94 protein-coding genes and 3 pseudogenes (2 of these 97 cut by a window edge) are annotated in these 115,343 nt (G+C 44.9%); 56 read left to right on the plus strand and 41 right to left on the minus strand.

Features of this window, described 5'->3' with window-relative positions:
* Both putP and BCV39_RS23295 read left to right on the plus strand, forming a co-directional pair.
* A protein-coding gene (putP, locus tag BCV39_RS17390; RefSeq protein ID WP_170960787.1) for a sodium/proline symporter PutP crosses the window boundary here: on the plus strand, positions 1-1,117 show its 3' portion. Its footprint begins 410 nt before the window's first position; the window shows 1,117 of its 1,527 coding nt (coding positions 411-1,527); its start codon lies off the left edge, out of view; it ends in the stop codon at positions 1,115-1,117.
* Positions 1,118-1,483: 366 nt separating this feature from the next.
* Complete coding sequence (locus BCV39_RS23295; RefSeq protein ID WP_080967310.1) at positions 1,484-1,708, plus strand: hypothetical protein; 225 nt, start codon at positions 1,484-1,486, stop codon at positions 1,706-1,708.
* Between the two features lie 62 nt (positions 1,709-1,770).
* Here the strand turns inward: BCV39_RS23295 and BCV39_RS23205 are convergent, their stop codons facing one another.
* On the minus strand, positions 1,771-1,941 hold the full coding sequence (locus BCV39_RS23205) for a hypothetical protein (RefSeq protein WP_165886738.1): 171 nt from the start codon (positions 1,939-1,941) through the stop codon (positions 1,771-1,773).
* A 279-nt stretch (positions 1,942-2,220) separates the two neighbouring features.
* Here BCV39_RS23205 and BCV39_RS17400 point away from each other — a divergent pair, with 279 nt between their 5' ends.
* The gene (locus tag BCV39_RS17400) at positions 2,221-2,709 is read left to right on the plus strand and encodes an Lrp/AsnC ligand binding domain-containing protein (protein ID WP_004732526.1); all 489 of its coding nucleotides are present in this window, start codon (positions 2,221-2,223) and stop codon (positions 2,707-2,709) included.
* 114 nt (positions 2,710-2,823) lie between these two features.
* Here the strand turns inward: BCV39_RS17400 and BCV39_RS17405 are convergent, their stop codons facing one another.
* The gene (locus BCV39_RS17405) at positions 2,824-3,528 is read right to left on the minus strand and encodes a hypothetical protein (RefSeq protein ID WP_048660510.1); all 705 of its coding nucleotides are present in this window, start codon (positions 3,526-3,528) and stop codon (positions 2,824-2,826) included.
* 287 nt (positions 3,529-3,815) lie between these two features.
* Entirely contained in the window at positions 3,816-5,666 is a 1,851-nt protein-coding gene (locus BCV39_RS17410) for an ABC transporter ATP-binding protein (protein ID WP_102431360.1), read from the minus strand.
* A 598-nt stretch (positions 5,667-6,264) separates the two neighbouring features.
* Between BCV39_RS17410 and BCV39_RS17415 the strand changes: the two genes are divergently transcribed.
* A complete protein-coding gene (locus BCV39_RS17415; RefSeq protein ID WP_102431359.1) occupies positions 6,265-7,239 on the plus strand; it encodes an arginine deiminase-related protein in 975 nt (324 codons plus the stop codon).
* A 146-nt stretch (positions 7,240-7,385) separates the two neighbouring features.
* Here BCV39_RS17415 and BCV39_RS17420 read toward each other — a convergent pair whose 3' ends face one another.
* From BCV39_RS17420 to BCV39_RS17440, 6 genes and pseudogenes are all read right to left on the minus strand, one after another.
* Entirely contained in the window at positions 7,386-8,018 is a 633-nt protein-coding gene (locus BCV39_RS17420; protein WP_048660507.1) for an acetyltransferase, read from the minus strand.
* 111 nt (positions 8,019-8,129) lie between these two features.
* Positions 8,130-8,522: pseudogene (locus tag BCV39_RS17425) on the minus strand (AraC family transcriptional regulator); the annotation flags it as partial.
* The gene (locus BCV39_RS17430; protein ID WP_107898558.1) at positions 8,523-9,098 is read right to left on the minus strand and encodes a mechanosensitive ion channel domain-containing protein; all 576 of its coding nucleotides are present in this window, start codon (positions 9,096-9,098) and stop codon (positions 8,523-8,525) included.
* Positions 9,099-9,308: pseudogene (locus tag BCV39_RS23030) on the minus strand (CorA family divalent cation transporter); the annotation flags it as partial.
* Between the two features lie 41 nt (positions 9,309-9,349).
* The gene (locus BCV39_RS17435; RefSeq protein WP_102431357.1) at positions 9,350-10,972 is read right to left on the minus strand and encodes a phosphoethanolamine--lipid A transferase; all 1,623 of its coding nucleotides are present in this window, start codon (positions 10,970-10,972) and stop codon (positions 9,350-9,352) included.
* 225 nt (positions 10,973-11,197) lie between these two features.
* Positions 11,198-11,767, minus strand: coding sequence for a porin family protein (locus BCV39_RS17440; RefSeq protein WP_102431356.1), 570 nt, complete (start codon positions 11,765-11,767; stop codon positions 11,198-11,200).
* A gap of 192 nt (positions 11,768-11,959) precedes the next feature.
* Here BCV39_RS17440 and BCV39_RS17445 point away from each other — a divergent pair, with 192 nt between their 5' ends.
* On the plus strand, positions 11,960-12,499 hold the full coding sequence (locus BCV39_RS17445; protein ID WP_102431355.1) for a hydrolase: 540 nt from the start codon (positions 11,960-11,962) through the stop codon (positions 12,497-12,499).
* On the opposite strand, the gene BCV39_RS17450 is transcribed toward BCV39_RS17445, so the two are convergent.
* Together BCV39_RS17450 and BCV39_RS17455 are read right to left on the minus strand one after the other, a co-directional pair.
* Positions 12,496-13,359, minus strand: coding sequence for a MurR/RpiR family transcriptional regulator (locus BCV39_RS17450; protein WP_102431354.1), 864 nt, complete (start codon positions 13,357-13,359; stop codon positions 12,496-12,498). The genes BCV39_RS17445 and BCV39_RS17450 overlap by 4 nt on opposite strands.
* 184 nt (positions 13,360-13,543) lie before the next feature.
* Positions 13,544-14,818 (minus strand): amino acid deaminase, encoded by a 1,275-nt coding sequence (locus tag BCV39_RS17455; protein ID WP_102431353.1) that lies wholly within the window; start codon positions 14,816-14,818, stop codon positions 13,544-13,546.
* 176 nt (positions 14,819-14,994) lie between these two features.
* Between BCV39_RS17455 and BCV39_RS17460 the strand changes: the two genes are divergently transcribed.
* From BCV39_RS17460 to BCV39_RS17490, 7 genes are all read left to right on the plus strand, one after another.
* The gene (locus BCV39_RS17460) at positions 14,995-16,428 is read left to right on the plus strand and encodes a D-aminoacylase (protein ID WP_102431352.1); all 1,434 of its coding nucleotides are present in this window, start codon (positions 14,995-14,997) and stop codon (positions 16,426-16,428) included.
* Positions 16,429-16,531: 103 nt separating this feature from the next.
* Complete coding sequence (locus tag BCV39_RS17465; protein WP_102431864.1) at positions 16,532-16,924, plus strand: RidA family protein; 393 nt, start codon at positions 16,532-16,534, stop codon at positions 16,922-16,924.
* Positions 16,925-17,130: 206 nt separating this feature from the next.
* Positions 17,131-18,645 carry a sodium:solute symporter family protein gene (locus BCV39_RS17470; RefSeq protein ID WP_102432996.1) on the plus strand — a complete coding sequence of 505 codons (1,515 nt, stop codon included), beginning with the start codon at positions 17,131-17,133 and terminating at the stop codon, positions 18,643-18,645.
* A 126-nt stretch (positions 18,646-18,771) separates the two neighbouring features.
* Entirely contained in the window at positions 18,772-19,719 is a 948-nt protein-coding gene (locus tag BCV39_RS17475; RefSeq protein WP_102432997.1) for a sugar kinase, read from the plus strand.
* A gap of 20 nt (positions 19,720-19,739) precedes the next feature.
* Positions 19,740-20,369: a bifunctional 4-hydroxy-2-oxoglutarate aldolase/2-dehydro-3-deoxy-phosphogluconate aldolase gene (locus BCV39_RS17480; protein WP_102432998.1), complete on the plus strand. Its 630-nt coding sequence runs from the start codon at positions 19,740-19,742 to the stop codon at positions 20,367-20,369.
* Positions 20,370-20,585: 216 nt separating this feature from the next.
* The gene (locus tag BCV39_RS17485) at positions 20,586-21,239 is read left to right on the plus strand and encodes an oligogalacturonate-specific porin KdgM family protein (protein ID WP_240699163.1); all 654 of its coding nucleotides are present in this window, start codon (positions 20,586-20,588) and stop codon (positions 21,237-21,239) included.
* A 77-nt stretch (positions 21,240-21,316) separates the two neighbouring features.
* Positions 21,317-23,767 (plus strand): family 20 glycosylhydrolase, encoded by a 2,451-nt coding sequence (locus BCV39_RS17490; protein ID WP_102432999.1) that lies wholly within the window; start codon positions 21,317-21,319, stop codon positions 23,765-23,767.
* A 100-nt stretch (positions 23,768-23,867) separates the two neighbouring features.
* On the opposite strand, the gene BCV39_RS17495 is transcribed toward BCV39_RS17490, so the two are convergent.
* The gene (locus BCV39_RS17495; RefSeq protein WP_048660489.1) at positions 23,868-25,943 is read right to left on the minus strand and encodes an ATP-binding protein; all 2,076 of its coding nucleotides are present in this window, start codon (positions 25,941-25,943) and stop codon (positions 23,868-23,870) included.
* A 208-nt stretch (positions 25,944-26,151) separates the two neighbouring features.
* Between BCV39_RS17495 and BCV39_RS17500 the strand changes: the two genes are divergently transcribed.
* From BCV39_RS17500 to lhgO, 4 genes are all read left to right on the plus strand, one after another.
* Entirely contained in the window at positions 26,152-27,492 is a 1,341-nt protein-coding gene (locus BCV39_RS17500; RefSeq protein ID WP_048660488.1) for a sigma-54 dependent transcriptional regulator, read from the plus strand.
* A 321-nt stretch (positions 27,493-27,813) separates the two neighbouring features.
* The gene (locus BCV39_RS17505) at positions 27,814-28,827 is read left to right on the plus strand and encodes a TAXI family TRAP transporter solute-binding subunit (RefSeq protein ID WP_102433000.1); all 1,014 of its coding nucleotides are present in this window, start codon (positions 27,814-27,816) and stop codon (positions 28,825-28,827) included.
* A gap of 143 nt (positions 28,828-28,970) precedes the next feature.
* A complete protein-coding gene (locus BCV39_RS17510) occupies positions 28,971-31,148 on the plus strand; it encodes a TRAP transporter permease (RefSeq protein WP_102433001.1) in 2,178 nt (725 codons plus the stop codon).
* Between the two features lie 26 nt (positions 31,149-31,174).
* Positions 31,175-32,392: an L-2-hydroxyglutarate oxidase gene (lhgO, locus tag BCV39_RS17515; RefSeq protein WP_102433002.1), complete on the plus strand. Its 1,218-nt coding sequence runs from the start codon at positions 31,175-31,177 to the stop codon at positions 32,390-32,392.
* A 107-nt stretch (positions 32,393-32,499) separates the two neighbouring features.
* On the opposite strand, the gene BCV39_RS17520 is transcribed toward lhgO, so the two are convergent.
* The 9 genes from BCV39_RS17520 to BCV39_RS17560 form a co-directional block, all read right to left on the minus strand.
* Positions 32,500-33,273: an ADP-ribosyltransferase gene (locus tag BCV39_RS17520; protein WP_102433003.1), complete on the minus strand. Its 774-nt coding sequence runs from the start codon at positions 33,271-33,273 to the stop codon at positions 32,500-32,502.
* Positions 33,274-33,288: 15 nt separating this feature from the next.
* On the minus strand, positions 33,289-34,038 hold the full coding sequence (locus BCV39_RS17525; protein ID WP_102433004.1) for an ADP-ribosyltransferase: 750 nt from the start codon (positions 34,036-34,038) through the stop codon (positions 33,289-33,291).
* A gap of 12 nt (positions 34,039-34,050) precedes the next feature.
* A complete protein-coding gene (locus BCV39_RS17530) occupies positions 34,051-36,648 on the minus strand; it encodes a hypothetical protein (protein ID WP_102433005.1) in 2,598 nt (865 codons plus the stop codon).
* Positions 36,649-36,867: 219 nt separating this feature from the next.
* Positions 36,868-38,760, minus strand: a complete 1,893-nt coding sequence (locus BCV39_RS17535; RefSeq protein WP_102433006.1) for a methyl-accepting chemotaxis protein — start codon at positions 38,758-38,760, stop codon at positions 36,868-36,870.
* Positions 38,761-39,465: 705 nt separating this feature from the next.
* On the minus strand, positions 39,466-41,022 hold the full coding sequence (locus BCV39_RS17540; RefSeq protein ID WP_102431729.1) for a M28 family metallopeptidase: 1,557 nt from the start codon (positions 41,020-41,022) through the stop codon (positions 39,466-39,468).
* A 143-nt stretch (positions 41,023-41,165) separates the two neighbouring features.
* Complete coding sequence (locus BCV39_RS17545; RefSeq protein ID WP_102431728.1) at positions 41,166-43,520, minus strand: M4 family metallopeptidase; 2,355 nt, start codon at positions 43,518-43,520, stop codon at positions 41,166-41,168.
* Positions 43,521-44,084: 564 nt separating this feature from the next.
* Positions 44,085-44,360 (minus strand): hypothetical protein, encoded by a 276-nt coding sequence (locus BCV39_RS17550; RefSeq protein ID WP_048664464.1) that lies wholly within the window; start codon positions 44,358-44,360, stop codon positions 44,085-44,087.
* 99 nt (positions 44,361-44,459) lie between these two features.
* On the minus strand, positions 44,460-45,779 hold the full coding sequence (locus BCV39_RS17555; RefSeq protein ID WP_102432485.1) for an ATP-binding protein: 1,320 nt from the start codon (positions 45,777-45,779) through the stop codon (positions 44,460-44,462).
* 36 nt (positions 45,780-45,815) lie between these two features.
* On the minus strand, positions 45,816-46,520 hold the full coding sequence (locus BCV39_RS17560; RefSeq protein ID WP_102432484.1) for a response regulator: 705 nt from the start codon (positions 46,518-46,520) through the stop codon (positions 45,816-45,818).
* Positions 46,521-46,798: 278 nt separating this feature from the next.
* Between BCV39_RS17560 and BCV39_RS17565 the strand changes: the two genes are divergently transcribed.
* Together BCV39_RS17565 and BCV39_RS17570 are read left to right on the plus strand one after the other, a co-directional pair.
* Positions 46,799-47,908 carry an alpha/beta hydrolase gene (locus tag BCV39_RS17565; protein ID WP_102432483.1) on the plus strand — a complete coding sequence of 370 codons (1,110 nt, stop codon included), beginning with the start codon at positions 46,799-46,801 and terminating at the stop codon, positions 47,906-47,908.
* 316 nt (positions 47,909-48,224) lie between these two features.
* Positions 48,225-49,427 carry a diaminopropionate ammonia-lyase gene (locus tag BCV39_RS17570; protein ID WP_102432482.1) on the plus strand — a complete coding sequence of 401 codons (1,203 nt, stop codon included), beginning with the start codon at positions 48,225-48,227 and terminating at the stop codon, positions 49,425-49,427.
* A 205-nt stretch (positions 49,428-49,632) separates the two neighbouring features.
* Here BCV39_RS17570 and BCV39_RS17575 read toward each other — a convergent pair whose 3' ends face one another.
* The gene (locus tag BCV39_RS17575) at positions 49,633-50,124 is read right to left on the minus strand and encodes an Lrp/AsnC family transcriptional regulator (protein WP_102432486.1); all 492 of its coding nucleotides are present in this window, start codon (positions 50,122-50,124) and stop codon (positions 49,633-49,635) included.
* A gap of 310 nt (positions 50,125-50,434) precedes the next feature.
* Here BCV39_RS17575 and BCV39_RS17580 point away from each other — a divergent pair, with 310 nt between their 5' ends.
* From BCV39_RS17580 to BCV39_RS17680, 21 genes are all read left to right on the plus strand, one after another.
* A complete protein-coding gene (locus BCV39_RS17580) occupies positions 50,435-51,229 on the plus strand; it encodes an Asp/Glu racemase (RefSeq protein WP_102432481.1) in 795 nt (264 codons plus the stop codon).
* A gap of 101 nt (positions 51,230-51,330) precedes the next feature.
* Positions 51,331-52,527, plus strand: coding sequence for a M20 aminoacylase family protein (locus BCV39_RS17585; RefSeq protein ID WP_102432480.1), 1,197 nt, complete (start codon positions 51,331-51,333; stop codon positions 52,525-52,527).
* A gap of 217 nt (positions 52,528-52,744) precedes the next feature.
* Positions 52,745-53,788, plus strand: a complete 1,044-nt coding sequence (gene dctP / locus BCV39_RS17590) for a TRAP transporter substrate-binding protein DctP (protein WP_102432479.1) — start codon at positions 52,745-52,747, stop codon at positions 53,786-53,788.
* A 121-nt stretch (positions 53,789-53,909) separates the two neighbouring features.
* A complete protein-coding gene (locus BCV39_RS17595) occupies positions 53,910-54,452 on the plus strand; it encodes a TRAP transporter small permease (protein ID WP_102432478.1) in 543 nt (180 codons plus the stop codon).
* Positions 54,449-55,792, plus strand: a complete 1,344-nt coding sequence (locus tag BCV39_RS17600) for a TRAP transporter large permease (protein ID WP_102432477.1) — start codon at positions 54,449-54,451, stop codon at positions 55,790-55,792. The genes BCV39_RS17595 and BCV39_RS17600 overlap by 4 nt, the downstream gene beginning before the upstream one ends.
* A 36-nt stretch (positions 55,793-55,828) precedes the next feature.
* Positions 55,829-57,013, plus strand: coding sequence for a Xaa-Pro peptidase family protein (locus BCV39_RS17605; RefSeq protein WP_102432476.1), 1,185 nt, complete (start codon positions 55,829-55,831; stop codon positions 57,011-57,013).
* 207 nt (positions 57,014-57,220) lie between these two features.
* Entirely contained in the window at positions 57,221-58,903 is a 1,683-nt protein-coding gene (locus tag BCV39_RS17610; RefSeq protein ID WP_102432475.1) for an LruC domain-containing protein, read from the plus strand.
* A gap of 9 nt (positions 58,904-58,912) precedes the next feature.
* Entirely contained in the window at positions 58,913-59,419 is a 507-nt protein-coding gene (locus BCV39_RS17615; protein WP_102432474.1) for a hypothetical protein, read from the plus strand.
* 430 nt (positions 59,420-59,849) lie between these two features.
* Entirely contained in the window at positions 59,850-60,452 is a 603-nt protein-coding gene (gene betI, locus BCV39_RS17620; RefSeq protein ID WP_102432473.1) for a transcriptional regulator BetI, read from the plus strand.
* Positions 60,453-60,577: 125 nt separating this feature from the next.
* Positions 60,578-62,038 carry a betaine-aldehyde dehydrogenase gene (gene betB, locus BCV39_RS17625; protein ID WP_102432472.1) on the plus strand — a complete coding sequence of 487 codons (1,461 nt, stop codon included), beginning with the start codon at positions 60,578-60,580 and terminating at the stop codon, positions 62,036-62,038.
* A 72-nt stretch (positions 62,039-62,110) separates the two neighbouring features.
* Positions 62,111-63,823 (plus strand): choline dehydrogenase, encoded by a 1,713-nt coding sequence (gene betA / locus BCV39_RS17630; RefSeq protein WP_102432471.1) that lies wholly within the window; start codon positions 62,111-62,113, stop codon positions 63,821-63,823.
* Positions 63,824-63,986: 163 nt separating this feature from the next.
* A complete protein-coding gene (locus BCV39_RS17635) occupies positions 63,987-64,958 on the plus strand; it encodes a choline ABC transporter substrate-binding protein (protein ID WP_102432470.1) in 972 nt (323 codons plus the stop codon).
* Between the two features lie 95 nt (positions 64,959-65,053).
* Positions 65,054-65,896: a choline ABC transporter permease subunit gene (choW, locus tag BCV39_RS17640; RefSeq protein WP_102432469.1), complete on the plus strand. Its 843-nt coding sequence runs from the start codon at positions 65,054-65,056 to the stop codon at positions 65,894-65,896.
* A 2-nt stretch (positions 65,897-65,898) separates the two neighbouring features.
* Positions 65,899-67,113, plus strand: coding sequence for a choline ABC transporter ATP-binding protein (choV, locus tag BCV39_RS17645; RefSeq protein ID WP_102432468.1), 1,215 nt, complete (start codon positions 65,899-65,901; stop codon positions 67,111-67,113).
* Positions 67,114-67,473: 360 nt separating this feature from the next.
* Positions 67,474-67,956 (plus strand): MarR family transcriptional regulator, encoded by a 483-nt coding sequence (locus tag BCV39_RS17650; protein ID WP_017632044.1) that lies wholly within the window; start codon positions 67,474-67,476, stop codon positions 67,954-67,956.
* A gap of 288 nt (positions 67,957-68,244) precedes the next feature.
* Positions 68,245-69,660: a coniferyl aldehyde dehydrogenase gene (locus BCV39_RS17655; protein ID WP_102432467.1), complete on the plus strand. Its 1,416-nt coding sequence runs from the start codon at positions 68,245-68,247 to the stop codon at positions 69,658-69,660.
* Between the two features lie 56 nt (positions 69,661-69,716).
* Complete coding sequence (locus tag BCV39_RS17660) at positions 69,717-70,160, plus strand: hypothetical protein (protein ID WP_048664473.1); 444 nt, start codon at positions 69,717-69,719, stop codon at positions 70,158-70,160.
* Between the two features lie 177 nt (positions 70,161-70,337).
* On the plus strand, positions 70,338-71,543 hold the full coding sequence (locus tag BCV39_RS17665) for an iron-containing alcohol dehydrogenase (protein ID WP_102432466.1): 1,206 nt from the start codon (positions 70,338-70,340) through the stop codon (positions 71,541-71,543).
* A 195-nt stretch (positions 71,544-71,738) separates the two neighbouring features.
* Complete coding sequence (locus tag BCV39_RS17670) at positions 71,739-72,170, plus strand: tetratricopeptide repeat protein (protein WP_102432465.1); 432 nt, start codon at positions 71,739-71,741, stop codon at positions 72,168-72,170.
* 75 nt (positions 72,171-72,245) lie between these two features.
* The gene (locus tag BCV39_RS17675) at positions 72,246-73,991 is read left to right on the plus strand and encodes an arylsulfatase (RefSeq protein ID WP_102432464.1); all 1,746 of its coding nucleotides are present in this window, start codon (positions 72,246-72,248) and stop codon (positions 73,989-73,991) included.
* A gap of 119 nt (positions 73,992-74,110) precedes the next feature.
* Positions 74,111-75,358 carry an anaerobic sulfatase maturase gene (locus BCV39_RS17680; RefSeq protein ID WP_102432463.1) on the plus strand — a complete coding sequence of 416 codons (1,248 nt, stop codon included), beginning with the start codon at positions 74,111-74,113 and terminating at the stop codon, positions 75,356-75,358.
* Between the two features lie 98 nt (positions 75,359-75,456).
* Here BCV39_RS17680 and BCV39_RS17685 read toward each other — a convergent pair whose 3' ends face one another.
* Positions 75,457-76,047 carry a TetR/AcrR family transcriptional regulator gene (locus tag BCV39_RS17685; protein ID WP_102432462.1) on the minus strand — a complete coding sequence of 197 codons (591 nt, stop codon included), beginning with the start codon at positions 76,045-76,047 and terminating at the stop codon, positions 75,457-75,459.
* Positions 76,048-76,366: 319 nt separating this feature from the next.
* Here BCV39_RS17685 and BCV39_RS17690 point away from each other — a divergent pair, with 319 nt between their 5' ends.
* Positions 76,367-77,023, plus strand: a complete 657-nt coding sequence (locus tag BCV39_RS17690; RefSeq protein WP_102432461.1) for a QnrS family quinolone resistance pentapeptide repeat protein — start codon at positions 76,367-76,369, stop codon at positions 77,021-77,023.
* A 147-nt stretch (positions 77,024-77,170) separates the two neighbouring features.
* Here BCV39_RS17690 and BCV39_RS17695 read toward each other — a convergent pair whose 3' ends face one another.
* Positions 77,171-77,386, minus strand: coding sequence for a hypothetical protein (locus tag BCV39_RS17695; RefSeq protein ID WP_102432460.1), 216 nt, complete (start codon positions 77,384-77,386; stop codon positions 77,171-77,173).
* 447 nt (positions 77,387-77,833) lie between these two features.
* Between BCV39_RS17695 and BCV39_RS17700 the strand changes: the two genes are divergently transcribed.
* From BCV39_RS17700 to BCV39_RS17705, 3 genes are all read left to right on the plus strand, one after another.
* Entirely contained in the window at positions 77,834-78,094 is a 261-nt protein-coding gene (locus tag BCV39_RS17700) for a DUF5062 family protein (RefSeq protein WP_017061084.1), read from the plus strand.
* A gap of 365 nt (positions 78,095-78,459) precedes the next feature.
* Entirely contained in the window at positions 78,460-78,615 is a 156-nt protein-coding gene (locus BCV39_RS23210; protein ID WP_017061085.1) for a DUF5993 family protein, read from the plus strand.
* A gap of 9 nt (positions 78,616-78,624) precedes the next feature.
* Positions 78,625-79,176 (plus strand): disulfide bond formation protein B, encoded by a 552-nt coding sequence (locus BCV39_RS17705; RefSeq protein ID WP_102433561.1) that lies wholly within the window; start codon positions 78,625-78,627, stop codon positions 79,174-79,176.
* 100 nt (positions 79,177-79,276) lie between these two features.
* On the opposite strand, the gene melB is transcribed toward BCV39_RS17705, so the two are convergent.
* Positions 79,277-80,704, minus strand: coding sequence for a melibiose:sodium transporter MelB (gene melB, locus BCV39_RS17710; RefSeq protein WP_102433562.1), 1,428 nt, complete (start codon positions 80,702-80,704; stop codon positions 79,277-79,279).
* Between the two features lie 70 nt (positions 80,705-80,774).
* On the minus strand, positions 80,775-82,127 hold the full coding sequence (locus BCV39_RS17715; RefSeq protein ID WP_102433563.1) for an alpha-glucosidase/alpha-galactosidase: 1,353 nt from the start codon (positions 82,125-82,127) through the stop codon (positions 80,775-80,777).
* Positions 82,128-82,454: 327 nt separating this feature from the next.
* Here BCV39_RS17715 and melR point away from each other — a divergent pair, with 327 nt between their 5' ends.
* Positions 82,455-83,474: a transcriptional regulator MelR gene (gene melR, locus BCV39_RS17720; protein WP_102433564.1), complete on the plus strand. Its 1,020-nt coding sequence runs from the start codon at positions 82,455-82,457 to the stop codon at positions 83,472-83,474.
* 94 nt (positions 83,475-83,568) lie between these two features.
* Here melR and BCV39_RS17725 read toward each other — a convergent pair whose 3' ends face one another.
* Positions 83,569-85,818: a hypothetical protein gene (locus tag BCV39_RS17725; RefSeq protein WP_102433565.1), complete on the minus strand. Its 2,250-nt coding sequence runs from the start codon at positions 85,816-85,818 to the stop codon at positions 83,569-83,571.
* Between the two features lie 291 nt (positions 85,819-86,109).
* Between BCV39_RS17725 and BCV39_RS23215 the strand changes: the two genes are divergently transcribed.
* Both BCV39_RS23215 and BCV39_RS17730 read left to right on the plus strand, forming a co-directional pair.
* Entirely contained in the window at positions 86,110-86,265 is a 156-nt protein-coding gene (locus BCV39_RS23215) for a DUF5993 family protein (RefSeq protein ID WP_029223582.1), read from the plus strand.
* Between the two features lie 9 nt (positions 86,266-86,274).
* On the plus strand, positions 86,275-86,814 hold the full coding sequence (locus BCV39_RS17730; RefSeq protein WP_102433566.1) for a disulfide bond formation protein B: 540 nt from the start codon (positions 86,275-86,277) through the stop codon (positions 86,812-86,814).
* Between the two features lie 118 nt (positions 86,815-86,932).
* Here BCV39_RS17730 and BCV39_RS17735 read toward each other — a convergent pair whose 3' ends face one another.
* From BCV39_RS17735 to BCV39_RS17745, 3 genes are all read right to left on the minus strand, one after another.
* A complete protein-coding gene (locus BCV39_RS17735; protein WP_102433567.1) occupies positions 86,933-87,562 on the minus strand; it encodes a bifunctional 4-hydroxy-2-oxoglutarate aldolase/2-dehydro-3-deoxy-phosphogluconate aldolase in 630 nt (209 codons plus the stop codon).
* A gap of 3 nt (positions 87,563-87,565) precedes the next feature.
* Complete coding sequence (locus BCV39_RS17740; protein ID WP_102433568.1) at positions 87,566-88,534, minus strand: sugar kinase; 969 nt, start codon at positions 88,532-88,534, stop codon at positions 87,566-87,568.
* 106 nt (positions 88,535-88,640) lie between these two features.
* Positions 88,641-90,074 carry a PTS transporter subunit EIIC gene (locus BCV39_RS17745; protein WP_102433569.1) on the minus strand — a complete coding sequence of 478 codons (1,434 nt, stop codon included), beginning with the start codon at positions 90,072-90,074 and terminating at the stop codon, positions 88,641-88,643.
* Positions 90,075-90,334: 260 nt separating this feature from the next.
* Between BCV39_RS17745 and BCV39_RS17750 the strand changes: the two genes are divergently transcribed.
* Positions 90,335-91,534: an enolase C-terminal domain-like protein gene (locus tag BCV39_RS17750; protein ID WP_102433570.1), complete on the plus strand. Its 1,200-nt coding sequence runs from the start codon at positions 90,335-90,337 to the stop codon at positions 91,532-91,534.
* Positions 91,535-91,583: 49 nt separating this feature from the next.
* On the opposite strand, the gene BCV39_RS17755 is transcribed toward BCV39_RS17750, so the two are convergent.
* From BCV39_RS17755 to BCV39_RS17765, 3 genes are all read right to left on the minus strand, one after another.
* Positions 91,584-92,297: a GntR family transcriptional regulator gene (locus tag BCV39_RS17755; RefSeq protein WP_102300128.1), complete on the minus strand. Its 714-nt coding sequence runs from the start codon at positions 92,295-92,297 to the stop codon at positions 91,584-91,586.
* A 361-nt stretch (positions 92,298-92,658) separates the two neighbouring features.
* Positions 92,659-95,349: an alpha-glucosidase gene (gene ygjK, locus BCV39_RS17760; RefSeq protein WP_102433571.1), complete on the minus strand. Its 2,691-nt coding sequence runs from the start codon at positions 95,347-95,349 to the stop codon at positions 92,659-92,661.
* Positions 95,350-95,610: 261 nt separating this feature from the next.
* Entirely contained in the window at positions 95,611-96,375 is a 765-nt protein-coding gene (locus tag BCV39_RS17765) for a transcriptional regulator (protein WP_102432563.1), read from the minus strand.
* A gap of 688 nt (positions 96,376-97,063) precedes the next feature.
* Between BCV39_RS17765 and BCV39_RS23385 the strand changes: the two are divergent.
* From BCV39_RS23385 to BCV39_RS17780, 3 genes and pseudogenes are all read left to right on the plus strand, one after another.
* Positions 97,064-97,233, plus strand: a pseudogene (locus tag BCV39_RS23385) (AraC family transcriptional regulator); the annotation flags it as partial.
* A gap of 223 nt (positions 97,234-97,456) precedes the next feature.
* A complete protein-coding gene (locus BCV39_RS17775) occupies positions 97,457-98,080 on the plus strand; it encodes an HAD family phosphatase (RefSeq protein ID WP_102432564.1) in 624 nt (207 codons plus the stop codon).
* A 37-nt stretch (positions 98,081-98,117) separates the two neighbouring features.
* A complete protein-coding gene (locus BCV39_RS17780; protein ID WP_102432565.1) occupies positions 98,118-98,957 on the plus strand; it encodes a hypothetical protein in 840 nt (279 codons plus the stop codon).
* A 64-nt stretch (positions 98,958-99,021) separates the two neighbouring features.
* Here BCV39_RS17780 and BCV39_RS17785 read toward each other — a convergent pair whose 3' ends face one another.
* Both BCV39_RS17785 and add read right to left on the minus strand, forming a co-directional pair.
* Positions 99,022-99,615 carry a sugar O-acetyltransferase gene (locus BCV39_RS17785; protein ID WP_048609964.1) on the minus strand — a complete coding sequence of 198 codons (594 nt, stop codon included), beginning with the start codon at positions 99,613-99,615 and terminating at the stop codon, positions 99,022-99,024.
* Between the two features lie 171 nt (positions 99,616-99,786).
* Positions 99,787-100,785 carry an adenosine deaminase gene (add, locus tag BCV39_RS17790; protein WP_102432566.1) on the minus strand — a complete coding sequence of 333 codons (999 nt, stop codon included), beginning with the start codon at positions 100,783-100,785 and terminating at the stop codon, positions 99,787-99,789.
* A gap of 126 nt (positions 100,786-100,911) precedes the next feature.
* Here add and BCV39_RS17795 point away from each other — a divergent pair, with 126 nt between their 5' ends.
* Complete coding sequence (locus tag BCV39_RS17795; protein WP_102432567.1) at positions 100,912-101,859, plus strand: LysR family transcriptional regulator; 948 nt, start codon at positions 100,912-100,914, stop codon at positions 101,857-101,859.
* A 118-nt stretch (positions 101,860-101,977) separates the two neighbouring features.
* Positions 101,978-103,432: a glutathione synthase gene (locus tag BCV39_RS17800; RefSeq protein ID WP_102432568.1), complete on the plus strand. Its 1,455-nt coding sequence runs from the start codon at positions 101,978-101,980 to the stop codon at positions 103,430-103,432.
* A gap of 85 nt (positions 103,433-103,517) precedes the next feature.
* Here BCV39_RS17800 and BCV39_RS17805 read toward each other — a convergent pair whose 3' ends face one another.
* Positions 103,518-104,291, minus strand: coding sequence for a helix-turn-helix transcriptional regulator (locus tag BCV39_RS17805; RefSeq protein WP_102432569.1), 774 nt, complete (start codon positions 104,289-104,291; stop codon positions 103,518-103,520).
* 97 nt (positions 104,292-104,388) lie between these two features.
* On the opposite strand from BCV39_RS17805, the gene BCV39_RS17810 reads away from it, so the two are divergent.
* Both BCV39_RS17810 and BCV39_RS17815 read left to right on the plus strand, forming a co-directional pair.
* Positions 104,389-105,510 carry a multidrug effflux MFS transporter gene (locus BCV39_RS17810; protein WP_102432570.1) on the plus strand — a complete coding sequence of 374 codons (1,122 nt, stop codon included), beginning with the start codon at positions 104,389-104,391 and terminating at the stop codon, positions 105,508-105,510.
* A gap of 418 nt (positions 105,511-105,928) precedes the next feature.
* Positions 105,929-107,023: an HDOD domain-containing protein gene (locus tag BCV39_RS17815; RefSeq protein ID WP_102432571.1), complete on the plus strand. Its 1,095-nt coding sequence runs from the start codon at positions 105,929-105,931 to the stop codon at positions 107,021-107,023.
* Between the two features lie 97 nt (positions 107,024-107,120).
* On the opposite strand, the gene BCV39_RS17820 is transcribed toward BCV39_RS17815, so the two are convergent.
* The 3 genes from BCV39_RS17820 to BCV39_RS17830 all read right to left on the minus strand — a co-directional run bounded on the left by BCV39_RS17820 (position 107,121) and on the right by BCV39_RS17830 (position 110,661).
* Complete coding sequence (locus tag BCV39_RS17820) at positions 107,121-108,626, minus strand: SgrR family transcriptional regulator (RefSeq protein ID WP_102432572.1); 1,506 nt, start codon at positions 108,624-108,626, stop codon at positions 107,121-107,123.
* Positions 108,627-108,636: 10 nt separating this feature from the next.
* The gene (locus BCV39_RS17825; protein WP_102432573.1) at positions 108,637-109,647 is read right to left on the minus strand and encodes a Gfo/Idh/MocA family oxidoreductase; all 1,011 of its coding nucleotides are present in this window, start codon (positions 109,645-109,647) and stop codon (positions 108,637-108,639) included.
* 114 nt (positions 109,648-109,761) lie between these two features.
* Complete coding sequence (locus BCV39_RS17830) at positions 109,762-110,661, minus strand: homocysteine S-methyltransferase family protein (protein WP_102432574.1); 900 nt, start codon at positions 110,659-110,661, stop codon at positions 109,762-109,764.
* 242 nt (positions 110,662-110,903) lie between these two features.
* Between BCV39_RS17830 and BCV39_RS17835 the strand changes: the two genes are divergently transcribed.
* Complete coding sequence (locus tag BCV39_RS17835; RefSeq protein ID WP_102432575.1) at positions 110,904-111,605, plus strand: lipoate--protein ligase; 702 nt, start codon at positions 110,904-110,906, stop codon at positions 111,603-111,605.
* Positions 111,606-111,624: 19 nt separating this feature from the next.
* On the opposite strand, the gene BCV39_RS17840 is transcribed toward BCV39_RS17835, so the two are convergent.
* Both BCV39_RS17840 and BCV39_RS17845 read right to left on the minus strand, forming a co-directional pair.
* Positions 111,625-112,449 carry an SDR family NAD(P)-dependent oxidoreductase gene (locus tag BCV39_RS17840; protein ID WP_102432576.1) on the minus strand — a complete coding sequence of 275 codons (825 nt, stop codon included), beginning with the start codon at positions 112,447-112,449 and terminating at the stop codon, positions 111,625-111,627.
* 344 nt (positions 112,450-112,793) lie between these two features.
* Complete coding sequence (locus BCV39_RS17845; RefSeq protein WP_102432577.1) at positions 112,794-114,866, minus strand: alkyl sulfatase dimerization domain-containing protein; 2,073 nt, start codon at positions 114,864-114,866, stop codon at positions 112,794-112,796.
* Between the two features lie 177 nt (positions 114,867-115,043).
* Here BCV39_RS17845 and BCV39_RS17850 point away from each other — a divergent pair, with 177 nt between their 5' ends.
* Positions 115,044-115,343 carry the 5' end (the start) of a LysR family transcriptional regulator gene (locus BCV39_RS17850; protein WP_048660913.1) on the plus strand. Its footprint extends 603 nt past the window's final position, so only the first 300 of its 903 coding nucleotides appear in the window; the start codon lies at positions 115,044-115,046; the stop codon falls past the right edge of the window.

Genomic DNA, 115,343 nt, shown 5'->3' on the forward strand with positions numbered 1-115,343 from the left:
AACAATTTCTGCTTTCTTTATCCTTTTATTCTTCCTTTTCTACACAAGTTCAGGCTTGGTAGCGGGTGGTAAATTGTTTGAAACGGTATTCGGCCTAGATTACACAACGGCAGTAATTATCGGCACAGTATGTGTGGTTTCGTACACACTGTTTGGTGGTTTCCTTGCTGTATCTTGGACGGACTTGGTTCAAGGTCTGCTGATGTCTGCTGCGCTATTGATTGTACCAATCGCAGCAATGAACGGTGGCCTTGGTCAACTATCGACTGACCTACACAACATCAACCCAGAGCTTCTAACGCTATGGAATGATGCGAAAGGTGAGCCGCTTTCTGCTATCGCGATCATCTCGCTAGCGGCATGGGGTCTAGGTTACTTCGGTCAGCCACACATTCTTGCTCGTTTTAAAGCAACACGTACTAATAAAGACCTAACAACAGCGCGTCGCATCGCGGTGGTATGGACTGCACTGTCTATGGTTGGTGCAATGCTGGTTGGTCTTGTTGGTCTAATCTATGTGACGAACTCTGGTGCACCTAAGCTAGACGATGGCGAGAAGATCTTCATGCTTCTTGTAAACGCGATGTTCCACCCAGTAATTGCAGGTATCCTACTGGCTGCAATCCTAGCGGCAATCATGAGTACTGCGGATTCACAACTTCTTGTTTCTTCATCTGCGATGGCAGAAGATCTGTACAAGCAAGTTCTGAAGAAAGACGCAACGTCAGAAGAGATTGTTCGTGTAGGCCGTTTCGCGGTTATCCTAATCTCTCTCATTGCTCTTGTACTAGCGATGACGCCAGACAGTTCAGTTCTTGGCCTTGTATCTTATGCATGGGCTGGTTTCGGTGCTGCATTTGGTCCAGCTATCGTGTTGAGCCTATACTGGTCTCGTATGAACCGTAACGGCGCTCTAGCGGGTATCGTGGTTGGTGGTGTTACGATTGTACTTTGGAAACAGTTCACGGGCGGTTGGTTCGATGTTTACGAAATCGTACCGGGAATCATCCTATCGACTATCTCTATCGTTATCGTGAGCCTAATCACTGGCGAGCCAGAAGACGAAGTTAAGAAGCAACACGCTGAGTTCGAGAAGAACCTCGTTGAGCTAGACTAATCCCAATGACTATCGGTTAAAAAACAGCCGAATTTACATTGTAAAACTTAGAGTAATAAATAGGGTCACTTTGGTGGCTCTATTTTTTTATGTGAGTACGACCTTTGTCTTATTTCAAATTAAGTCTATTCGAGGTTTTCTGATGTTGAAATTGGGGTTTACAATGTAAATCGAAAGCGTAGGATCTTGAGCGAGAAATGAAAGATCAATCTTGTTGATCGCGTTTGATGTCAAAAAACAAAATAGAAAAGTGGCTGTTTTTTGAACTTAGCGCTCACTTTTGTCATTAGCTCGGTGAATTGTGGAACCGAATTGGACATGATGTGTCAATTGTCAGTAACCACTAAAGACCTATAGGACAAAGGTATGCCTGATCTATATTGCAAAGGATGTAAAAAAACAACACTACATAAGTCTATAATGAAACGTTGTGAAACAGAGCCCGAGACAGCCTCTGGCCGTATGATGCAATGGACGTCAAAGCTATTTAGTGGAAACCTGTACTACGATATGGAAACTCAGCACTTCTGCCGCACGTGCAATTGCCGCTGCGAAACCGGAAGTACTGTTCCCCAAGTTGGTTTAGCCTAACCCATAGTAAGTGCTTACTAACTTGATTCAAAAAACCTCCGTGTTGGGAGGTTTTTGTGTTTCTAGGCTGCTTTGAGTGCAAGTTCAGTTTCAATGGCATTGCCATCAATCTTCACATCCCAACCATAGTTTGAGTACTCATTTGCTAGTGCTTGAGCAACATCTTTTGATACCGTTACGTATGTCCATGAACCAATACCGTAAGGTTTATATGCGAGTTCTTGCGTTTTCATAATAGAGTCATCCTTTCTCTTTGATAATTCTATTATTCACTCTGGCCTATATCCTTTCTTTCGTTTCCGGCTCAACTTATTTGTTAATCGGGTCATTTCTATAATAATTTGTTAATAATCAGAGTTTGATTTATAAGCTCCATTATCTATTTGTATTTATTTATATTTGACGTGAATGCCATGCGTGCATTTAGTTTTTTAAATGTGTGAGCGAGGTTTTCTTCGATTGCTCTAGGTATGGAATATACTGAGCGGAATTTAGAATGTTTAAGGAATGTTATGTCTCAGCATCAACTTGATCGTATCGATAAAGAGATACTACGAATTCTGCATATGAAGGGGCGTTTGCCTGTTGTTGAACTTGCAAAGCAGGTTAACCTCACGACGTCACCTTGCTCTGACAGGCTCAAGCGATTGGAGAAAGAGGGATATATCACAGGCTATCATGCTGAGCTTTGTTCAGAAAAGTTGGGACTCGATGTCCAAGTTTTTATCCATATTCGTCTCGACCAGACTAGCTTTTCTATTTTTGATAAGTTTGCCCAAGCGGTTGAAATGATGCCCGAGGTGGAAGAATGTTATTCATTGTCGGGAGACTTCGATACCATGATCAAGGTTCGAGTGAAAGACATGAAGGCGTACCAAGCGTTTATGGCAACAAAGTTAGGTACCTTGCCAGGTGTGATTCAGACACGCAGTGAGGTCGTGATTGAAGAGCATAAAAAGGGCTTTGGTGTTAACCCTGAATTGTTGGCAACCTTAAAGTAGGGCACCGGTTTTACTTCAAGCGTGTTTGTTTAGATATAAAAAATGGAAGCCAATAAGCTTCCATTTTTGTGGGACGTTAGAGCAAGAGTAATCCGATAAACTTGTCCGGCTTACTTACAGCGTAATTGCCGCAGAGATTAAGCCAATCACACCACCGAATATACCACCCCATACTACTAGCCAGCCAAGGTGTTTTTTGATCATGGTTTGAACCATCTCTTTTACAAGCTTCGGTGTCAGTTCATTCAAGCGCTGATCAATGATCGCCTCAATGTTCTCTTTGATTTCATCCATCATCGCAGGCGATTCTAACTCGTCTTTGATGGCATTTTTTACAGAGTCACTCTTGCTGATTTCAATCACTGACTCTTGCATTTTCTCAACAAATGGCGCTTTCATCGGCTGTAGTGCCTCTGTGCCACCAACCATTGCCAACATACCGCCAAACTGTGAGTTCTCGATAACATGCACCAGTGAGTCGAATGCAGGATTAAAGTCGATCTTCTGAATCACAGGCTCTAGATTAAGCGATTTTCCTGTCATCTCGCTGCTTAGGAAGCGGTCGATATTACTTTCAGTAAAGAACTGCTCCATCATCAGTTGTTTGATGGCTGCCTTGAACTCTTCAAAGCGCGCCGGAATAACGCCAGAACCGTATAGGCCGGGTACTTTCTCGAACAACATGTGAATCGCAAGCCAGTTGGTTATGGCACCTGAAAATGCGAATAGGCCTGCGTAAAGCAAGTATTGGTTTGCTGTCGCATAGCCGCCAGCAAGCAGTGCTAACGCGATAACGTTAGTTAAGACACTTTTGTTCATGGTTGATCTCTAGAAATAATACTGCGCGCATTTTAAGAAAAAAACGCCAAGAAAAAAACAAAAGGATCGATGAAGTTTACGTAACAGGTGGGGAAAGGTTGCTGATCTAGGGGCATAAGAAAGGCTAGCCTCCCCCCGAAGTCTAGCCTTATTCCAGAACGCGCAAGCGAGGCGTCTTTGGTGTTAATGTCATTATATAATTACGACATAACATTCTGCCACGTGTAATTTACCACTAATTAACAAATTGTTGTGAATCACGCCGCACTTTTAAAATAGCACAAAAATTAAGCGCTCGTAGCCTGTTCAAGATCATCGGCAATGAAGCCACCGGTTTGGTGATTCCACAATTGAGCATAGATGCCATTTTGTGTAATCAGCTCTTGGTGCGTGCCTTCTTCAACGATATTACCTTGGTCAAGTACGATCAAACGGTCCATTGCTGCAATGGTCGACAGGCGGTGTGCAATCGCAATAACCGTTTTGCCTTCCATTAGCTCAATCAAACTCTCTTGAATCGCTGCCTCTACCTCAGAATCGAGTGCAGAAGTTGCTTCATCCAGAACTAATAGTGGAGCATTTTTCAAAAGAACACGCGAGATAGCGACACGTTGACGCTGTCCACCAGAAAGCTTAACGCCTCTTTCACCCACTTGAGCATCGTAACCAATATTGCCAAACGGGTCGGTTAGGGTTTCGATAAACTCATGAGCGTGCGCTTGTTTAGTCGCCGCGTATACCTCTTCGTCGGATGCCTCTGGTCGACCGTAAAGAATGTTGTCTTTGATCGAACGGTGCAGCAGTGAGGTATCTTGAGTCACCATACCTATGTTACTGCGCAGTGAGTCTTGAGTAACGCTGGAGATTTCTTGGTCATCAATCAGGATGCGACCACTTTCTACATCGTGGAAACGCAGTAATAAGTTAACTAGGGTCGACTTACCTGCACCTGAACGGCCCACTAAGCCCACTTTTTCACCTGGCTTAATGTTGAGGTTCAGATTGTTGATCACGCCCTTGTTCTCGCCGTAGTTAAAGCTGACGTTGTCGAAGTTAATACCACCTTGTGGAACGTCCAAAGGCTTCGCATCTTTTTTGTCTTCGATAGCGATAGGTTTAGACAGGGTTTTGATGCCATCAATCACAGTACCTAGGTTTTCGAACAGACCACCGATTTCCCACATGATCCATTTCGACATGCCGTTAATACGCAGAGCTAAGCTGACTGCAATCGCAATTGCACCCACGGTGATTGAACTATCTAGCCATAAGTAGATAGAGATACCCGCAATGCTGAACACTAATAGATAGTTAGCGAACTCTACACAGATGTTGAAGCCAGTTACCAAGCGCATTTGACGGTGCACAGTATCAAGGAAGCCTTCCATGCCTTCTTCTGCGTATTCGGTTTCTCTTTTACTGTGTGAGAACAATTTCACCGTCGCGATGTTGGTGTAGCTATCAACAATACGACCTGTCATCAATGAACGCGCATCGGCTTGTTCTGATGACACATCTTTCAGCTTTGGTACGAAGTGCAGTTGGATACCGATGTAAACGAACAGCCAAATCAGCATCGGAGCCATCAAGCGCCAATCTGATTCGGCGAGCATGAATAGCATCGCAGTGAAGTAAACCGTCACGTAGACAAAAACATCAACCATTTTAGTCACGGTTTCACGCACTGCGAGTGATGTTTGCATCACTTTAGTGGCGACACGTCCGGCAAAATCATCTTGATAGAACGACAAGCTTTGCTTCAAAAGATAGCGGTGCGCTAACCAACGGATCGACATTGGGTAGTTGCCCAACAAGGTTTGGTGAAGCAAAAGCGAGTAAACACTGATCAAGATCGGCATTACGACCAATAACAGAACACCAAGCCCCATCAGTGTGGATTGGTTATCTTCTAAGAAGGTTTCTGGGTTGCTGGTTGATAGCCAATCAACCAGTTGGCCCATGTAGCCGAACAACGCGACTTCGATGATCGCGATGGTCATGCTCATTAGGCCGAGCAAGATTAACGGTTTTTCAAAACCTCGAGTGTAATGGCGACAGAATGCCAGTATTCCAGTAGGAGGTTGTATCGGCTCTCCCTTTGGAAAGGCTTCAGTAAAGCCTTCAAATTTTTTGTACATAGATTTCCCTTTATAACGAATGCATCTATTAGCAACTGCATCGTCTGTGTAGCTTTGTTTTTATAGGTTCGGTTTGAAATTGGGCGTCTTAGCTTGAAATTATATAAGCGCCAATTCGTTCTTATAAGCATTAAGCCATTCGATGGATTTTGGTTTAAGCGTTTGGTTGAAAAACTTGGCTCACGAGTTCGTTTAACACTAATACGTTGTTTAAGCGATGTCGCAGGAAAGGTCCAAAGCGTGTCTTTCATGACGCGTATTTTAGATTGAATCGGACAGGAAAAGTTAAGCTTATTTCAAACGTAATTGATTGTTATGCAACGGTGATAATCCTAACGCTAAATGGATTAAATTGTAACCTAAACCCGCCGCAAGCTAGAGAATGAAGCTCGGATATTTATTCAGCAAAACCTGCATCTCATATGCAAACTGTTGGTTCTTTCTGATGTGCTGTTATCTTGCAGTAAAAATTACCGAATAAACTGAGTTTTGCAGGAATTGTCTGGGATAAATATTCAAATCATTATTCTTTTCAGTGAATCTTGTCGTAACAAGTTGTTTACAATTCTGAGGTAAATAAAAGATAGGGACGGTTGAGATGTTAAACCTACACAAAAAATCACTTCACATTACTAATGTTCAAAACGCCAATTGCGTTGTTATGGTGCCGCCAAAAGAATTTAAATTTAATGAAGAAACGGCACAAGATAATGAGTTTCAGAACAGAGTGAATCTGACCGAAGCTGAGGTCAAATTAGAAACCATGGCCGAATTTAAGGCGATGGTCGCTTCGTTGCGTAAAGAAGGTGTGCAAGTTGTAGAGTTTGATTACCCAGAATTGGGAGTTGAAACTCCGGATGCTGTTTTCCCAAACAACTGGTTCAGTACCTGTAGTGATGGAAGCTTATTCACTTTTCCTATGGCGTGTGAAAACCGTCAGAATGAAGTTAAGCCAAATGCCCTTATTGAAGCTTTAGAAGCGTCTGGTCGAATTGTTAACCACAGTGAGTCTCTAGAGTCTTATATCACACAAGGTTCATACCTTGAGAGCACTGGCGTGATGGTGATCGACCATATCAATAAGACTATCTACGCGGCACTCTCTCAACGTTGTGACCGCGAAGTATTAGAAGATTACGCGAAGCGCATTGGTTATTCTCGCGTGGTGTCATTCCAAACAGCACTGCCGTCTGGTCAGCCGATCTACCACACCAATGTGATGATGGCGATTGGTGATAATTTCTGCGTGATCTGTGATGAAGTGATCCCAGAGTTTGAGCGCCGTTTTGTGGTGAAGTCGCTTGCTAAAGATAAGCAGGTTATCTCTATTTCAATCGATCAGATGAACCGTTTCTGCGGCAACATCCTCCAGCTTGAAACCGTGAATGGCGACAAAGTGATCGCGATGTCTCAATCGGCTTACGACGCTTTCTCCCCAGCTCAACTCGCACAACTTTCGACACACGGTAAGCTACTACCATTTAACGTGAAAACGATCGAAGACATTGGTGGTGGTTCGGTGCGATGCATGTTGGGTGAGGTGTTCTTACCAACGCGAGTAAATCGTCTGTAACAAGCACTCATTTCTAGTAATCAATCTTCGAATACCACTCTCATTGAAGAGTGGTATTTTTGTATTAGCTTATCTTTGAATTGGTCTATCAGAAGTAAGAAGACAGAAAAAAACCAAAGCTAGATACAAGAGCTAACTTACAAAAGCTATGAGGCGCTCTTGAAAGCCCTGTGTTCGATGAATTGAGTTGAGAGTGAGACTACTTCCTTAGAATACACCAGTGCAGTGTGATTGAGCTTGAGTGCGCAGGTGTCTGTTGCGCCTCGCAGGTTAGCGTCTTCAAGTGTCACAGTGCCATCACCAGGGTTTCTGCCCAATACAATGCGACCGACACCCGCATCATAAGTACCTGTAATCACACCAATCGGCACGTCAATATCATAATCACCCAAGCCATCGCTTAAGATCATCTTGCTCGAACCAAATATAAATCCGAGGCCATGATTTGACAGCGTTTTCGCGATAGTTGCGCCGTTGTGTGGAGTTCCCGCGGTAATGATGCAGGTGTCGGCAAAGTCGGGCTGGTAAAACTTAAAGTAGTGGCGGATCAGCAAGCCACCGAGCGAGTGACCAAAGAAATAAACCTCATCGTGTTCATCAAAGCGTGCATTCACGAAGCGGTTAAGGCGTTTAGCCGCAGAAGGGAAACGCAGCGAGTTGTAGGCAAACTTGTGGGTAGTGAAGCCGCGTTTTTTGAAATTTCTATCTAGATATTGCATGATCAACGCAGGCATATACAGACCATGAATTAAAACTATGTGTTTGTTTTTATTATTCATTATTGCCCTCCGACTGATGGTGTTTTCAGTATATGGAGTCGCAATTCTAAACTCAACAAAACTTGCTGTGAATGGGACACAATAGACAGAGAGTGTCGTAGTGGCAGTTCGTTATTCTGACCTGACCCCGCCATAAACGTCTATAGTTAATCCCCCTTGTTTGGCATAAGTATTGGGTGTTAGGCCAATGGTTTTCTTAAGGTAACGAATTAGGTGCAGTTGGTCGCTAAACCCAAACTGAAAGGCAACGTCTAGCCAATCAGTGTCATTAAATTCTCTCTTATAAAGGTATTCGAGCATTGCCTCGAGTCTGTTTATTGATTGGCACTGTTTTAGCGTGAGGCCAGTCACCTTGTTAAAGCTTCTCTCTAAGGTTCGTTGTGAGCAAAACAGTTTGTTGCCAAGCTCTGCAATCGGCGTTGAACCAAGCACCCCCAGCACCTTGCGTGTCAGTTCGCTGTGCCTGTCTATTTGACTTGCCGATATCTAAGGCACCAGTAGATCTTATGATTTTGAATTTTTAGTTTTGATTAGCTCAGAATCACTTGCTTCACTTTTTGCTTCAGGTTCAAACAAAACTTTTATCACGCCTTTTTGTAGGATCAGGTTATTAGGGTAGGTGATGATGTTGCCCGAACTGTGTCGAAGAATAACGTGGAACATGGTGATATCGATGATCACACCGCTGATGTCTTCGTCTTTCTCTGCGACCCTTACTCTATCACCAATGCGATAAGGGAATACGAAAAATATTAGTACGCTGGCTGTTAGGTTACTTAGAATCGACCATTGCGCGAATAAAGCGACACCCAGCACCGCAAATATGGATGACAAGAATAGTGAAATATCACCAAAGCCCAAGTTAAGAACAATCGTAAACACAGCGATGAAGAGTAAAAACAGAACGATATTGAAACACTTAATCACGAACTGCTTTCGCTTCAACTCGACACGCTTGTTCTCCGCTAATGTTTCTATCCAGTTTTTCCCTAAGCGTTTTATCACCCAATACACAGTGATAAGAAGTAAACCTAAACTTACTTGTTTAAGCCACATATTGGATTGCAAAAACTCAATCATTAAATAAACCTCATTTTTCAAAATAACGACCTCTGGCTCTACGGCCACGAGTAGCCCAACGTAAAATGGTGGGATTGCTATTGGGTTATTTGTTCCGGGTATCCCTGCAATATTGACACCCAGTAAACCGGTGAAAAACCCAGCAGGGAGGAAAATACCCGCAATGATAGAAAATAGGTACGTATTTCTATTCTTTTTTTCAGTTTGTTCAGGCAACTCGAGCTTTCCGATGGTTTACATAAGCAAAAGCACTACCGACACGGTGCGAAGATGTCTTGGCTCGCTCGGTATTCGTTGGTTTGCACGTCCATCAGGCCAAGCAAGGAGTCGAACAGGTTATCGTGAGAAAAGCTCTGCTCTTTCCCCGCCTTTCTTAAGCAGGTCTCGCTTATCCCTTTCTGCGCAGCAAAACCATCAGACATCCATAGGATCATCGGTACGTGGGTTTGTTCTTTTGGTGCCAGTGAGTAGGGCATGCCATGAAGGTACACGCCATTCTCCCCTAAAGACTCTCCGTGATCCGAGATATACATCAGCGCGACATTGTACTTGTCGGTCAGTTTCTCCAGTTTCTGAATCGCCTGTGAGAGAAAGAAATCCGTGTACAAGATGGTGTTGTCGTAGGTATTAACCACTTCTTCTTTGGTGCAGTTTTCAATGTCGGCGCGAGCGCAGTCTGGTGTGAATTTCTTATGATCGTCAGGGTAACGTTCAAAATAAGTTGGGCCGTGAGAACCCGAAATGTGATAGAAAATGATGCTATCTTGCTTAAGATCTTGAGTATCTTGCTCAAAGTTCTCTAACATTGCCGTGTCGTAGCATACATCGTTATTGCACAGCGGGTCGCTGTCTTTGGCAACGAGAGTCATCTCTTTGATTCGATGTGCGACGGCTTTGTCTCCCCCATCATGCTCACGCCAGATAGAGTGAATACCTGCACGGTTCATAATATCGACCACGTTATCTTGGTTGTAAGCTTTGTCGCGATCGTAGTTGCTGCGATTCATGTTCGAGAACATACACGGAACAGAAACCGCAGTGGCTGTTCCGCACGACTGAACATCAGAGAAAAATATCGGGTTGTATGGCTTGGTATGAGCGTTGGTTTCTCTCTCATAGCCATAATATTGGTAGTTGTATACACGTGCGGTTTCACCAAGAACAAACACCAGTAAGGTTGGTTTTTCTGCTTGTTTCGCTTCTGGTTTTAGCTGCGCATCTAACCCTAACTCTTGATAAGGGATAGGCTCTTTTATGTAGGTGTTATTGATGTATTTAACCGTTGATGCCACGTATTCGGTTGGGATAATCATCTTTTTGATATGCGAGTTATTGCGGCCAATCGAAACGTAATCTTTGTAGAAAAGCCCGGCAATAATCGCAATGACGATCAAAGAAGAAAGTAAGCCAATCGATTTCCAGACAAAGAAATCTTTCCAAGACTCTTTTTCAAGTTTGGTAAACAACAGGATGAGTGATGGAATAGCGCCCATCGTTAGTAGCCATAATATCGAGTGACCACTGATATAACTGGTTGCTTCACCGCTATTGGTCTCAAACACATTCTCTATCATGCCGTAGTCGACGAATATGCCGTAATTGAACATACTGTAGCTGACTAAGGTTGAGGTGATCAGCAATAAGATGAAAAACGGCTTAGAGAAGATAGGCCAGTTGAATACTTGGAAGATGAAATTAAAGGCAGCAAGGAAGAAGATAGGAATGGAGATAAGAAACGCAATGCTTTCAGACTTCGATGCTTGAACAATACTAAACAGTTCTTGGGTGAGAGGTAGGTTGATGACAAGCAGGTAATACACGGCCAACACAAAAGGCAGCTTGTTTATCGAGATGTTTAAGCTTGGTAGATTCATAGGTCTTATTTTCCTGCGTCTCTTATCCCTTTATTTTAGTCTGGCTACCAAGAAAGCTCTAATATCAACGCATAAAGCTCAGATAGGCGGCGATAAACCGACTAAAGTGAAATGACGCGATAGGTGTGTAGATACAAAAATTCACTTTACTGAGTGACCTTCATGACAAGGTGGAACAGCAAAGTGAATTAGTAAGTTCAGCTTATTCTATGTGGCTCAATCACATTAGAAGTTGTATGAACCACCGAAGCTAATGCTGTTGAAGGCAAGTGTTTTGTCTTCTTTATACAAACCGTAGTCGTTCTCTACGCTTACTGCATCTGCTTGCGAAATTAGACGAAGTGTTAGGTGTTCAACTGGCGTGTATTCAACACCAACACCAAAGTGGAAACCCGTACCGCTATCGTCAGCATACAGAGCTGCGGTATTTGCGTTTAGGTCAACAGAACTTAAACCTGCCAATACGAATGGGCGGATTGTGTTGTCGAATGTGTAACCAAGATTTGCTGACAAAGAAACAGACGTTGGAGACAGTTTTGCAGCCCCTTTTTTGTAATCTGCGTAATCGTTGTAGCCAAGTTCAACACCAACGATACGGTTGAATTGGTAGCCTCCGTATAGGTTGTAGCCCATACCGTCTGAATCTAAACTACCTTGACCGTCTGTGTCAGAACCTTGGTATACGCCAAGACCGCCACCTATGTAAGCGCCGCCGTCAGTGCCTGCTGCTAAAGCTGGAAGAGAAACCGCGCTGATTAAACCCAGTGCTAATGCTGATTTTGTTATCTTGTTCATCTTTGTTACTCACTCTTAAATGTCATGCCAGTATCAATCATTGTTGTATTTCGACCTTTCGACCGTTGGTGAGTATTATTCCGTAGTCTTGTATGTATTACTGTATGGCTTTGTAAGCTGAATCGTTACATAGTAGAAAAAATACACATCAGATTACGTAGTGAGTTAGGCTGCCCAAAACAAGGAATACACATGCTAATGAGACAAAACACAGGCTTGGTGGTTGTGGACGTACAAGGCAAGCTCGCACGCCTCGTCGATGACAGCGATTCGCTGATTTCTAACTGTGGGAAGTTAATTCAAGGAGCGCAGGCTTTGGATCTGCCAATTATTAGTTTGGAACAGAATCCCGAGAAGCTAGGTGCTACAGTCGATGAACTGAATAACCTGTTGAGTGATGCTAAGCTGATACCGAAATTCACTTTCAACGCGTGTGACGAACCTAAATTTGTTGAGGCGGTGCAAGCCAAGGACGTGGATACTTGGTTAGTGTGTGGTATCGAGGCTCATATTTGTGTCTATCAAACCGCAATAGGGTTGTTAGATCTTGGGTACAAGGTGCAGGTGGTCAGTGATTGTATTAGTTCAAGAACGGCCCTCAACAAGAATCTGGCAATCCGCCGACTAACGGATGCTGGTATCCAAATCACAGGATTGGAAATGAGCTTATACGAATTGGTGAAAGATTGTCGCACACCAGCATTTAAGCTCATTCTGTCCTTGATTCGTTAGTCACCGAGAGGTTGTCGGTCGCCGCCGCCTCGGTAGGAATCGAGTGCAACCTTCAAGCGGCGCAGTTTATCGCGCGAGCGGTTCTTGTGATTGACCGCCATACCCATAGAAAGCACATCCACTAAGGCTAACATTGCGTAGCGAGATGCCGATGGTTTGTAGATGAAGTCGGTTTCCATGTGTTTGATAGGTAGCAAGATATCTGCAATCTTTGCCAGTGGTGTGTCTTGTGGGGTAATCGCGATGATCTTAAGCCCATACTGCTTAGCTAGCTCTGCGGTTTCGGTGATCACAGGCGTGAAACCGGTCGCGGAAATCATCACCATCACATCATTAGCATCGGCTGTTGCGGCAACCATGCGTGACATTAAGCCATCGTTGTATGACACCACAGGATAGCCTAAACGAAATAGTCGGTGTTGCAGCTCTTGAGAGGCTATAGTTGAGCCGCCACCCATGCCGATTGCAATGATCTGCCTGGCGTTATGCAGCCAGTTTACTGCAGTTTCAACATCTTGCTCTTTGAATAGAGTACGGTTGATGTCGAGGCTCTGCTTGATTGACTCGTAGATACCTTGATAGCCAGTTTGGTTAACCGGTTCGAGAATAAAGCGCTGGCCAACCGTTAGGGTTTGAGCAAGCTTGATCTTCATATCACGTACGTTGTTACAGCCGATCGCCTTAGCAAAACGGGTTATCGTGGCTTCACTGACCTGAGCTCCTTCAGCAAGCTCTGTGATACTGGCATTGGCAGCAAAATCAATGTCGTCCATGATCAGCTTGGCGACTTTTTTCTCTGCATCACGAAGAGCGGGAAAACGCTCGGTTATCTGTGAAATGATATCTACTTCTAAACTCAAGAATCCTGATCCTTTGTTGATGGGGCTAATCGTATTGCTTAGTTTTTAAGAACCTAGTTCGAAAGAACCTCTCTCGTAACAACCAAGCTTTTTAGCCATTTAGTGCTAATCCATTTAAAACTAAGCCTTAGCCCCGTTAGTATATCTGATTGCTTCGCTGATTCTAGCTTATTGAAAAATCGAACTAGAAGCAGGTTTCTACCCAGTGGCTTACCTGATAATCGTCATCGCTGATGGCAATGTAGCGCCATTTGTCGAAGGTTAAACATGGGTGTGAGGTAGAAAACGCAATCATGTCGCCCACTTCAATCTCAGCAGAACTGTCCGTTTCAACAAAGGTATGCTGATCCATCACAGCCGTCGCGGTGAGACCTTTTACTGAGATAGCTTCACCATTGCGATAGCCACGCTCAGCAATAGGCAAGCCCGCATCGAAGGCCACATCACGCTTACCTAGCCCGATCACCAGTTTGGTTGGCTCCGGACGAGAGATCACATACGCCCACACTTCAAGTGCCGATTCTAAATCTCCCCCCAACTCACACGCGTAACCTTGGTTTACTTGCGCACGTTGCAATACCTTGCTTTGGGCATCTAGGTAGATCCCAGTATCGTGAATGGCATAGCAGCCTGGGCGGATAATCGCTAAATAATCCGTTAGGTTCGCCAAGCATTCTGCCACCACGTCATACCAAGCCGAGCCTGCGCCAGTAATGATAGGTTGACCGGTCATTAAGCCGTCTGATGCAAGGCTTTCGACCGAAGTGAGCGCTTGGTTTAAGAAGGTACGAATGTCTTGCTCGGCATTGTCGCCATGAATCACACCCTCGTATACCTCAATACCCGCTAGCGAAAGCGCAGGCATATCTTGGATAATTTGCGCCAGCTCTAGAACTTCTTGAGGTGAACGACAACCACAACGGCCACCCGGAACACCAAACTCGATTAGAACTTTTAGCGTCTGCTTTTTGTTGGCGAAATATTGGTTGAGTTGCTGCACGTTTACTGACGAATCCACGCAGCAATAGAAATCAACGTCGAACTCATTAATAAGCTGTTCGATGATCGCCATGTTGGTTTTACCTACCAATTGGTTAGCCATGATGATTCTTTTTGCGCCTGCCATTGCTGCAATTTCTGCCTGTGCAGGTGTCGCAACCGTAATTCCCCAAGCGCCATTTTCTAACTGTTGACGGAAGAAGCCAGGTGTCATCGATGTTTTGCCGTGTGGCGACAATTTAACCTGGTGATGATCGGCGAATGATTGCATCCAATTCAGGTTATTGGTCAACGCTGATTGTTTGATAATTGCTACCGGAAGCGAAATATCTTCATCAACTAGTCGATAAACACCGTTCTCAGATTGTGATACTGCTCTCCCTTTTTGGCCTTTTTCAGTCAAGATGAAACTATCTTTTTGATACTTTATAACATCTTTTTGCGCAGGGTTATGTTTCATTGCTGATTCCTAACATGATTTAAGTGGTTGTTATTTAATGTTTAAATATATCCGTAGTGTGCTTTGTGATAGAAACTATCACACAAATTAAAATATTATGTGTGTTTTGTCACTGAAAATAATCGGCTGGATTTCTAATATAGCTCCATCAACAGAGTGGATTGAGAGAGTGAGAAATGTTGTTCGATACGATAATTAAAAATGTAGAGGTGTTTGATGGCACCGGCGAACAATCGTTTTGTGCCGATGTAGCAATCCGAGATGGAAAAATCGCTGAAATTGGCAAAATCGATCATGAAGATTGTAGCCAGTTGGTTGAGGGAGCAGGCTTAGCATTGGCTCCTGGATTCATCGATGTACACACACATGACGATACCAATGTAATTCGTTACCCAGACTGCCTACCAAAGATCAGCCAAGGTGTGACGACCGTGATTGTTGGCAACTGTGGCATCAGCGCATCGCCAACGGTTTTGGCGGGCGATCCACCTGACCCAATGAATCTATTAGGCGCGCAGGCTGATTTCAAATACCCAACCTTTGCCGCGTATGCACAAGCCGTAGAGCAAGCGCAACCAGCGGTGAACGTAGCAGCGTTAGTTGGCCACACCACACTGCGTAACCAAGTGATGGACGATCTACAGCGCACCGCAAGCGAAGAAGAAATTGCAGCCATGCAAACCAACCTTGATTTAGCGATGGAGCAGGGTGCATTGGGTTTGAGTTCAGGTTTGGCTTACGCAAGCGCGAAACAAGCCAACGCTAATGAAGTGATGCAGTTAGCGAAAGTGCTGTCTAGTCATGGCGGTATCTATACCACGCATATGCGTACCGAATTCGAAGAGATCTTAAGCGCGATGGAAGAGGCGTTTGAGACCGGGCAATACGCGAAAGTGCCCGTTGTTATCTCTCACCTTAAATGTGCAGGTGCGGGCAACTGGGGCAGAACCGTTGAAGTACTTGATTTGATGGACAAGGTTTCTGAGCACCAAGATGTGTCTTGCGACTGCTACCCATACTCAGCCAGCTCTTCGACATTAGATCTGAAACAGGTTACAGACGATTTCGACATCTTCATCACTTGGTCTAAAGCAAAGCCTGAACATGCAGGCAAAACGCTTAAGCAGATTGCTGATGAGATGAACCTACCACTGATGGACGCAGCAAAAGCGCTTCAACCAGCCGGTGCGGTTTACCACTGCATGGATGAGAACGACGTAAAGCGCGTATTGAAATACAAGCTGACCATGGTTGGTTCTGATGGTTTACCAAATGACCCGCATCCACACCCAAGGTTGTGGGGCACCTTCCCGAAAGTGTTGGGTCACTACTGCCGAGATGAAAAACTGTTCGCGCTGCCAGAAGCGATTCACAAAATGACCGGAATGTCTGCGAAGCGCTACAACCTCGCGGGAAGAGGTGAGATTCGCCAAGACGCATTTGCTGATTTAGTTTTATTTGATCCAAAGAGTATTAAAGACACAGCAACATTTGAAAATCCTATTTCAGTTGCTGAGGGAATAGAAAGTGTATTTGTAAATGGTGAGTTAACTTACCAAAAAGGAAAAGTAAAAAATAATCGTTCAGGCGTTTTTATTTACCGTAATTAGAATTTAATTATTTCATTAAATATACAGTAGTAATAAAACGACGAATTAATTTAAATATATTGGAAAAGAACCAATATTATCTATAAAGAAGTGGAGTTAAAAAATGACTATTAAACGTTACGGTGTTGAAGGCGGTACAGGTACAGGCGGACAACATTTACCATTTGCACGCGCAACTGAAGCGGGTGGTTTCCTATACGTTTCTGGCCAGACACCGATGACAGATGGTGAAGTGGTAGAGGGTGGCATTGTAGACCAGTCTCGCCTAGCGATCCAAAACTGTGTCGATATCATGACTGAAGCGGGCTACGCCCTAGAAGACGTAATGCACGTAAAGGTTGTGCTAACGGATTCTCGTTACTTCCAATCTTTTAATAAGGTATTCAAAGAGTTCTTTGGTGCTAACCCACCGGCTCGTATCTGCATGGTTTGCGACCTAGTTGTAGACGTGAAGGTTGAAGTAGATGTGACTTGCTACCGTGCTGATCGCGTTTAGTAATAACCTAATCACAATTACCTACTTAGAGAGTATTAGGGGGTAGTCTTCCCTGTTATTATCCTTTAATACTCTCACCCTACATTTATAAAAATTACTTTAATTAAAATAGATAGAATCAATAAAGTAATTATATGAAATATAAAAATGAATGAATCATAAATAAAGTTCAAGAATGAACTCAATATTTCACTGAGAGGTGTCAAATGAACAGCACACTTTTTCTTACAGGCTTCGGCGTGTACGTATGTTTTTTAATTTGGTTAGGCTGGTTTGTCTCGCGTAATCAAAAATCTGGCGAAGATTTCTTATTAGGCGGCCGTGGCCTGCCACTGTTTTTAGTACTTGGTACAACTGTTGCGACTATGGTCGGCACGGGTTCAAGTATGGGCGCGGTTGGCTTCGGCTACGCAAATGGCTGGGCAGGTGCTCTGTACGGCATTGGTGGCGCTATAGGCATCCTATTGCTAGCCCTTTGGTTTGCTCCGGTTCGTAAACTGAACTTCATGACCATGAGTGAAGAGCTGGCTTACTACGTAGGCGCTAACCGAATCGTGAAAAACGTGGTTGGCCTACTTATCTTTATCGCGTCAATCGGTTGGTTAGGTGCGCACATTCTAGGTGGTGGCATGTACCTAGCGTGGATTGCAGACATCGACCTTAACCTTGCGAAAATCATTATTGCAGCGGCATTCACTATCTATGTTGTTATCGGTGGCTACACAGCAGTTGTATGGACCGATACGATTCAAGCAATCATCCTTTTTGCTGGCTTCATCCTAATGGCGGTAATGTCTGTTGATCACATTGGTGGCATGGACAACCTTTACGCTGCGATGGACCCTGCTGCTACAAGCTTTTTAGCAATCGATAAACTGGGCATTCTGCCTGCTGTTTCTCTGGCTGTGGTTATCGGTGTGGGTGTACTGGCAACGCCTTCATTCCGCCAACGCATCTATTCTGGTAAAGATGTTTCAACTATCCGTCGCTCATTCGTAGCTTCTGGTGTGTTGTACCTTTTCTTCTCAATTATTCCAGCAATCATTGGTATGGCTGCTCACGCAATCGACCCATCATTGGATAACCCGAACTACTCGTTTCCTTACGTAGCTGCAACGGTTCTTCCAGTTGGCGTAGGTATGATTGTTCTTATCGCTGGCCTATCTGCAACGATGTCGAGCGCAAGCTCAGATGCGATTGCCGGTGTATCTATCCTACTGCGTGACGTGTACGTGATGTTCACAGGCCGCGTACCAAACAAAGAATCAATGCTGAACTACTCTCGTCTAGCTTTAGTTGTGGTGATTGGCTTCGCACTACTGTTTGCACTGACCTCAAATGACATCATTGGCTACATCACTAAGATGATTTCAACGGTAATGTCGGGCATGTTTGTGTGCGGTATGTTGGGTAAATTCTGGAAACGCTACAACTGGCAAGGTGCGCTTGCAACGCTAGCGGGTGCTTCTGTCGCTTCATTCGTAGTAATGCTAAACGCTGACTACACAGCCTTCTGGGGCAACCCAGTGATTCCTTCATGTCTATTTGCTCTAACGGCAGGTGTGGTTGTGAGCCTAGTGACTCCGGCTAACCAAGTAACACCTGAAATGGCAAAAGCGATTCTTGATGACGAGCGTGCTCTGATGGAGATGGAAATGTCTGAGTCTGGCGTACTTGAAGAAGAAGCGGCACCTCAACGTCCAGCAAATCAAACAAGCTAACTCAACGCTCCGCGGCGAGTCAGTACAGCAAAGTTAGTACGACAAACAGTGGAGTGATTTAGTTAGCTCAGGCTCTGCTTAGCGGCAGAGCCTTCTTCCCCATTTATCTCTATTTTAGGAGCGGCTATGCCTGCATCTTCTCATTTCAATATTGCTTTCTTTGGCGAATGTATGGTCGAAATCAGCGGCTCTCCATTAACCAAAAAGTTTGGCGGTGACACACTTAATACCGCACTTTACCTTTCTCGCTTAACTCAACATCAAAACATCTCTGTGCATTACGCGACAGGGCTTGGCAGTGATGAGCTGTCTCAAGATATGATTGATAGCTGGCAGTTAGAAGGTATTCAAACCAATTTCGTAGAACGCATTGTGAACAAGCTTCCTGGACTCTACATGGTCGAAACCGACGAGACAGGCGAGCGACACTTTCACTACTGGCGCAACGATGCGGCAGTAAAATCTTACTTCCATGCTAATGACTTGAATAAGCTTGAAATCGCTCTGACAGAGAAGCAAGTCGACGCGGTTTACATCAGCGGGATCAGTATCGCGGTTTTGGATGACGCCTCTCGTGAGCGCCTATTCAAAGCCATTAGCGTGTTCTCAAACCAAGGCGGAAAGGTGATTTTTGATAACAACTATCGCCCGCAACTTTGGAGCATCGAGCAAGCTCGACATTGGTATGCCAAGCTACTGCCGCTGGTGGATATCGCCTTGATTACCGAAGACGACGATCTACTTGTCTGGGGGAACTCAGAGAGCGTTCAACAACGCTGCCTCCGTTTGGGGTGCCAAGAGATCGTCATCAAGCGTGGCTGTGAGCCATGCAAGGTTGTTCAAGTTGAACAAGGCGATGTTTTTGAGAGTTATGTATCCGCGACTCGTGTTTCTAACGTGGTCGACACCTGCGCAGCGGGTGACTCCTTCGCTGCGGGTTATCTGGCGGCGCGTCTTACAGGTGAGAGCACCAATGATGCAGCTGAACTGGGTCACCAATTGGCTTCTACCGTTATTCAATACTCAGGCGCGATCATCCCGGTAAGCGCTATGAATCACTTAATTAAAAAATAGAAAAACAAAGCGAATTTATTATGTCTAAAGAAATGATCAACACACTTAAGCAGTTCAAAGTTATCCCTGTTATCCAAATCAACAAGGTGGAACATGCGATTCCACTAGCAAAAGTGTTAGTAGAAAACGGCCTGCCAGTAGCAGAAGTGACGTTCCGTACCGAAGCAGCAGCGGATTCGATTCGTGCGATGCGTGATGCCTACCCAGAGATGTGTATCGGTGCTGGTACAGTATTAACGCCAGCGCAGATCGACCTTGCGAAAGAGGCGGGCAGCGAATTCATCGTAGCACCGGGCTTGAATCCAAACACAGTAAAACGTTGCCAAGAGATCGGTATGCCAATCGTTCCTGGCGTAAACAACCCAAGCCAAGTAGAGCAAGCGCTTGAGCTTGGTCTTAACTTCTTGAAGTTCTTCCCTGCTGAAGCGTCTGGTGGCATCAATATGGTGAAATCTTTGCTAGCGCCTTACGTTGATGTGTCGCTAATGCCAACGGGCGGTATCGGCAAACACAACGTCAATGATTACCTAGCGATCGATCGTGTGGTGTGTTGTGGTGGCACTTGGATGGTATCGCCAAAAATGATCGAGAACGAACAGTGGGACGAGATTGCAGTGTTGGTTCGTGAAGCCGTTGAATTGGTGAAATAGCTAAATTTAGAATTTATTAAAATAAATAATAGCTACTGAATATGAGCAGTAGCTATAAATACACTTCATACAATCAAAATAATTAATAAGAAATAAAAAGGTAGTCTCCGAATTTACACCTTTCTGCATATATCAATGTGCGGTGGGTTTTTATAATCATAATATCGGTGAACTATGAAAAAATTACTTCCTTTAACACTACTAGCATTATTACCAATGACCTCAACTGCCGGGGGTTATGTCGATTTAAGGGCAGAGTATCGAAGTACGACAGATCAGTATCGAAGTCGTTTTATTGTTGGTCACCATTTTGATAATGGGTATGGTTTAGAAACACTGACGAATGTTCGACATGCAGCGGGAGCGTATGACGAAACGAAGGTGATTAATACTGAGTTTACCCATTATTACACCTATGCCATCAATGACAATTTTATGCTGAACCCTGGCGTAGTGATGAATTTTCAAGGCTCAAATACCTTCTTGATGCCTTATCTAAAGCTCAACTACAACTTTGACAATGGGCTCTTTGTACATGGCCGTTATCGTTATGACTTTTCGACCGAAGCTTTAGTGAATGACTATGGCAATGAAGAGACAGCAAAGCGAAACCGTTATGATATTTGGACGGGATACAATACAGACAAATACATGATTTCGTATGCCTTTACGTATTTCGACCAGATTACGCATCATACGACAGAGCTTGCAACCGGCGATCTAAATGCCCGCGAGCATACCGTCAAAGCAGTTTACAAATGGAAACCAACAGTGAGGCCATACGCTGAAGTGGTTGATGCGGATACGGTGCAATCTGAAAATGATAAAACGGATTGGCGCTTCCGAGTTGGTGTTAATTTCTCATTCTAAAACAACATAGCCTAGTTATTTTTGTGAATAGGCTCTGATAAATAAAATACAATGAAAGTTATATAGGAAAATTAATAATGAAAAAAACTATATTGTCACTATTGATATCCGGTTCAGTAGTTTCTCCAATGGCGTTAGCAATGGCTCCAAATACAGACTTGAATTTAATGCCTTATCCACAAACTGTGGAATTAAAATCAGGCCAAGTAAAAGTAGATGGTAATTTTAAAGTTTATATCAAAGGCTTTAACTCTGATCGCGTTGAGTACACCGCGAAACGCTTTATCGATCGCCTAGAGCGCCAAACTGGCGTACCGATTTTAAACTGGCAGGTTGATAGCGAAGACGAAGCGAACCTGATCATTGATATCGATGCGGCACCAAAGTCTGAAGTACAAAATATCGACTCTGTAGAGTCCTACAAGATTACCACTCAGGGTGAACAAATCACGTTGAGTGCACCAAGCCCTTACGGTGCTATTCACGGCATCGAAACCCTTTTGCAGCTCGTTGATACGACGGCGACTGGCTACCACATTCCTGCTGTCACCATTGTTGATGAGCCCCGTTTCCGCTGGCGTGGTGTCTCTTACGATACTTCGCGTCACTTCATTGAATTTGATGTGTTGATTCGTCAGCTAGATGCGATGGCGTCGGCGAAGATGAACGTGTTCCATTGGCACTTCTGGGACGACCAAGGCATTCGCATTCAAACGGAATCTTGGCCGCGTCTGTGGTCTGAAACCGCCGATGGCAACTACTACACCAAAGACCAAGTTCGTTACCTAGTTGAGTATGCTCGTAACCTTGGTATTCGTGTGATTCCTGAAGTCTCCTTGCCGGGCCACTCTTCTGCTGTGGCGCACGCTTACCCACGCTTGATGTCAGGTGGTGAAGGTCAAAGCTACGACCAAGAACGTGGCTGGGGCGTATTTGAGCCATTGATGGATCCACTTAACCCAGAGCTCTATGAAATGCTGGGTGACGTGTTCGACGAAGTGACAGAACTATTCCCAGATGAGTACTTCCACATTGGTGGAGATGAGCCGAACTATGCGCAGTGGAAAAACAGCGAAAAGCACCAAGAGTTCATTGAAGAGAACAATATCGATGGTGAGCGCGGCTTACAGTCTTACCTCAACGTAAAAGTTGAAAAGATGCTGGAAGAGCGCGGCAAGAAGATGACGGGTTGGGATGAGATTTGGCATAAAGATCTGCCAACCTCTATCGTGATTCAAAGCTGGCAAGGGCACGACAGCATTGGTCGTGCGGCGAAAGAGGGTTACCCAGGTATTCTGTCTACCGGTTACTACCTAGACCAACCTCAGCCGACTAGCTACCACTATCGTAATGATCCAATGCCAAGCGGCATCACGGTTGACGATAAGCTGAACAGTGGCGAGAAGTTCGTGACTTACCAATGGCAAAAGCCTCGCTCTAAAGGCAGCCCACGTAAGGGAACACTGACCATCATTGAAGCGAAAGACGGTACTTTCCGCGCGTTCAGTGATTACAACGGTAAGTCTCGTGAAGAGATCTACATTCTTGATTATGTGCCGGGCAAAACCTTTGTTGGCCACTTCGATAACTTCATGTCTTACACCGAGTTCAACCTTAACCTCAATCCAAATGGGTTTGCGGAAGGCAGTTATCAGTTAATTGGTAACGTGCGTTGGCCAACCACAGGTGAAGTGATTGCGAGCAGCGATGTAGAAGGCAGCGTGATCCCTGAGCCAAACGGTGGCTACCCTGCGGAGCTAACCGACAAGGAAAAAGAGCTGATTTTAGGTGGTGAGATCACCATGTGGCTAGAAAACAAAGATAGCCTCACGGTAGAAAACTATCTATGGCCACGCAGCTATGCAATTGCAGAGCGTTTCTGGTCGGATGCTGAACTGACAGATGAGCGCAGCATGTACAAGCGCATGAAAGCGATGGATACATGGTCGGAAGTGTCGGTTGGGTTACGTCACCACGCCGATGCTGACATGTTATTGAAGCGCATTGCGAAAGGCCAAGATATTCACGACCTGCGCGTGCTAGCAAAATACACCGAGCCAGCACAGTATTATGCTCGCAACTGGGAGAAGTGGAATTCCACCGAACCTAAGGGCACCTTGTACAGCCAATACGAACGCCTAAACCGCTTCGTGGATGCGCTGCCAGTAGAAAGCTACGCGGTGTATGAGATGCAAGATTTGGTTAACGAAGTCGCGACGGGTAATCAACAAGCGCTTGAGCAACTTGCAGAGCATTATCATCAAGCAAAAGCGGCTGCACTCGCTGCTAAAACTGTCTTCGCAGGTAATGTGTCTTCGGTAGAGACTGTGATTGTCGCAGAGAAAACGGTGGAAGTCGCAGACTTGGGGTTAACCTTGATTGCTAAGGAAAAAGCGGGCGAAAAAGTTCGAGCATCAGACGCGAAAGCCTACCAAGCGATACTGTCTGATTCAGCGAAAATCTACGATGAATCGATCATTGCGATAGTTCGTCCAACGGAGTCACTGCTTAAGCACCTGAGCAAGTAAGCGAGATAGAATAAGTCACACGCTAATAAACTTCTTCAAACCGCCCTCTAGGGGCGGTTTTTTTGTTCCAGAATTCCAATAGAGTATCAGGAACAAAACATCATGTAAGCGACGACTCACTGTCGGCACTCTTAAGCGTTAGCGTGAACGTCATTCCTTGTTCAGGGTTGTTCTTAGCAATTAGATAGCCTTGCATATCGCGCACATTGTTAGCGGTGATGGCGAGTCCGAGCCCGAGTCCTTCACCCATTTTTTTGTTGGTGTGGAAGGGTTCGAAAATGGTTTCTAGTTGGTCTTCGGATACGCCACAGCCATTGTCTTGAACCTTGATGATAACTCGCTGCTGCTCGGTATGAGCGCTGATAACAATGGTTGCTGGTTTCTGATTTTTCGTGGCATCGACGGCATTTCTAAGTAGGTTGCCAAGCACTTGACGAAGCCGCGCCTCTTCTCCCATTACCATCGAAATATTGGAAGCTACACGCACGCGAATATCGACGTTTTCCAATTCGGCTTGATGAATACGTAGGATTTCTTGCAATGCGTCAGTCAGTGAAACTGGGTAGGGCTTTTCAAGTCTTTGAAAGGCGAACGACTTCAATTGGCTGGTCATGTTAGCCATTCTGTCGATTAGGCTCATGACCAAGTCCATGTTCGCTTTCAACATCTTAGTCTCGCCTCTTTCCATCAGTAACTGGTTACTCGAAAGCAGAGTTTTTAGACCGGTAAGCGGTTGATTAAGCTCATGAGTGATCGCACTCGACATACGCCCTAATGCGGCAAGTTTGCTTGATTCAACCAACTCTTGTTGTGCATCTTTGAGGTCTTGCGTTCGCTCTTCTACCCTCAATTGAAGTGTTTTATTGGCTTCCTGAACCGCGATCTCCGCTTTTTTACGTTTACTGATATCAATCACAGTACACAGGTAATAGGTTGTGGCATGCCAAGGAAAGGGGCTAATAGAGAACAACACCGGGAAGTAGCTGCCATCGCTGCGCCTTGCCATGGTTTCAACACTAGTGATCTCGGCCAGCTCCTGATGTTGCTCTAAGTTCTTCAACAACTGCAAAGTGGTTGAATTCGGGTTACTGGCCTCAAAAAGTTGCCATGCTTTGATGTTGTTGATCATCGAATCAGATAGGCAGAAGTAGTTTTTGGCCATCAGATTAATGTCGTGGATGTGGCCGTGTTTATCGATCAGCACAAGTCCAACGTGTGTCTTGTTGATCATTCCAGACAATCGTTTTTCAGATTCTTCAATCAGCTTTTGGATTCGTAGGTTGCTGAGTTTTTTCTGGCGTCTTTGGTAGAGAATGACCAGCAATAGCATGATGAAAAGACAGCCCACCGCCACGCTCCAACTTATCCAGTTAGTGGTTTGATTGAGGCTAGTTAATGGGGTGAGATAGGTTAAACGCCAATTGAGGTCATCTAATTTGATGGACTGAATTAGGTAATCCTTACCTTGCAGTCGCCAAACGCGAATGTGGGTTTGGTCGTACAACTCGCGTTTGGTGGCAGTAGGCTGAGAATTGAAGGTGTCGTTAAACCAGTCAGCACTCAATCGGTTATCACTTGAGAGAAAGAACTGATCGCGAGGGTTCTGGAACAGGACTGCTTCGCCATCAGCAAACCATTGATCAGTCAGCAGCGATAAGTCAATTTGCACCGCAACAATGCCTACCACATCAGCGGCTCGATACACCGGAGCAGCAATAAAGTAATCTGGGGTTACGCCTTTGTTTTTGGTTACTACTGAAATCGCCCCACCTTGCTGGTGGATTTTCGACACAATCGTGCTGGCGTTCTTTTTGCTCAGCTTGCTTCTTTCTACACTCGATACCAACAAATCGCCTTCGCCAGAAAGCAGATACCAGCCCTTGGTGTTGGCCGCTTTATCCAGTTGAATCAGCTGTTTCTTAATGCGTTTTTCAAGGCGGGCTTCACCATCAATGAAACGTACACTGGTTTCATCGTTCGTCACTAGGTAGGGCAGATAATAGAAGCGTTTCAGGGTACGTCTGGCTTCGGCAATGTATCCGAGGAAGCGCTGTTCTGCATAGCGTTGGGCTTGTTCGAGCTTCCATTGGCTTATACCACTTTTGGTGGTTACCTGAACCAAACCAATTAATAAACAGGCACATAGGAATAACCAATATCGATTGTTATTCATCATTGCTGATCAAATCCTTTTAAAACTAGTGACTTGAGAAGGTTTTCTGTTTGCTTTTTAAGCGAATGGAGAGTGAGACAAGTTGAAGCTAGCAAACATTATAAAACTGTTAAAGGAGTGTTATTCAAAGTGGGAGCTAGCTCCTTTTCGTCTGCGGATTTTTTACATACCGTAGGCGACATTATTCAGAGGTAAGTGGCGGAACCAAACCATGCAGCGTATAGCTTTGATTGAAGATGATGCAATTGTGCGTCAAGCAACCAGCCAATGGTTACAATTAGCGGGCTTCGATGTCACCGCATTTGAGGTTGGGCAAGATGCGTTAAACGCGGTAGAGCAGGGTGATTTCCAAACCATCATCACCGACGTTCGTTTACCTGATATAGACGGCGTTGAGTTGCTTGCGCGATTTAAGCAGTTAGTACCTGAGGTACCTGTCATCTTGATCACTGGTCACGGTGATGTCGATATGGCCGTGAAAGCGTTACAACAAGGGGCGTATGATTTCATTGAAAAGCCATTCGACCCAGAGCGCCTCTCTCAAACGGTATCTGAAGCGGTCGACAAACATCAAAGTGGCCAAGACAGAAACAGTCGTCAGAACTATCTGGATAACCTGAAGGGTATTGAACAGGTTCTGATTGGCCGCAGTAAAGTGATGTGTGAATTACGAGAGCAAATACAAAAAGTCGCCTCGATTGATACCAATGTGATCATTTATGGTGAAACCGGCTGCGGTAAAGAGCTGGTCGCCTCTTGTCTGCATGAGTTTAGCCAGCGAAAACCTCATCCGTTTGTGCCGCTAAACTGTGGCGCGATTCCAGAAAACCTCTTTGAAAGCGAGCTGTTTGGACACGAAGCCGGAGCATTTACTGGTGCGGCCAAGCGACGTATTGGCAAGCTTGAATTTGCCGACAAAGGCACGGTGTTCCTTGATGAAATAGAGAGCATGCCATTGTCGATGCAGGTTAAGGTTCTACGAACTCTACAAGACAATGTTGTTGAACGTGTCGGTGGTAATCAGCAACAAAACGTTGACCTGCGAGTGGTGTCTGCTTCGAAAAGCGATCTACTCAATCACCCTGATTTTCGCCAAGATCTTTTCTATCGTTTGAACGTCGCACAGCTGCACTTACCTCCACTCAGTGATCGCGAAGAAGATGCCTTACTTTTGTTTGAACACTTCACCCAAGAAGCAAATCCCGAAACACGAATAGCCAGTGAGGCTGATCGTTACGCTTTATTGTCTTATGCGTGGCCGGGTAATGTGCGTGAGCTGCGCAATGTCGCGATTCGTTTTGCGTTAGATGAGAGCCTAACAGTTGGGGATATCTTGGCGTGTCGTCCCAACTCGGTAACGGAGTCTGCCACAGCGGGAATTCCGTTGGCGGTGCAGGTGCAGAGCTTTGAACGCAAGGTGATTCACGATGCGTTAGTGCGTTATCAAGGGCGTATTAATGATGTGATGCAAGACTTGGATCTACCTCGTAGAACATTGAACCAAAAAATGGTGCGCTATGCGCTGAATCGAAGCGACTATGTCGAATCTTAGTGAGCAACAAGACTGTAGTGTTTATTGAAAATTAATGAGCAATAAATGGCTCACACTGTATTTGTGATTTTATAACTGTTGGTCACATTTCTCACGTAAAGTGTGATGTGGCTAACTTTATATAGATGTTACTACCTGTTTTTAATGAGCAAAAAATGGCTCATGCTATCTTCACTGAATAAGCAATAATCCGCCTACTGTTATTGATCTTTTTATTTAAACTCAATTAAATCAATAGCTTGAATTTTGGCATTGTGCTTGCTTTCTAGCAATCGTTGTTAACAAAAATATAACGTGAATAACTCTACATGGAGAGTAACAATGAAATACAACAAGCTAGTTAAAACTTTAGCAATCGCAATGGCCTCCATTGGCTTGGTCAGTAATGTCTCAGCTCAAGAAGATCGTAGCTACATTTTAGCGACGGCTTCAACGGGGGGGACTTACTATCCAGTGGGCGTCGCCTTGGCAACATTGAGTAAAGTTAAGCTTGCACCTAAGCAGCACTTCTCTTTGGCCGCGATCAGCTCTGCGGGATCGGGTGAAAACGTAAAACTGCTGAATGAGAACGAAGCACAGTTTGCCATTTTACAAGGTTTGTATGGCGCGTGGGCGTGGCAAGGGCTAGGTCCATATGAGAAATCAGGTCAACAAACACAGCTTCGTTCGGTGTCCATGTTATGGCAAAACGTAGAACACTTCATTGTGCGCTCTGACTTAGCCAAAACAGGCACTGTGAGCGACTTAGAGAACCTGAACGGTAAGAAATTCTCTATTGGTAAGAAAAACTCAGGTACCGAGAACTCGGGCCGTCAGATCATGCAAGGCCTGTCCGTAGACCCAGAACAATTTAAACTTGCCTTTATGGGGTACGGCGGCAGTGCGAGCGCACTACAGAATGGCACGATTGATGGCATGAACACGCCTGCAGGCGTACCTGTTGGCGCGGTGACCCAAGCGTTTGCAGCCTTGGGTGAAGACATTCAAATCCTGTCGTTTACCGATACTCAAATTAAACAAGCGAACGGTGATTACAATATTTGGACAAAATATGAAATCCCTGCAAATACTTACCCGGGTGTAGATAAGCCAATCACCACCATCGCTCAACCTAACTTCCTAGCGGTTCGTGAAGACATCTCTGAAGAAGACGTGTACCAGCTAACCAAGGCTATCTATGAAAACCTACCTTTCCTACAAGGTATCCACAAAGCAACCAAAGCAATGGCACTCGATAAAGGGATTGCAGGCCTTCCTGTTCCGCTTCACCCGGGCGCGGCTCGTTACTATAAAGAAATGGGTATCGATATCCCTTCTGAGTTGATCGTCAACTAGCTAGTTCCCGACAAGTTATTGGTTGTCCACTGACCCTTCGTGACTTAATTGCTTGGTGCTCGTTCGCTAGAGAACGCGTTCGTGCACCACCTCACTTTATGGATTTTCTCTGCGCGTTTGGCTGTGGAGAGCAGGAGTTTTCTATGAGCGATTCGCTGCAGCAGGAACTGAAAAAATTTGAACTGCCGACCCGAACGGATTTTCCGTGGGTGGGCAAAGCGATAACGACAATGGGAGTAATCCTCTCCCTATTACACATTTGGTTTAACACCTTATCTACTTTGCCAGAGCTTTGGATCTCGGCGACCCACTTTGCTGGCTTTGCGATCATTTGTGCACTTTGGTATCCCGCCCATATCTCGCTGAAAAAGAGCAAGATCGCTCTGGCGGTCGATATCGGAATCGCTTTGGCAGCTCTGGCTTGTCTTATCTACATCCCCTTTGCAGAAGATGCTTTGTATGAGCGAGGCGTGAAGTTTATCGCCAGTGATTGGTTCTTTTCTATCTTGGCCATTACCATCGTTATTGAGCTGATTCGACGCACCATGGGCTGGTTTATTCCGGTGCTTATCTTAGTGTGTTTGAGCTACGTAGTACTGTGGGGACAATGGACCAGCGGCATCTTCCATTTTCCGGGGTTGAGCCTTGAAACACTGCTTTACCGAAGCTTTTACTCATCAGAAGGGATGTTCGGTTCTATCTCACGAATCAGCTGGACCTTCGTGTTCATGTTTATCCTATTTGGCGCATTCTTAGTGCGATCGGGCGTTGGTGATTACATTATTGATGTGTCTCGCGCCGCCGCGGGCAAAGTGATTGGTGGCCCTGGCTTTATTGCGGTGATTGGTTCTGGCTTGATGGGCTCAGTGTCCGGTTCGAGTGTGGCAAATACGGTTTCTACTGGCGTAATCAGTATTCCCTTGATGCAAAAAGCGGGTTTCCCTTCGCGCTTTGCCGCGGGTGTGGAAGCAGCTGCATCGACGGGCGGGCAGTTGATGCCACCTGTGATGGGCGCAGGTGCGTTTATCATGGCGTCTTACACGCAGATCCCTTATGTCGATATCATTGCGGTTTCCTTCGTTCCTGCGCTTATCTACTTTTTGTCGGTGGCCTTTTTCGTGCGTATTGAAGCAAAGCGTAGTGGTGTCCAAAAGGTCACTTCTGGCTGTGAACCGCTGTTGAAGGTATTACTGTCAGGTTGGCACAACCTGATCCCGTTAGCAGTCTTAGTGACTCTGTTAGTGAAGGGCTTTACGCCGACTTACGCCGCTGGTATCTCGATCCTCTCTGTAGTGGTAGCTTCATGGTTCTCTAAGAATCACAAAATGGGACCAAAAGCGATCATTGAAGCTCTCTCTCAAGGTGCGAAAAACATGGCGACCACGGCGGTATTGTTGGTGGGTATTGGCCTTGTCATCAACGTGATCAGCACTACGGGTATTGGTAACACATTCTCATTGATGATCAACAGTTGGGCGAACGGCGATTTGTTGGTGATGATTGCCTTGATCGCGCTGGCATCTTTGATTCTCGGTATGGGCCTGCCCGTAACTGCGGCTTATATCGTGTTGGGTACTCTATCTGCTCCCGCTTTGTACAAGTTGATTGCTGAAAGCCAATTACTTGACCTGTTGGTTTCGGGTCAGTTACCTGAACAGGCGAAAGCGATCTTCATGTTGGCAGCGCCAGAAAAGCTGGAACTGCTTAATGCACCTATGGCTTTGGAAACCGCAAAAGAACTGATTGCGTTAGTGCCCGCTGATTTTGTGGAAACGCTGCTTGAACAAAGCTTAGGCTTGGAAGCGATCAGCCTTGCTCTGCTCTCTGCACACCTGATTATATTCTGGTTATCGCAAGATAGTAACGTGACGCCACCGGTTTGTTTAACCGCCTTTGCGGCAGCGACGATTGCTAAAACGCCGCCAATGAGAACGGGCTTAATGGCATGGAAGATCGCCAAAGGTTTGTATTTGGTGCCACTGCTTATCGCTTACACCAACTTGGTAAGTTGGGATGTGACCTCGGTTTTGGTTACCGGTGGCTTTGCTATTATCGGTACGTACGCGTTTATCGCAGCGATTGAGGGTTACCTAGAAAGTGAAATCAATCTCGTTCTTCGTGTTGTATTGATTGCATTGGGGGGCGCTTTGGTTTGGCCTGATGTGTCGATCGTGATCCGCTTGGTATGTGTGGCGCTGTTTGTTGGCATTTTTGTCTACAGCGGCCGCAAATACGATTCTAATCAAGTGAAAAAGGAACAAGAACGTGAGGAGTCAAAATTGCCTCAAACCGGGTCTAACGCTGTCGCGGCTTCCCTATAACTAAAAGGACTGAGTGTAGGAATATTATGAACTCAATATACGACTATATTATCGTTGGTGGTGGCATTGTTGGCGTATCGACCGCATGGCAATTACAACAAGCTCACCCTGATAAAAGTATCCTTTTAGTCGAGAAGGAGCGCGGCTTTGCGCAGCACCAAACTGGCCACAACAGTGGTGTGATTCACGCAGGCGTTTACTACGCTCCAGGCAGTTTAAAGGCGGATTTCTGTAAGCGTGGCGTCGAGCGCACCATCGCCTTGTGTAGCCAACACGATATTCCCGTTGAAAACTGCGGTAAGTTGTTGGTCGCGACTAATGAACAGGAAGTGAAGCGCATGAACGCGCTCTATCAGCGTTGCCACGATAACGACATTGATGTCGACCTCTTGGATCAAGCGCAGCTCAAACTTGCAGAGCCGAACATCACGGGCTTGGGCGCGATTTATGTCAAAACCACCAGTATCGTCGACTACAAAAAAGTCACCGAAGTGATGGCTCAAAAGTTTGTTGAAGCGGGTGGTAAGCTCAGCCTCGGCACGGAAGTGATTATGGCGGATGAGCAAGAAGATGAGGTGCAGTTAACGTGCAAAGTGGATGGGCAGACTCTACAGCTCAACAGTCGATTTTTGATCACTTGTTCTGGTTTGATGGCGGATAGAATGACCAGCATGCTTGGCATTGAAACCGACTTCCAAATCGTGCCTTATCGCGGTGAATACTATCAGCTTGATCCTAAACATAACCAAGTGGTGAACCACCTTATCTATCCGATCCCTGACCCTGAACTGCCTTTCCTAGGCGTCCATTTAACACGCATGATTGATGGCTCGGTAACGGTAGGGCCAAACGCGGTTCAAGGTTGGAAGCGAGAAGGTTATGGCAAGCTTAACTTTAGTTTCAAGGACACTTGGCAAATGCTGAGCTTTGCGGGTTTTTGGAAGGTGACTGCGAATCACCTGAAAACTGGTTTGGTTGAGTTTAAGAACTCGTGGTGGAAACCGGGTTATCTAAAGTTGGTTAATAAGTACTGCCCAAGTATTACGGTGTCAGATTTCAAACCATACCCAGCAGGCATTCGTGCTCAAGCGGTACTGAAGGATGGCACCTTGGTTCATGATTTTCTGTTTGCTGAAAGCCCAAGAAGCTTGCATGTGTGTAATGCACCATCGCCTGCAGCGACTTCGGCAATGCCGATTGGTGAGTATATTTGTACTAAAGTGATGCGTAAAACCGCCAGTTAATAGCGCTAGATTAGCGAATATCAGTAATAAAAAAGACCATCATTTCGATGGTCTTTTTGTGTTTAATCGTTCGTTAAGAACATAACCTGAGAAGACGGTGCATTACGCTACAGGCAGTAGAGGGAACTGCGATTTCGAAGGGAGACTTCTTCACCATTAAAGCTGTCGTATATATGGATATCGGGTTCAGCCTTAAGATAACGACTAGGGTTCTTTACCTCTCTCATCTTGATGTAGTTTCTGTTTGGCGATATTTTTTCAATCGCTTCTACTCGAAAATAAGTGTCTGGCTTCGCGAGTATTTCTGCTTCATCTGGTTTGAACGTATACGCGTTAATGGCGCGACCTGCCGACTTGAGTTCAATTTTGAACTGAGCAGCAGAAGCACCTTCATAAACACCGGCTGAAGAAAAGTTCTTGGCGACACTTGGTAGAGTCGATGTCGATAAAAATGCTTTCTCATGCAGAATATCACCCACGTTGAGCTTATCGAGTAGTGCGTTCTTGATGGATGATCCACGATAAACCGTACCTTTGTAGTTAGGAAGTTTATTCATGACATTTCGCATATGAAAGACTCGCGACTTTAATGTGCGACCAAACATTTCAGACAAATATCCTTCTGGTTCTCCCGCCCGCATGTATTCATTGACCACGTCGTGATCCACTCGGCCATAGTTTTTGATTGCGGAATATTCTTCAGGCACCATCTTTTTTTCAGCTTTTACATGGTGCGTCGTTGCCCAATCCATCAAGTCATCCGCAATTTGTTGTTGCGCCTGATAGGAGAGTGAACGCCCTTTAAACTCAGGAAACTCCTCACTTTGTGCCGAAAAACTTGTCATTAAAGAGAGACAAAGCACCCAAATAAATCTTTTCATTGCTTGATCCTTAGCTTATGTACAAACGAGAGAGTGCCAAAATGACGCTTCTACTTCTTCGCCTGAGTAGAGGTTATATTTCTGAGTATTTTTGACGGCAGATGCCTTCACCGTTTCCACGCCGATGTAGGTATGGGTAGAGGTTCGCTCTATCTGGGTGATTCGAAAGTGTGCATTTGGCGCAAACAGAACCTCTGCTTCTTTGCTGTATTCCGAAAGCCCTGCAATGGTGTGACCCCCTTGATTGATCTTTACTTCAAACAGCACCCGCTTGAGCCTTTGTGGGGAGTTGGGATGCACTACCGAAAAGCGCTTAGTAACTTCTGGGAGAGTAGAGGTTGAAGTAAATGCTGGCTCGACCAACACGTCCCCCTCTTCGAGCTTGTTAAGCAGAGATAGTTTTACCCAAGTCCCTCGATAGGCGGTCCCTTTGTATTTTGGCAGCTTGTTGATAGCCGATTTAACCGTGCGAATGTACTGCCTCGCATCCGCCCCCGCGACACCCCATGTTGAGGTGTCAGTTGCTCTTAGGTAGTCATTAGCGGTCTGATAGCCGGAAATTGAAAAGTCTTCCACAGCTTCCTTTTCATTGGCAGTTATGAAGGAGTAGCGCCAACCATTGGAAGCCTTTGACCAGTCTTTGAAGTCTTCTGCCAGCTGGGTGACCTCTTCCTCTGAACGGTTTGGCTGTTTGATCGCATCAAACGGTTGAGAGAAGGCAGTAAAGCTCAGACAACAGAGCAGTAATAAAAGTCGAGTATTCATAGTGTCCGCCCTTTATTGGTATTGGTAGCTGTTAGGGCTTAAATCACATGGAATGCCGAAAGTGTTCTGATTGATGACGGCATACTTCAGAGCACCAAACATATTGAGTTGTTGTCGAGTGACGGCGTCGTACCATTCTGAGATAGGCGAAATCCAATACAGGTCATCATCAGCCGCAACATCAAGCAGTGCGCTCTTAAGGTATGGGTAGTAAATCATGCAGCTACGGCCCGGTTTATAGGTAAAGTTTTCGTTTGTATTGCTTAACTTATCGAGCTTTTGATTGAGTTCAGACGTTGGGTTAAAGATGGCATCGATAGAGCGCTCAATGCGCGCATCGTAGCTATCAGGGATGATGTCTGAAATCAGGTAGCGCATAAGGTGAGCAGGCAGCATCTCTGAAAACAGAGCGGTGACTTCACCTTCCCCAGAGGCGTAGTGCCCAGTAGAGATATGCTGAGAATGGATGATCGATGTATAGCGCTGGAATTGGCCCACTTGTGAATGTAGCCACTCAACACCGTTGCTGTCGGAGACACTGATCGCTTCAGCAAGACGAGTTTTTACGATCCCTTTCGCGAGTTGCAGCGTGTTGCCTTCCAGATGAGCAAGATCCAGTGAGGATGATTTCAGTGCGGAATAAATTAGTGGTGCATTTTTTTGAAGATCAATGCTACCTGGGTAAGTGAAGCTATAAAATTCGACAGCTCTCTTAGCTTGCCACTCGCTCTCTAGCGCAGCGGTAATCAAGCCACCAAGCTTTTGATAGCGCTTAGAGTGCACATAGGCGCCTTTGCCGGAGTAGTTTGCGTGCCAATTGTTGATGTAATGCAGCGACGCTTGTCGTGAAAGGTTCTCTTTTTGAAGGTAAGACAAGCTCCACCCAGCACATGCGCTACCGCCACCACATTCACCTTCAAGCATTGCGCTTGAGTCCAGTAACCAGTGATAAACCTGTTGTTTGTCGAATTCGGCTTGCTGTTTTAGACGTTGCTGCGCAGAAAAGTCCAACAGCTGTTGTTCCAACCAACGCTCCTCAGCTTCGGCATTCCAGCCATGATCAATTAGGCTACTAAGTGAATCGAAAAGCACGCGTTTTACTGCTTCTTTGCTTGGCGAGGAGATCTGATCAATCACGTTATCTTCAGATGAAATAAATGGGCGAGTTTCTGCCGGCACCCAAGCGTACTCAACACAACCTCTAAAGTTTGGGTCGCCTCCTAGAATGCCAATACGAACACATTTTTCGTAACCACTTTGAAGGACGATCTCTTTGTTGCGTATTTCTTGTGTTGTTGCTGGGCGTCCTAAAATGCTGCGTGTCATCTCGTCAATGGCGCTGCGCTCTGCTTGTCCTTTGAAGAAATTATGCATGGTGTCGACCGAGCCTGAACGGAATAGTCGCTCTATGGCGATATCACCTTGTGTGAACATATCTCTTTGCAGCTTACTCATCAGCAGATTGATATGGTTATCTGCCGTTTCAATGATCTGGGTTTTGGCTGCAAGTGTGCGAGCATATAGCTGTTGAACTGCAGCTTGATCAAGCCCTTCAATTTGACCTGTTCGTAACTCATTCAGTGTGGTAATTGCTTGATCTAGCAGGTTCTGCTGACAGTGCTGAAGTTTGGCCAATGCGCGGTTCGCTTGGCGTTTTGAAGGTAGTGCTGGTGGCAGGGAATTACTCTCTTCAATATCATGATCAGGATAAAGGTCTGCCAGTACTCGAGTTTCCTCGTTACAGCTAGCGGCAATGTCTGATGCAAACAGACGAGAGTCTTTATGGTCGAGAGCCAGTTGGCTAAAGATGGCCTTGCGGAGCTCGTGGTCGACCGCGGTGATCAGCTCTTCCGCCATAATGGTCTGAGCCTTTACCACTTCTTGATAATGTTGTTGGTATTTGAGGGTAAGATCGGTGGCAAAGCCTCGTGCAACGGCGTTCAACATCGCTTGCTGATCTGAGGCGAGTTCTGCCCAATAAATTTTGTCTCTTAAATCTTGCTGGGTGACGAGATCCTCATGAACGTGATAACTGTAATGGTTACCTGCTGCAATTCTATCCCAGCGACTACTCAAAATTTGGCGGTCGATCTCTCTCGCGGGCAGCTTTAAAACGCCAAACCAATCGACGAGTCCCATTACAGTGGCAAATCGATCGTAAGAGGTACGTGATTCATCTTGGAAGCTAGTTGCGACCTCATTTGCCCAAAGTCCAACGGCAACCGCGTCGCCAATCGGTCCCAGAGCTTCTAATGCGCCTTGCGCTAGCCCCGTCGTTGAGCGGCCTAATGTGTCCATCAGTCTTGCCGCTTCTTCAGGTGCTAGCGTAACAGCTGAGGTGGGTCCTGTTTCTAGCAAGGTAGCAGTTTCAGGGAAAACATCACTGGCTTCAGAGAGAGAGGGTTTTAAGTCGACAATGTGCTCTGGTGCCGATGGAAAAAGGTTTTCAGGCGTAATACCTTCACCGAAGGCATCATAGTTTTTCTGTCGGATCTGATGAAAGCTTTCGCTGTCCAAGACGTTATATTCGTCGCCGATGTTACAGACCTGAAAGGCATTAACGTTGGATGAAATCATAGCAGTAATAAGTGCTATTTTTTTTAACTTCATAGGTTTATCCTTATTGTTAGTGAAGTTATATGCTTAATTTAGAAAGCAAAAAGCCTCTCCTTGCCGAGATGGAAAAGAGACAGCTAGAGGTTGTGTGTAGGGGTACTTCGAGAAATCGTTTACTCAAATCACCCGGGCAGTGAGATGAGGTTTTCGCCTTGGCGTTGTGATTAGGGGAATTGCCTCCCCCTAATCAGTTTCTATTAAATGCTGTTGAGGTTAACGGTTTAGCTTAAAGGTACTGACTGCTTGCGTGAGCTTTTCAGACAGTGCAATAAGTTCCGAAGCTTTCTCTTGGTTTGATGCCGACAAGTTGTGTGTCTCGCGGGCTTTGTCATTGACGTCAACGATACTCTGATTGATTTCGCCTGCGACAAGGGTTTGCTCTTCAGTCGCTGTGGCTATCTGTGTATTCATGTCTTCAATGACGGTGATAGAGCTCGAGATTTCATTGAGTGAAGCCTGTGCTCGTTTCGCATTCTCCATGGTGACATTTGATGCTTCTCGGTTCATCTGCATCATATCCATAGAGCTATTGGCTTCATGCTGCAATGAAGTAATCACCTCTTGAATCTCATTGGTGCTCTGTTGAGTGCGGTTGGCTAGGTTACGAACCTCGTCAGCAACAACCGCGAAACCACGGCCTTGCTCACCAGCTCGTGCAGCTTCAATGGCAGCGTTAAGGGCAAGCAGGTTGGTTTGGTCTGCAATGTCTTTGATCACGTCCAATACGGTGCCAATACTTGAGGTTTTCTCACCTACGGTGTTGATGACGTCGGAAACTTCTTGAATCCCTTGAGAGAGGCTCACAATACTGTGATTTACAGTATCAAACGTTTGATTGCCGGACTGTGCTTCTTGCGCTGCTTGCATCGCCGCTTCTGAAGCTCGATGAGCGTTTTGTGCGACTTCATCTACAGCGACCGACATTTCGTTCATTGCCGTCGAAGTTTGCTCTAGCTGTTCCATTTGCGAGGCAGAACTGGCATTCACGCTGTCGGCTGCGTTGGTTATGCCTTCTGCAAAGGTAAACAGGTCGTTCGATGAGTTACGGATGGTCTCAATTGTGGTGCTCAGCTCATTGACCATATCGTTAACTGCAGCATTGATACCAATCGCTTTGCCCTGTTGTTGTTTGATTGCGGTAAAGTCACCAGAGGCCACTTTAGCTACGGTCGCTTCTATTTCACTTGGCTCTCCACCGAGTGGGCGGTAAACCAAAACTTCAACAACGTAGTACACGCAACCCGCGCAAATAAGCAGTAGCGTCAAAGAGGTGATCAGAGTTTCAGTTAGGTTATCTTTTGAGTCCTGATTAACATTGGTCTCTTTATCCCACGCCCATACACTCCAACCAAGATCGTTGATTTTAGCGCCTGCTGCCAAGAACTCCGTATTCTGATAAACGTACTCGAAGCTCTCTTCTCGCGTGGTGTCTCTGTTCGCAAAAGCTGGGATCTCGTTGAAGATACTTTTCCCTATTAAAGACGGGTTTTGTGCGGCTAAGATAAAGCCATCTTCACGAGTGACGAAGATTTTATTATTTGTGGTGAGTTGCTCGGTGAATCTGGTCAGGTCTTCAACCAGGATGTTTAGAGCAGCAACGCCGACAATCTTGCCTTGTTTGTAGATAGGCGTTGCTAGAGACATTACTTGGTCACCGGTTGACGCCAGGTAAGGACGAGTAATGATTTTGTCCTCGCCACTCATTGCTTTCAAAAACCATTCACGTTGTTTGGTTTTGGCATTAAAGTTTTCGATGATGCCATTGGTTTTTGACGAGTAGGAAGTGCCATCCGCTAGAGAAAAGTAGATGTTAGTAACTTTGGTTGAGCTCATGGCACTATGGAGCGTTGTGATTGCTCGTGATGTGTCGACTTGACCACGCTCATCGAAAGACAGCTCATTGCTCACTACTTTCAAAATATCAAAGTAGCGATTAATTTTCTGTCCGATAGTATCTGCGATAAGTTGAGATTTATATCCCAACTGTTTTTTATAACTTACGGTCGACGAAGTCTCGAAATTCTTCCAGCTTAAAAAGCTTGTCGTCATGATTAACATGACTGTTAGCCCCATAATAGAAAGCATTATTTTTAGTTTAGCACTCATAACTTGTTCCAATATAAGTAGTGTTGATTATTTTTAAGATTTCTTATAATTCAGGCGAATGTCCGAACTTTAAATAATATAACACTTATAAAATTCACGTATAAGCTTGGTTTATTTGTGAATAATATACATCTAATTAATATATGCAATATTTATTAAATGCATTGATTACTTATTTATTTGGTGTATCGAGTGCTTGTTTTTATTGAACCAATATCCCAGAATTAAACTGGTCTTACTTGCTGATTTTATTGCTTATGCCTTGGTGTGTATGGGGTTGCTTGTTGATTATTGCCCTTGATTAAAATAAGGTTATGGCATTTGTTTACTTTAAATAAATCATAAAATGAAAGTTTGTTTAATTTTATTTAAACTTTCTTACTGGTCTGAGTTGTTGATTCCCATAATAGAGAGGAGAGAATAGAGTTAATAAAGAAGTATCTAATTAAGGTTTTTCTATTTTAGCTTTTATTTAAGTTAATATGTGGGAGTGGTTTTCACTGATTGAAATAGGCGTAATATATTTGTGGTCATTATTAGGTGAAAAGAATCTCTCTATTTACACTTAAATTAACTCATTTTCGTAAAATAGTATTGGCTCTCAAGTTCCTCAGTCTCCCTAACAAAAAACGCAGCCAGTTCAGCTGCGTTTTTTTTGTTATTTTGGCAGTGAGCCATGTCATTCTTGAGTTTAGCTAGTCAGCCCTAGAGAAGATCAGGGATAAAGTTAGCGACGATAGATACATCGCTGAAGTTGCGATAGCCGCGCACCATGATGCTGAATTCACCCGCAGGTTTGTTCAATACACATTGTTCATTGCTGCTGTTCTGATATGGACGGCAGTCAAAGTTTGCTTTTGATACCACACCATTATATTTGACGTATAAGTCGGCATCGCCACTGCGAGGGCCTGTCATGGTTACGGTTAATTGCCCTGCGTTTTCCGTTGTTAGGGTAAAAAATTGCTCTTCACCGTAACCTGCGGATAGTCCTTCAACAGGGACGTCATATTGAAGTTCTGTTGGACCTGCAACAGGTGAATCCAGACTAGTTTCAACGAGATAAGCAATCGCCAATTTAGCGAACTTCGAGGCATGGGTTGCAGTTGGATCTGAGTTCTCAATCGTATCATGCTGCGTGTGGATGCTAGGGTTGTAATCGTTGAACATGCTCTCGAACGGCATAGCTGCTGGGTAGCCAACGTTGTGCCATGATGCGTGATCGGAACAGGCATAGCCACAACGGTCGAAACTGTAACTGATGTCGCTCGCGTAGGTATCAATCAACTCACTCAGGTAAGCCGTTAGGTTGCTGTCGGTGTAGTCGGTGATGAAGGTAATATCGTGCGCTGAACCGTTGTAGTTGGTCATGTCTAATTGCAGTACCGATACAACGTTTGCTTGTTCGTCTCTTAATGTATTGGCGACATCTTGTGAGCCACGTAGCCCAACTTCTTCTGCAGCATAACCATAGAACTTAATGGTTTTGTCTGGTTGAATACCACTGGCGATCATCAGGCGAAGCGACTCTGTTACCGTTGCAATACCAGACGCATCATCATCGGCTCCCGGTGAGATGGTGCCTTCGCTTGTCCAAGATCCAACGGTCGAATCAAGGTGTCCACCAACCACGACGATCTCTTCAGGATATTTAGCGCCAAGCAGTGTCACTTCAACGGATTTCTGTGGGTATTCGGCATGCGTGATCTGGCGTGCAGACGCATACGGCACATCCTTAATTTCTGTTTCCCAACGCTCTAAAAGCCAATCTGAAGCAGCGACACCAGTAGAAGTAGTATAAAAACGGTTGGTGAAGTTGGTTAGGTTTTCAATAGTCGTGACCATGTTGTTCGGCTCGACCTGAGATAGCAGATCGTTCACCGTATCTTGATGGCTGATAACTGGCTTTTCGAAGCTGCTCATGGTCAGTGGCATAGCTGCCGCTTTGAGTGCGCTTGCTTTGTCTTCGTGCACCATGTAGCCACCACAACGGTGGGTTTCTTCGTGCATGTGGCTAGAGAGTTTCGCCAGCTCTTTCTGGTTGATTTTCGCGACGATGGAATGCTTGTTTCCAGTCACGCTTGGGTAAACTGTTGCGCCATGTTGAGTCATTATATGCTGTGCGTCAGCATCGGTGGTAATCCAGACTTCTTCGTTCGCTGGTGGTGTGATACCTAGGGATGCGTAAGTCGAAGTGCTGGTGGTTAAGGCTAAAGAGCCTCCGAGCACAGCCAAAGCTAGCATGCTTTTTTGAATAGCCATTTGTCGTCCTTTTTATAGTGAGTATTGTTGTGTTGATGGGTGTGAATTTTGTTTAGTGCGTGGATGTTTTTGTGTAGATGTTTCATTTGCTGAACAGTTAACCGCGAAAAGGGCCCCTTTCGGAGCCCTGAATTTGCTATTGATTACTGTGTTTTAATGAAACGGTAGTGCTTGGTTTCTGAACAGATATCGCTTGAGGTACACACTTGGTACTCAACATCTACTGTGCCGTTGTGACGGAACTTGTCGACGTATGAGTTAAAGTCTGTAGCACCAACATTCTTGCCATTACGCTTAATCACGAAGTAGTCATTGGTGTCGTAATCCCATGCCAGCTTAACGCGAGCCTTACCGTTCGGGTTTTTGTTACCAAACTTCAGTTTTAGCGGGAAGCCTTCTGCTGAGTCACCTTCAATCGTGATCGACTTGCTTGTCGATGTTGCAACGCCTGCATCGTCAGTCACGGTTAGAGTCACCACGTAGTCGCTAGCTTCAGCGTAGGTATAACGAGTCACTTCACCGGTTTGCGTGTTGCCATCGCCTAGGTTCCATTGGTAAGAAACGATCTGGCCATCGCTGTCCGAACTTGTGCTACGCAGCTCTACTTCTTTGCCTACGACCGTGTGTTCGAAAGAAGAAACTGGCGGTACGTTAGCATTGCCTGATTCGTACGATGCTTTCAGGTTTGCACCTGCGTAATCTGAGTAACCCAGAATGTTCACCGTGTAGCGACCAGCTGTTGGGTTTTCAATTACACATACTTCATCGGTTACGCTTTCACTCTTACAGATATTCTCTTGAGAGCTTGGCGCATAATCTATACCGACATACATATCCGGATCACCAGTAGACACAGCAAGATCAATCGTTAGCTTGTCTTGGCCTTCTGGTACTTCGATATCGAAGTAAGTTTTTGAGCCGGTTTCACCAGCAACCGCAGCTTCAACACCGTTTTCAAGGCGTTGATATTCCGGTTCTGGCGGCAGTGGTGGCTCTGCACATGGGGTAACACCCACCAGACCGAACGCAGAAACAACGTCATCGGCATTGTAGCCAAGGTCGTTTGCTGAGTTTTTCACGCCACAAGCACCCTGCCAGAAGTCACTATTTTCCGACCAGTAAATTTGGTTAGATAACACGAAAAGCTCGAATGCTTTTTTGGTATCCCAACCTTGCGTGGTTGCAAGATGGTAGAAGGCTTTGTTAAACACACCAGAGCTGTAGTGAACATTCAAGCCATCGTAGTACTCGGATGCATTATTGATTGAAGAACCATCGCGTGATGGATCGTCCATGTAACGCAGAGCCCCGTCGCCTTTAAATATATTACGGCCGACCATCCAGTCGTTGGTACCTTTCATGTAGTATTCTGCCGCTTCACCTGCCATATCAGAGAAAGCTTCGTTCATACCACCGGATTGGTTTGCGTAAACCAAACCTGAGTTTTGCTCAGTGAAACCGTGGCTCACTTCGTGCGCTGACACATCTAGACTTACAAGTGGGTAGAAGAAGCTTTCACCATCTCCGAATGTCATTGCCTTGCCATCCCAGAATGCGTTCTCGTAGTTGTTACCGTAGTGAACACGCATCATGAGTTTGAAAGAGAGCGGCGCTGTGTCGAACCAGTTCTTATACATATCGAACACGATGTTACCGAAGTAGTGCGCATCGTTGAGTGGAGAGAAGGCTCCGTTCACTTCTTTATGTTCGTTACGAGGACATTCGTAGCTATAAGTGGTGTCGCCGTCTGTCGCGCCATTTAGGTCAACGGTAACGACATTTTCCGATTCCATCACACACTCTGTGCCGTTTTCTACCACATCAAGGTAGTGGTAGTCGGTACCGTACTCGTACATGCCTGTTTTCTCGTTACCACCAGGGCCTGTACCGATCTGTGCGTGAGCAATACCTTCCCAACGGTCGATAACTTCGCCGGTGTGTGCGTCTAGCATGGTGAATGGTCGAGTTGGCTGTTCGCTGCCTTCGACAAGATAAGAGACAACGTAGACTAGGCGTGTTTTGTCATGTCCTTGTTTTCCTGAACCTTGATAAATAAACAGTTCATGCTGGACGTTATCTAAAGATTTGCTTGTTAAGCCCTGAACCTTGAGATCTTTACTCGCAAGCTCAACGGCTTGAGAGCTGTTGATCGATGGTTTAACAAACGATCGCTCTAGGGTCGTCGTTTTAAGGTAGTTGCCTTGAACAGACTTAAGTGCGCCACCTTGTACACTTTGGGTGGCATTTAGGTAATGTCCCCATACTGGCGTTCCCCAGATGTTCTGTTGGATCTTAACTTTGTAGATGCCACGCTTTTTGAGGTTAACTTCCTTTACCATCTTAAAGCTAGAGGCGTTACTGACGCCTAACTGAGTGTTCAACCCAGAAAAGCTAGTAAAGTTGATCGGTTGATCGATGCTAACTGATTCACTTGCATGTACTGATAAAGACATCGCACTCGCTATAGCAACGGCAACTAAACGTTTTTTCATTTTCATTGTTATTTTCTCTTTCCATGTAAAATCCATGAAAACGTAACAAAATTATCACAATGAATTTACATCATTCGATCCGATTAATTAGTAGCATGGCACTGATCTCTTTTATTCATGAAACTTATATTTTTCGTATTTACAGATAGTTATCGTTTCTGTTTATTTTTGAACGCACCTATATGTTTTATTTATAAAATTATGACACTTTTATTAAGTGTTAATTTCTATTGGAAATTAAGATTCTTAAGTAAATTGATCTGTGCCTCAGTTAAGGTGTTCCGAGCTGATAGAAGGATCAACGATTTGAAAGTGTCATTTTAACCTGAAGGCTGTTAAGCGATTTTAAGGGCAGTTTTGATAAGAATTTGAAGATTTTTAGGCTTATTTTTCGAATTGTTAGTTACAAGAGGGAAGGGGGATTGGGCACTTCTTTGGCACAGAGCACAAAATCTGCTGGATGAAAAAAGCCAGCGACGGGTCACTGGCTTAGATTAACTTAGTTTGTACAGGCTACTGATTAAAGGTACGTAACGAAGACACTTAACTATGGTTTGTAACTAAAGCTAATTACTGCTTTTTACCGCCAACTTGAACGTAGTCGATACCGATAATACGGTTGATGATACCCAGAACAGAGCTCGTATCAGAGTTTGTTGAGCGAATCGTATCAACAGTTGCACCTTCAGGCACTAATTCCATTGCGCGGTCTTGAGTATTACCTGGAACTTGGAAACCGACAATGTTAAAGCTCTCAGCGTGCGCTGTGTAAACTTCATCGTTGTGGCTAATACCTGAACAACCTGCAAGAGAGACAATACCCAAAATAACTAATAACTTTTTCATGAACACACCTTAAGAATGATTGGAGTTTAGATTCAATAGGTTCATGGGAGACAGTATCTCCCGACCGATGTTGAACATTATTCCAGAGGTGTTTCGTAGTTACTGTATGGGTTTGTCAGTCGAACCATTACATAGCTGAATGGTTATGGTGAATACCGCACCCTTTAAGGTTTGGCTTTGACCTACCTCCACGGTTGCGTTGTGTTGAGCGCAGATCTTCTCGACGATAGACAATCCTAAACCATGGCCACTCTTGGCTTTGTTACGTGCTTTATCGCCTACGTAAAACGGTTCAAACAAACGAGCCTGATGCTCTTGAGTCACACCATCACCATCATCATGTACTGCAATTTTCAGTTGTTCTTGATGCGTGCTGGCTTCAATTAACACTTGAGATCGTGCGAATTTCATGGCGTTGCGTACGAGGTTATCTAGGGCGCGGTTCAGCAGTATCTCATCCGCAAGAATCTCGTATGGTTGCTCTGGCAGTGATAGGTTGATGTTGAGCTCTGTATCTTTGTTCCAACGCGTCATTGCGTGGCCAAGAAAGTCATTTATCTCGACAGGCTGCTGCAAATTTTCGAGGTCGCAGCTATCCAGCTTGGCGTAACACAATAGCTCGTCGACCATCTTCTCCATCTCTTCCGTATCTTCCACAATGCTTTCTACAGTCTCTTGCTGAGATTCGTTGAGCGGTGTGTCTTTAAGCATTTCAGCTTGCCATTGGATCCGGAATATCGGCGTGCGCAGTTCATGAGCGACCGCATTGGTGAGTGAACGATTGCTCTCAATTAACCGGTGAATGCGGTCGGCCATTAGGTTGAAAGACTTATTGAGTGAGCCGATTGCAATGCCGCTTGAGGTCTCGGCTCGCGAGGAGAGATCCCCTTCAGCAAAGGCTAGCGTCGCCGATTCAAGCTTCTTAACTCGGCGGAAGATGATAAATAGGTGGCATACGCCATACAGGATAAAGCTTGCTAAAAAGAACAACCAAATGAGGTCATCTTCCAATTCTATTTTTTGCCTAACGAACGCTTCACTGTTGGGTAGGTAATGATAGGTATTGTCACTGCTTGCTAAGCGAAACCAAAGATCACGCTCATCATCGTGGAAGATAAAGGTATTTGGGTTGGTCGAGAAGAACTCTGAAACAGGGCTTGGTATTTCATCTTTTGGATTGAACGTAATCAGTTTATTTCGAGTGGTTTCGACAAACTGGTTCATGGCTTGTTGAGCCGCTTCAAGCCCCTGATTTTTTGCGATGTTCTCTATGAGTTGCTGGTGGGCTGTGGCTTCATAATCTTGCAGAACATATTCGTAGTCAGTATTGAGCTGATAGACACAGATTTCGTAAGCGACAATACCGCTCATGAAGCAAACTAACAGCCCTATTAAGGACTCCAAAAAGATACGTCGCATAATCGTTCTCTTTCATTACGCTCGTAGTGAGCGAAGTTAATGCCAGGCGGTTGAAACAAACAAGTAGCCCTTACCGCGAATGGTCTGAATTTTCTCTGCTGGTGTGTGGTCGTCGCCCAAAATCTTCCTTAGACGTACAACCTTGTTGTCAATCGTACGGTCTATTCCGTCGTACTCAATCCCGCGCAATGTTTGCGTCAAGTAGTCACGAGATAACGTCGTATCTGGGTTGCTTGCCAATAACCAAAGTAGGTCAAACTCACTGTCAGTGAGTGATAAAACCGCACCTGAAAGCTCACACTTCTTATAAGTGTTTTTCAGAACGAGTTGATCAAACTGAAGAGTGTCTGAGTCGTCGACTGAAGCGGTACTGGTGTCTTGGCGGCGTAACAGCGAACGAACCCTTGCCAGCAGAACTCTTGGTTTGATTGGCTTGGTGACATAGTCATCAGCCCCTGTCTCTAAGCCTGCGACGTGGTCGAAATCATCATCGCTGGCGGTGAGCATTAAAATCTTACCTTTAAAGAGGGTGCGCGTCTGTCGGCATATTGTCAGTCCATCGGTTACAGGGAGCATTAAATCCAACAACACGATATCAGGCTGTTCGGCAAGAATGGTTTGCACGGCGTTACTGCCATCATCTAGTGTGGAGACTTCAAAGTCCTGCGTAACAAAGTAATCCTTTAGCATTCGCTGAAGTTTCAAATCGTCTTCTACGATGATCATTTTAGGTTTTGTCATTCCATTCTCAGCCTTATCGTGCGTTTCATTTATCGAGATTACGTGAGGGAGTCTTTTTGAGTAGCTAGTAATTGTGGTACACCCAATTTACAGGCCTTACGTAAAATACCTAATGCGAATGATTAAACACTTTATAAGTTAGTTCAATGATGAATTGGCATTTATAGGAAAATAAAAAACATTGTTCAAATAGGTTCGACATTCTCATACATTCTCACGACAGATAAATTCAGCGCTAAATAATAGAATTTTCCAATCAAACATTTTGGGAATGACGCATGAATAACTATAGAAAAACGTTACTGGCACTGCCCTTGATTATTTTAGCTGGGTGTAATTCAAGCTCCAACTCGGGTAAATCGGCAGGTAACGCGGCGACTAAAGCACAAGTGAAACCTAAGGCGGATTACGTATTTTCGTCAGTGAAATTAGGCAAGTTGTATCAAGAACGAGAAGAGCTTCAAGAGTCAATGAAACTGACCTATGACGGTGTCCAGTATGACCAAATTCAATTTGCTGAAGATATTAGTGATAAGCAAAAAGTAGTAAGGCTTGCGAGCCGTTTAGGTCAAAGTGTTGATCTGTATTTTCCTGATGCAGGGTTTGATAGCTGCGGTATCTACACAGAGAGCAAGGGTTTGGACGTGTTTGATTGCGGCGCCCCGCTCCGCTCTGTTTCTAATGAGACCACGTTAATCCAAACAACAGCGAACAGTGCAAAAGCAGTTGAGCTTGAGTACCAAAATGAGTTGTCGCAATACGTGACGAGCTTGGGTTCGACGATTCTGAGTAACACCAAAAATGGTAATAAGGTCACCATCACCACTTCATTTGCTTTCAATGCCTTTTACCGCGATGTGCTCAACGAGACTGGGGCTGTTGATCGTATTACTTCCACTCTAGGCGCATCAACCTATTCTCAGCTTTTTGATATCGTGAAATTGTATCAAGGCAGTGAGATGACGTTGAAGTTTACCAACCATATTGGTGGAAGTGCCGACGATGATATCAATATGTACACCGGTCGCATGATCCACAATAACAAGATGACGACGATCGTAACGCCTACGGGTTCGGTGTTCTCTGGCGGCACGGACCTGTTTGCTGCAGGTAATCCACGAGTTTTGCAACGCGCTGATACCACCAAAGCTATTGAGCTGAATAAACAGGTGGGTGTGCACAGTTGGGCTGAGGGTGATAAAACGGCTAAAGAATTCCCATACACCAACGAAAGTCATCGCCAACAAGCGACCTACTTTAAAAAGGTGATGGGAGATAAAGGAATCGATTTCTATATCTTCACTTTAGATTCTGCTCCTGCTTCTGGTGAACACTGGGTGACTAAGGCCGATTCAGATAAATACGGTTTTATTACACGTATTGAGTAGCTTTGACTCGCATTAAAAATTAGGTGTGTATGTTGAAAGGTTGGTTGTGCTTTGTCATCACCAGCCTTTTTTTGTTCTGGAATTGAAGGCGGTACCGCTTGTAATGCTCATGAATTCAACGAGAAAACATGGATGTGAGTAAAAACCGCATTTATTCGCTAAGTAACAACTAATTTCTGCAGATTTGGTTTTTAGAAAGCACAATCACAGCACTTTTTTGTCGATAGAATTTATTATCCGCAGCCTTACTGGTCGATAGGTTTCTATAATCTAACGATGTAAGGAGCATGTGAATGACTAATAAGGACGATCATTTATGCAGTTACTGGCAGGCACTCTGACACACTACGCTAATCCCCAAGCACGCCGTGAATTGGAATACTCAAGTGAGCAGCGTGACATTTTAAGTGTCGCGAACTCTCAACAGGCGATTAAAGATATTTCTCAATGGCCAGGTTACTCTGTGACTCCTTTGCATGAACTGAATGCTATCTCTGCTGAGATCGGCGTAAACAAGTTTTGGTACAAAGATGAATCGCAGCGTTTTGGCTTAAAGAGTTTTAAAGCTCTGGGCGGCGCTTATGCGGTGGCTCGTCAGCTTCAGATTGAAATCGCTAATCGCTATGGGAAGAATCCGACCATCAGTGAGCTGCTCAACGGTGAATGGAAATCAGAAGTTGCTGAGATCGTTGTGAGTTGTGCAACTGACGGAAACCATGGCCGTTCAGTGGCATGGGGCGCTCAGATGTTTGGTTGTGGTTGTGTGATTTATATTCACCGCGATGTGTCTGAAGGGCGCAAACAAGCGATGGAAGCGTTCGGTGCAGAAGTAGTTCGCATTACAGGTAATTACGATGAATCGGTTCGTTTGGCTGATTCTGAAGCCAAAGCGAAAAAACGCGTGATTGTGTCGGACACCTCTTATGAAGGTTACATGGAAATCCCGAAGGATGTGGCACTTGGCTACACAGTGATGTTGGCTGAAATTGTCGAGCAATTGGATGGTGAAATCCCAACACATGTCTTCGTACAAGGCGGTGTAGGTGGTTTGGCATCAGCCGTCTGTGGTTACTTCTGGGATTTGTGGGGCGCTGAGCGTCCACGTTTTGTAATCGTAGAACCTGAGCAGGCCAACTGTTTGCAGAAGAGTGCTCAAGCGGGCAAGCCCGTTGTAGTTACCGGCGATCTAGAGACACTGATGGCTGGGCTTGCCTGTGGTGAGGTTTCGAGCTTGGCATGGACGATTCTCCAAAATGGCGCCGATGATTTCATGACGCTGAGTGAAGAGGCGATCCCACAAGCGATGCGCATGTTGGCAAGTGGCGAGCAAACGGAAGTGGCGATAGAAGGGGGCGAATCTGCAGTTCCAGGGTTTGCCGCAGCGATCATAGCTAAAAAAGAGCCTAATTTCGCTGAAAAACTGTATTTAACTCAAGACAGCCGAGTGCTAGTAATTGGTACTGAAGGGGCAACTGATCCGGATCTCTACCAACAAATCATTGACAATAAAATCTCATAACGAAAAGCTCATAGTTAGCAGTTAGCAGTTAGCAGTTAGCAGTTAGCAGTTAGCAGTTAGCAGTTAGCAGCTAGCAGTTAGCAGTTAATAGCTAATCGCGAACAACGAATAATAAAGTAAGCCCCAAAGTTGGCGGTATGTAAGGTTTCTTCATACCGTCTTTTTTTCTCTCTTTTTGACTTCATCTCATGACATGTCTTGCTTTCTAATCGCGCTGCTCATCAATCGGAATAGCCAGCCCGACCTTGACGTTATCCATCACCACATTGGTTTGAAAGCTTTTGATATTGGCATTGTCGAAGAAGGCCTCACGAGTAAAATTATCGTACCCCTCCATATCTGCAGCCGTGACGATTAAGATAAAATCAGAGCTGCCTGTGACGTAATAGCATTGCTGCACAGAACGGTTCGAACTCATCTCTTTTTTGAAGTTATGCATCAAATCCACACGTTCACGTTCAAGTGTTACCTGAACGATAAACGTCATTCCGTGACCGACCGCTTTTGGGTTAATCACCGAGACATCAGCCTGAATTACCCCTTGTGCTCTCATGCGTTTTAAACGGCGCTGAACGGCAGCAGGAGAGAGCCCGACCTTCTCTGCAATCTTGTCTGAGGTAGCCCTGTTTGAGTCTTGTACGATGTTGAGGATCTTCTTGTCGAAACTGTCGACCACCAATGCAGGTTGCTGTGTCATACCCATACTTCCCAATATCTGTTTGTAAATTAATTGTTTCTTTTGAACCAGTGTGTGATCGAGTTAAAGGTATTTAGCCTTAACATCTAGACCTCGATGAGCGAGAACAAAAAACCACTATAACGTAGAAAAAATGCGGAATTTCTGCACAACAAGGTCACCATTTAATGATAATCCTTAAAGTTATCGGTGCATTATTAATCTTGTGAACGAAATGTAAAGATCAAATCGACAGAGTTTGAAAATTATATGAAACATGTTGTTAACATCCTTTGGGCGATGTTAACTCTCGCTCAAGGAGTTGGAAAGTATGAAATCTGCAACCGCTACTTTACAGTTTGAATTAGAAAAATTGGCACCAGCAGGACGCGTCGGTGTGATTGCGTTAGCGACAGATTTCAATATTGAGCGTGATTTAAACGCGCTGTATCCAAACGATGTGCAATCGTTCACCAGCCGCCTAAGAAACTACAACCCGTTGACGATAGAAAATCTGCGTAAGATGGAGCCGGGAATCGCTGCTTGTGCCGATACCATCCTACCGGGTACTGAATTAGATGTGGTGATCTACGCTTGTACCTCTGGCACTGTGGCGATTGGCAGCGAACGCATTACGCAGCTCATTCATCAGTCTCGCCCAAACGCTGCGGTAACGAATCCGGTGACCGCTGCGTTAGCGGCTTTCGACAGCTTTAAAGCGAAGCGTATCTCGGTATTAACGCCTTATACCGAAGCCGTAAATCAAGACGTGGCGGCATTTTTTGAGTCGCAAGGCATTGAGGTGTTGAGCATCGCAGGCTTTGGTTTTGAAGATGACACCGCGATGACGTTCATTTCTCCAATGGACATCAAACAAGCCGCACTACAAGTCTGTGACCCTGACGCTGATCTTCTGTTTATCTCTTGCACGGCATTGCGCGCAGCATCGGTGATTGAATCCATTGAAGCGCAATTAGATAAGCCCGTTGTGAGCAGTAATCAGGTGTTGGCTTGGCATTCGCTTCAGTTGATGAACTACCCCATACCCATTAAAGGCTTTGGTGCACTGCTAGAGCGCCATCTTAAGCCATCCTCAGATAATTGCCGAAGGTCGCAGTCGTTGTAACGACCTTTGATTAAGGCTGCTCGTTTTGCGTTTACATTCAGCAGCCAAGCTAACTCCACATTTAACGTTAATACAAAGAATGACACTTTGGGAACACTACTATGCCGTCTACTTTTTCGATAAAACCAGACCAACTGTCTTCGCAGCTTATTCAAAGCATGACGGAGTGGCGTCAACATTTACACTGTTTCCCTGAGTGTGGCTTTGACGTGAATCTGACCTCCGATTTTATCGCTGACAAGTTACACAGTTTTGGTATCGAAGTGGTGCGTAACATCGGTAAAACAGGATTAGTTGGGATACTTCGTTCAGGATCGAGTGAAGCGAGCATTGGTCTGAGAGCTGATATGGATGCGCTACATATTCACGAACAAAATAACTTCGCACACTGCTCACAACACGATGGAAAAATGCACGCTTGTGGGCACGATGGACACTCCGCAATGCTGCTCGGCGCTGCAAGCTATTTGGCCGAGAACCTAACCTTCGATGGCACTGTGTATTTCATCTTTCAACCCGATGAAGAGCACGGTTGTGGCGCGCAAGCGATGATTGATGATGGCTTATTTGAGCGATTCTCGATTGATGAAGTGTATGGAGTTCATAACTTCCCCGGTTTAGCGGAAGGTGAGTTGATGGTTCGCCCCGGATCATTAATGGCCAGTGAAAGTAGCTTTGAGATCACCATCAATGGTGTGGGTGGGCATGCTGCTCTGCCGCATCAAGGTGTTGATCCTTTAGTCGTCGGTTCGCAAGTCATTCTTGGTCTGCAAACCATAGTATCTCGCAACCTTAGTGCGATCCACGACACGGCTGTAGTCTCTGCGACCGAGTTTATTACCGATGGCACGGTTAACGTTATCCCGACCCAAGTCACCATTAAAGGTGACTGCCGCTGCTTCACTGAGTCTTCTCTCGATCGAATCAAACAAAGTATGGAGAGGATTGTGGCTGGCATTTGTCAGGCTGCGGGCGCTACTTACGATTTCGAGTTCATCAATACCTTCTACCCAACCATCAATAGTGAGCAACAAACCCAATATTCGGTTGCCGCCGCGCAGAAAGTGCTTGGCGTAGAGAACGTTAATGACGCCTGCGACCCGCTGACTATTTCGGAAGATTTCTCAAGCATGCTTCGTGTTAAACCGGGCTGTTATGTGCTGTTGGGTAATGGTACGGAATCGGTCGGTGGCTGCGCATTGCACAACCCTGAATATGACTTTAATGACGGCATCTTAAAGCTCGGTGCGAGTTACTGGGTTCAGTTGGTGAACGACCGTTTAACAAGATCAATTTAGAAACACTTATTTAGAAACAATGAATTAAAAGCAGCTCAATTAGAAGTAACAACTCAATTAGAAGCGATAAGTAGAGACACGGATTCAGCAGTGACGCATTTGGCACTGCAAGATGGCAGACTTTAAACGGAGTTTATTGTCGACACAACCAAAACTGAAGCGCGTGAAGTGACCAAGGTCATCAACGTGTAATTAGGATAATAAAAGGAAAGACAGGATGAAACGATTAGGCGTAGCACTGCTAAGTTTGAGCATGGTTTTTGGCGTTCATGCCGAAACATGGAAGTTTGCTTCAGAAGAGGACAAAACAGACGTTCAAGACATCTATGCGCAAAAATTTGCGGAAGTGATTAAGAAGGAATCTGATGGCGACATCCGTGTCCGCATCTATTACTACGGTCAACTAGGGACAGAAAACGACATCGTAGAATTGGCTGCTAAAGGCACGATTCAATTCGTATCTGTAGGAGCGGGTCACTTAGGATCTTATGTTCCTGAAGTTCAGGCAGTGAGCTTGCCTTATGTACTGGGTACCAATGAAGAAATCACCCATAAGGTGTTAACGGAAAGCCCAACCATCTACAACAAATTGGCACCGAAGTTTGAGAGTGTAAACCTCAAGCTATTGTCGATGATGTCTGAGGGTGAAATGGTTTGGGGCGGTAATAAACCTATCCGTACTCCTGAAGATTTTGCGAACCAGAAAATCCGTACTTTCACTTCAACCATTCCTGTTGAAACCTACAAAGCGTTTGGTGCAACACCTACCCCTCTTTCTTGGGGTGAAGTGTACGGTTCACTGCAACTAAAGACCATTGATAGCATGGTTAACCCTATCTACTTCATCTACAACGCAAAGTGGCATGAGGTTCAAGACTACTTAATGTTCCCAGGTCAGCAACCTTATGTGAGTACCGTTTCGACCAACAGTAAGTGGTACAACGCTTTGTCTGAAGAGAAGCAAGCAATGGTCGACAAAGCAATCAAAGCGGCAGATCAAGCGGCTTACGACTATCAGATCCGCATCAACAAAGAGAACATGGACAAGATCTTGAAAGAGCGTCCAAACATGCAAGTGGTTGTGTTGACGGATGAAGAGCGTGAGCGCTTTAAAACGCTAAGCCAGAAGCTGCACACGACATACTACGACGTAGTGGCGAATGCTTACCCGGCGGGTCAGAAAAGCGAAGCTCGTGAGGGTGCGAAAACCATTCTCGAAGAGATCCTAGGTGAAGTGAAGGCTGCTTCAGCAACGCAATAGAAAGCGTTAGTAAGGATGATAGTTATCCGTTGATATGTGTCAGCGGATAGCTTATCCCAACCTTCTCCAAATAGTGGCAATGGACTCGTGTCACTGAACGAAGTATGGAGCACTGCCTGTTATGAAAGAACTGCTACATAAAATAAGTGTCGCGACAGAAAAGCTAGAGCGCTTTTTGATCATGACTGCCATTCTCGCGATGATGATCAACTCTACGGCCAATGCGATTGGTCGTTACGCCTTCAATAAAAGCCTATTTTTTTCGGAAGAGCTCAATCAGTTTCTGATTGTCTCTGTTACCTTCGTCGGCTTCGCTTATGCGGTGCGCCAAGGTCGAAATATTCGTATGACAGCGGTCTACGATTCATTGAGCACGAAAGCTCAGAAAATTCTCACAACCATCATTGCGTTATTAACAGCAATGCTGATGTTTTATCTCACCTACCATGCGTTCTTTTACGTTAAAGAGCTGAAAGATATCAACCGGTTAAGTCCAGCCTTACAGTTCCCTGTGTATTGGGTGTACGCGATCATTCCGATCGGATTTTTTATCGCGGGATTGCAATACAGCATGAGTTTCTTGATGAACTTACTGCATAAAGAGATTTACGTGTCATTTGACGTGATTGAAAATAGAAATACAAAAGTAGGTGAGTTCGAATGAGCGATGTTGCACAGTTTTTCTCGGACATTATTGCCGGCGAATTAGATATTTATGTCATCACATTTACTCTTGTCTCTGTGATGGTGATTTTGCTGTTTTTGAGCTTCCCTATGATTGTGCCATTAGCGGTTGGGGCGTTGATTGGCTTGATTCATTTCTCTCAGGTTGAGCCGGGAGTGCTGATTCAGCAGATGGTGACAGGTATTTCGCCGAACGCTCTAATCGCGGTGCCGATGTTCATCTTGGCTGCGGATATTATGACGCGTGGGCACACGGCGTATAACCTACTGGGTCTGATTCAAGCTTTTGTTGGACACCTGCGTGGCGGGTTACCGATTACTACGTGTATCAGCTGTACCTTGTTTGGTTCAGTTTCCGGTTCGACCCAAGCGACCGTGGTGTCGGTTGGGCAAATCATGCGTCCTAAGTTGCTGCAAGCAGGGTACAAAGATAGTTTTGTGATGGCGTTGATCATCAATGCCAGTGACATCGCGTTTCTTATTCCGCCGAGTATCGGCTTGATTCTTTACGGCACCTTAGCCAACGCCAGTGTAGGGGAGTTGTTTATTGCTGGTATTTGTCCGGGCTTAGTGCTCGCTAGCCTGTTCTCGTTATACAGCTATGCCTACAGCGTGAAACACAGCGACACCATCTCTTTGGTTGAAAAAGCCAACACTGCCGAGCGTATTGAAGCGATCAAGAAAGCGATCCTTCCTCTTGGTTTCCCTGCTTTGATTATCGGCGGTATTTACTCTGGCGTGGTCACGCCTACCGAAGCGGCTTCATTCGCAGTGCTGTATGCGATCATCGTTGAGTGCATTTTCTATCGCAAACTTGGCGTAAAAGACATCTGCGATGCGGCGTTAAATACCGGCTTGATTACCGCGGTTGTCTTTGTGCTTGTGGGTGTCGGTCAGGCGTTCTCTTGGTATATCTCGTTTGAACAAATTCCTCAGGAGTTGCTAGCTCCTCTTAATCTAGAGGACGCCTCACCTGAATACATTCTGTTTGTCATCGCACTGACTTTCTTTGTCGGCTGTATGTTTGTGGATTCGTTAGTGGTCTTGCTGATCTTGACGCCGATTTTCATGCCGATTGTTAATGCCGCAGGTATCGATCCAATCTTGGTCGGTGTGATGGTAACGCTGCAAATGGCGATTGGGTCGGCAACACCTCCATTTGGCTGTGACATCTTTACAGCCATAGCGATTTTCGAGCGACCTTACATGGAAGTGATCCGTGGGGCATTACCGTTTTTCCTTATTTTGATATTGATGTCTGCTTTGCTGATTTTCTTTCCAAGTATCGCTCTGCTACCAAGAGATGTTTTATTCAATTAATTCTAGGGTTACCTTTCTTCAATCAAGGATAGAAATATGAGTATATTGCCGTTAACACCTCCGCAGAGAGGGGTTGAATCAGCAGAGCTAGAGCAACGTACTGTCGAGTTACAACAACGTCTACGTGCTCAAAACATCGATGCTGCATTTTTTACGACCGAACCTGAATTTCGCTATTTCAGTGGCTTCAAATCGCAGTTCTGGGAAAGCCCAACTCGACCTTGGTTTTTGGTGGTGCCTGCGGTTGGTAAGCCCATAGCGGTAGTGCCAGAGATTGGTGTCGCTGGTTTCGACGATACATGGATTGACGACGTGCGCAGTTGGCCGTCACCAAGACCAGAAGACGACGGTATCTCTTTGTTAGCTTCTTCGCTATCTGAGGTCTCCAAGGGTTCTCGTAGAATCGGTTCGATGATTGGCCCTGAAACACATTTGCGTATGCCAGCCACTAATTATGCATTGTTACAGCAGAAGTTGAGCCAACACTGTGTGGTTGATGTGTCATTGATGGTTCGAGACTTGCGTAGTGTTAAGTCTCAAGCTGAGATCGATAAAGTACGCTTTGCTTGTCAAGTGACGGCGGCGGGCTTTGAATATCTTCGTCACCGTTTAGCGATAGGCATGACAGAACGACAGGCGTGTAAAGCGATGCATTTAGAGATGTTACGTTTGGGTGCCGATGCGTGTCCTTATCTTATTTCCGCGTCCGGCCAAGGTGGGTATGACAACATCATTATGGGACCAACCGACCGTGTACTCAGTGAAGGTGACGTGTTGATCATCGATACGGGGGCTAACTTTGATGGCTACTTTAGCGACTTTGACCGTAATTATGCCTTTGGTCACGCAGCACCTGACACCATTGCGGCTTACGATGCCGTTTATCAATCGACAGAAGCGGGGCTCGCGATTGCTGAGCCGGGACGCACCACTGGAGACGTGTGGCAAGCCATGTGGTCGGTGCTCGAAAAGAACGGCGCGCTTGGCAACGATGTGGGTCGTATGGGGCATGGATTAGGCATGCAGCTAACAGAGTGGCCATCACATGTACCAAATGGTGACGTGATATTAAAACCCGGCATGGTGTTAACGTTAGAGCCCGGTATGGCATTTGCGAAGAACCGCATGATGGTGCACGAGGAGAACATCGTTATTACCGAATCTGGTTGTGAAATGTTGCACCAAAGAGCCTGGCAGTCTATGCCGATTATCGGCGAATAAACCACAGTTAGTTACTTTGTTAACCCTTCTATTCATCCCAAATTAAGACCGCTATTTGAATAGCGGTTTTTACATTCAACTTTATTCTCAAAATGAGAATTTTCAACTAGATAATCATAACCTTCTGTTAAATATAGTTTTATTTTTCGGCACTATACTTGCTCCATTCCTCTATACACGTTTAAGGCTAGTGAAAGAGGGAACAGAATGAGAAATTGGAATTCAGTCATATTGCCGAGTTGCTTGGTGCCATGTGTCGCGATGGCGTTGACAACCGCAGACCTTACATTTGAATCAGGCTCGGATGCTTCTAACTATTCTGCAAAAGGTAAACCCAATAGTACTTATTCGATCGCGGGGTCACTTCCTCAAGATGTTTTAACTAACGTCTATTCGATGTTGCCAGAAGGCACTACCGTGAACAGTGCCTTTATTGCACCTGAGCGTTATTCGAGTATTGATATTGATGATGAGTTGGACGGTGCAGAGTACGCCACAGCCACAATCACTTTCCTGAACGAAGGGGCGGGTTACCGCAACACCCTTGGCTACTTCGTTTTTGATACTGATAACCCTCCAGCAACTAAAGACGATATCAACGCACATGTCGTGGTGTTTCCTAATACGTCGGTTGCTGATGTTGGGGAAATGCAAGAAGGGGACTCTATTGATCTCAGTGTCCAACTTACGGCAGGTCAAACATTAGCCTTTTTTATCATCTCGAATGGTTGGGGCTGGGAAGGCTCTTATAACAACATCCCGTGGCTTGGTGGCTGGGGCACACCTTTCTACAGCTATCCATCACTTAACCCTGAGGCGTCAGCTGAAAATAGAAGACACAATGTTGCCTTTCTAGATACAGAGAATGAGTTTTTGGTACTTGGCTTTGAGGATATTTATCGTCCAACTGGAGACAACGACTTTAATGATCTGATTTTCACGGTCGAAGTGACGCCATTTACCGCCGTTGATGGGGTTAATGAAGATGGCACGACAGATTCCAAATATGAAGTGCTTGTTCAAGAGAATAATGAAGATGTGACCGTAACAACGGTTTACCCGAGCTCGAACAGCTACGCAACGATCGCATTCGAAGATAATTGGCCATTGAAAGGTGACTACGACTTCAATGACGTGGTGTGGCGCTACAAAGTGACAGAGCAGCTTAATGGTCAACGAGAACTCAAGAACTTGACCGTAGATTACACCCTTCAAGCAATGGGAGCGGGCTACTCAAATGGTTATGCTGTGAAGCTACCTAACGTTTTACCTGCTAACGTAGCGTCGACAACATTAACTCGTAACGGTGTTGCCGTCGGTCATACGATTTTGCAAGCAGGTGATAGTGAAACGATATTGATGGTCTCTGAGGATTTGAGAGTAGACCTAGAGAATCTTGGTGAACTATCGGAAAGCTGTGTTTTCTACCGAACCCAAAGTGCATGTTCTGGGGTACAAAACGCTGACGTGCTTAACTACCAACTGTACGTGGAATTTACTACAGCAGTATCACGTGATGACATAGGGTACCCACCTTATGACTCATTTATCTTTGGGGCTGATGGTACTTATCATGGTGACTTCGTCGCGACCCCTCCGGGTATGACGTGGCAAACTCACTTAAAAGAGTTTACAGGTACCAGTGATATGAATAACGCCTTGTTCAATAGTCATGATGACAGCTCTTCAGGCTCTGAGTCGTTCAAAACCAGTAATAATATGCCGTGGGTCATCAACATTCGAGACGAATGGGATCATCCTGTAGAACTGGTTGATATCAGTGATGCGTATACGTCATTCCCTACATGGGTAACCAGCAGCGGTGAGACCGATGGTGAATGGTACAAAGCATCGACCACGAACAAAGTTATATCAGCGACGGATGAGTAGGAGAGCACCATGAATAAGATAAGCAAATTAATTACCATGACATCCTTCTCACTCATAATAAGTGCTTGTGGCGGTGGAGGAGGTGGCGGTGGTAACACCAGTGCATCACCTGCGCAGACTCCAGCTGCGACACCAACACCGACGCCCGCTCAATTGCCTGCGTTAGTAATCCAGCCAGCAGCGATCAGTACGTCTGATATCGTGGCGCCTGTCGGTTTCTCATTTGATATTGGGGAGAAGATCAGCTTGTCGATGGATTACACGGGAACGACTTCGGGAGCGCTGCACTTGTATTCCGAGTCGGCATTTGTGATGAGTAACGGTGATGTTGTCGCTGACCCTTTATCGAGAATCACCACGGTGTACCCAACTCAAATCGATGTTGTGGAATTAGAAGTGAATGGGAACTGGGAGCAAATTTACGCTCGTTGGGTGCCGATGAGCAGCAGTGAGAAAGAGCAAAGTTGGGTGATTTCACTGGATCAGTCGAGCAATAGTTACCACTTAGCTTTTTAGTTGAACTAACCACGCTTTATTACCTCGATATTGGTGATAAAAAAATGAGAGCACCTAACTTGATAAAGGTGCTCTCGTCGTATCTGATTTTCATTCTTGCTCTCGATCAATTACGCCATCGCTTCTCCCTTCTTAACCACAAATAACGATGCCTATTCTTTGCATATCACCCATTTCGGCTCAGAAGATAAGTGGTTAAGTTTTGTTCTTATTGAGTAAAAACATTTGACCATTAACTATCACACCTCAAATCTTTAATTCTTTTCGTTAGTGCTCTAAATGATATTTAATTTATTGTTTTATAATGATTTTTGTGATTTTGAATGCTGTATTGTTACGAGTTTGTTTTAAATAATCATTTGAACCCTAACTAAATTTCTGTCATTTTATATTTAACTGAACGTTCAATAAAAAATAAAAGGACTAAGAAATGCCGAAGGTTGGGATGCCTGACATACGTAAACCACAGCTTGTTCAAGCGACCATGACGGTGATTGATCGAGTCGGTTTGCATGCCGCGAGTATTGCGTTGATCAGCAAAGAAGCGGGAGTCTCTACCGGCATCATTAATCACTATTTTGGTGGTAAGCACGGCCTGCTCGAAGAGACCATGCGTGAAATCCTTCGCCAACTCTCCAACACCATCACGACTTCACTAAAAGCGCTTCCTGTTGATGCTCACCAACAGAGAATTAACGCAATCATCGATGGTAACTTCGAAGGTTACCAAGCAGAAAATAAGGTCGCGAAGGCGTGGTTGGCATTTTGGTCATATTCAATGCATGACGAGCAGCTGAAAAGACTGCAGCGTGTGAATGAAAAACGTTTGATTTCACACTTACGTCTTGAGTTGAAAGGTATTTTGAATCATGAACAAGCGGATCTCGTTGCTCACGGGGTTGCGTCTCTGATTGATGGTTTGTGGCTGAGAGGCACACTAAACCCAGATGGTATCGATGCTCAAAAGGCGCGAGCTATCATCAATGATTATCTAGATAAACAACTTACGTTCTACTCGTGTCACAGCAAATAGATCGCAGTGGTAGCGTTAGACCTTGAGCTAGACCTAGAGCAAGAGCTAGAACGACCACTATTTACACCTAATACTCACATATAGACCAGTAGAGTCTAATAACAATAATTAAGTCAGAATCTCAAATGGAAATGAACTCGTTATACATCGATGGCGCAGCGGTTAAAGCAACCTCTGGTGAAACCTTTGATAGCATTAACCCTGCAAACGGTGAACCTATCGCGACGTTAGGCCAAGCATCTTCCGCGGATGTCGACAGCGCTATTGAATCTGCGAAGCGCGGATTTGCGGTATGGTCAGCAATGACCGCTGTGGAACGCAGCCGTATTCTTTTGAAGGCTGTGGAAATACTTAGAGCTCGAAATGATGACCTTGCAAACCTTGAGGTTGTTGATACGGGCAAGCCGCTGCAAGAAGCAATTGAAGTGGATGTGGCGTCTGGCGCTGATGTTATTGAATACTTTGCTGGCTTGGCTCCCACGCTACAAGGCGACCAACAGCCGCTGAGCGAATCTCAATTTTTCTACACACGCCGTGAACCGCTGGGCATCTGTGCTGGCATTGGCGCATGGAACTACCCAATTCAAATCGCGATGTGGAAATCAGCTCCGGCATTGGCCGCGGGTAACGCGATGATTTTCAAACCTTCAGAAGAAACGCCGCTAACGGCGCTCAAGCTTGCAGAAATCTTTACTGAAGCTGGTCTTCCTGATGGCGTGTTTAACGTGGTTCAGGGCGATTACCGTGTTGGTCAAATGCTAACGGCGCACCCAGACGTCGCGAAAGTGTCGTTCACGGGCGAAACCGGTACCGGTAAAGCGGTAATGGCAGATAGCGCTAAGACGCTGAAATCAGTCACCATGGAACTTGGCGGCAAGTCACCAATGATCGTGTTTGATGATGCGAAATTGGATGATGTGGTTTCCGCTTCGATGGTTGCTAACTTCTACACCCAAGGCGAAGTGTGCACCAACGGTACTCGTGTTTATGTACACGAAAACATCTACAACGCATTCATCGATCAACTTAAAACACGCACTGAGAAGCTGATCATTGGTAACCCAATGGACATGGAGACTCAGATCGGCGCGTTGATTTCTAAAGAACACCTGTCAAAAGTCCTTGAAGCAATTGAGCTAGCTAAGCAGTCGGGTGCAACCCTGTTGACGGGCGGCTATCAAGTGACAGACAACGGTCTCGAAAACGGCAACTTTGTTATTCCAACGGTGTTTGTGGATTGCGAAGACAACATGCCTCATGTTCAACAAGAGATCTTCGGTCCTGTAATGTCAGTGTTGAAGTTTACGGATGAAGACGATGTGATTCGCCGCGCCAACGACACCAAATACGGCCTTGCGGCTGGTGTGTTCACGCAAAACCTTTCTCGTGCGCACCGTGTTATTCATCAAATGCAGGCAGGTATTTGTTGGGTGAACACGTGGGGCGACTCACCGGCAGAAATGCCTGTTGGTGGTTACAAGCTTTCGGGGATTGGCCGTGAAAATGGACCAGAAACCCTACTTCATTATACGCAGACTAAGAGCATTCTTATTGAACTTGGCGACTACGCCAGCCCTTATGCCTAAAGCGTAACACTCAATTTTATGGGTTAGCTTAACAGAGCTAGCCCTACTGACTCATCTCAGGGAAATCAAAACATGGAACAACGCTACGATTATATTATCGTCGGCGCGGGTTCGGCCGGCTGTGTGTTAGCGGATAGGCTAACGGAAAGCGGTGAACATAGCGTTTTATTACTGGAAGCTGGTGGCACGGATAAGAGCATTTTTATCCAGATGCCAACCGCGCTTTCTTACCCAATGAATACTGAAAAGTACGCTTGGCAATTTGAAACAGAGAAAGAACCGGGTCTTGATGGACGTGAACTGCACTGCCCACGTGGCAAAGTGTTAGGCGGCAGCTCATCGATCAACGGGATGGTTTATGTTCGTGGCCACGCGTGTGATTTTGACCAATGGGAAGAAGAGGGCGCAGCGGGTTGGAACTACCAAGCATGCTTACCTTACTTCCGCCGTGCTGAATCATGGAACAAAGGCGGTGATGAATACCGTGGTGACAATGGCCCTGTCGGCACTTGTAACGGTAACGATATGGAGCTCAACCCGCTTTACCAAGCGTTCATCGATGCAGGTAAAGATGCCGGTTACCCAGAAACAAACGATTACAACGGCTACCAGCAAGAAGGATTCGGCACTATGCATATGACGGTAGACAAGGGTGTTAGAGCCTCTACCTCTAACGCTTATCTACGCCGTGCATTGAAGCGTTCAAACCTAACCTTGAAGAAGGGCATCGTGGCGCGTCGTTTCTTACTTGAAGCACAAGACTCAAATGGTCAATCGGGCTTGAAAGCGGTTGGTGTTGAGTTTGAAAAGTCAGGCAATACCCAAGTTGCGGTAGCGAACAAAGAGGTGATCTCTTCTGCGGGTTCTATTGGTTCTGTTCAACTGCTTCAGCTTTCTGGTATCGGCCCGAAAGCCGTGCTTGAAAAGGCGGGTGTTGAGCTGAAACACGAACTCAGTGGCGTCGGTGAAAACCTTCAAGATCACTTAGAAGTGTACTTCCAATATCACTGTAACGAACCCATCACGCTCAACAGCAAGCTTGGCTTGGTAAGCAAGGGCATGATTGGTGCCGAGTGGATTCTGACTCGTAAGGGCCTTGGTGCCACTAACCACTTTGAATCGTGCGCGTTCATTCGCTCTCGTAAAGGATTGAAGTGGCCAAATATTCAATATCACTTCCTACCAGCTGCGATGCGTTATGACGGCCAAGCGGCCTTTGATGGCCACGGCTTCCAAGTACACGTTGGACCTAACAAGCCAGAGAGTCGCGGTACGGTTGCGATCACCTCTGCTGATCCGCATGCCAAGCCAGAGATCATTTTCAACTACATCTCAACCGAACAAGACCGCCAAGATTGGCGCGATTGTATTCGCTTAACCCGTGAGATTTTGTCGCAACCTGCGATGGATGTTTACCGTGGTGAAGAGATTCAGCCGGGTCTAAGCATTACCTCCGATGAAGCAATCGATGAATGGGTTAAGCAGAATGTTGAAAGTGCTTATCACCCTTCTTGTGGCTGCAAAATGGGCGCTGATAACGACCCAATGGCGGTGCTTGATGAAGAGTGTCGTGTTCGCGGCATTGATAATCTGCGTGTTGTTGATTCGTCTGTATTCCCAACTATTCCAAACGGAAACTTGAACGCGCCCACCATCATGGTGGCTGAGCGTGCCTCGGATTTGATTCTGGGCAAGCCCGTTCTAAAAGAGCAAAACGTTCCGGTATGGATAGCACCGGAATGGGAAGAGACACAAAGAATCAATAAGCCAGTACGAGAAGCGTAAGCGTCTGTTATTGGGTAAAAAATAGCAAAAGTAGTAAAGAATAAAAACAACAAGTAACAAGCAAAAAATAACAAAACTAATTAGTCAAAAGTCAAAAGTCAGAAGAACTGCTCTCTATCGCGTTGATATCGAGCAGCAAAAGGAAAGATAAAAAGGAACCATTATGACGACTCTAAATATTCAGAACGTGACGACAAAAACGTTAACAGCACTAGCCATCAGCTCATTTGCATTTGGTGCTAACGCTTCAGTAGAACCACAGCAATGTGAAAACGTTCGCTTCGCTGATGTAGGCTGGACTGACATTACCGCAACAACCGCCGTTACTTCTGAACTATTAAAAGGCCTTGGTTACAAAACCAAAACCGACCTACTTTCAGTACCGGTGACTTACTCTTCAATGGCAAACGGCGACATTGATGTATTCCTAGGGAACTGGATGCCAACCATGGAAGGCGATATTGCTAAATACCGTGAAGCGGGCACCGTTGAAACTGTTCGCGCCAACCTTGAAGGTGCGAAATACACGCTAGCTGTACCTAAGTACGTGTACGACGCCGGTGTTAAAAGTTTCGCAGACCTAGCAAAACATGCCGACAAATTTAAAGACCGCATCTACGGCATCGAGCCTGGTAACGATGGTAACCGTCTAATCCAATCGATGATCGACTCTGACGCATTCGGTCTAAAAGATTTCAGCCTAGTTGAATCAAGCGAAGCCGGCATGGTGTCGCAAGTATCACGCGCAGCACGCCGTAGCCAATGGATTGTTTACCTTGGTTGGGCTCCGCACCCGATGAACAGCAATGTTGAAATGGAATATCTTTCAGGCGGTGACGACTTCTTCGGCCCTAACTACGGTGGCGCGAATGTTTACACCAACGTTCGTTCAAACTACCTGTCTGAGTGTGCAAACGTCGGTCAACTTCTACAAAACCTAGAATTCACTCTAGAGATGGAAAACCAGTTGATGGAAGAGATTCTGAACCAAAAAGTGAAGCCAGAAAAAGCGGCTCAACAATGGTTGAACAATAACCCTCAACAAGTTGAAGCTTGGTTAGACAACGTAAAAACGCATAAAGGTGAATCAGCGACTCAAGCGGTTACTGAATACCTAAAACAAGTTAAAGCTTAGTTCTACCTATCTCAACAGCTACATAAATAATAAAGGTGGGCTTACCAATTTATCGATTGGTTTGAAGTAGCCCGCCCATAATAAAAGGCAATATTGTGAATTTTATTACGGAAAACAAAATCCCTGTCGGACAATGGATGGAAGCGGGTGTTGATTGGCTAACAATCAATGCAGCAGGATTCTTTGACGCTATTTCGATTTTTCTAGAAACCGTCATTATGTTTTTAGTCGATGTATTTAAGTGGATGCCGCCTGCTCTGCCAATCGTGATTACCGCTGCGATTGCATGGTACTTACACCGTAAACTCTCGCTGGTGATCTTTGTGGTCGCGGCACTGCTGACTATTCTTAACCTCGGCTACTGGCAAGAAATGCTGGAAACCTTTGTTCTCGTCTTTGCGGCGACAACGATTTCCGTATTAATTGGCGTACCGGTTGGCATCATGGCTGCTCACCGTCCTTGGCTCTATACGATGTTGCGCCCAATTCTCGATTTAATGCAGACCGTTCCGACGTTTGTGTATTTGATTCCAACTCTGGTTCTATTTGGCTTGGGCATCGTGCCTGGCTTAATCTCGACCATTATTTTCGCGATAGCTGCTCCGATTCGTTTGACCTACTTAGGGGTAACGAAAGTCCCTGAAGAGCTGATTGAAGCGGGTAAAGCCTTTGGTGCAAGTCGCATGAAGTTACTGCTCAAAGTTGAATTACCTGCCGCTCTGCCAAGCATCATGGCCGGTGTCACCCAATGTATTATGTTGTCGCTTTCGATGGTGGTTATCGCCGCTCTTGTTGGCGCTGACGGACTTGGTAAACCTGTTGTTCGTGCATTGAACACAGTGAACATCTCACAAGGTTTTGAAGCCGGATTAGCGATTGTTTTAGTCGCAATCATCCTTGACCGCTTGTGCAAAACACCAAACCAGAAGGAAGCTTAATCATGTCTATCTCTCAGGAACAGAAGGCAATGGACGCGATTACCATCAAAAACCTTGATGTTGTGTTTGGTAACAAAGCCAATCAAGCGCTGGATCTACTCGATCAAGGTAAAACTCGCCAAGAGATCATTGATGAGACTGGCCAAGTTGTTGGCGTAGATAATGTGTCGCTGACGGTGGAAGAAGGCGAGATTTGTGTACTGATGGGTTTGTCTGGTTCTGGTAAATCATCTTTGCTTCGCGCAGTTAACGGCTTGAATGAGATCAGCCGTGGCTCATTGGCGATCAAAGATGGAGACAAGCTGGTTGATTTAGGTGAACAATGCGACGAAGCGACCTTGCGTCACCTTCGTACTCATCGCGTTTCTATGGTGTTCCAAAAGTTTGCTTTGATGCCATGGCTTAACGTATTAGACAACGTGGCATTTGGTCTTGAAATGCAGGGTGTCGCCAAAGATGTTCGTCGTGCTAAGGCGCGTGAACAATTAGAAATGGTCGGCCTAGCCGAATGGGAAACCAAATTCCCGCATGAGCTTTCTGGCGGCATGCAGCAACGTGTTGGTTTGGCACGTGCGTTTGCAATGGATACTGACATTCTATTGATGGATGAACCGTTCTCGGCGCTTGACCCATTGATTCGTGCTCAACTGCAGGATGAACTGATCACGTTGCAAAACAAACTAAACAAAACGATTCTGTTCGTGAGTCACGACCTAGATGAAGCACTGAAGATTGGTAACAACATTGCGATCATGGAGTCAGGCAAACTGATTCAACACGGTAAACCTGAAGAGATCGTTCTGACGCCGAAAACAGAATATGTGAAGGACTTCGTTGCTCACACCAATCCATTGAATGTGCTTAAAGGTCGTTCTTTGATGCAGCCTCTTGATTCGCTGACGCAAGAGAATGAAAGCTGGAAGATCTGCGATTCTAAAGACCTCTGGATTGAACAGAGTGAAGGTGCTTTATCGGTCAAAGGTGAATCTACTTTGGCGCTTGTCGAGTGGAGCGAGTCAGATGACTTAGCGGCGATCAGCGCGTCGAGTGTCGTGGTCACAAGCCCTGAAATTGGCATGCGTGATGCGATTAAGCTCAAGCAGATAAGTAACCATCCGATTTTGCTGGTTGAAGACAATCAATTGGTTGGGATCTTGGATAACAGCGAGTTCTACAACGCGCTGACAGGTAATTTTCAACTAAACAGTGCTGCTTAGTCTTTTGAACTAAAATAGTCAGATATCGAAACATTTAATAGGTAGTGGGGCCATCACAATCTCCCTACCTATTTGACTGCTCTGCTTTTTTATTTGTTAACGACTTCTGGCTTTTTGTTACCTTGTTAGCCGATATAAGAGCGAAAATCGTGACTCATTGAGCAAAAGTGTTGCCCTGCGCAAATTCAGAGGCATAGAAAAGATTGAGAATAGTATGAACATCAGTACAATGCGGAAAAATTAATGACGTAATTTATCATTTACAGTGTAATTTGAGCGGTCCTGACTCCGATTTCATGAGAGTTCTTCGCTTCGACACTGTAAAACCACTCACAGTATATTAGTACAAAGGTCTGCATCTTGGACAAACATGACGAAATCCTAGTCGCTATTCGACAAATTATTCGCGCTATCGATTTACACTCGAAAAAGCTGAGTAAAGAGTATGGTTTGACTGGCCCTCAATTAATTCTAATGAGAGCAATCCAAGAAATGGGTAATGTGACGATCAAAGAATTGTCGAATCACACCAATGTAAGCCAAGCCACAACCACGACGATCATCGATCGCCTAGAGTTGAATGGTTACGTACAACGTATCCGTAGTGTTGCAGACCGTCGTAAAGTGCATGCGAACTTGACGGAAAAAGGCCAAGAGCTGCTAAACAATGCGCCACCGCCGCTGCAAGATAACTTCGTTAAAAAATTCCAAAACCTAGAACCGTGGGAGCAGAGCCTACTGCTTTCCTCGATGCAACGCGTATCATCAATGATGAACGCAGAAGACATCGACGCAGCCCCAGTTCTACAGCTTGAAGGCATTGCCAACGTTGCCAAGAGCTAGTCAGGAAGATTATTTAATTGTTTTAAAACAATAAATTAGAATAATATTTAGTGGTCGCTTTAAGCGGCCATTTTTGATCTTGTAGCCTCTATCCCTTTGACTATTTCAGTCCAAACTGTCTTCCAATTACTCCTTTCGATTTTAAATTCCCAAGCTTTCTGATTTTTAATTTGTTTAACGTTTATTCACTTATTTCATAAACGCTTTGACGATTCTCTGACAAAATAACACTAGACCGACCGGTTTGTTGTGTATTATTGTGTGCCTCTCCTAACCATGAGGTGATGTATGAAACATGAATTGACGGCAACACAAATGACAGCGACGTTGAAGACTATGCAGGAAGCTTTTGCAGATGATCCGATGCCCACTGTGTCGGTGAGAATAGAACAGTTGCTTGCGCTGAAATCTGCTCTGATCGATTACACAGACCGTTTGTGTGCCGCGGTAAGTGAGGACTATGGTCACCGCAGCCGACAAGATACTTTGATGGCCGACATACTTCCTTGTTTAGGAAATATCGATCACACCATCGAGTGTTTGCCACATTGGTCGACATCTTCAATTCGCCACTCCGGTCCTTTGCTTTCAACTTCTCGTGTTGAAGTGGTTTATCAGCCTAAAGGCGTAGTGGGGATCATTGCCCCGTGGAATTTCCCTATCATGTTATCCGTAGGCCCGCTCATTTCAGCCTTGGCAGCGGGCAATCGCGCCATGATCAAGATGAGTGAATTTACGCCAGAAACCAATCACGTTTTAAGACAACTATTGGATGAAGTCTTCAATGCCAACGAGGTATGTCTTGTTGAGGGCGAGGTTGAAATTGCCGCGGCATTTTCGGCGTTGCCGTTTGATCACCTTCTGTTTACGGGTTCAACCCAAGTGGGTCGCCAAGTGATGAAGTCAGCGGCTGATACGCTAACTCCTGTCACGCTTGAGCTGGGTGGAAAGTCGCCGGTTATCGTGGCTGAAGATATGCCAGTCGATCTTGCTGTTGAGCGAATCATTTATGGTAAGAGCCTAAATAACGGTCAAGTGTGTGTTGCTCCAGATTACGTGCTACTCCCTGAAGAGAAGCTTGAAGCCTTCATTCTTGAGTATAAAAAACAGTACCAATTATTGTTTGATGAAGGGATCTACTCTGAGAGTTTAACCTCGCTCATTAACCCTCGCCAATGTGATCGTATTGTTGGTTTATTGAATGAAGAGCAGGAAGCTGGGACACGAATCGTTGCTTGCCATGACGAAGCGATGGACCTAGATACTCATCGATTGGTGACACATTTGATCGTTGAACCAAGCCTGTCATCCAAAGTGATGAACGAAGAAATTTTCGGCCCATTATTACCCTTGATTACGTATCGCAATATCGAAGAGGCGTTCCAAGTCATCAATAGCAAACCACGGCCTTTAGCGCTGTATCTGATGAGCTTTGATTTGAGTTTACAGTCCCAGGTTAAGCATCAAGTTCATTCCGGTGGAATGTGTATCAATGACTGTGTTTTCCATTTAGCGGTTGATGATGCGCCGTTTGGTGGCATTGGTGAATCAGGGCAGGGCAATTATCACGGTAAAGAAGGTTTTCTCACTTTCTCCCATGCCAAAACAGTTTTGGAAACGGGCTTAGATCATCGAGTTAAGCAGCTGTTTGCAAAAGAAGACAACGAATTAAAAACAGCAGTGATGAGCATGCTTGGTAAGTAAATCATTTCTGTCATTACGCTATTCATTATTAAGAAGTTATTTTTAGAGGTTATTTTATGTTGGAACGCTTTTTTGAACGAACCATGAAATCGTATTTGATGATTACTGGATTCTTAACCGCCACTGCTTTTTCCACTTTCTTGGCACCGGATTGGAGCATGCAGACCCTGTTTTCTTACAACGATACGATGATGGAAAATAAGGAGTATCTGTTGGGTACTTATCAGCACTGGGGCGTGATGGTTGGCTGTATTGGTGTGTTGCTGATGTTCTCGGCCAAGTACAAATCGCTGCGTACTTCGACAATGATTTACAGTGCATTTGAGAAGTCGATGTTTGTTGGCATCTTCTTATACAACGTCTGTATCAACGATTATGAGTGGTTTTATGGTTGGAGTGGCGTGTTTGCGCTCGATGCGTTTGTGACCGTCTACTCTTTGGTTTATCTGTATTACTATCTCAACCGAGACAAAACAAAGGTACCCGCTCATTTGCGTTAACCTCTGTCGTTTAGCTCGTTGATTCTAACATTCCTAAGCCCGCATTTGCGGGCTTTTTTCGTTTCCGACAAATGATCCTCAACGATCTTAATTGACATATCTTTGACATTAGCACTCTAGACCGACCGGTTTGTATTGGTTATTGTTTAGTCATCAAACATAAACGAGGTAAACACCATGACTACCAATAACTTTAACTTTCAACTGAAAACCATTGTTCATGCTCAAGAGAACGGCATCGAAAACATCCCTTCTTTGTTTGCTCGCCTAGGTGCAAAACGAGTTGTGCTTTTTTCTGACAAAGGTTTGGAGTCTTTGGGCTTTGTTGAACAATTCTCAGCGTTGTTTGTAAACCAAAAGGTGACCCAACTATGCAATGAACAAGCGGCTCAGCTGGTTGGTGTGTACACCGATATTGCGCCAGACGCGACTTGCGACAACATCAACGCTGCAATTGAGTTTGCAAATAGCGTCAATGCTGATGCAATTTTGTCTGTTGGTGGTGGCAGTGTGATTGATGCTTCCAAAGGTGTGAAATACGCATTTCATAAGCAGATAGATGACATTCGCACCGTGATTGCGGGTGGCGGTCATATGGATGTGTGGCCAAATAATGAAGATATTCGAGTACCACACATTGCGGTTCCGACAACGGCGGGCACTGGCGCGGAAGCTTCTCCGATTGCTGTTTTTTACAACGAACATGAAAATATTAAGGCAAGCCTTGTTGCATCTGGATTGGAAGCTGATATCGCGATTCTTGATCCAACGATTACCACTAAGCTGCCTGCTCACCTGACTCGTTCTACCGCGATGGATGCGCTAACGCACGCGGTTGAAGCGATTGTCTCGCCAATGAGTAATGCATTCACCGATGCTTATGGAATTCAAGCTGCAAAACTGATTGTTGAAAACTTACCCTTGGCACTTAAAGAGCCAGAAAACCTAACAGCACGCGGCAACCTTCTTCAAGCTAGTACTATGGCGATCTCTGCTTTCTATTCGTCTTTGGGTGGCATTCCGATTCATAACTGTGCTCATGCCTTTGGTGCGATTAGCCATATCCCGCATGGTGATGCCAACACGGTACTGATGCCGGTTGTGATTGAGGCGCTGCCGGAATTCTATATGCCGAATGCGGCGAAGTTAGCTCAAGCTTTCTCGGTCGACACTACGGGAACCGATGAGATGGTTTACCAGAGAGTGTTGGATTTCTTAAATAATTTCCAAACCAGTGTCGGTGCGATGAAGCGTTTCAGCAGCTGGGACTTTGATGAGCAAGAGAAGAACAACATTGCTGAAGCGATTGAAAAAGACATCTGTTTTCAGTTCTACCCAATCTCGAAACAGACGATTGAAACCATCATTGAGAAAGCGATTTAAGTCTCTGCCTTAATCGACTGAATTTTATGACCATTTAGTTCAGCCCCTGATTCACTCACAACTATTACTCGAGAGCCAATTATGAAAATTGAAAACGTATTGCTATCAAGCTTGTGCATCATCGCGCCATTCCTACTTTTCACCTAACGCATTCAACAGGGACGTTGTGACCTTTATTCCCCGAGGAGGAAATAAATGATCAATAAACGTTTAACTACCGTGATTCTGACTGGTGTTTTGGCCGCACTGTTTTTTGCCAAAGCAAGCGTTGGAAGCGAAAGCTCTAAGAACGTAGGCACCATGGATCAATCGCAGCAGCATCAAGATGTCGCGCAATTATTGGATGAGGCTTATCAAGGGCAATTGGATGCTCAGATCTCTGTCGCTTACTTATATCTGAGCGGAGATGGCGTAGAACAGAATGATGAAAAAGCCGCGGAGTGGTTCGTCACCGCAGCCAATAACGGTAGCCCTGAAGCTCAAACACAGCTTGGATTGATGTATATCTCTGGAAGTGGCGTTCAAGCCAGCCAAGCGGAGGGAGTCACTTGGATCGGCATGGCAGCAGCTCAAGAGTATGATCCCGCGCTCGACTTATTACATTGGATGTCGCAAGCCGCGCACTAATTCAAATCCTAATCAAAGTTAATTACAGAAAAAGTTAATCACAAAAAATTAATCACAGAAATTGGAGAACGTCTTATGCAGACATTCAAGAAATCTTTAGTGTTCACTGCAATGGCCGCGGCAAGCAGTGCTGCTCTTGCGGCTGAATCAGAAAAGCCGAATATTGTTGTTATTGTTGGCGATGATGTGGGCTTTGCCGATACACAGCCTTATGGCTCAGAAGCGGATACACCAAACCTAATGGCGTTGGCTGAAGAGGGGGTTAAGTTTACTAACTTTCACGCGTCACCAACTTCATCGGTAACGCGCTCTATGATGTTAACCGGAGCAAACAGTCACGAGGTTGGGCTAGGCACCTTCGACTATGCCGTCTATCCGGGCGCGATTGGTAAGCCGGGTTATGAAGGTTACCTCACCAAGAAAGGCGTCACGGTCGCAACGCTGCTCGAAGAGAGTGGCTATAACACTTACCTGTCTGGTAAATGGCATTTGGGACACGAGGATGGCTTCCTACCTGACGATCGAGGTTTTGGAGAGAGCTACGGTATCTTAGCGGGCGGTTCGAATCACTTTAACCGAGATATGATGTTCCCTGCCAAAAATGCCGCGACAGCGGATGCGCTGCAAAAAGGGGATATCCCCGGCGTTGAAGTTGAGCCAACTTACCGCAACGGTCAGGTGGTTGAGGATAAGTATAAAGGCGAGTACTCAGATCAAGTTTACACTAATGAGCTGATCAAGATGATCGACAGCAAAAAAGACGACGGCAAGCCTTTCTTTGCTTATTTGCCTTTCACAGCAATTCATCTCCCACTGCAAGCTCCTGAATCCAGTTATCAAGACAAGATTGATTACTATGTTGAACATGGCTGGGATTCGATTCGAGAGGATCGTTTTGAACGTATGAAAGAGATGGGGGTGATTCCAAAAGATGCTGATATTTCAGGCCGTAATGCATTGAGCCGCCCTTGGGATTCGCTCTCTGAGAAAGAGCAGAAGTGGTATGGCAAGAAAATGGCTGTTGCGATGGGAATGATGGAGATGCAAGACCAACAAGTTGGGCAGGTCGTCGACTACTTGAAAGAAATTGGTGAGTATGACAACACTTACATTATGTATCTCGCCGATAACGGTCCAGAAGCTACTGATATTACCGGTGAAAATATTAGTGATCTGATACGAACCTGGACCGCTCATCACTTTGATAATTCGACTGAAAACTTAGGCAAGGCGAACTCCAGTGTGTCACTTGGTCCTGAGTGGGCAAGCGCTTCAACCGGCGGCCTATCTTGGTACAAAGCTTATACAGCAGAGGGAGGTATTCGTGTGCCGTTTATCGTTAAGCCAGCCAAAGCGCTTCTAGAAGGTGAAGATGCGTTGCAACCGGGAACTCAGACTGACGACTTATCCCAAGTGAAAGACATTGCAGCCACGATTCTTGAGATCGCAGAGGTAGAGCATCCAGGAACGGAATATCAAGGTCGAGAAGTAGCACCAATGAGTGGCGTGAGCTTGTTGCCTTACTTTAAGGGTGAAACGGCAGAGGTGCACAGTGCCGATAATGCGATTCCATTTGAATTGTTTGGCAGTGGAATTCTGCTCAAAGGCGATTATAAGATCATCCGAATCTCTACCGGTATGGGGGGGGACAGTGAGTGGCACTTATACAACACCAAGAAAGACCCTGCTGAGCAACATGACTTGAGAAATGAAATGCCAGATCTGTTCCTTGAAATGGTCGCTGAATATCAAGAGTACGAAAAAGTGCAAAACATCGTTCCGGTTGACGAAGCGTGGAACCCGTTTGAAAACGTAAAATAGAGGAAATGAACCACTCGGCCAACCTAATGCCATCAAGCTTGGTTGGCCGATGAACACCGTGTAAAGGAATTACGAATTGTTTTAGCTAATACAATAACTTTTACATCGAGGCGCTCTTCATGACGACACTATCGCTATCAAACTTGAGTTCAATCCCGCAGTTCAATGCTAAGGCGCACAGCAAGCTTCAAGCGCTAGCAAAACCGATTGGGGCGGTGTGTAATATCAGTTGCACCTACTGCTATTACTTAGAAAAACAGCAGCTGCTTGAATACCCCAAAGGATCTCAATATGTGATGGATGAAGCGCTGCTAGAGCGTTACATCAAACAATATATAGAAGGGCAAAATACACCGGAAATCATCTTTTCTTGGCATGGTGGAGAGCCAACCTTGTTGGGGATTGAATACTTTCAAAAGGTCGTCGCCCTGCAGAAAAAATATTGCCCTAGCCACAGTACTATTAGTAATGATCTGCAAACCAATGGCACCTTGTTGAATGATGCGTGGTGTAATTTTTTCAATAAACATGACTTTATCATCGGTGTGAGCATTGATGGCCCAGAGCACTTACATAATCACTACCGAACCAACCGTGCAGGCAAAGGTACTTTTTCTCAAACAATGCGTGGCATTCGCTACTTGAAACAACATAACGTCGAGTTCGCGACCCTAAGCTGTGTGAATGATGTGACAGGTAAGTATCCACTAGAGGTTTATCGCTTTCTACGCGATGAAGTGGGTTCGAAGCAGCTGCAGTTCATCCCTGTGGTGGATAAGCGCGAGGCTCATACCAACAATCAATGGTTGAGCAACCAACAAGCGATCATTCCTGTCTCTGGCGAAGTTGAATCGTGGAGTGTCGGTTCAGCGCAATGGGGAGATTTCCTTACTACCATTTTTGACGAGTGGTTCGAACATGATTTTGGTCGGGTATTAGTGCCGTACTTTGAAAATTTTTTCGGCGTGTGGATGGGCAGAGAAAGCACCATGTGCACCTTGAGTGAGATCTGCGGCAAAGGGTTAGCGGTTGAGCCCAATGGTGATGTGTATTCATGTGACCATTATGTCTTTCCTGAATTTCAGTTGGGTAATATTCAGGAACAAGAGCTTTCATCTTTAGCCTTTTCGCCAAAGCAACAGAGTTTTGGGTTCTCCAAACAGAAGTCTTTGCCGAAACAATGCCAAACCTGTGAGTTTAAGTTCGCATGTCATGGGGAGTGCCCCAAAAACCGCATCATCAAAAGCCGAGATGGTGAGGCAGGGTTAAATTATCTCTGTGAAGGATGGCTGAGCTTCTTCAAGCATATCGACCCGGTTATTAAGGGCTTACTCAAAGCCAATAATATTGCGTCTCGTCTAGGGTAGTGAGTTGGCGTGAATCGATTCAATCAAGATTTAAAGTGAGATAGAAGGCTCGCTAAATTGTGCGAGCCTTTTGATTTTTGGTACTTGGTCGCTGGTATCTAGTCAGCCGATTCTTGTGCTGGGCTCATGGCAAGAATGGTTTCATCCATGGCATTGTTTAGAATCGAACGGTTGCGCTGCATCGCAGCCATGAGCGTTGAGCCTAGCCATAAGCCATAGAGCGTTCGAGATAGCGATTCTGGTTCTGCGATAGTGAAATCACCATCGGCATTACCTTCTTCAAACAGCTTTGCCATACGCAGGATGATCTTTTCCGCGCCTTCTGCCATAGTCGATTGCAACGGGTTAGCAGACCCAGAGACTTCTCCAGCCAGTTTTACGACAAGACATTGGATATTGAAGTCCTCAGTCAGCTTCGACGCGCACCAAAACTCGAAATAGGCTTTAACGCGATCACGACGAGAAAGCGACTCATCACTTAAAAAGTCGTTCAGCTTAGCGAGGTGCTCATCAAAGTAGTTGGTAAGAAGGATCTCGCCAAAGTGCTCTTTGGATTTAAAGTAGTGGTAAAAAGAACCCTTGGTGCCTTCCGCTTGGTTGATGATTTTCATCAGGCCAACACCAGCAAACCCGTGTTCATTAATAAGGCTAAACCCTGCATCGAGCATAGCTTGTCGCATGTCTTTCATTGTTCTTACTCTTTATGCTGAGAATGAGGAATAGTGTAACCAGCAACATACCAACCGTCCAGTCTAGCGCGTTAGGACGCTGTCAATAGTTGACTCGCTTCGTCAAAGTGACTTTTCTCTTATATCCCCTTCTAAGCGACAAAACTTTTTTCAAGATAAGCGCATGCTATAAAACGAAAATAACAGCCTTAAAGAGCTTGTTTGGTGCCTTAAAATGGCTAATTTTTGGTATTTTAAGTTGCTGTTTTTGTTGGTTTTTAATTTGGTGTTTTCTTAAGATCGTAATGATAGTCTTAGCTTAATTTCTTTAGGGGGCTAAATGGATACTAATAACAGCACTTATCATCACCACAGTTTTGCTCAGCAAGATTTATCAGAGCTTACATTTACAGCCTGCACGTTTATCCGTTGTGATTTCAGACGTTCGAACTTACGCGACGCAACGTTTATTAACTGTAAGTTTATTGAACAAGGCGATATTGAGGGGTGCCACTTTGATGTTGCCGACTTACGAGATGCAAGCTTCCAGAATTGCCAGTTGGCGATGGCGAACTTTAGTAATGCAAACTGCTATGGGATCGAACTGCGCGAATGCGATCTGAAAGGCGCGAACTTTACTCGAACAAATTTTGCCAATCAGGTAAGCAATAGAATGTATTTTTGCTCTGCGTATATTACGGGCTGTAACCTGTCATACGCCAATTTTGAACAGGCTTGTTTAGAGAAGTGCGAGCTGTTTGAGAACCGTTGGATAGGAACGTACCTTGGTGGCGCGTCACTGAAAGAGTCTGATCTTAGCCGAGGCGTGTTCTCGGAAGATGTATGGGGGCAGTTCAGTATGCAGGGAGCAAACTTATGCCACGCTGAATTGGAAGGGTTAGATCCTCGAAAGGTCGACACATCGGGGATTAAAATCGTCGCTTGGCAGCAAGAGCAACTGCTTGAAACCATGGGTATTGTTGTAATGCCTGATTGATTCTTATCATTCGGTTGTAATCAACCATAGTCGCTAGAAGAAAAGCCCAAAGCTAATAACTTTGGGCTTTTCCGTATCTGGTAACCAGCATTTTATAATGATTTTTTAAAAAGAGAACGCTTGGTGAATAGAGAACTGATTGGCTGATTAGTGCATGCCTGAACGCATTTTGTCGGCCAGGGCAAAGAACACAAACAACACAAAACAGACCAGAGCAACACCCAATGAAACCAAGATGGTTGTTGCGTCTTTTGATATCAATGGAACGACGATAGAAGCTAACGCTACCAACATAACAAGGATATGAACGATTCGTCCGATGATCGGGTTTTTATGACAGAATGAAGCCCATAGGTAACGCATTTTTAACACCAGTATAATATTAGTGGGTTTATTCTATTTTCTTAATGAGTGTTTTGTAAATAACATTCTGTTACAGGAACCTGTAAATATGACCTAAGTCGTTTTACTATAAAACTGGTTAAATAACATAGGTTTATTTGTATTCTATAGAATGTATATCACCTAAATGATAATCATAGTATTCCGTATTCTTTAGGATGGTAAGTTAAATATTGTTCGATTTTCAGTTTTTGACTTAAGATCTCATTTACTGAGTTTTTTATTAAGAGCTCGTTTGCGTATAGCCATTGATATCGTAAATACCAACCAAATTTGAATCAGCCTAGAGCCTGTTATTCGTTTTATGTTATTTATCAAAGCGACTCCTCAAATTGAGAGCGAGGTAATCTTGTGAGTTTTTCTGTTTGATATACTCAGTACTCGTTCGATAAAGATGATGGAGATGATATGTCGAAAACCGCGAAGATCATTAATGAAGATAAGCTGGTAAAAAAAGCAGTTGAAGTCGGTTTTAAGATGGCAAAACTACAAGGTTTTGATTTGCCAAATTCATCCCAACCGATAAAGGTTAAAGCGGTGTACTTGTTCCTTGTTGAAGTCAATCAGATCACACCGTTACCTGACGATAAGCTTGATGGCGCGAACATCAAGAAGCGTTTAGCACTATGGCTTCATAAGGCACTGCCGGACAATGACCCGCTGAAGTAAGCTTGTATTACCTCATTTTGTATTTAAAACCTAGCGACCTTTCGCTAGGATTTTTGCTTTTGGGTACAGTAAAAGTAGCCCCTAATATTCCCCCAAGCCTAACTTCATTCACATATTCGCCAACCTTATCTGCCATCAACATTAACGCGCATCATCTGTTCATTAGTTGCCTCAACGTACTTGTGAGTACTCAGTACGAGGCCCCAAACTTGACAGCTTGGATCTTACTAACAACTATTAAGTTGATGATCTTCAATTCGTAATCCATCGATTTACCGAACTTGAATGATTAAGAGCATCGGTGTGGATATTCGTTATGACGTTTAGTCTGACTGAACAGGATAAATAGAAAGGAAAAACCTCTTATGATGTCTTTACTGTTTTTGTTGTTACTAGTGGCGATGCTATGCGCCTTTTTCGATAAGAAGACCGCTGCTTATGGCTTTTTTGCTAGCTCAGTGATCCTAGGTTTGTATTGGTTTAACCACCATGCCACCGACCCATTATCGATCTTACTGTAAGGAGCTAGCATGAATCGAAATCAGTTAACTCTCTTGAATACACTTGGCTTGCTAGGTATGACAGCCGTTTTGTTGATCGGCTTTATTCTTCAGTTTGTTCTTAATGAGTTGCCTTGTCCGTTATGCTTATTACAACGTATTGGCTTTGTGATGGTGGCGTTTGGCTTCATGTTGAATGTGGTTTATGGGCCTCAATCTCGCCACTATGGCATCGTCCTAATTGGCGCTTTATATGGTGTTGCTACCTCGCTAAGACAGGTCTCGTTACATGTAATTCCCGGTACGCCTGGCTATGGTAGCCCCATCCTCGGGATGCATTATTATACGTGGGCTTTTGTTTTGTTCACGGCCACTATCTTTGCGGTTGCTGTGATCTTGATACTAACGAATAAGATAGAAACTCAAGAACCATACAAAATGAGCAATCTAGGGCGTATTGCGTGCTTACTGGCAATCGTTGTGGTTGCGCTCAATGCTATTGCTACGTTTGCTGAGTGTGGGCCTTATCAATGCCCTGATAACCCAGTGAGTTATTGGTTGCTTAATCAAGGTGTTGGTTAGAGCCGATTAACTAACAACAAAGCCACAGCATACGCTGTGGCTTTGTTGTTTGTGTTTGCGCTTTTAATTGTATATGTAAACTGTTCGATGTGATTTCATGCTATACGACTTGTGCCGGTTCTGTCGGTTTTGCGGTTTCCCCTTTATCTGAGCCTTCGTTTGTAATGCGGTCATATTTTTCAGTGAGGTGGTCTTGGATCTTTTGGTGATATGCGCCGTTCAGCTTGTAAAAGCGGAAGTAGATGATTAGCGCAATGGCAAAGAAGAAAGCTGGTAGACCAACCATGATGCATTGCATGCCGAATACGGTTTCAGGGCTTTGCGTTACGTTAGGTACATAATCAACAGCGGTGAGCGCGATACCGATAAAGAAAGCGGCAAATGCCGAACCTGCTTTTACGACCAAGGTTTGCACTGAGTAAGCGATGCTTTCGCAACGAGAACCCAGTTTAAACTCACCGTAATCGACCGTGTCTGCCACCATGATGACGTTAAGTACCCAGAATAGCGCTGTACCAATTTGTAGAAAAACGCCTGCTGTTGATATCAGCAGAATGCTCTGTTTGTCGTACATGCCAACGTAGATGAGTACTGCGCTGCCTAAAATAGGGAAAGACGATGCACATGCCCACAGAACTCGGCGTGAAAACATCTGGGCAAGTTTAGGGAACAGCACCAGTGTGATGAGGTTAGCAATACCTGCATAAGCCATGTAGTAAGGGAAAAGTTCTTCATTACCCACCACATAAGTGAAGTAGTAAACCGCGAACGCTGTAATGATGTTGGTCGCGAGGTTATAAGACAAAGCCATACACAAAACACTAGTCAGTTGGTCGTTTTTGTAGATAAGTGACAGTAGCTTTTTCAGTGAAACCTTTTCTTCAGGTTGATTTGTGTCTAGGTTGGCGGTTGAATAACGTTCTTTTACATTACGCAAAGTAATGAAAGTTGATACCAAGAAACAAGCGATCAACAAGAGTGTAAAAATCTGGAAGCCGAACCCTTTATCGTCCCCACCTACGTAGTTCACGAAAGGCATTGCGATAGCCGCAGTTACAATCCAAGCTAGGCTAGCAAAGAAGCGAGGGTATGGGACGAGCTCTTCACGTTCACGCTTATCTAAGGTGAGTGTTGGGACCAGTGACCAAAAAGGGATATCCATTAGTGTGTAAGTCATGCCCCACAAGATATAGGTTACAGCGGCGTATGCGATTAACCAAGGACCTTCGATGTAATGCGCACTAAACACCATCAGAAGAACCACGGAGTTAGCCAGTGTGCCAATTAAAATCCAAGGTTTGAACTTGCCCCATCGAGTGCGGGTATTGTTGACTAACCACCCCATAATAGGGTCATTGACGGCATCCCAGATGCGTGCGACGAGGAAAATGGTGCCGACTGTAGCGGCAGAAATACCGACTACATCCGTGTAGTAAAACATTAGGTACATGTAGACGATGGTGATTGCGAAGTCTTTACCAAATGCGCCAAAGCCATAACTTAGCTTGGTATTCATAGAGATACTCATTGCCACTCCTTACGCCTCCTCGGTGAGAAGGCGTTGATATTCACGTTGTTGTATGTTTTTTAGTATGAAGTTACTTGTTAACCCACTCTGGTAACCAACCCTGATGGGCTTCAATCAAGTCATCAACCAGCGCGTATATCTCTTCTATTCCAAGTACGGCGGCAGTATGAGGGTCAAGCATCGCAGCATGATAAATACGGTCGCGGTTTTCAGTGAGAATGGCTTCTGTTAATAGAGTTTGGACGTTGATGTTAGTTTGCATCAATGCGGCCAAGTGATTTGGTAGGCGGCCAGCTTTGATTGGTTGCACACCATTGGCATCGACTAAACAGGCGACTTCAACACAGCAACCGTGCGGCAGGTTATCGATTAAGGCTTCGTTTTTAACGTTGCCATAGATGACGCTAGGTGTACCCGTCCAGATAGAATTCATGATGGTGCTAGCGTATTCGTGAGATTCCTCAACGGTGATCTTATCGGCCGTTTTGAACTCTTGAAGGTCTTTTTTCCAATCGGCAATTTGTTCGACACAACGTTTAGGGTATTCATCAAGTGGCACTTTATAACGTTCGATTAAATCTGGACGATTTGGCTTGATAAAGTAGGGGGTGTATTCAGAAAAATGTTCAGAAGACTCTGTCACGAAGTAGCCAAGCTTCTTAAACATCTCATAGCGGACTAAGTTGGTGCAGCGACCATTGTGATAAATACCCGGCTTAGGCGCTTGGCCACTCTCAAAGGCTTCAAGTAGGTCTGGATAAATGTCGACGTACTTACCGCTTTCTGTTTTTTTCTCGAGGGTTAGGTAGTAAGCCATGTGGTTAATGCCTGCGCAGGTATAGCGAAGATCTGCGTAATCTAAGTCTAGGTCGCGTGCTAGTTCTTCTGCGGTACCTTGTACTGAGTGACACAAACCGACTTGTTTAATGTGTGGATACTTCTCGTACATTGCCCATGTGTTCATTGCCATTGGGTTGACGTAGTTAAGCATGGTCGCGTTCGGGCAAACCTCAGTCATATCTTCACAGACACTCCAAAGATGCGGGACTGTGCGTAGCGAACGCATAATACCGCCTGGGCCTAGTGTGTCTGCGATGGTTTGTTCCAGACCATGGCGCTTACACACTTCGAAATCTGTGACGGTACATGGCTCGTAGCCACCGATTTGAAAGGCTATGACAACAAAATCTGCACCTTGTAGTGCCTCTTTTTGATCTAAATGGCATGAGATAGAGCCAGTCGCACCGGATGATTCCATCAACTTACTGACGACAAGGTGAGACTCTTCTAATCGATTCTCATCAATATCCATCAATGCGACATGAGCATTTTGTAGTGCTGAACGGTGGAAAACGTCGCCAAGAATGTTCTTAACAAAAATGGTTGAGCCTGCACCGATGAATGTGATTTTAGGGCTTTGCATAGTGGGATCCTTTATCTCTCTGAGTTCTTTGTTGATACAGATAAATTACACCTAGAACCCACGTCGATTCGTCTCAGATAATCAAATAGCTCTCCCGTTTACTAATATTTTAAAATCACTGAATGAAAATCTTAGGAAATGGGATAACTTGCTGGCTTTTGAGGAGAGGCATTGTGTAACGAAGCGAGTTTTGTACTTAAGATGCTGACTCTAATCACATTGTGCTGATCTTATGAAATGGGGTATTTTGGCACTATGATCGCCTTCAGAGTTTTATTGTCGAGGAACTGCTAAAAGTCATTTATACGATTTCCTAAGGAACGAGATATGCCGCAATCAACCCCTGATACGCTGAGAATTATCACTTTAGATAAGTACTCGTCCGAGACAGTGTCGGTAAGCCCGCTTTCTCTCTATTCTTCCTATGAGAAAATCGATATCGAGCTTAGAGCTCCTCACTCCATGCCCGGCTATCATTGGCATGGTCAAATTGAGGTGAATATTCCTTTTGGGGACGATGTGGAATACATCATTAACGGCAGTCCAATCGTGGTTAAGAGCGGATCGATTGGCTTGTTTTGGGCATCGGTACCTCATCGACTCACCAATCCCGGCCAGAGCCATAATATGGGGATCATCAACATACCGATTCATCATTTTATGTCGTGGACTCTCAGTCGGGATTTAGTCAATCAGATAACTCACGGCAGTGTGTTGCAATCGAATTCTTGTTCGTTAGTGAGTGAATTTGAAATTGCCCGATGGGTACAAGAGATCAAGCATTCGTCAGAAAGTCGCCAGCAGTTGGCCATCGATGAAATTGGCTTGATGCTTAAGCGAATCTGCCTTGATGGTTGGCAACAACTGCTCGTAAATCGACAGGACAAATCGACTTCAAAAGGGGTGTCGAAACACTCTCAATTCTATGTCAGCCAAATGTTGGAATACATCGCCTCGCATCATAACCAGCCATTAACCGTGAAAGATATCGCAGAACATATTGGATTACATGCCAACTATGCAATGAACGTATTTCAACGAACGATGCAGATGACCATTAAGCAGTATATTACTGCGATGCGTATTAATCATGCTCGCGCTTTACTGAGTGATACGGACAGAACCATTCTCGATATCTCACTCACGGTGGGCTTCAATTCGAGTAGCCGATTCTATGAAACCTTCCAAACGTACATTGGCGCCACGCCGACGCAATATCGAAAAATAGCGAGGGAAGATCACCGGTGGAGTAGTCATGGAGCCAGTCCTGTCTACGACCTTGAGAAAGGCGCGTGTGATGGTAAAAGGCCGCTAACGGTCACCGATAATTTAAAGGAAAAGTGGTAAGTGTTTATTCCGTTGCGTAAAGATGGCTAATACCCTGAACTAGGGGTTAAGGGGTTAAGGGGTTAAGGGGTTAAGGGGTTAAGGGGTTAAGGAGTTAATAAAGCAGAAATAGCCCTTGATATCCCCCAAGCTTAACTTCGTTTACATAGTCGCCAATATCGCCGTTTGCATCGACTGGCCTCATTGGTTTTTTTAATGGAATGCTGAGTTTCGGTGCCGAGTAAAAGTCTGAGTTCTGTCCATGAAAGTCGGTGCGATAAAGGACACGGCCATGCTCAAACTCTCTCGCGAGCACCATCTCTTCTGGGCCACCTTCTACCGCGTAGTGATCCGATTGATAAACAAAGTAACTATGAGTTGGCAGTAATTGAACCTTACCGTTCGGCAGATCAGCATGTTCAATGTGGTCTTGGGCTGCGTTTCCAACAATCGTGTAATCGGCTGGTTGTGGGCTACTCGTTGAAAGCATCAAAGGGATGGCTTCAAAACCTTGAGGTATCGAATGAGTAGGGGATCCTAAATCAACGGCGAGTAATGCGGTTGGCCGATAAGCTATGTTCTTTGGTATACCACTTTTCCAGAAGTTGTCTTTGGTTGTATTGTTGCTCCCATATACGTAGCCGCTGTTCCACTGGTTGAAGTAACTGTGTTTGGGGTGGTAGTTGAGGTAAAAAATAGCGAGTGTTGAGTACTGGTCTTGTTTCCAGTTTTCTTCGTTGTTTCCAAAATATTCAACTCGGCCAAAATGCGTGGTTGCTTGAAATATCACATTTTTCTTGCCGTGTGCCAGCGCAGAATTATCCCAAAATTTAGACAGCCCTGCATAACCACTGAATCCTGTCGACGGGAATAAATAATGCTCTCTCAGATAGACATTTCCTGCTTTGATTAGGTGTGATTGGCCATGCCGACCATAAAGGTTGGCCGTTCCAATATTGAGCCCAACGATCGGATTACTGTCGTGCGCTGTTAGGTTCTGTAGGAAAGAGGTGAATTGAGTTTGGTAAACTTGGTCGGCGTCATCTGAGCCTACAATAAGCTCCATTTCACTGATTTTTCCACCCATATACACCTCAAACTGATTGTTGCCCATGAGCTTATTGGTGTCGTCGTTATACGCCCCGCGCAGGCCTTGCTGAGCCCAATGTTTGGAATAGTAAGCTTGTATTGCACTTAATAACTGTGGATTAGTTAGGTTGGTCAGCGCCCATGATGAATTTTGGTTCCACATTCGTCCAAAAGGAATGACGCGAGATTCCCAACGAAAGCGCGCCTTGGCCGATTTGTTGGTTCGATTCTGATACTCAGAAGGTGATAAGTAGTTATCTCTATTTAGATCCGCGGCTTGGTCAAAGCCGTGAATTTTCCGCCAATGTTTGGCTTTGCCGGATGACTTCGGATCTGTACTTGAAATGGGAAACGGTAGGTTCTTGATATCGAACTTAGGGAAACTGTCTTTTAATTGAACTTGATTTAAGCGAGGTCGAATATCGCTTGAACTACCTTGCCAGCGGATTCTGATAACGTATAAACGGCCGCCACCTCGCACAAATGTAGAACCAAAATACTGCCCGCCACCGTAGCTCTGGCCGCTGCCATCGTGAGTCGTTGCTCTGACCCAATTCGAGGGCAATCGCCAGTTTACCGCTTGGTTTTGAGTCATATTCTGTGTGTGATCGTTTATTATTTCTAAGCGAGCCCATGCCGTAGATTGGCCTAGAACATTCGTCGATGTTGGATATTCAATATGGAATTCTCCGCCTTGTGCAAAGCGTGAAAATTCGAATGTTAAGCTATCGAACTTCTCCGAATGGTAAACGTAGAGTGCTCCGCCACGTTCGAAATGTTCAAACACATCAGAATCCCAAGGCGGCTGCTGATAAAGTGCATAGCCCGCATGTTTTTCGTCTGCGGTATAGCCAACGATCATAGGCTTGCGGTTTAAAAGCGTATTTTCACCGTGCGTTGTATCCAGCTCTGCAAGAATAGTATCTTCTGAAAAGTGTAAGAAGAAGTCTTCGTAATCAATGTTGTTTTTCTCTGCCGTGTTTCTAATTTCGTCTTCCAACGCTCCCGAATTTAGTTCTAACTTTTGGTTGTACATATAACCGATGCTATTGGCTTTTTCGTTGTCACTTTTATTGCCGTAAGCCCCAAATACTAAATCACTGTTATCTATCTCCCAATCAATCACGTTGTCTGCTGATACAGCAGAGCCTTGCAAGTTGTTCCCTTGCTCATGCTGGCCGGGCAGCACAATGGCGTAGTTGGCTAAACTGGCATTTGGAAGTGCGAGGCTGATAAAGGATAGGAGTGACAATAACGAGGTACAGTGTTTTTTCATGAAGCTTCCTAGCTACGATGGGAGCCACCTTGTAGTGGTCAATAAATACCGGGGACTCGCTAAAGCAAAAATAACAAAATGTTCTCTGAGCAATATAAGCGTAGCAAACCCTGTCAAAGAACTTATCGTCTCTAACTTGACAGCTTAGAGGTTACTAACAACTATTAAGTTGATGATTTTAAATCCGTAATCCATAGATTTACCGAAGTTGCATGATTAAGGGCGTACGTGTGGATATTTTTATGACGTTCACCTTGAGTGAACTCGATAAATAAGGAGAGGATGCCTCTTATGATGTCTTTATTATTTTTGTTGTTACTTGTGGCGATGGTGTGCGGGTTTTTCGGCAATAAGACCGCCGCGTATGGCTTTTTCGCTGGCTCAGTGATCCTTGGTTTGTATTGGTTTAATCACCATGCGACTGACCCTCTATCAATCTTATTGTAAGGACCTAGCATGAATCGAAATCAGTTAACTCTTCTGAATACGCTTGGCTTACTGGGTATGACAGCTGTTTTGTTGATCGGCTTTATTCTTCAGTTTGTCCTCAATGAGCTTCCTTGCCCATTGTGTTTACTGCAACGAATTGGCTTTGTGATGGTCGCGTTTGGCTTCATGCTGAATGTGGTTTATGGGCCTCAACCTCGTCACTATGGGGTTGTGCTAATTGGCGCTTTGTATGGTGTCGCCACATCGTTAAGACAAGTTTCCCTACACGTGATTCCGGGTACTCCTGGTTACGGTAGCCCGATATTTGGGATGCATTATTACACTTGGGCCTTCGTGTTGTTCGCTGCAACCATATTGGGTGTTGCCGTGATCTTGATGCTGACCAATAAGGCCGAGTCCCATGAACCCTATAAAATGAGCAATTTCGGGCGCATTGTGTGTCTACTGGCGATTGTCGTCGTGGCATTGAATGCTATTGCTACATTTGTCGAATGTGGTCCTTATCAGTGCCCGGATAATCCGGTGAGCTATTGGTTACTTAATTAAGGGGCTGGTGGATAATTTCTGGATTTGAACAAAAAAGAGCGAGAGGCCAGCCTCTCGCTCTTTTTGTATGTAACGAATTTCCAAATCTGCGAACAGTTTAGATTAGCTACTTATGTGCTTAGCGATTCACCTGTTCAACAATCTCGCGTGTTAGGCGGGCAATCTCATCCCACTCTCCGTTTTCAACGAGCTTCTTATCCACCATCCAAGTGCCACCGCAGGCTAATACTTGAGGTACAGCCAAGTAATTGTCGATGTTTGATGACGTAATGCCGCCTGTAGGCATTAGCCGAATATCGCCGTATGGGCCAACTAACGACTTAACCATACTGATGCCGCCCGATGCTTCTGCTGGGAAGAATTTGAGTGTCGTTAATCCCATTTCTAATGCCGCTTCCACTGTACTTGGGTTGTTCACTCCCGGGATAATATCAATGCCGATCTCTTGGCATGCTTTAACCGTGTTTGGATTGAATCCCGGAGATACCACAAAGGTTGCCCCCGCTTCTTTCGCGGCCAGTGCTTGTTCACCATTCAAAATTGTTCCGGCACCAATCAGCATGTCAGGCTGAGCTTCTCGTAGCAGTCGAATAGCTTCAACAGCGGCGTCAGAACGAAAAGTAATTTCTGCTGCAGGCAGACCGTTTTCCGCTAAAACTTTACCTAGTGGAATAATATCTTCAGCGTTATCAATCGCGATAACAGGGATAACTTTAAGTGCTTTTAATTGGTCATTAATTGTAGGCATGGTTTACTTCTTAATAGGGTTTGAAAGAGTATCGGTGATGGCTTTTGGAATAATTGCACCGTGGTGTTGAATCACTAGTCTCGCGAGTGCATTACCTTGTTGGCAGGCTTCTGAAACAGAACCTCCAGAGAGGTAACAAGATAAGAAACCACCGTTAAAAGAGTCGCCAGCAGAGGTGCTATCAACCACAGTCTCGACAGGTGTTGTTGTGACTTTTATTGGCACATCTTTGGGGCTTTCACTGATCAAGCAGCCTTCAGCACCAAGCTTTACAACAACAGTTTTGACGCAGAGTACATGCAGTCTTTTTATGGTGTCTTGTGGCGTTTGATCGCCCCATAGCAGCTGTTCGTCATCAAAGGTAACCAAGGCTATATCTGTCGCTTTATAAGCAAGCTGATAAGCTTCTTTGGTTGCGTCTTGTGATCCCCACAACTTTGGTCGGTAGTTACTATCAAAGGCGATGGCAACGCCGCGTTCACGTAGACCTTGGATGATAGTGAGTAACTTTAGCTGATCGCCATGATGCAAGATCGCCAGAGAGATTCCGCTCAAAAACACCATATCGACATCTTCAAGTTGTGCGGCTATTTTGTCGAAATCTGGGTGCTGTACCATGTAGCGAGCAGCGGAGTCATTACGCCAATACAGAAATGTGCGTTCACCAACGTCGTCTAATTGAATCAGGTACAGGCCTGGCGAGCGCTGCTCGTCAATCAGTACGAAATCAGCTGATAGCCCTTCATCTTGCCATCGGTTAAGCATCTGCTGACTGATAGCGTCTGAGCCTAGCGCTGTGACATAACTGGTACGAATCATAGGTGCATCTGACGAACAGGAATAGCTGGTGGCACTTCGGTTCAAATAAACAGCGGCGTTGAGCGTATCCCCACCATAGGTCTGTTGCATGGTACCGAATGGAGCGCCGTTCAGTTCTATCATGCACTCGCCGATAATCGCAATGTGGCTCATAGTGTGTCCTTACAGAAAAATTGGTATTGCTAGGTATAAATGATGGAACGTGGCTACAAGGAAAGTAGCCACGTTGATTCTTTTCCCAATAGCTTGAGAGGAGGTCTTATTTGTTGTCTAGTTTCACGAACAACAGCGTTAGAACATAAGACAGTGCGAACACACCCACCACGCCCATTAGTGCCTGAATGAAGTTTTGCGTACCGCCTGCAAGATAAGCTGGCAAGCTGAACACAGAAGAAAGAATGTAGCTCGTTAAGTGAGTATCTATCGTTACCGAGATAGCACCGAACACACCTGCAGCTAAACTCGCGGTCATCATTGCTTTGGTGTATTTCGTTAGGACACCAAACAGAGCCGGTTCAGTGATGCCTAAGATAGCGGTAACGCTTGAGCCCATCGTGATTGAAGATTGCTCTTTAGAAACTGTCTTGCGCTGCTTGTGCCAGATTGCCATTGTCGCACCAGCAATTGCCATGTTACCTAAGCACATGATCGGCATAAGTAAATCCTTACCATACAATGCAAAGTTGTTCAGGCTGATTGGTGTCATGCTGTGGTGAATACCAAACACAATCGTAATAGGACGAGTTAAACCAAACACAAAGCCCGTCAAAGTCGGAGAGATCTCCAGTAGTGAACTCATTACCCAACCCGCGCCATTACTTAGCCAGATACCAGCAGGGCCAACAAATGAAAGTGTGATGGTTGAAGTCACCGTAAAGGCAAGCAGTGGCGTAAATACTGGTTTTGCAGAAGAAGGTACTAGACGGTCAACTAACGGAGTCACTTTAGACAATAACCAGATAGCGAGAATAGCTGGTACGATAGCACCGCCGTAGTTGAGCAGTTCAATAGGAACCATACCAAGAACCGTCAGCTCAGGTGCAGCGCCAGCATCTTTTAGCATCGCCGCTTTATCTACTAGCTTGGGTGCTAGCATTGCAGACGAAACAGCAAGAGCTATGTACTCATTTACTTTAAAGACCTTGGCTGCAGAGAAAGAAACCAACATAGGTAAGAAGAAGAACACAGCAACAGAGATAGAGCGGAAGAAATAAACCGTGTCTGAGGTTTCAGAGATAACATTGGTTGCGATAAGGCCAGAAAGCAAGCCCATCAACATACCTGCACCGGCAATCGCTGGGACTACAGGGCCGAAGATACCCGCGACAATGCGCATCACGCCTTGGAACAGTTTGCCTTTCTCTAGCTCGTCAGCCGGATTAGCGTCAGCTTGTTGAGTGTTTGAGAGCGCGTTAAACCACTTCTCTACTTCAACACCGATGATGACCTGAGTTTGACCTTGTTGAAGTACCACACCTTTCACTTCAGCGATCTGCTTGATCGTATCTTCGTCTACCAGAGACTCGTCTGCCAATTTGAATCGCAGCCTTGTCATACAGTGTGTGATACTCACGATATTGTCTTCACCACCAAGTGCAGTGACTAATAACTGTATATTTTCTTTGAAATTTTTCTTTTTCGATGATGACTTCGAGTTATTAATAACGGCATCACTCTTTTCTACCATTTGCATACTACACCTGTTATTGGAATATATTTATCTCGAGTAATCATAACGACAACCAATTTAATTCCAACGCAGTAAAAAGAGATCTCAATCACACTTGAAATTCGAATAATTATTTTTTTACCATTTTTGGCCAATTGGTATGTTTTGTTAATCGAAAAAAAACACTTAACGTACCAATTATTTTTACCGAAAATTAGCGCTTGAAATGTGGTTTTTAAAGCGGTTAGATAATAGGAGTTGACTTAAGTTTAGGTTATTTAATTGTGAAAGAAACTATTATATCTGATATCCATTGTATTATTACTAAACCAGACAGACACAATCTCATTACCGTGGTAGTTGAAACGAATGAAGGCGTGACTGGGTTTGGTTGTGCGACATTCCAACAAAGACCGCTTGCTGTAAAAACAATGGTCGATGAATATTTAAAACCTATTCTTATTGGTAAAAACGCCAATAATATTGAAGACTTATGGCAAATGATGATGGTCAACGCTTATTGGCGAAATGGCCCTGTTATCAATAATGCAATTTCCGGTGTTGATATGGCACTGTGGGATATTAAAGCCAAATTAGCGGGTATGCCATTACATCAATTATTTGGTGGTAAGTCTCGTGATGCTATTCCTGTATACACACACGCGACTAGCGACACAATGAAAGGTATTTATGAGCTGGTGGAATCTTTCCTAGACAAAGGTTACAAGCATATTCGTTGTCAGCTTGGTTTCTATGGCGGTGTTCCAACCGATTTGCATACCACTCAAAATCCGACTGAAGGCTCGTACTACGACCAAGATCAGTACATGGACAATACACTAACGATGTTTAAGTCGCTTAGGGAGAAATACGGTAATAAATTCCATATTCTTCATGATGTTCATGAGCGCCTATTCCCGAACCAAGCAATACAATTTGCGAAGGAAGTCGAGCAATACAAGCCGTATTTCATTGAAGATATTCTGCCGCCAAATCAAACGGAATGGTTGGATAATATTCGTAGCCAAAGCTCAGTGTCATTAGGTTTAGGGGAGTTATTTAATAACCCTGAAGAGTGGAAATCATTGATTGCTAACCGTCGCATTGACTTCATTCGTTGTCATGTTTCACAGATTGGTGGCATTACTCCTGCTCTGAAACTCGGCCATCTATGTCAGAACTTCGGTGTTCGTATTGCATGGCATTGCCCACCAGATATGACGCCAATTGGCGCAGCGGTAAACACCCATTTGAATGTGCACTTACACAATGCCGCCATTCAAGAACATGTCGAGTACAACGAGAATACGCACAAGGTATTCCCGAACGCTGCAGAGCCAATTAATGGCTACTTATACGCTTCTGAAATCGCAGGTATTGGTGTTGAAATAGACCGAGAGGTTACCGCTGAATTTCCTGTAATGTATCGCCCCCACGAGTGGACTCAAAGTCGCCTTCCTGATGGCGCGATTCACACTCCATAACTCAAACAGTACCTATTCGGTTACTGAGTAACGCAATAAAATAGCCGCACTAGCGGCTATTTTTATCTCTGAAATTCATGCTCTCACTGTTAAAAGGCGTGTGATAAGTGCATTGGTAGTTGATGTCGATGATATCGCTGACGATGAACAGTTCACCCGATGCTAAGAAACCTCGGTTGGTGATGTTCATCGCTGCCGCATTCTTTTTGCAACCCAGAAGGTCAGCGTCATCTTTGGATACGTTGATCGCTTGATAGGTAGTGAGGTAACTGTCGATCTCTAAATCGTGTGCTAACGCGTATTTTTGAATGGAGTTTTCAATGATCTCTGTATTCATTTCAGGGAAGATACTGACAGGTATCTTTGCCTCTTCAATCTGAACGACTTTATTATTTATTAACCTCAGTCGTCTAATCTTCCAAATATACTCATCATCAGCTAACGAAAATATTTGTTGTTCATGTTGGTTTGGTAGCGTTTTATTTAATTGAATCTTTTTATAAGATATTTCTTCAAAGCTGTTTTCAGTGATTGAGTTATAGACTAAGGGAGTACCAATTAAAGAAGTATTAACAAAATACCCAGACCCAATTTTAGATTTTACCATTCCAATAGCCTCTAATTTTGCGAGTGCCTTTCGAATGGTGAAACGAGATAACCCATATATTTCAGATAGTTCTCTTTCAGCTGGCAATTTGTGATTAATACTGTTTTGACAGATCTTGCTCACAATATCTTGAACAACTAATTCGTACTTTTTCATAGGCCAATAACTTTTAAAGTGTATTCACAGTGATTAAAGAATAGTGAACTAAATCAGGGATTCAGCACGCTCTTAATGACTTGAAATTGTAACATAGAAGGCCATATGGATGACGATAAATAGGGCGTTTGGGTAGACTGTTCAGAGAGAAGTTCTTAGTGTGTGACTTTGCTATCTTTCATGGGTAGACAGAGTAGAAGGGGGATATTCTCTCCAAGCAGATAATAAAAGCCGGACAGATTTTTCTGTCCGGCATGATCTTATTGGGTCTAATCTGAAGATTATTAAGTAATTGCAGATGCTAGGGGGGGGGCACCTGCAATACTTAATGCTTGACGTGTTAGTAACTAAATAACAGGTCTTACTTACCCACGAAACCGTTGTACAACATGTAAAGGTGCGCTGCACTCCAAGAGAAGTTATTCGCGCCCTGAACCTCGCCCGTTTCTGGGTTGTAGTTTTCCTGAATCGGGGTAGATTCTGTTAGGCCTTGTGCATTTTGGAATAGCTTGTCGACCATTTGACGCGCTTCTACACCGTAGCCATAGTTGTCCATACCGCGCACACCAAAGTAGAACTGATCTAGCCACACGCGACCACGCCAGTAAATGTCTGGGCCGTAAGCCGGGTTGTCCATTGATGCCGTACCTAGCGGAATCTTAGGTGAGTTAAACTTGCTGGTATTCAGCATGTTCTCCACGACTTTGTCCGCGTGTTCTTGCGTCGCGGCGTTGTTGAATAGTGGTGACCAACCTTCAGGGCCCATGCCTCGCTTCACTAGTACCGGACCTGCACATTGGTTAGGAAGTCCATTTGGTACCACTTCGATATCGTAGTAGAAGCCTGTTGACCCATCGTACATACAACGGTTGATGTACTCTTTGGTGTCCGCTGCTTTTTCTGCAAACTCGGCCGCTTTGTCTGCTTTACCCAGTACGTCGGCGATTTGCGATAGGTATAGGTTATCTGAGTACCAGTAAGATGCTTGGTCTACCGACTCTTGCATCAATGAGTAACCTGAGAGGTTGCTTGAATCGTCAGTGTTCTCGTTGAACTTCACTTCCCAATCTTTCTTCGCTTGAGCCAATTTGTTCATGTTCTCAAGCGAATTATCAAGGTAGGTCACCACTGAACCGTCTGCGCCCATCGCAATATTGTACGTGTTGTCAAAGCCATTGGTGTCGTGCGCGTAGCGACCCATTTGGTCTATCTCTTCCGCTTTTTCTTGTGTCGGTTGTTCAGATAATCCTTGTAGGTTATCGATAGTGTCAATAAAGCCGAACACGCCCGCGTTATCACGACCCGACTCCCAACCCGCTGCGACTTTTGCAGGGATACTCATCGCCGTGTAATCACCAGAAGTCAGCAATTCGTTGTACTTCTCGATACTCGTTTCTTTGAGCCACGTATCGCCATTTGCCTCGTCTTTATATTGGAATTTCATGTCGTCCACAGACGCATCTGATCCCCAAGAACCGTCATTCACGTCACCTGCGAAAACCGTGTGAATTGGATCTTTCGCTGCGCCATATTCCGGAATTCCGTTCTTGTTGGTATCACGAGCACGTAACCACCAATCGTGGAACGCCACTAGCTTCGGATACATTTCTTCTAGCCATTTTTGCGCTTCTTCTGGACGGTTATGCTCATCTTTCAGTGCGGTATACACTTCCCATACCGCCCATGCTGCCAGTGATGGCTTAGTATTACGCTCGTTCCAGTTCAAGCCATCTGTCGCTTGAGGGAACACTTTTTTGTATTCAGTAGACATGCCTTCCCAGCGTTCTGCTGGCAGGTTGTAAGTCACAACATCAAGCAGGTAACCTTCATCCCAAGGGCGCACTGGATCATCAGACTGCACTTGGTATTGGAATACAGTACGAATGTTTTCCATCGCTACATCTGGGTTGAAGTGTGACATTGCGTAAGCTTGCTTCCATGTATCCCACGGCCATGTCATGTTGCCTGAGAAGTAAGGAGCCGTAACGGAAGGGGTTACCGTGTCGTGGTCAATCGCACCCGCAGCTCCACGCCAGTTCGCGTTCAATGTTTCCATTGCTTTTACTGCAACGAACTCATGCTCTTTTGAAGCCGCATCGTTGGTGAGACCGTTTTCTAGGTACTCTTCCCAACGCATTGCTGAATCGTGCATGTAACCTTTTGGATCGGCCATTACTTTATCTAGTTTTGCAAACTCAGACGCTTGTTCTTTGGTGTTTTGAACGTGAGTGTAAGCCGTGTATAACGTGATCTCTTCGCCATCACCTAGAGAGGCCGTTTGCACGAAACCTTTCTTGTCATCATTGATGGTAGAAGTTTCTGGTTTGATAGAACGCGTCACTTCGAACTTTGAATCGCCAGATGTCAACAATGACCATGAATCACGAACTGCGCCAAAAGAGACTTCTACACCACTGTCTGTCGCTGTAATTTCACGGGAGTAAGTTGGGTAAGCTTCTTCAACACTACGGACTGTGCTGTCTTCATTCTTGTATGCCGTGCCATCATCCGCACGATAGTTTTGCATCAACTCACCATCCCATTCACCTTGAATATCTAGCTTATTGGGGTTTTTGATGGTGGTTTTTGCAAGAGAAGTACGACTAGTCACAAAACGCATTTCTAGCTCGGCTTCGATACCGTTCTCGCCTGTATACGTTTGAATCAACGCACCTGGTTGTGAGTATGCGTTTGTCAATTCTAGCGGCATTGGCTGGCCGTCGACAGCCAGAGTCAAACGGTCGAAACGTGCAGCCATGAATGATACGTATTCTTCGGTCAATAGCGCTGTACCACCTAGTGTGATTTCACCACCTTTGGTGTCTAACGTGTGGCCATGCCATGAGCCGTTATCGAACATTGGAATGTAGCGCAGGTGGCCGCCGTGTAAATCACGCAATGCCACAGGTACACCTGCACGATCGATGGTGTTGTGGAATTCGGTTGCTTTAAGTGGAGCATCCACACTCGAGCTATTATCACTACTGTTGCACCCGCTTAGTGTTAGAGCAACCCCGACAGCAATCGCACATAAAGACGTTTTAAACTGCATGTTATATCCTTCTTTATTGATTTTTGAATCTGATCAGGCGAAAAAAGGTCGAGACATGCCCTGCCGAGTTTCGTGAAGAAGATTCAACCTTATTTATTTCACTTATTGGTATGAGAAAAGAGCGCTATTTGCGTCTATTCTTTCTTTATTCAACTTGTTTAAATAACAAGTTATTAATTATTTAATAATATTGTGCCTTGATGGATTACGACTAGATTCCTTATCAATCAAATATAAATTATTATTAGTGCGTGTTAATCATTATTCGTTTGCCATCGATATGGATTTTAATAATTCACCGTCAATATTTGGGATCGTATCAGAAAGAAATATCTGATTGCCTGGAGTGTAGGTCATCAACACATTCCTGAGTCGTTCGCTACCTTCACTGTTCTTGTTTTGTACATCAAACTCAATCAGTTTGTTGTATACTTCGTTCGCCAGTTTTTCTTCTTGTTCTTCAGTAATGGCAATGCTTCCCATACAGATAGGGGGACGTACATCATGGCTGAAAACTTCATTTCGAAAACGTTTAGCGAATAAAGTATCAAGCTTAGAACCTTCTTCAAAAATAAAACGACCTTGATCTTTGAATCGGTATTGGTCATTACCTTTCAATTCAACATAATCCATCATTTCTAATGCGCGAAAATATATGGCGACTGACGTATGGCTCAGTTGGTATTTATTGGCAATATCTTGAGGTGACCATTCCTTGCGTCGTAATAGATACAGAAAATCAAACAAGTACGGATATTGATGGAATATTTCACTATTTATATCCGTAATAAACTGCTCGTTCTCTTGCTGTAATTGTTTACCTCGCATAGATAATTCTACTAAGTCAGTATCTAAATGAGTCGCGTACGAGAGTATTTTATCCAGCCCTAAAGACGTGTTATGTAGTTGTCTTTTTATGGTTGAGAGAGGAATTCCCATCCCAGCAGAGAGAGCAGAATAACAAATTCCTTTTTCTTTGATTTTTTCTCGTAAAGCAGCAAGTAAATACGTTGCAGAATTATTCATCTAACAATGCCTGTTCTATTTTCGTCAGTATCCTTGATAATAAATTCAAGAGAATCCTACTCTTGTGATTTTGGTTCCAAATATTTTCAATATTAACTATGAGTTGAGTTTTGCAAATTTGAGAATTTTACTTGTTGTTTATTGAACAAGTTTTACTCAATGTTACTAACGTTTAACTCATTATCAATATGGGGGGAGTATAATTGTTTTGATGCGTAAAATTAAGTTAATGGTGGTTTTTAGTAAAAATTTTCTTACGAGAGATTAATTTGTTGGGTGGGCAGTATCAATAAGTTGTACTTGGGAATTTAGTCTAGATTGATATCACAAAGTATTCGTGATTGACTGGTATTTTATTGAGGAGGTGACCAGTGAAAATATTGTTATAAGGAGTAAGGAGGTTAGTTAAATGGGGAGTGTAATTATTGAAGCGTAATCATATTATATAGTTATTTCTTAAACTTCCTATATATTTGTCCTATTTATTACTCGATCTTTAATTTACTTGGTATCTCACCTTGCTCTCTCTTGGCTTGATAGGCGGAAGGGTGGAAGGGCGAAATTGTCTGCAAGCTGAGAATAAAAAAGCACATCCAATAGGACGTGCTTTGAATGTTTGAGCTTTGTTAGTTGCAAGCTACATAGCTAAGTTTTCATGTCTTAAGTTGGTGAGTGCTTTTAGATGGCCCTGTCTTTTAAGTTCGCTAAGCGCGTTATGACTATTCAAGACTATTCGATCTCAGATATTGCGCTTCACTTGGGATACGCAGATGCCTCACAATTAAAAGAGCGTTTAAGCGAGCGAACGGAATAACACCACTTCAATGGAAAAAGATCAATAAAGGTATAGGTGTATAGCGCTTCTAAAGCACCAACCATATTCTCTTCAGAAGCCGATTTGTGTTAGTTATTTCTTAGTTTATTGATATTGAGAAGGCCGTCGTAATGATGGCCTTTTTTGTACTCTATTGATTGTATATTCTACCCAAGGCTTTTAATTTATAAACGTTCGCTATGAATCTTGATGTGCGGCACTTTGTGTCGCTTTTCCATCAATGACATGGTGATAATGGGAGTGTGTATGAGCTCTAATGAAATCAAAAATGTGGTGTTTGATGTAGGCAATGTCATTGTGCGTTGGGCACCTCTGGAAATTACCCGGCTTACTTTTGGTGATACTGAAGAATTGGAGTCTCGAGCTCGTTCTATTTTTCAAAGTACGATTTGGATGGATTTGAACAAAGGGTTCTTGACCGAAAGTGAGGCCAAGCTTCGTTATCAACAAGAACTCGACTTGCCCCCATTAGAGTGCGCTCGCCTGTTCTATTACGTTAAGCAAACGCAGATCTTACTGCACGGTTCAGTTGAACTCATCGAGCGAGTAAAGCGATCGGGCTATGGTGTGTACGCGCTTACTGACAATGTGGTCGAGATTGTTGAATATTTAAAAAATACCTATCAGTTTTGGGCGTTGTTTGATGGTGCGGCAGTATCTGCTGAATTGGGCATGCTTAAGCCACAACCTGAAATCTACCAAGCGCTGTTATCTAATAATGGGCTTGAAGCTTCAGAAACCGTCTTCATCGATGATATGCCCTATAACGTTGAAGGGGCAAAGGCTGTAGGCATGGCTGGTATTCAGTTTACCGATGCCGCTCAGTGTGAAAACAGCTTGCAGGCGCTTGGCGTTAATTTAATAGATTGACACCTTGGCGAATGAGTTAAATTTGAGGATGTAGAAAATGAAAAGATACCCACCTAAGTCTATCGTTACATTCTTGTTTTTGACTATGTCGGTGCTGGTTTTAGTCGTGGCTTTCGTGCTTCAAATTCGCGGTGAGCAAGCATGTGATAGTTGCTATGAATCAGATAAAGGACAGTTCAAGTTTGTCCTTTATGATGGAACTTCACCTGCGATAATTCCCAGTATTTATAACGAGCTATTACTTAAACAGGCGCCTTTGATGAAGAGCTTCGGCCTGGACTCAATACCGGTCATAACGGTGAGAGTATGGCAAAGCCAAAAGGCGTACTTAGATGAGCAAGAGCGTAGCATTGGACAGCGATATGCGTTTTCTACAGGCTACATCGAGCCTAAAAGTAATGAAATCAGGCTGCTTTATTTTGGTGGTGAAATCCAACGAACGGCATTGCATGAATTTGTGCATTTACTGACACTTCAAATCAACCCCAATTTCGCGAACAACCCTCGTTGGTTGTGGGAAGCCGTAGCCATCTATAAATCTGAAGATTATTGGTTCCACATGAATAACAGGAGCGCCATCAAAGGCCGCTTTGATGGGCTTGTTCAGGACTTATACAATAAGCCGAACAGTAGCTCGGCGGTTTATGAGCTTGGGTATACGGTCGGTGAGTTTATTGAACGTTCATGGGGAGAAGGGGCGTTTGTTGATCTTATTAAGAGCAATGGTGACCCCTCACAGCTTACCGATCAGCCAATAGAATCGCTGTTTTATGATTGGGAAAAATTCGTCAAAACTACGTATTTGAGTGGCCCGAAAAGTGAGTATGAAAAAGCCATGGAACGAAGCCCATTCGATAGAAGAGACACGGTAAACTAATCAAAAAAGAGGTGATGTTTAATTAAAAATATCACCTCTTTTGTCATTTACTTTTAGTTCGCGTTTACTTGCTGTCGTCAGTTGGCTGTTCAGTATTCAAATATCTAATCAATTTTGCCGGCGTACCACCGTATAGGCAATCTGGTGGTACATCATTGTTGACTACTGAGTTCGCTGCGATAACCGAGCGAGCGCCAATCGTTACACCTTGGTTGATCACTGAGTTGCCACCAACCCACACATCATCTTCGATTGTTATGGGTAAACAGAAGGTTTCCCATTTACGGCGGCTACGATAATCAAGGGAGTGTGATGGCGTATAGAATTGAACGCTTGGTCCAATTAAAACATTTTTGCCGACTTTGATTCTCGCACCGTCTAGCATTACTACGTTCATATTAATGAAGGTGTCGTCGCCAATCTCGATGGTTTTGCCAAACTCACAATGAAAAGGGGGCTGGATTAAGCTGCTACTCCCGACCTTCCCAAATAGTTGCTCTTGCAATGTGTGTTGCTGGTCTGGGTCTTGATGGTTGTTGAAAGCCATTAGCGCTTTTCTGGCATTGGAACGCATAGTATCAATTTCTTGGTCTGCACCATCATACACTTGCCCAGATAGCATCTTTTCTAGTTCAGTTTTATCGTTTGTATTACTCATGCTTGCCTACTTTCCGAGAGTCTCGGTCTAAATGACGAATACTGCAAGATTAGCGATTTTTGGACATAAAAAAAGAGAAAAGCCTCAGCCTTTCTCTTCCTATTTTGTACCGTTAAGCTCTGACGTTAAGTGAGCCCAGCTATTCAGCAAAAGACTTACTTTGGTGGCAAATTAGATTTGCTCAACGAAACCCATTAGGTGCTGTTTTACCTCGTCTGAAGCAAAAGCGCTTTCGACAGAGTACTTGTAGATCTCTGCGTAATCTTCTTTTGTTAGACCGAACGTTTCACACACACGTTTCACTTCGTTGGTCATGGTTGTGTTCGACACAGTGCGGTTATCTGTGTTGATCGTTACAACGATGCTGTCTTTTTTGAATTCAGCAATTGGGTGGTCGCCGAATTTGTGAATACACTTAGTTTGAACGTTACTTGTTGGGCAAGTTTCAAGCGCAACTTGCTTCTCTTTAACGATGTTGTATGCGTCTTCATTACCTTGGATGTGAACACCGTGGCCGATACGTTCAGCGTCAAGCAGTGTTACTGCATCGTAAACGTTCTGACCATGCCATTGCTCACCAGCGTGAACTGTCACACGGTAGCCTTGCTCGATAGCGTATTGCGTGTATTCAGGGAATTCAGCACAGAAGCCTGGCTTTTCACCACCTGCGATATCAAACGCAACTACACCTTTACCAAGGTATGGCTTACCAGCGTCGATAACATCTTTGATTGAATCTTTCGGGAACATACGCAGTACAGACATGATGTAGTTGCCTTTGATGTCGTACTTCTCTTCCGCACGTTTCATGCCTTTCACCGCACTTGCGATGATCGCATCAAGAGACAAGCCCTTGTTTACGTGAAGAATCGGTGCAAAACGAACTTCTAGGTACTTAACGTTTTCTAGTGCAGCGTCTTCGTAAAGCTCAAAAGAGATGCGCTCAATTGCTTCTTCAGTCTGCATCACTTGTAGCGGCAGGCTGAAACAAGCCAAATACTCATCTAGGTTTTTACAATCTTCTGGCACAGTTAGAGATTGAACAACCGCATCGCGATCTTCAGGCAGTTCGATTCCGTACTGTTTCGCCAAATCAATAATGGTGTCTGGACGAACACTTCCGTCAAGGTGGCAGTGCAGATCAATCTTAGGGAGTGCTAGAAAATTCATGAGTATTCCTTAGGTCTATTATTTTTTGAGTTATTAACTCATAGGTTACATGGGCTTAAATTAACAAGTTTGTGATATGATTTAAAGTGACATAAAGTCATCATTAATCTGAATCTAAGGAATATCATGGTAGATGTTAAGAGCTTACTCAAATGTGATATGAATTTACTGCTGTGTTTACACGTTTTGCTTGAAGAGCGCAGTGTGAGCAAAACAGCAGAGCGATTATTCCTTAGTCAGTCCGCGGTGAGTAAGCAACTCACCAAGCTGCGAACTTTGTTTGATGACCCGCTATTTGAGCGCGAATCTAAAGGTCTGTTTCCAACCCCGAAAGCTACTTCTTTAGCGCCTAAGATTCATCAGATCCTTTTGCAAGTTGAACAGCTAACCGTGCCGGACATTTTTGAGCCGAAAGACAGCGAGCGCACTTTTAATATCGATCTTGTTGAAACCGCTTATACCGCGATCTACCCTAAATTTATGCCTAACGCGTTGGCAGATGCGCCGAACATTACGGTAAACAGTACTACTTGGAGTAGCGAAACCTTTAAGCGCCTACTAAAGCGTGAGGTCGATTTTGGGATTGGAATTTTTGAGCTCGATGAAAGAGCGAGTACTCACATTCAAAATATCCCTGCTGAGTTAAACCATGTCGAATTGCTGCAAGATTACTCTGTGTGTTTGATGCGTAATGATCACCCGGTGCTTCAGGAAGATTGGAACCTGCAAGCCTTCCTTAACTACCGTCATATTCAGTTAGTCACTGGTGGCGTTGGCGACTGGTTGCTTCTGGAGATCTTGCAAGCCAAACAGCTTCAAATTAACAAAGCCGCCAACGTGTCGGACATCACCAGCGCAGTAAAGCTGTGCAAGCAAAGCGATTTGTTAATGTGTTATCCGTACAACTCGGTTTGTGACTATATTGAGAGTGGCGAACTGGTGATGAAACCGATTCCCATTGAGTTGGTTCCCGGTGGTTTGTTTTTGCTTTGGCATCGTTATTTTGACTCTGAACCAAGTCACAAATGGCTTCGCGACCTAATCGTCAATAAGACCCAAGAACCTCAGCTGTAAACTGCGAGCTACGATGATCAAAACGGCGAAATAACTTTTTTAAAATTTATTTCGTCTTTTTCGAATGAGCATCGTCTTACTACGGGTGCCAAATGCCCGCCAAGAATGAGATATCTAAATGAATCCAATGCCATCGATTCCGCAACAAGTCATTGAAGATGCTTGTGAGTGGGCCATTATGCACGGTGTCGCTTTTCGTCAGTCTGACAATACCGCGAGACATTGCCCTTTTAGCCTTGCTCCAATGAGTATTGAGCGTAAGGTATTTGAACACCTGTTGAGGGTGACACCGCTTATCACCAAGCTCATCAACAATGTTTCGGAAGACCATGACTTTTTACAGTCATCATTGAGCGATATGACGAAAGCCGATCCGTTTTTTGGTCGCTTGATGGAGCTTCATCAACAGGCTCATGGCAGTGCCGATGAGCGCTTGAATCCAGCTCGACAACCTTTGTTGTTGATGCGTACTGATTTTATGGACGATCGCCGACACGGTGCAAAAGTGATTGAGTTTAATGGCATTGCGGCAGGGATGGCCCCGTTTGGTCAACGCGCTACAGAGTTCCACTCGTTCATGCAAAACCAATGGGCAAACGTTTATAACAATTGGTTGGAAGACCCGTCAGCAACACCGGCTGAAAACCAAGGTTTAACCCAGTTGGCTTACGGTATCGCTAATGCTGCAAGGCAAGTAAAAGCCGACTTCAACGAGCAAGATAAACCGGTTTTCTTGATGGTGGTGCAGAAGAACGAAGACAACGTATATGACCAACATTTGCTTGAAGTTGAGCTGCAAAAACAGGGCATTCGCACGGTTCGTCGTACCTTTGAACAATTGAGTTGCCAGCTTTCATCGGGCGATAATCAACGCTTGTTATTGAAAGATGTGGGCGCTGTCGATGTGGTGTACCTAAGAGCGGGTTATCAGTATTCAGACTACTGGGCTCCAGAACTCAACGAATCGGTTTGTTGCCACACGCTAAGTCAGACTCGCTTGTTTATGGAACAACACCATGTCGCAATGAACGCGACCATCAGCCAGCAATTAGCGACCAGTAAATCCATGCAAATGCTGCTGACCATGATGCCTGCATCAGAATACGCACGCTGGGGTCTAACTCTAGAAGAAGCCGAATTGGTGAAGAGTGTTTTAGCTGACATGAAGCCAATCACCAGTGAGTCGATTGAGTGGTTTAACACACAAGCGAATAAGCAAGAGTGGGTGTTGAAAAACCAAGGTGAGGGCGGTGGCCACTGTGTCTTTGGTGACGATATAAGCCAGCAACTGAGTCAACTTAAGCCAGAAGAGTACGACGCGTGGGCATTGATGCAGCGCTTGTACCCTCATGAACGTGACGTACCGACCATCGCAGTGCGCGACACACAACAAACATTTGTAACAGATCTAGTCAGCGAAGTAGGTTTGTTCACCGCTTACTATCAAGGAGAACCAGTAACAGAGCTCGGTGGCTACGCGGGCTACTTGATCCGCAGTAAACCCGCTAGTGAAAACGAAGGCGGGATCCACAGTGGAAAAGGGATTCTCGATTCGCTGGTGTTGATTGACTAGTTGAATCTGTATTAAAAAACCAGAACTCATGTTCTGGTTTTTTTTATCTGAACTAAGTACAACCTAAGAGTTTGGATTACTACGATCACGTCCCTAACTTGGTAAAGGCCAGTGGTGTTTGTCCGGTTTGTTGTTTGAAAAAGGCAATAAATGCACTGTTGGATGAGAACTTTAGCTGGTGCGCGACATCGCCGACTTGTCGGTTTTCTGAGAGCAGTTCAATCGCTTTAAACAAACGCCATTGTTGTCGCCACTCTTGATAAGTCATGCCTGTTTCGGCTTTGAATAATCGAGTAATCGTCTTGGTACTTGCGCCAACCGAATTCGCTAATGTCGAGAGAGCTGGGGCAAGGAAGGAGGTGGTTCGGACTCGTTTGCAAAAGCTTTTAAAGCGGCGATCTGTTGGTAGCGGCAAGATAAACGAGTGCTGGTTAGCGCTGTAAAACTCTTCCCAGAATAGGCGGGCGGTATTGGTGGTTTGCTCGCGGGCAATGTCCCAATCCCAGAAAGCCATCTTATTGATCAGAGCTTTTAAAAGCTCATTCACTTCCACAATTTCAACCGCTTCTGGGCAGGTGTAAATACTGCTATCAAAATAGAGCGATCGATAAGCAACTACATTAGTCATCTGCGCGCGATGCTTGGTATAAGGCGGGATCCACACAGCTTTTGTCGGCGGCAAAATACAAATGGCGTTTTCTAAGGTCAAGGTGATGCAACCCTGCGGAGCATACAGCAGCTGTCCTTTTACGTGGTGATGTATTCCTGAATCATGCTGACCTAGCTCTGCCGCAATCCCTATTACGGGCGCAGGTAAGCTGTCTGCATCAAACTCAATGGTTTCACTAATTAATGCCATTTGTCCCAATCTTGTTGTTTTTGGTTTTAATGTTGTTAACGAGCCAAGGTTAGTTTCCTCTAGACTTCGCGTCAAGTTCACTGGTCTTGGAAAAATGATGAAAACAAAACCTTCTTTATGGCAAATGGTGCTGCTGTTGATGTTCCCTCAAATCGCAGAAACCATCTATAGCCCGACTCTGGATTCAATATCGAAATCCTTTGATGTCAGTTACACACAAGCGGCGCAAACCCTATCGATTTACTTCTCTGCATTTGCGCTGGGTGTGGTGGTATGGGGCGTGTTAGCGGATAAATGGGGGCGTCGCCCCACCATGTTATTGGGGATGGGGTTATTCGCCTGTTCTTCACTTATTGCCATGCAAACCGACAGTTTTACGTGGTTGATGATTGCAAGAGCGATGGGGGCTTTCGGACTTGCTGTTGGCTCTGTCGTCACTCAAACCATGCTTCGAGATGCCTTTAGCGGTACTGAGCTAGCTAAGGTATTTGGTTACATGGGGATGGGATTGTCGATTAGCCCAATCATCGGGTTGCTACTTGGTGGTCAATTAAGCCAAGCAGGCGGGCATCAATATGTGTTTATTGCTTTGTTTATTATGGTGTTAGCACTGTTGGCACATAGCCTATTGTCATTGCCTGAAACGCAACAGTCTAAGCAGCCATTGCAGTTAAAGTCACTCAGTATTCACATGGTCAAAGATAGCGATATATGGATGTCTGCGTTGCTTGTCGCGTCGTTCAATATTGCGCTGTTTTCTTATTATCAATTGGGTTCATTTGCCTTCATTCAACTTGGATTTAGCGTCGAGCAGTTTGGCTACAGCGGCATTGTGCTTGGGTTCGGAACCTTGTTGGGAAGCTTGGTTAATAAAGCGTTATTGAAGCGACAAGTGTCATCTATCTCTTTGATTAGCTTGGCGGCAGGGCTTCAAACGGTAGGCGCAGTGGGTGTGTACCTTTCACAACACACGATCTGGTTCTTGCTTCCGATGATGTTGGTGGTTATGGCATTCGGTATTGCGATTCCTAATGTTTTGAGTCGAGCATTGGTGCGCTACCAATCTCAAGCAGGAAGTGCAGGTGCACTGTTTGGTTTGATGTATTACACCTTGATTGGTTCTGGGCTAGCTTTAGCGGGAATGATTCAAGATTTAGGTGTGGTGTTGGTGCTTTGTGGTGCGTTATCTGTGTTGGTGACGATACGCAGCCGACTCTAGATTTAACGGTAAGTCTCTCATCTATATAAATTCCGCATTCTATTGGGTGCGGAATTTCTCATTTTATTGATTCGTAACCGTTGGTAACGAAGTATCGGCTGAGCGTATTGGCGAACGTGTTCTGATTGAGCCTTGTTTGACTGAGGTTTATGGGCAAGATTGTGTTAGAAGTAGCAGAGCGCTAATTTAGTCAGCTTCAGGATTCAGATTGATGGAAGAGCGAGCAAGTGTTATTTGCTCGCTTTTTTGTTTCTGGCGAATACCGGAGGCTTGGCCTAGCAAACGGCTAAGTAACATATCCTATATAGCAGAAAAATTAATGATTCATTTATCACTGTATGGTTTATGAGTTGCCTGTGCGATAATCACCGCCGTTATATATCCCTATCTATGTTGTATTCATCTAGGAGCCGTATTGATGTTTAAAAGGGTATTGCAGGCACTATTCTCACCTTTTGTTGATTCAAAAAACAAACCCTCTGCAGAGCCTGTCCAACAAGAGCAACAACAAACCGTTGCTACTGATTCTGTTCCGTCTTCAATTTTTGTTCCGCCGTCGTCCGCTCAGCCATCATCATTAATCGTCGATAAGACACTTAGCCTGCACGATGGTGAATTCCTTGATTATTTGTTTGGAGAGTCTCGCCTTCAAACGGAGTCAGATCCATTTAGCGATTTTGTCGCTTGTCAGATAGAACGTTTGATTCGCTCTCCAAAAGCTTTGCTTAATGAACTGCCAGTGATGCCAGCCTCTGTGACCACGTTAATGGCTGAATTGCAGAGCGATGAGTTTGATATCGATGCATTGTTAAGAGTGATTGAGCGCGAGCCGAGTATGGCTGCCGATGTGATTAAACTGGCTAACAGTGCTTTTTATAAGCGTGGTGAAAAACAGGTTACTGACCTAAAAACAGCATTCTTAAATATGGGTTCTCAAGGGCTTGTTGAAGGAGTAGTGAATAGCTACATGAAGAACTTCACGCCGGGGAACAATATTTACTGGCGTCACTTCGGTGAGAAAATTTGGTATCACAGTGTTCAAACCGCGTCTTTTTCTAAGGAGTTGATGAAAGACTCTTCATCCCAAGAAGATCAGGCTGCGGCGTACTTTGTTGGGTTGATTCGCAACTTAGGCAAGATGATTATTTTCCAAATGATGGTAGAAGCCTTCAAGCATGTAGATCCCTCTGTTCCGCCAAACTCGTTAGCATTGAAGCGCCTGATGAACAGTTACTCTATTCGCCTGACTTACACCATTGCTAAGTTCTGGGAACTGCCAGAATCTGTGTTGACCGCAATTGGCTACCAAGAGTCGAGCCGATACGAATGCACACCACTTGGTCAAGCTGTGTTTGAAGCTAACTACCTAAGTGAGCTGAAATACTTATTGGAAGAGCAGGCGATTGAAGCAGAGCAGTTTAAGACTCGATGTAAAGAGACACTCTTATCTCCAGCGGCATTCAAAGTGGCTAACCGTATCTATAAAGAATCTGAGTTATCGCTAGTGAGCTAACCCTTAGCCTATTCGACCTACGCTGTGACTGAACATTATGATTGGTTGCAGCTTGGTTGGGCTAGGTTGTGAAATACAGTTCAGCTACGAAATACGCTTACAAATGGCTAATCCATAGCTTGTCGAGCTCACACCAACCGAAGCCATTCACTTGCGCGCCGTGTATCTTTTCAGAAACCTCTAAGTTGAACGCTTCTTGCTTGAGCTCAACCACAATCCCAGTTTCATCGAGCCAATGTCTAAGTTCTAACAGCTTATTCATTGTCAGGTCGAGGTTTGGCTCGCGTCGAATTGAGGCTATCCCTTGCTCAATCCTATTTAGCATCTTTGCGGCTAGCGATAAGTCTTCAAAAGGGAAACGAGTAAAGAAACTTAACCATGAGGAGAAGGTATCGTTTTCATCAATAATGCTGCACAGCGCGATGTCTTTGGTCGCTGTGTAGTGTCCATATTCGATATTGGTTTTTTGATCGTCAGATACTGATAATTGCTCGAAAAGCGCTTGGCATTCTGAGGTGTCTTCAACGGTGAACTCACGAGCGGTTTTCGACAACTTCGGGTTTTGAACCTTGAAGAAGGTTGAACCGAAATTCTGTAGAGCTGAATCGCTCGCTCCATTCACCGTGACCGTTTTCTCTGGCATTTTGACGCACACTTGGTTTTGCGCACATGCCTTAGTTTGCGACCAGTCAGGGTAAACCCAAAGCTCAACTCGATTGAGAATCGGTGTGCTGTGTGAATAGGCATTATTGCGGTTTAACCTCAGCATCTTGCTTGAGAAAATCTCCAACGCGAAAGCGCCTGAGCCAATTAGCTTATCGTCTGATGTGTGCTCAAATATCGAAGCCTCAGGTCTAGCCAGTAATCGAGGCAAATGCCAATCAGGCTCACTCAGAGTCATTTTGATCACATCGCCAGTGACAGCCGACACGTCAACAATATGTTGATAGCAACGACGCCAGAATTTGCTCCTAGAGAGTGAGGAGAGACAGCGCACTATGTCTTGGATTTCAAGCGATCGACCGTTATGGAATTGAGCGCCATTACGAACTTGGAAATGCCAAACGGTAGCATCTTCATTATGCTGCCAATGATAAGCTAAATCACCGCTCAGCTTTTCTTGTCGAATTGCAGTGAGGCGTTGGCAAATCTGCATCACTAAGAAACGTTCAGTACGCCTTAGCACACGCTGAGGGTGGAGTGCTTCAAGTTCTCGGTGGAAGGGAATTAATGCTACGTTCTGTGTTGAATGATTGTTGCTGCTCAGAAAGGCTTGCAGCTCAGTGCCAGCGTTTCGGCCATTGAAGCTTAAGGTGTTAAACACCTGCTCAATATTGCCTGAATCTGCTTGGCTTTGTGCGTATTGGTAACACGCCTCAATGGGTTCAACCAGACACGTGAGTTGTGCCTTCTTGCTGCGGCCTGAACTAGCTTGCCACTCAATCCAACCTTGCGCTGTCATCGCTTTGAGTAAGGTCTGAACGTGACGTTCACTCACGTGCAGCAGTGTGGCCAGTTGATTGACTTGACAATGCGATACTCCAGGCCCAAAAGCCTGAAATATCTTTTCATACAGTTCAAGCTTGCGCTTAAGGTTGCCCAATTTGCTTTTCCTAACGATGAGGTTGAGTTAAATGTGGATAGCCAGAGTCAATGAGTGCTTGTTCCATGGTATCCAGTACCTGAGCACTTACATTTGAGCTTAGGATATCAGAGTACGTTTTTCCCTCTAGCACCAGTTGTGAGAAGTGTTCGATTTGATATTCGAACCCATTGCCTTGAATTGGGTGCTCGATGGTGAAGGTTTCATTCTGATATTCGACTTCAATGGAGGCCGGGTTCCACCATTTTTCTTGAATCGTGATGGTTATATCTGGTCCAGTTAATCGAGCTGAGCGGGGCAGGTTGTGCACTGTCGATGCTGATATGGTCGCGTTGATCTCGCCAGAAAACTGAAAGCACGCATCGGTATCGACATTTGAACCCTCATAAAGGCTCGACATCTCTACTTGAGGGCTGGAAGGTGTAACTCCGAGCGTGCGGCACAAATCGTAGAAAAACCACAGTCCGTAGACGCCAACATCGAGCGTTGCCCCGCCTGCTAAGTCCGGGTTGAAGATAAACAAATCAGGATCATAATCGTGATGGTTACCAAAGCTGGCTTCTATCGAATCAATCTTAATCTTGTTGTTGGCTAAGAATGACGTGAGCTCACGATAAGCAGGGAACACCACGGTCTTCATCGCTTCTAGCAGCATCACACCGTTTTGTTCGGCAAGAGTTTTCATCTCTAGCCAATCACTGAGGTTGGTGAAAGCGGGCTTTTCTACCAGTACGTGTTTTTTATGACTTAGAAACAGTTCAGCTAAAGGCTTGTGATAAGGATGAGCCGTGGCGATGTATACCGCTTCAACATCTGGATCTTGCGCCATGGCTTCATAAGATCCATAAGCCTTGTTGCAACCAAACTTATTGGCGAACGTGGCTGCGCGGGAGTGATCTCTTGCGGCAACGGCATAAAGTTCACCATGCAGACAGTGCTCTGTGACTGCGGTTGCGAATCGATTGGCGATATTGCCTAGCCCTGCGATACCCCATTTAATCTTGCGTTGCGTGCCGCTCATCAGTTGCTCCAAATCGTTGTTTTGTATCAGTGTACTCAGAGACGCCACATACAAATAGAGAACAGATTTCTCAACCTGTTCTCTATTTAATTCTATTCTAGTTGAAGCTCCGTATCAGCTCTGTATGGAGCGTTTCCACTCGGCTAAGGCTTGAATGTGTTTTGGCCCAATACCACAGCAACCACCGACAATATTGGCACCCAATGCGTGCCAACGTTTTGCGTAAGCTAAGTAACCTTGGCCATCCAGCTCTCGCATCTCCTGAAACATGTCATTGGCTTCATGTTCACTGCTGATAGGTGCAAAGTTATTGGCGTAGACACCAATTTCCAAATCACTGCCTAACTCGTCGATCACTTTCTTAGCATCGATAATGGCTTGATCCATCACTTCAGGCACTGAGCAGTTAAACATAATGCCTGTCGCGTTAGATTGGCAGGCCAGTTTGATGGCATCTGTTACGCTCTCACCAGAACGAATGTTGGCAGAGTCGCCCTTGGTGTCTTCCAAACTGAATGCGTAGTAACACGGCTTATTTGACTGCTTAAGTACTGCATGAATGGAGGTGAACTCTTGCAGGCTGCAGATAGTTTCCGCGATCCAAAGGTCGATGTTGGGATCTTGTGCATCGTAAAGGGTTTGAATGATTGGCGCCGCTTCTTCGACTTTGAACAAGTCCGGTCGGTAGCTGCCAAACGGTGGCGGAATCGCACCAGCAACTTTCACGGTGTGAGAAGTATTGTCAGCAACTGCTTTAGCCAGTTCGCCAGAAAGTGCGGCTAGTTCAAAGCCTCGTTGTTCAAAGAGCTCTTGACCCAAATGAAAAGGCACACACGCGTAACTATTAGTGATCAGGATTTCAGCACCTGCATCGACAAAGTTTTGATGCGCTTGGCTAACAAAATCGGGTGCTTCAATCAGCGCTTGAGCACTCCAAAGTGGTTGAGAAAATGGCGCGCCAATTTCTTTGAGTTCTCGGCCCATGCCGCCATCAAGTATGGTTAGTGTTTTCATATTCAATACTATCTAAACAATTGCTGAAGTTCTGCCGCCACCATATCAGACAACCTTGTAAGACTGAAGCCATCAAAGTGGAAGTGGTTTTAGCTAAATCAATACATCTCAATAGCGAAAGGAAAAAAGGATGGAGAGGTAATCGGTGCTATGCTGCATTGGGTTTAAGATATATGTTTATCTCATCAACCATCCCAGAACGTTAAATACTAAGTCACCACAATCTGTTGAGGAAAAGTGCATTGAAGTTAACGAATAAACTCGTACGTTACCCGCACATTGATGTTGATCGTGCGTTTGAAAAAGAAGCTGAATTATTGCAGCAAATACAGGCTGGAGAGATTGGACAAGCCTTAATGCTATGGCAAGCAAAAACGCCAACACTCGTTTTGCCCGCAGGTAAAAAGTGGCCAGTGACGGTAGAATCTAGAAAGCAACTTGAGGCACAAGGCTGGCAGCTCACCTCGCGTAAAACAGGTGGCGCTCCCGTTCCCCAACTACCGGGGATCATTAACCTATCGCACATTTACCATTGGCCTCGCGATGAAGCCTACAATATCCAAAAAGCGTATCGACATTTATGTGATGTATTAACCCTGTTTTTTAAAGAACTGGGCATCGATGTGGATGTACACGCAACCCCCGGTTCTTATTGTGATGGTGACTACAATCTCAACATCAATAAACAAAAAATAGTGGGAACGGCTCAGCGTGTTTTGCTGAAACGCGGTGGCGGTCAGGTCGTACTTTCGCAAGCGTGTATCTTGTTAGATGTCGACTTAGAACACATCGTTGCGCCCGTGAACTTTTACAATCAGATTTGCGGCAATCCAACCGTTGTAGAGCCGCACGTTCATACTCTTTTATCTGAGCATGTGACGCCTCTGCCCAACGTAGACTCACTCTTCCAGCAGTTAAGCCAAGCCTTTATCAAGCATGTGTGATGCTATGTGTCTACCAGAATCAACTGGGTGCCATGCACAATTTCTCTTTTAGCAACCGGTCAAGCGTTTCCACTAATTTACGGTTTTTAGCGGGATTCAATGCATCGGCATGGGGATCTTTGAATAACCCAGAATCATTATCAAAATATTGACCGGAAGCGCTGGCAAACTCGTCACTGAGTGCCGCGCGACAAAGGATATCGGCTCCAATTGCCAGATCATTCCCGTCCACGCCATAAGCCTCTTTGACCAATTTGCTGCCAAGGAAAGAAGCAGGGTTCACCGGGATCACCGCAGGTCCATTATCTAATAGAGTGTTGGCCAATTCGATAGACCACATTGTCAGCGCGAGCTTACTTTGCGCGTAAACTGGGCCATCTAATTTGCCTGCGTTCGGACTGGTAAGCGCTTCTAAATCTACGGTTGATTGGGCTGCTGAAGATAGGTTGACGATGCGACCTGTCGCACCAAAAAGAGGGAGCAGCTTCTGTGTTAGTAGATAAGGCGCAATGGTGTTCACAACAAAACGTACATCAAGGTTGTCTGAGGTGGTGATGTCCGACACCTTGTATACGCCAGCATTGTTGATCAGTATATCGAGTCGCTTGTGATTATTTTTGATTTGGGTGGCGAGTTTATCGACATCAGAGAGCGTCGATAGGTCTGCGATATAGCTTTCTATGATTGCACTCTTAGACAGGCGAGACAGAGCGGCCAAGACTTTACTAACCTTAGCTGGGTTGCGACCATGAATCAGAACATGGTGCTCTTGTTGTGTTAGTGCTTTTGCGGTCTCTAAACCAATGCCATCCGTGGCCCCTGTGATCAGAATTGTTTTTTGCATTTTTCTTCCTTTGAAACATTTCCCGTGTAACTTTTATAACAAAGATTCGGTGCGCAAAATTCATACTAGTTCACATGATGGGAGGAACAACGGTTAGGTAATGTGCTGTAAATGAGAATTATGACAATACTGAGTCGGGTAGGATTGCTGGATATTATACTGCGATTTCTCTAAAGCTTTTGTGAGTGGTTTGTAATGGCAAGATTTAAGCCTGCTGGAGGAAATACTCTTGCAAGAAAAAGCCTCAACTAAATTTTTTAGTTGAGGCTTGGTCGTTATTAGCCTTTTTTCAGCCTATATTGGCTTTGTTTGACGTTGTTATTTTATAGATATTTTTTTGGAGCTTAATGCGCGTGTACCGCTGAATCTTGGTATAGCTCTGCATCAACTTCTTCACCTTTGTTTGGACGCGGCACAATCTCAAATGAGGTGTCAGCTTCAGTCAGGGAAGACAACAGTTTGTTCAGAGATGATTTGTCACCTTTCACGCCTGCTTGTCCGTCTTCTAACAGTTTTCCAAGGCTTGTTTTCTTAAGCACGATATCAGACACGTCAGACTTATTGATGATCAGTGTCGTTTCAGCGTCTTGTAGCTCGCTTACTTGAATGTTATTCAGGTTACCGTTAGACATCTCAACGTAGTAGAACTCTTGCACATCTGGTAGCTGAATATTCAATGTAAATGGTGTTTCTTGTGCTTTTAGAGAATCCACTTTTACTGCTAAGTAATCGAGTAGGTTTTCAATCGTCATGTTCGCTAACACGTCCGGAGATGCCGTTTTTGGTGCGCCCGGCTGAGTGCCAATGCGAAGCTCTTGAGCGCCCGTTAGGTAGATGTTTCTCCAACCTGCACCTTCTGATTGATAACCCAATTGCTCGTAAGTGTCTGCCAATAGGCCACGTGCAACTTTGTTATCTGGTTCTGCTTGAATCACCTTATTCAATGCGGTTGCAACGAAGCGGTATTCACCTTCTTGGAAATCTTGTTGCGCTTTTTCAATCACAGCATCGCTGCCGCCCATGTACTCAACAAACTTCACCGATTCTGGCTCGATTGGTAATGGGTTTAGGTTCGCCGGGTTCATATCGAAGTAACCAAGATACATGTTGTACACAGCGCGAGCGTTGTGAGAGTAAGTACCGTGGTAGCCGTTTGTGTGCCAAGTCTGCTGAATGCTGTCTGGCATTACTTCGTAAATCGCATCACCGATGTCTTGCAGAACCACACCGTTATTCGCTAAGCGAAGCGTTTGGTTATGAGTAAAACCGTAAGCATCACGTTGCATTTTTAAGTAGTCAGAAATCTCTTCTTCACCCCAAACTGGAGCTGAGTGGGAGGCGAATAACACCTCAGTTTCTTCGCCCCATGTCACCAACATTTCGTTGATCTTCTTCGACCACTTCAAGCCATCACGTACTTTTGCACCACGCAGTGTGTACAGGTTGTGCATGCCTTGGTAAGTCAGCTCACCAGTCCAAAGTGCTTTCATACTCGGGATATAAGTCACCATCTCAGAGGCTGCTTCCGTCCCAGATGCATCCATGAATTGCATTTCTAGGCCATCAATAACCAGAGTTTCAATCTCTTCGTTATGGTTTAGCTCGTAGTCTGGCAGTACGTAAGTAATGCTACCTGTTGATAGACCTTTAGACAGCGCCGCATCTACAATACCGTGCTTGTGTCGGTTCAACGTTGCACCGTACTGATAAGCGGTACGACGAGACATTGCATTACCCGCCAATACGTTCTCATCTACGATTTCTTTAGTGATGTTTTTCGAACCGTACACTTTTACATCTGGGTATGCATCTTTGATTGCTCTCGCGCCACCAAAGTGGTCAGCGTGAGAGTGAGAGTAAACCATTGCAACGACTGGCAGTTCACCGCCATCAGGTACGTTTTTCTGGAAAAATTTAAGAGCTTTAGCTGCTGCTTCTTTGGTAAGAAGAACGTCGTAAGCAATCCAACCACTGTCACTACGAATGAAAGATATAGACGCTAAATCCGCACCACGAACTTGGTATACTTTACCCGGAACAACTTCATATAAACCTTCAGCCGCTTGGTTTAATACCGCTTGGCGCCAAAGTGAAGGGTTTACCGAATCAGGTGCTTGGTCTGCGTTATTAACACTTGGATCGATGAAGTTAAAGCTATTGCGAATGATGTCGCCAGTCTCTTGGTCAAAGCTAGCAATCAAGCCTTTGTTGTTATTCTCAAAAGCGCGAATATCAGCAAAGTTAAGAGTTTTTGCGAACTCGTTGTTTGCTTTAGTGGTCATTTCGGTTGCATTTTTGCCACCTTGGTCGCCAATTTCGCTGAAGTGTGCGTGGTCATGATTGGCTGCAACCGCAGGGAATGCGAGAGAAATAGCTAGGAACAGTGATGCATTTTTGAATGTGCGAGAAGTTTTCATAATAGCCTCTTCATTTCAGAATTTTGTTTCGTTGAGGCGATTATAGGAATAAGACATATAGCAAAAAATAAAGTAAGCTTTATTTAACACATCACGAACTGTTATGTGTTGTATGCTTAATAGTGACATATTGAAGCCGAAAGCTCGATGCGACCACACCTGACATGGAGAGTGATTGTGAGTGATGTTGAAAAGTTAGACCTGAATTTGCTGAGCGTGTTTTTGGAAGTATACCGATTAAAGTCGATTACCTTAGCATCGGAATCACTGGGTATGACTCAGCCAGGAGTGAGTGGTGCATTGAAGCGACTCCAATCTCAGCTTGATACTGACCTGTTTATTCGTGAAGGTCGAGGGATCATTCCGACTAACGCTGCGGTGCAACTGGCAAGCCGAGTAGAACCCGCACTCGAGGGGATAACCAGCGCAGTCAGTACTTTAAAGCAATTCGATAACCAGCAGCATCATGTATTCAGA

Origin of the sequence: Vibrio sp. 10N.286.55.E10 (genome assembly GCF_002872555.1) — a bacterium.
In the GTDB taxonomy this organism is placed as follows: domain Bacteria; phylum Pseudomonadota; class Gammaproteobacteria; order Enterobacterales; family Vibrionaceae; genus Vibrio; species Vibrio crassostreae.

Bases quoted from the DNA above. Each gene is read 5' to 3' on its own strand.
- BCV39_RS23295 (WP_080967310.1), top strand. From the start codon at position 1,484: ATGCCTGATCTATATTGCAAAGGATGTAAAAAAACAACACTACATAAG.
- BCV39_RS23205 (WP_165886738.1), bottom strand. From the start codon at position 1,941: ATGAAAACGCAAGAACTCGCATATAAACCTTACGGTATTGGTTCATGG.
- BCV39_RS17400 (WP_004732526.1), top strand. From the start codon at position 2,221: ATGTCTCAGCATCAACTTGATCGTATCGATAAAGAGATACTACGAATT.
- BCV39_RS17405 (WP_048660510.1), bottom strand. From the start codon at position 3,528: ATGAACAAAAGTGTCTTAACTAACGTTATCGCGTTAGCACTGCTTGCT.
- BCV39_RS17410 (WP_102431360.1), bottom strand. From the start codon at position 5,666: ATGTACAAAAAATTTGAAGGCTTTACTGAAGCCTTTCCAAAGGGAGAG.
- BCV39_RS17415 (WP_102431359.1), top strand. From the start codon at position 6,265: ATGTTAAACCTACACAAAAAATCACTTCACATTACTAATGTTCAAAAC.
- BCV39_RS17420 (WP_048660507.1), bottom strand. From the start codon at position 8,018: ATGAATAATAAAAACAAACACATAGTTTTAATTCATGGTCTGTATATG.
- BCV39_RS17430 (WP_107898558.1), bottom strand. From the start codon at position 9,098: ATGATTGAGTTTTTGCAATCCAATATGTGGCTTAAACAAGTAAGTTTA.
- BCV39_RS17435 (WP_102431357.1), bottom strand. From the start codon at position 10,972: ATGAATCTACCAAGCTTAAACATCTCGATAAACAAGCTGCCTTTTGTG.
- BCV39_RS17440 (WP_102431356.1), bottom strand. From the start codon at position 11,767: ATGAACAAGATAACAAAATCAGCATTAGCACTGGGTTTAATCAGCGCG.
- BCV39_RS17445 (WP_102431355.1), top strand. From the start codon at position 11,960: ATGCTAATGAGACAAAACACAGGCTTGGTGGTTGTGGACGTACAAGGC.
- BCV39_RS17455 (WP_102431353.1), bottom strand. From the start codon at position 14,818: ATGAAACATAACCCTGCGCAAAAAGATGTTATAAAGTATCAAAAAGAT.
- BCV39_RS17460 (WP_102431352.1), top strand. From the start codon at position 14,995: ATGTTGTTCGATACGATAATTAAAAATGTAGAGGTGTTTGATGGCACC.
- BCV39_RS17465 (WP_102431864.1), top strand. From the start codon at position 16,532: ATGACTATTAAACGTTACGGTGTTGAAGGCGGTACAGGTACAGGCGGA.
- BCV39_RS17470 (WP_102432996.1), top strand. From the start codon at position 17,131: ATGAACAGCACACTTTTTCTTACAGGCTTCGGCGTGTACGTATGTTTT.
- BCV39_RS17475 (WP_102432997.1), top strand. From the start codon at position 18,772: ATGCCTGCATCTTCTCATTTCAATATTGCTTTCTTTGGCGAATGTATG.
- BCV39_RS17480 (WP_102432998.1), top strand. From the start codon at position 19,740: ATGTCTAAAGAAATGATCAACACACTTAAGCAGTTCAAAGTTATCCCT.
- BCV39_RS17485 (WP_240699163.1), top strand. From the start codon at position 20,586: ATGACCTCAACTGCCGGGGGTTATGTCGATTTAAGGGCAGAGTATCGA.
- BCV39_RS17490 (WP_102432999.1), top strand. From the start codon at position 21,317: ATGAAAAAAACTATATTGTCACTATTGATATCCGGTTCAGTAGTTTCT.
- BCV39_RS17495 (WP_048660489.1), bottom strand. From the start codon at position 25,943: ATGATGAATAACAATCGATATTGGTTATTCCTATGTGCCTGTTTATTA.
- BCV39_RS17500 (WP_048660488.1), top strand. From the start codon at position 26,152: ATGCAGCGTATAGCTTTGATTGAAGATGATGCAATTGTGCGTCAAGCA.
- BCV39_RS17505 (WP_102433000.1), top strand. From the start codon at position 27,814: ATGAAATACAACAAGCTAGTTAAAACTTTAGCAATCGCAATGGCCTCC.
- BCV39_RS17510 (WP_102433001.1), top strand. From the start codon at position 28,971: ATGAGCGATTCGCTGCAGCAGGAACTGAAAAAATTTGAACTGCCGACC.
- lhgO (WP_102433002.1), top strand. From the start codon at position 31,175: ATGAACTCAATATACGACTATATTATCGTTGGTGGTGGCATTGTTGGC.
- BCV39_RS17520 (WP_102433003.1), bottom strand. From the start codon at position 33,273: ATGAAAAGATTTATTTGGGTGCTTTGTCTCTCTTTAATGACAAGTTTT.
- BCV39_RS17525 (WP_102433004.1), bottom strand. From the start codon at position 34,038: ATGAATACTCGACTTTTATTACTGCTCTGTTGTCTGAGCTTTACTGCC.
- BCV39_RS17530 (WP_102433005.1), bottom strand. From the start codon at position 36,648: ATGAAGTTAAAAAAAATAGCACTTATTACTGCTATGATTTCATCCAAC.
- BCV39_RS17535 (WP_102433006.1), bottom strand. From the start codon at position 38,760: ATGAGTGCTAAACTAAAAATAATGCTTTCTATTATGGGGCTAACAGTC.
- BCV39_RS17540 (WP_102431729.1), bottom strand. From the start codon at position 41,022: ATGGCTATTCAAAAAAGCATGCTAGCTTTGGCTGTGCTCGGAGGCTCT.
- BCV39_RS17545 (WP_102431728.1), bottom strand. From the start codon at position 43,520: ATGAAAATGAAAAAACGTTTAGTTGCCGTTGCTATAGCGAGTGCGATG.
- BCV39_RS17550 (WP_048664464.1), bottom strand. From the start codon at position 44,360: ATGAAAAAGTTATTAGTTATTTTGGGTATTGTCTCTCTTGCAGGTTGT.
- BCV39_RS17555 (WP_102432485.1), bottom strand. From the start codon at position 45,779: ATGCGACGTATCTTTTTGGAGTCCTTAATAGGGCTGTTAGTTTGCTTC.
- BCV39_RS17560 (WP_102432484.1), bottom strand. From the start codon at position 46,520: ATGACAAAACCTAAAATGATCATCGTAGAAGACGATTTGAAACTTCAG.
- BCV39_RS17565 (WP_102432483.1), top strand. From the start codon at position 46,799: ATGAATAACTATAGAAAAACGTTACTGGCACTGCCCTTGATTATTTTA.
- BCV39_RS17570 (WP_102432482.1), top strand. From the start codon at position 48,225: ATGCAGTTACTGGCAGGCACTCTGACACACTACGCTAATCCCCAAGCA.
- BCV39_RS17575 (WP_102432486.1), bottom strand. From the start codon at position 50,124: ATGACACAGCAACCTGCATTGGTGGTCGACAGTTTCGACAAGAAGATC.
- BCV39_RS17580 (WP_102432481.1), top strand. From the start codon at position 50,435: ATGAAATCTGCAACCGCTACTTTACAGTTTGAATTAGAAAAATTGGCA.
- BCV39_RS17585 (WP_102432480.1), top strand. From the start codon at position 51,331: ATGCCGTCTACTTTTTCGATAAAACCAGACCAACTGTCTTCGCAGCTT.
- dctP (WP_102432479.1), top strand. From the start codon at position 52,745: ATGAAACGATTAGGCGTAGCACTGCTAAGTTTGAGCATGGTTTTTGGC.
- BCV39_RS17595 (WP_102432478.1), top strand. From the start codon at position 53,910: ATGAAAGAACTGCTACATAAAATAAGTGTCGCGACAGAAAAGCTAGAG.
- BCV39_RS17600 (WP_102432477.1), top strand. From the start codon at position 54,449: ATGAGCGATGTTGCACAGTTTTTCTCGGACATTATTGCCGGCGAATTA.
- BCV39_RS17605 (WP_102432476.1), top strand. From the start codon at position 55,829: ATGAGTATATTGCCGTTAACACCTCCGCAGAGAGGGGTTGAATCAGCA.
- BCV39_RS17610 (WP_102432475.1), top strand. From the start codon at position 57,221: ATGAGAAATTGGAATTCAGTCATATTGCCGAGTTGCTTGGTGCCATGT.
- BCV39_RS17615 (WP_102432474.1), top strand. From the start codon at position 58,913: ATGAATAAGATAAGCAAATTAATTACCATGACATCCTTCTCACTCATA.
- betI (WP_102432473.1), top strand. From the start codon at position 59,850: ATGCCGAAGGTTGGGATGCCTGACATACGTAAACCACAGCTTGTTCAA.
- betB (WP_102432472.1), top strand. From the start codon at position 60,578: ATGGAAATGAACTCGTTATACATCGATGGCGCAGCGGTTAAAGCAACC.
- betA (WP_102432471.1), top strand. From the start codon at position 62,111: ATGGAACAACGCTACGATTATATTATCGTCGGCGCGGGTTCGGCCGGC.
- BCV39_RS17635 (WP_102432470.1), top strand. From the start codon at position 63,987: ATGACGACTCTAAATATTCAGAACGTGACGACAAAAACGTTAACAGCA.
- choV (WP_102432468.1), top strand. From the start codon at position 65,899: ATGTCTATCTCTCAGGAACAGAAGGCAATGGACGCGATTACCATCAAA.
- BCV39_RS17655 (WP_102432467.1), top strand. From the start codon at position 68,245: ATGAAACATGAATTGACGGCAACACAAATGACAGCGACGTTGAAGACT.
- BCV39_RS17660 (WP_048664473.1), top strand. From the start codon at position 69,717: ATGTTGGAACGCTTTTTTGAACGAACCATGAAATCGTATTTGATGATT.
- BCV39_RS17665 (WP_102432466.1), top strand. From the start codon at position 70,338: ATGACTACCAATAACTTTAACTTTCAACTGAAAACCATTGTTCATGCT.
- BCV39_RS17670 (WP_102432465.1), top strand. From the start codon at position 71,739: ATGATCAATAAACGTTTAACTACCGTGATTCTGACTGGTGTTTTGGCC.
- BCV39_RS17675 (WP_102432464.1), top strand. From the start codon at position 72,246: ATGCAGACATTCAAGAAATCTTTAGTGTTCACTGCAATGGCCGCGGCA.
- BCV39_RS17680 (WP_102432463.1), top strand. From the start codon at position 74,111: ATGACGACACTATCGCTATCAAACTTGAGTTCAATCCCGCAGTTCAAT.
- BCV39_RS17685 (WP_102432462.1), bottom strand. From the start codon at position 76,047: ATGAAAGACATGCGACAAGCTATGCTCGATGCAGGGTTTAGCCTTATT.
- BCV39_RS17690 (WP_102432461.1), top strand. From the start codon at position 76,367: ATGGATACTAATAACAGCACTTATCATCACCACAGTTTTGCTCAGCAA.
- BCV39_RS17695 (WP_102432460.1), bottom strand. From the start codon at position 77,386: ATGCGTTACCTATGGGCTTCATTCTGTCATAAAAACCCGATCATCGGA.
- BCV39_RS17700 (WP_017061084.1), top strand. From the start codon at position 77,834: ATGTCGAAAACCGCGAAGATCATTAATGAAGATAAGCTGGTAAAAAAA.
- BCV39_RS23210 (WP_017061085.1), top strand. From the start codon at position 78,460: ATGATGTCTTTACTGTTTTTGTTGTTACTAGTGGCGATGCTATGCGCC.
- BCV39_RS17705 (WP_102433561.1), top strand. From the start codon at position 78,625: ATGAATCGAAATCAGTTAACTCTCTTGAATACACTTGGCTTGCTAGGT.
- melB (WP_102433562.1), bottom strand. From the start codon at position 80,704: ATGAGTATCTCTATGAATACCAAGCTAAGTTATGGCTTTGGCGCATTT.
- BCV39_RS17715 (WP_102433563.1), bottom strand. From the start codon at position 82,127: ATGCAAAGCCCTAAAATCACATTCATCGGTGCAGGCTCAACCATTTTT.
- melR (WP_102433564.1), top strand. From the start codon at position 82,455: ATGCCGCAATCAACCCCTGATACGCTGAGAATTATCACTTTAGATAAG.
- BCV39_RS17725 (WP_102433565.1), bottom strand. From the start codon at position 85,818: ATGAAAAAACACTGTACCTCGTTATTGTCACTCCTATCCTTTATCAGC.
- BCV39_RS23215 (WP_029223582.1), top strand. From the start codon at position 86,110: ATGATGTCTTTATTATTTTTGTTGTTACTTGTGGCGATGGTGTGCGGG.
- BCV39_RS17730 (WP_102433566.1), top strand. From the start codon at position 86,275: ATGAATCGAAATCAGTTAACTCTTCTGAATACGCTTGGCTTACTGGGT.
- BCV39_RS17735 (WP_102433567.1), bottom strand. From the start codon at position 87,562: ATGCCTACAATTAATGACCAATTAAAAGCACTTAAAGTTATCCCTGTT.
- BCV39_RS17740 (WP_102433568.1), bottom strand. From the start codon at position 88,534: ATGAGCCACATTGCGATTATCGGCGAGTGCATGATAGAACTGAACGGC.
- BCV39_RS17745 (WP_102433569.1), bottom strand. From the start codon at position 90,074: ATGCAAATGGTAGAAAAGAGTGATGCCGTTATTAATAACTCGAAGTCA.
- BCV39_RS17755 (WP_102300128.1), bottom strand. From the start codon at position 92,297: ATGAAAAAGTACGAATTAGTTGTTCAAGATATTGTGAGCAAGATCTGT.
- ygjK (WP_102433571.1), bottom strand. From the start codon at position 95,349: ATGCAGTTTAAAACGTCTTTATGTGCGATTGCTGTCGGGGTTGCTCTA.
- BCV39_RS17765 (WP_102432563.1), bottom strand. From the start codon at position 96,375: ATGAATAATTCTGCAACGTATTTACTTGCTGCTTTACGAGAAAAAATC.
- BCV39_RS17775 (WP_102432564.1), top strand. From the start codon at position 97,457: ATGAGCTCTAATGAAATCAAAAATGTGGTGTTTGATGTAGGCAATGTC.
- BCV39_RS17780 (WP_102432565.1), top strand. From the start codon at position 98,118: ATGAAAAGATACCCACCTAAGTCTATCGTTACATTCTTGTTTTTGACT.
- BCV39_RS17785 (WP_048609964.1), bottom strand. From the start codon at position 99,615: ATGAGTAATACAAACGATAAAACTGAACTAGAAAAGATGCTATCTGGG.
- add (WP_102432566.1), bottom strand. From the start codon at position 100,785: ATGAATTTTCTAGCACTCCCTAAGATTGATCTGCACTGCCACCTTGAC.
- BCV39_RS17795 (WP_102432567.1), top strand. From the start codon at position 100,912: ATGGTAGATGTTAAGAGCTTACTCAAATGTGATATGAATTTACTGCTG.
- BCV39_RS17800 (WP_102432568.1), top strand. From the start codon at position 101,978: ATGAATCCAATGCCATCGATTCCGCAACAAGTCATTGAAGATGCTTGT.
- BCV39_RS17805 (WP_102432569.1), bottom strand. From the start codon at position 104,291: ATGGCATTAATTAGTGAAACCATTGAGTTTGATGCAGACAGCTTACCT.
- BCV39_RS17810 (WP_102432570.1), top strand. From the start codon at position 104,389: ATGAAAACAAAACCTTCTTTATGGCAAATGGTGCTGCTGTTGATGTTC.
- BCV39_RS17815 (WP_102432571.1), top strand. From the start codon at position 105,929: ATGTTTAAAAGGGTATTGCAGGCACTATTCTCACCTTTTGTTGATTCA.
- BCV39_RS17825 (WP_102432573.1), bottom strand. From the start codon at position 109,647: ATGAGCGGCACGCAACGCAAGATTAAATGGGGTATCGCAGGGCTAGGC.
- BCV39_RS17830 (WP_102432574.1), bottom strand. From the start codon at position 110,661: ATGAAAACACTAACCATACTTGATGGCGGCATGGGCCGAGAACTCAAA.
- BCV39_RS17840 (WP_102432576.1), bottom strand. From the start codon at position 112,449: ATGCAAAAAACAATTCTGATCACAGGGGCCACGGATGGCATTGGTTTA.
- BCV39_RS17845 (WP_102432577.1), bottom strand. From the start codon at position 114,866: ATGAAAACTTCTCGCACATTCAAAAATGCATCACTGTTCCTAGCTATT.